We start from the raw sequence: 115,343 nt of genomic DNA, 5'->3' as shown, positions 1-115,343 counted from the left end.
TGGGGACTCACAGGAGACTGCCGGGGTCAACTCGGAGGAAGGTGGGGACGACGTCAAATCATCATGCCCCTTATGTCTTGGGCTGCACACGTGCTACAATGGTCGGTACAAAGGGCTGCGATGCCGCGAGGCGGAGCGAATCCCAAAAAGCCGGCCTCAGTTCGGATTGGGGTCTGCAACTCGACCCCATGAAGTTGGAGTTGCTAGTAATCGCAGATCAGCATGCTGCGGTGAATACGTTCCCGGGCCTTGTACACACCGCCCGTCACGTCACGAAAGTCGGTAACACCCGAAGCCGGTGGCCTAACCCGTAAGGGGAGGAGCCGTCGAAGGTGGGACCAGCGATTGGGACGAAGTCGTAACAAGGTAGCCGTACCGGAAGGTGCGGCTGGATCACCTCCTTTCTAAGGAGCACATAGCCAGACCTGGGCGAATGTCCCGGGTTGGTTGCTCATGGGTGGAACGTTGACTATTCGGCACACACGGTTGAAGTCGTTAGTACTGTCCTTCGGGGCGTGGAACGCGGTGGAGGTCGGGTGTGTCGGGCACGTTGTTGGGTCCTGAGGGAACGGCCGTATGGCTGGTACCTCTGGAGCCGGTCCCACGGACATTGCCTCATTCTTGGGGTTGTGTAGGTGGGTGTCTGGTCGTTGTTTGAGAACTGCACAGTGGACGCGAGCATCTGTGGCCAAGTTTTTAAGGGCGCACGGTGGATGCCTTGGCACTAGGAACCGATGAAGGACGTGGGAGGCCACGATAGTCCCCGGGGAGCCGTCAACCAGGCTTTGATCCGGGGGTTTCCGAATGGGGAAACCCGGCAGTCGTCATGGGCTGTCACCCATACCTGAACACATAGGGTATGTGGAGGGAACGAGGGGAAGTGAAACATCTCAGTACCCTCAGGAAGAGAAAACAACCGTGATTCCGGGAGTAGTGGCGAGCGAAACCGGATGAGGCTAAACCGTATTGGTGTGATACCCGGCAGGGGTTGCCAATGCGGGGTCGTGGGAAAGTTCTTCAGTCGTCTGCCGGCGGCTGGGTGAGTCAGAAACCGTATGGGTAGTCGAAGGACATGCGAAAGGTCCGGCGTAGAGGGTAAGACCCCCGTAGACGAAATCTGTACGGCTCACTTGAGCTTCTCCCAAGTAGCACGGAGCCCGAGAAATTCCGTGTGAATCTGGCGGGACCACCCGCTAAGCCTAAATATTCCCTAGTGACCGATAGCGGATAGTACCGTGAGGGAATGGTGAAAAGTACCGCGGGAGCGGAGTGAAATAGTACCTGAAACCGTGTGCCTACAAGCCGTGGGAGCGTCGGACACCAGCTTGCTGTGTGTCTCGTGACTGCGTGCCTTTTGAAGAATGAGCCTGCGAGTTTGCGGTGTGTAGCGAGGTTAACCCGTGTGGGGTAGCCGTAGCGAAAGCGAGTCCGAATAGGGCGGTTGAGTTGCATGCCCAAGACCCGAAGCGGAGTGATCTAGCCATGGGCAGGTTGAAGCGGAGGTAAGACTTCGTGGAGGACCGAACCCACCAGGGTTGAAAACCTGGGGGATGACCTGTGGTTAGGGGTGAAAGGCCAATCAAACTCCGTGATAGCTGGTTCTCCCCGAAATGCATTTAGGTGCAGCGTCACGTGTTTCTTGCCGGAGGTAGAGCACTGGATAGGCGATGGGCCTCACCGGGTTACTGACCTTAGCCAAACTCCGAATGCCGGTAAGTGAGAGCGTGGCAGTGAGACTGTGGGGGATAAGCTCCATGGTCGAGAGGGAAACAGCCCAGAACACCGACTAAGGTCCCTAAGCGTGTGCTAAGTGGGAAAGGATGTGGAGTCGCACAGACAACCAGGAGGTTGGCTTAGAAGCAGCCATCCTTGAAAGAGTGCGTAATAGCTCACTGGTCAAGTGATTCCGCGCCGACAATGTAGCGGGGCTCAAGCACACCACCGAAGTCGTGTCATTGCAGCAATACTCCCAACGGGGGCTGTGATGGGTAGGGGAGCGTCGTGTGCCGGGTGAAGCAGCGGAGGAATCCAGTTGTGGACGGTTCACGAGTGAGAATGCAGGCATGAGTAGCGATACAAGAGTGGGAAACTCTTGCGCCGATTGACCAAGGGTTCCTGGGTCAAGCTGATCTGCCCAGGGTAAGTCGGGACCTAAGGCGAGGCCGACAGGCGTAGTCGATGGACAACGGGTTGATATTCCCGTACCCGCTTTGAAGCGCCAACGTCGAACCTCTGAATGCTAAAGCCGCGAAGCCGGCCTGGAGTCTTCGGACGAAGGGACGTGGTGGAGCCGCTGACCCAACAGGGTAGTAGGTGAGCGATGGGGTGACGCAGGAAGGTAGTCCAGCCCGGGCGGTGGTTGTCCCGGGGTAAGGGTGTAGGCCGAGTGATAGGCAAATCCGTCACTCATTGAGGCTGAGACCTGATGCCGAGCCGATTGTGGTGAAGTGGATGATCCTATGCTGTCGAGAAAAGCCTCTAGCGAGTTTCATGGCGGCCCGTACCCCAAACCGACTCAGGTGGTCAGGTAGAGAATACCGAGGCGTTCGGGTGAACTATGGTTAAGGAACTCGGCAAAATGCCCCCGTAACTTCGGGAGAAGGGGGGCCACGCCTGGTGATGGGATTTACTTCCTGAGCTGGGGGTGGCCGCAGAGACCAGCGAGAAGCGACTGTTTACTAAAAACACAGGTCCGTGCGAAGCCGTAAGGCGATGTATACGGACTGACGCCTGCCCGGTGCTGGAACGTTAAGGGGACCGGTTAGTCATGATTCGTCGTGGCGAAGCTGAGAACTTAAGCGCCAGTAAACGGCGGTGGTAACTATAACCATCCTAAGGTAGCGAAATTCCTTGTCGGGTAAGTTCCGACCTGCACGAATGGCGTAACGACTTCTCGACTGTCTCAACCATAGGCCCGGTGAAATTGCATTACGAGTAAAGATGCTCGTTTCGCGCAGCAGGACGGAAAGACCCCGGGACCTTTACTATAGCTTGATATTGGTGTTCGGTTCGGCTTGTGTAGGATAGGTGGGAGACTTTGAAGCGGCAACGCCAGTTGTCGTGGAGTCGACGTTGAAATACCACTCTGGTCGTGCTGGATGTCTAACCTAGGTCCGTGATCCGGATCAGGGACAGTGTCTGGTGGGTAGTTTAACTGGGGCGGTTGCCTCCTAAAGAGTAACGGAGGCGCCCAAAGGTTCCCTCAGCCTGGTTGGCAATCAGGTGTTGAGTGTAAGTGCACAAGGGAGCTTGACTGTGAGACCGACGGGTCGAGCAGGTGCGAAAGCAGGGACTAGTGATCCGGCGGTGGCTTGTGGAAGCGCCGTCGCTCAACGGATAAAAGGTACCCCGGGGATAACAGGCTGATCTTCCCCAAGAGTCCATATCGACGGGATGGTTTGGCACCTCGATGTCGGCTCGTCGCATCCTGGGGCTGGAGTAGGTCCCAAGGGTTGGGCTGTTCGCCCATTAAAGCGGTACGCGAGCTGGGTTTAGAACGTCGTGAGACAGTTCGGTCCCTATCCGCTGTGCGCGTAGGAATATTGAGAAGGGCTGTCCCTAGTACGAGAGGACCGGGACGGACGAACCTCTGGTGTGCCAGTTGTCCTGCCAAGGGCATGGCTGGTTGGCTACGTTCGGGAGGGATAACCGCTGAAAGCATCTAAGCGGGAAGCCTGCTTCGAGATGAGTATTCCCACCTCCTTGAGAGGGTAAGGCTCCCAGTAGACGACTGGGTTGATAGGCCGGATGTGGAAGCCCAGTAATGGGTGGAGCTGACCGGTACTAATAGGCCGAGGGCTTGTCCTCAGTTGCTCGCGTCCACTGTGTTGTTCTGAAACAACGACCCCATCCCTGTTTGGTCACAGGGGTGGTGCGGTTGACAGTTTCATAGTGTTTCGGTGGTCATAGCGTGAGGGAAACGCCCGGTTACATTCCGAACCCGGAAGCTAAGCCTCACAGCGCCGATGGTACTGCAGGGGGGACCCTGTGGGAGAGTAGGACGCCGCCGAACAATCATTCCAGATAACCCCCCTTCCCTTCGGGAAGGGGGGTTATCTGCATGTTTGGACCTTTTTTCGGCCTGCTGCCGGGGCTACCGTACAGATCGAACAGGACGCACGGGTATCCGAAGAGGCCCCGGGCGGACGTACGCCGCCCGAGGAGGAGACCGTCATGAACCAGCAGGAGACCACCACGACACTCGCGCCCATGATCGAGGTCGAGGATGTCTGGCGCAGCTTCGGCAGCGGCGCGACTGCGGTGCACGCGCTGCGCGGGGTCTCGTTCTCGGCCCGGCGGGGTGAGTTGACGGCGCTTCGGGGGCGGTCGGGCTCGGGAAAGACCACGCTCCTCAACCTTGTCGGAGGGTTGGACTCGCCGACCTCGGGGCGGATCACCTTGGACGGTGCGGACCTGGCCGGCCTGGACGAGTCCGGCCGGCTGGCCATCCGGCGGGACCGGATCGGTTTCGTGTTCCAGTCCTTCGGTCTCATCCCGATCCTGACCGCCGCCGAGAACGTGGGCGTGCCGATGCGACTGCGCAAGGTCGGTGCCGCGCGCCGCGAGGAGCGGGTGCGGACCCTGCTGGCGCTGGTCGGGCTGTCGGACCATGCCGACCAGCGCCCGTCCGAGCTGTCCGGCGGGCAGCAGCAGCGGGTGGCGATCGCCCGCGCACTCGCCAATGAACCGGCGCTGATCATCGCCGACGAGCCGACCGGCCAGCTGGACTCGGAGACCGGCCGCTCGGTGATGCAGCTGCTGCGTGCCGTCGTGCGCAGCGAAGGGGTGACGGCGCTGGTGGCCACCCACGACCCGCAGTTGATGGAACTCGCCGACCGGGTGGTCGAGCTCCGCGACGGGCGCATCATCGAGTAGGAGCGCGTAGCAGCGACCAGAAGATTTCTCCCCGCCTGAGGCCGGGCTGCCCCAGGGCGGTCCGGCCTCAGGCATGTGTGCGGGGCCGCAATCAGATCCGCTCCCACCGCGCCAGGTTTTCTTCCGGCGCGTGAACATTCGTTGACCCCTCGCCGTCGCGCTGGAAGCCTTTGTCGGGTGAGCCACCGAGCTGTTGCCCTGGTCGTTCGCCTGCACGTCGATCTGCGACGGCACGCGAGCGCACTCTGTGCTGCCTGCCGCTGAGCCTGCCCGGCTCCCTCTTCGCGCACCTCGCTCGCTCATCTCTCCTCGCGCGGCCCATTTCTGACGTGACGTCATTTCTTGCGACGTCACGCTCGTCGCCGCGCGCCATCTGGTCACCCTCGCATGTCCGCCACGCCGCAAAGGACCTTCGCCATGCCCGTTTCGCCACCGGCCGCCTCCCGCCGTCAGTTCCTCGTCCTGGCCGGCCTCGCCGCCGCAGCCTCCGCCTGCGGCACCGCCACCGCCTCGTCCGGGGGCGGAGGGGAGACCACCAGACTCAGGTACCAGGGCTCGGTAGGGACGGTGACACTTCCCGAACTAGCCCAGGATCTCGGCTACTTCGGGAATGTCACGCTGGACTGGGTGGGCAATACGATCAGTGGCCCGCAGGACATCCAGTCCGCCGCGACCGGCCAGACCGACTTCGGCGGGGCGTTCAACGGCTCGGTGGTCAAGCTGATCGCGGCGGGCGCTCCGGTGAAGGCCGTGATCGGGTACTACGGCGTCGACCAGGCGTCGTACGAGGGGTACTACGTCCTGGAGGGCAGCCCGATCCGCTCCGCCCGCGACCTGATCGGCAAGAAGGTCGGGGTGAACACGCTGGGCGCGCACTACGAGGCCCTGCTCGACATCTACCTTCAGCGCAACGGCCTTTCGCCCGGCGAGATCGCCAAGGTGGAGCCCCTGGTGCTGCCTCCGGTCAACACCGAACAAGCGCTGCGTCAGAAGCAGATCGACGTGGCCGTCCTCGGCGGCATCCTGCGGGACAAGGCCGTGGCGGCCGGGGGCATCCGCCCGCTCTTCACCGACTTCGAGCTGCTCGGACCGTTCACCGCGGGCACGTACGTGCTGACCAACCGCTTCCTGAAGGCGAACCCGACCACCTCGCGGATCTTCGTCACCGGCGTCGCCAAGGCGATCGAGTGGACCCGGACCACGCCGCGCGAGCAAGTGATCGCCCGCAGCGTCGACATCATCAAGAAGCGCGGCCGAAACGAGGACACCTCGGCGTTGCAGTACTGGAAGTCGGCAGGCGTGGCCGAGACCGGTGGCCGGATCAGCGACGCGGAGTTCCAGGTGTGGATCGACTGGCTGGTCTCGCACGGCGACCTCAAGGCCGGCCAGGTCAGGGCGGCCGACCTCTACACCAACAGTTTCAACGACGTGACTGCCGCCACCTCCCCTTCCCCGAGCCGGAGTTGAGAGCGCGATGACAGCGAGTATCAGCTTCCGGGGCGTCACCAAGACCTTCCCGGTCCGGGGCTCCGGCGGGGCCCGGCAACGGACCGAGTTCACCGCCCTCGACCGGGTCGACCTGGACGTGGCCGCCGGTGAGTTCGTCGCTCTGGTAGGTCCCAGCGGTTGCGGCAAATCCACGCTTCTGGACCTGCTCGGCGGCCTCGACACACCCACCGCCGGTGAGATCCTGCTGAATGCAAAGCCCGTCACCGGACCGGGTCCTGACCGCAGCACGGTCTTCCAGCAGTACGCCCTGCTGCCCTGGCGCACCGCGCAGGGCAACGTCGAGTTCGGCCTGGAGTCCATCGGGCTGCCACGTCGCCAACGCGCGGCCAGGGCCCGCGAGTACCTGGGCCTGGTCGGCCTGGCGGGCTTCGAGGAGCGATACCCGCACGAGCTCTCCGGCGGCATGAAACAGCGGGTGGCGATCGCCCGCAGCCTCGCCTACGACCCGGACGTCCTCCTGATGGACGAGCCCTTCGCCGCGCTGGACGCGCAGACCCGTGAGTCCCTGCAGGACGAGCTGCTGCGGATCTGGCGACGCACCGGCAAGACCGTGCTCTTCATCACCCATGGCATCGAGGAGGCGGTCTACCTGGGCGGACGGGTCGCCGTCCTGACCTCGCGTCCCGGCAGGGTCAAGGAGGTGGTCCCGATCGACCTGGGCAACCGCGCGGAGGACCAGGACCTGCGCTCCAGCCCGGAGTTCGCCCGACATCGGCACGAGATCTGGAGCCTGCTGCGCGACGAGGTGTCCCGGGCCCAGCAGTTGGAGAAGGAGGCCGCACCGGTATGAGTACCGATCTCACCGCACCCGCCCTGCCGGCGGACCACCCGCCCGCCCCGGCCGGGGGACCACCGGCAGCAGATCCGCCACCGCCGCCACCAGCGCCGCCGTCGCGGCGGACCGGCCGGCCGGCCACGCTGCTGCTCACCGCCGCCACCAAGTCGGTCGCGATCCTGCTTCTGCTGGCGCTCTGGGAGGTCGCTCCGCGCGCCGGCCTGGTCGACCGCACCTTCCTACCGCCGTTCTCCGAGGTGGCCCGGGCCTGGTGGGGCCTGCTGTCCGACGGTCAGCTGGCGAGCAACACCCAGGCCAGCCTGACCCGTTCGCTCGTCGGCTTCGGCCTGGCGGTGGTGATCGGTGTGCCGCTCGGGCTGCTCATCGGCTGGTACCGTGCGGTCGCCGACCTGCTCAGCCCGCTGCTGGAGCTGTTCCGCAACACGGCGGCGCTCGCGTTGCTGCCGGTCTTCATCCTGATCCTGGGCATCGGTGAGACGTCCAAGATCTCGATCGTGCTCTACGCCTGCGTCTGGCCGATCCTGCTCAACACGATCAGCGCGGTCCGCACCGTCGACCCGACTCTGCTGCGGCTGGCCCGTTCGCTGAACCTCCCGCCGCTGCGGCTCTTCCAGAAGGTGATCCTGCCGGCGTCCGTGCCGGCGGTCTTCACCGGGATCCGGCTCGCCGGATCGGTCTCGATCCTCGTTCTGGTGGCGGCCGAGATGGTCGGGGCCAAGGCCGGTCTCGGCTATCTGATCAACGCCTCGCAGTTCAACTTCGCGATCCCGCAGATGTACGCGGGCATTGTCACCATCTCCGTCCTCGGCCTGCTCTTCAACCAGCTGCTGGTCGCGCTGGAACGCCGCTTCACCCGTTGGCGCGCCCCGCTCTCCGCCTGAACTCCCCTGACCCTGAAAGGACTTCCGTCATGACTCTGGAGATTCACAAGATCGGCGGCCGGATCGGCGCCGAGGTCATCGGCCTCGACCTCGCCGGCCCGCTCGCGCCGGAGACGGTCGCCGAGCTGAACACCGCGCTGGTGGCGCACAAGGCGCTCTTCTTCCGCGGCCAGCGGCTCGACGACGACGGCCAGACCCGGTTCGCCGAGCACTTCGGCCCGCTCACCACCGCCCACCCGACCGTGGCGGCCCTCGACGGGCAGCCCAACGTGCTGGCCGTGGACAGCACCGAGGGCGGCCGGGCCAACCACTGGCACACCGACGTGACCTTCGTCCGCACCCCGCCGAAGGCCAGCACCCTGCGCAGCCTGGTCGTCCCGCCGTACGGCGGCAACACGCTGATCGCCAACACCCAGACCGCCTACCGCGATCTCCCGGACGCCCTGCGGGAGTTGGCGGACCGCCTGTGGGCCGTCCACACCAACGACTTCGACTACGCCCAGGGACGCGAGCCCGACGCCAAGGAGGCCGAGCGCCGCGCGGTCTTCACCTCGCGCACGTACCGCACCGCCCACCCGGTGGTCCGGGTGCACCCGGAGAGCGGCGAGCGCGGGCTCTTCGTCGGAGGCTTCGCGCAGAGCATCATCGGCCTGCCCACGCACGAGTCGCACGACCTGCTGCGCACCCTTCAGGCGTACGTCACCCGCCCCGAGAACGTGGTGCGCTGGCGCTGGGCCGAGGGCGACCTGGTGCTCTTCGACAACCGGGCCACCCAGCACTACGCGCCCGACGACTACGACGGCCTGCCGCGGCTGCTCCACCGGGTGACCGTGGCCGGGGACGTCCCGGTCGGCGTCAGCGGCGAGTCGAGCCGCGTCCTGGAGGGCGACGAGGCGGAGCACTACACGAGCGTCTAGCCCACTGACGACAGCGCCGCGAGGGTCCGAGTGGACCTCGCGGCGCTGTCGTACGGTCAGGCCCAGCGCCCCGCCGGGCGCGGCAGCCCGTAGTGCTCGCGCAGCGTCCGGCCCTGGTAGCCGTCGCGGAAGAGCCCGCGGGCGCGGAGCAGCGGGACCACCTGCTCGATGAAGTCGTCGAGGCCGCTGGGCAGGAGCGGTGGCATGACGTTGAAACCGTCCGCCGCGCCCTGGGTGAACCAGGTTTCGATGTGGTCGGCCAGCTGCTCGGGCGTCCCGACGACCACCTGGTGGCCGCGTCCGCCGCCGAGCCGCCCGACCAGTTGGCGCAGCGTCAGCCGGTCGCGCTCGGCGAGGTCGCGGATCAGCTCGAAGCGGCTCTTCGCGCCGTTGATCGCGGTCAACGGCGGGAGCGGGGGCAGCGGTTCGTCCAGCGGGTGGTCGGTCAGGTCGACGCCCAGCACGCTGGACAGCACCCCGACCGCGCGGGCCGGGCTGATCAGCTCGTCCAGCTCGCGGTCCAGTTCCTTGGCCTCCGCCTCGGTCGAGCCCAGCACCGGGACCACGCCGGGCAGGATCTTCACCCGCGCCGGGTCGCGCCCGGCCGCGGCCGCCCGGCGCTTGAGGTCGGCGTAGAAGGCCTGCCCCTCCGCCAGGGTCTGCTGGGCGGTGAAGACCGCCTCGGCCCAGCGTGCCGCGAAGTCCTTCCCGCTGTCCGAGGAGCCGGCCTGGACGAGCAGCGGGTGACCCTGCGGGCTGCGCGGTATGTTCAGCGGCCCGCGTACCTGGAAGTGCGTGCCGACGTGGTCGATGTCGTGCACCCTGGCCTGGTCGGCGAAGGCGCCGCTCGCCCGGTCGAGCACCAGCGCGTCGTCCTCCCAGCTGTCCCAGAGCGCGGTGGTCACCTCCAGGAACTCGTCGGCCCGCTGGTAGCGCACCGCGTGCTCCTGGTTGGCGGTGCGGTTGAAGTTCTGCGCCGAGCGCTCGCCGGCCGAGGTGACGATGTTCCAGCCGGCCCGGCCATGGCTGATGTGGTCGAGCGAAGCGAACTGGCGGGCCAGGTTGTACGGCTCGGAGTACCCGGTGGAGACGGTGCCGATCAGGCCGATCCGGCTCGTCACCGCGGCGATCGCGGCCAGCAGCGTGAACGGTTCGAAGGTGCTGATCAGACCCCAGCCGCCGTCGGACCGCGCCTCCACGCCGTCGGCCAGGAAGACCGAGTCGAAGGAGGCGGCTTCGGCGGCCTGGGCCAGCCGTTGGAAGTGGGCGATGTCGCCGGCGTCGGCGGGGTCGGTGCGCGGGTGGCGCCAGGCGGCCTCGTGGTGGCCGACACCCATCAGGAAGAGGTTGAAGTGCAACTGTCGGTCGGCGGTGGGCATGACGGGACACTCCTCGGGCGGTGAATGGGGTGATATCTCCACATTCTCGGCCGCTGTCGCCGCTCCGGCCACGATTTCTGACGCGGTGGAAGAAACCCCGCCGTCAGCCCGCCGCCCGGGCCGTCCGCAGGTCCATCGGCCGCTGGTACGTGGCGTCCAGCACCCCGGCGCAGGCCGCCACCGCCAGGACGTCCCGGCCGAACGAACCGACGGTCACCAGTTGGGCGGGCTCCGGCCGCACCCCGATCTGCTCGGCGAAGTACTCCCGCAGCCCGGGCACGGTCAGCATCCCGACCTCGACCACCACCAGCACCTCCGGGTTGAGCATGTCCAGCAGCAGCGAGGCCGCCGGGGCGAGCAGCCGCAGCCGCTCTTCGAAGAGCCGAAGCGCCGCGCCGTCGCCGGTCGCGGCCAGCGCTGCCAGCAGCGTGATGTCGGCGCGCGGGATCAGCCCCCGCGCATGGGCGTCGCGCGCCACGGTCAGCTCCGAGATGGTGGCCTGCAGGCAGCCGAGCCGCCCGCAGGGGCAGGGTTCGGTCGAACCCGCGACGGGCAGGTGGGCGATGTCCCCGGCCCGCGAGCGCCGTCCTCGCACGACCGTCCCGCCGGTGGCGATCGCGGCGTCCACCACGTTGCCGACGAAGAGCTCGACCAGTTCGGTGCAGCCGGTGCCCGCGCCGAACAGCAGCTCGGCCTGGGCCAACGCCCGTGCGTGGCCGTCCACATGGGTCGGCAGCCGGCTGATCCGGGCGTCCGGGACGCCGACCAGCAGGTCGCGCAGCGGCACGTCCCGCCAGCCCAGCGCGGTGTTCTCGACGACGCTGCCGTGCTCGCTGTCCACCCAGCCGCCGGTCACCACGCCCAGGCCCAGCAGCGAACGCCCGCCGGCCCGTCGCGCCAGGAAGCCCGGCAGGTGGCCCCGGACGGTGGCCAGTACCGTCGCGGCGTCCCCCGTCCGGGGCAACCGCTCCTGCGCCACCACCCGGCCGCGCAGGTCCAGCAGGGCGAAGGTCAGCCACGGCGCGCCGATGTGCACGCCGCAGGCCAGGTGGTGGCCGGTGTCGATGTCCAGTGGCAGCTGCGGCCGACCGGCCCGTGGTGGTCCCTCCACCGGCGGCAGCTCGCGCAGCAGACCGATGCCGATCAGCTCCGAGGTGTGCCGCGAGACGGCCGCCGGGCTCTGCCCGGTCGCCCGCCCCAGCGCGGTCCGGGACAGCGGCCCGCCCGCCAGCACGGCTCGCAGCACCGCTCCGGCACCCCCGCCCTCGGTGGGCGGCGGCGTCCTCGTGACCGCGGGAGGAGCAACCAGTGACAGCATGCGCCGATGCTCCCAGCACGGTGTTGCACCACCATGGCGGCAGCATGAAGCAGTGCGCGGGCCCTCCTTCGGCAGCGAACCGGAATCCGTCAAGATGCCGCTAAATCTGCCGTCTGACCAGCCCGATCGAAGGCAGAGCAGCCGTTACCCCGTAGTCTCGACAGCGCCGAACAGGCGTCCGGGGGTGGCCCTCGGGCTGAGCTCGATCAAGAATGGATCGCATGGCACGCGGAAGGCTGCGGATCTACCTCGGGGCCGCCCCCGGGGTCGGAAAGACGTACGCCATGCTCTGCGAGGCCCATCGGCGCCAGGGCCGCGGCACGGACGTGGTGATCGGCTTCGTCGAGCACCACAACCGGGAGAACACCGCCGAGCTGCTGGCCGGACTGGAGGCCGTGCCGCGCCGCTCCATGGAGCACCGGGACGCCGAGTTCACCGAGCTGGACCTGGACGCGCTGCTGGCCCGCCGCCCGCAGGTCGCCCTGGTGGACGAGCTGGCCCACACCAACATCCCCGGCTGCCGCAACGCCAAGCGCTGGCAGGACGTCGAGGAACTGCTCGCGGCCGGCATCGACGTGATCTCCACCGTCAACATCCAGCACCTGGAGTCACTCGGCGACGTCGTCGAGGGCATCACGGGGGTGCGCCAGCGCGAGACCGTGCCGGACGACGTGGTCCGCCGGGCCGACCAGATCGAGCTGGTCGACATGTCCCCGCAGGCGCTGCGCCGCCGCCTGGCGCACGGCAACGTGTACGCGCCGGACAAGATCAACGCCGCGCTCTCCAACTACTTCCGCCCCGGCAACCTGACCGCGCTGCGCGAACTGGCGCTGCTCTGGACGGCCGACCGGGTCGACGAGTACCTCCAGACCTACCGCGCCGAGCAGGGCATAGCCGACACCTGGCAGGCCCGCGAACGCATCGTGGTGGGCCTGACCGGTGGCCCCGAGGGCGCCACGCTGATCCGCCGGGCCGCCAGGATCGCCGCCAAGGGCTCCGGCAGCGAGCTGCTGGCCGTGCACATCTCACGCTCCGACGGCCTCGCCAACGGCGGTTCCCCGCAGACGCTGATCGAACAGCGGGCGCTGGTCGAGAGCCTCGGCGGCAGCTTCCACACCGTGCTGGGCGACGACCCCTCGCAGGCCCTGCTGGACTTCGCGCGCGGGGTCAACGCGACCCAGATCGTGCTCGGCTCCAGCCGCCGCAAGGCCTGGCAGTACATCTACGGTCCGGGCGTGGGCAGCACGGTGGCGCGCGACTCCGGTGACATCGACGTGCACATCGTCACCCACGAGCACGTGGCGCACGGGCGCGGCCGGATCCCGGTCCGTCCGATCACCGACCTGGGCCGGCCGCGCACCATCGCCGGCTGGCTGATCGGCGTCGGCGGGCCGCTGCTGCTCAGCGCGGTGCTCTCCGGGGTCCGGGGTCCGGGGCTGCCCACCGACATGCTGCTCTTCCTGTCGGTCACGGTCTGCGCGGCGCTGGTCGGCGGGCTGCTCCCGGCGATCGCCGCCGCCCTGGTCGGCTCCACCGCGCTCAACTACTACTTCACGCCCCCGACCCACACGTTCACCATCTCCGATCCGGAGAACATCCTGGCGGTGGGCATCTTCACGGCGGTCGGCATCTCGGTCGCCACCGTGGTCGACACCGCCGCCAAGCGCAGCCACCAGGCCGCCCGCAGCCAGACCGAGGCGCAGACGCTGAGCGCGCTGGCGGGCACCGTGCTGCGCGGCGCGCCAGGTGGGGAGGGCGTGCTCACCGCGGTGCTCGACCAGATCCGGGAGACCTTCCAGCAGGAGTCGGTCGCCCTCCTGGAGCGCGCCGACGAACACGCGCCCTGGCAGTGCGCCGCCGTGAGCGGGCCCCGCCCGCCGGCCCGTCCGGACGAGGCGGACGTGGACGTCCCGGTGGGCGAGAACCTCGCTCTGGTGCTGTCCGGCCGGGTGCTGCCCGCCGAGGACCGCCGACTGCTCGGGGCCTTCGCGGCGCAGGCCGCCGTGGTGCTGGAGCGCCGCCGCCTCGCCAAGGAGGCGATCGAGGCCCGCCGGCAGGCCGAGGGCAACCGGATCCGCACCGCCCTCCTGGCCGCCGTCTCGCACGACCTGCGCACACCGCTGGCCGGGATCAAGGCGGCGGTCTCCTCGCTGCGCGCCGAGGACGTCGAGTGGGACGCGGCGGACGAGGCCGAGCTGCTGGCCGGCATCGAGGCGGGCGCCGACCGGCTGGACCACCTGATCAACAACCTGCTGGACATGAGCCGCCTGCAGACCGGCACGGTCACCCCGCTGATCCAGGAGGTGGATCTGGACGAGGTGGTGCCGTTCGCACTCGGCGGGGTCCCGCTGGAGTCCGTCCGGCTGGAGGTGCCGGAGACGCTGCCGATGGTCCCGGCAGACGCCGGGCTGCTGGAGCGGGCGCTGGCCAACCTCATCGAGAACGCGGTGAAGTACAGCCCGCCGGGCGAGCGGGTGCTGGTCAAGGCCGACGCCCTGGAGCCGTCGACCGGCCCGGGCCGGGTCGAGCTGCGGGTGGTCGACCGCGGACCGGGCGTCCCGGAGGAGGCCAAGGAGAAGATCTTCGCGCCGTTCCAGCGCTACGGCGACGCGCCTCGCGGCGCCGGCGTGGGCCTGGGCCTGGCGGTGGCGCGCGGCTTCGTCGAGGCGATGGGCGGCACGCTGGCCGCCGAGGACACCCCGGGCGGCGGCCTGACCATGGTCGTCGTCCTGCCCGCCGTCGAGCGGCCGCCCGAACCGGGCGCCGCCGACCTGCCCCCGAGTACTCCCTCCCTCGCCCCCCGAAAGGCGGAGCACGCATGACCCGGGTCCTCGTAGTGGACGACGAACCGCAGATCGTCCGCGCGCTGGTGATCAACCTCAAGGCGCGCAAGTACGAGGTGGACGCCGCGCACGACGGCGCCAGCGCGCTGGAGCTGGCCGCCGCACGCCACCCCGATGTGGTCGTCCTCGACCTCGGCCTGCCCGACATGGACGGGGTGGAGGTGATCAAGGGCCTGCGCGGCTGGACCCGGGTGCCGATCATCGTGCTCTCCGCCCGGCACGCCTCGGACGAGAAGGTCGAGGCGCTGGACGCGGGCGCCGACGACTACGTCACCAAGCCGTTCGGGATGGACGAGCTGCTGGCCCGGATGCGGGCCGCCGTGCGCCGGGCCGAGCCGGTGGTCGGCGAGGACGACTCGCTGGTGGTCACCGAGGGCTTCACCGTCGACCTCGCCGCGAAGAAGGTCAACCGGGACGGCACGGACGTCCGGCTCACGCCCACCGAGTGGCACCTGCTGGAGGTGCTGGTCCGCAACGCCGGCCGGCTGGTCAGCCAGACCCAGTTGTTGCAGGAGGTCTGGGGCCCGGCCTACCGGACCGAGACCAACTACCTGCGGGTCTACCTGGCGCAGCTGCGCCGCAAGCTGGAGGCGGACCCCTCGCACCCGCGCCACTTCATCACCGAACCGGGCATGGGATACCGCTTCGAGGCGTAGGAACGGCGCTGTTCGACCACGACACCGGGGGGCTTCCAACCGGTACCCTTCCGACATGAGTGGTAACAGCAGCGACCAGTCGCAGGGCCGCCTGCGCCGGATGTTCAGCCGCCTCACCTCCAGCCAGGAGGAGCTCCAGGCGGAGGAGCTGCGCCAGGACACGGCGGAGTCGGGATGCACTCCGATCGCCAGTTGCGGGGACCGCGAAGTGGTCACGGTGGCAGGCACCCTGCGGACCGTGACCCTGCGGCCCAGGGCCGGTGTGCCGGCCCTGGAGGCCGAGCTGTTCGACGGCTCCGAGGCCTTGGACGTGGTCTGGCTCGGCCGTCGCTCGATCGCGGGCATAGAGCCCGGCCGCCGCATGATCGCCAGTGGCCGGATCGGCCACGCACGCGGGCGCCGCGTGCTGTTCAACCCTCGCTACGAACTGCGTCCGGTGGGACAGGGGAGCGATCACCAGTGACCAATCCGCCCGGCGGCGAACACGACGCCGCCGCTCCGCTCGCCGCTGCGCTCACGCAGGTCGACGAGCCGCCCGCACAGACGCCCGAGACGCCCGAGGAGGCCGCCGCCCGTGAGGCCGCGGCCTCCCGCGAGGCCGCCGACACGGTGATCAAGGCCTTCGGTGGCGTCCGCGGCATGATCGACATGACCCTCCCGGGTCTGGTCTTCATCCTCACCTTCAACATCACCCACCAGGTCTCCACGGCGGCCTGGGGGGCGCTCGGCCTGAGCGGCATCCTGGTGGTGCTGCGGCTGCTGCGCCGGGAGACCATCCAGCACGCCTTCGGCGGCGTCTTCGGCGTGGCGATCGGCGCCTGGATCTCGATGAAGACCGGCAAGGCGGAGAACTTCTACCTGCCGGGCCTGCTCTACAACGTCGGTTACTGCATCGTGCTGGCGGTCTCCGCGCTGGTGCGCTGGCCGGTGATCGGGGTGACGCTCGGCCCGGTGACCGGTGAGATGTTCACCTGGCGGACCCAGAACCCGGGCCGGCTGGCCGCGTACACCAAGGCCACCTGGGCCTGGGTGGTGATCATGGGCATCAAGCCGGTGATCCTCTTCCCGCTCTACTTCACCGGCAACGTCAACCTGCTGGGCTGGCTCAAGGTCGCCCTGGGCATCCCGCCGATGCTGCTGGCGATGTACGTGACCTGGCGGATCCTGCTGACCGCCCCACCGCCCATCAAGGCGGAGGAGCCCGACGAGGATCCCGCCCGCTGACGCCGAAGGGCCCGTACCCACCGGGGTACGGGCCCTTCGTCATGCGTACCTGCCGCGCTACGGCTGCGCTACTGGGCGCCGGAGCCCGCCGAGAGCAGGTCCTCCAGCTCCTCCTCGCGCTCCTGGGCCGCCACGAAGAGCAGCTCGTCGCCGCCCTCCAGGGTGTCGTCCTTGCCCGGCACGAGCACCCGGCCGGCCCGGATGATGGTGACCAGCGCGGTGTCGGTCGGCCAGCTGACGTCGCCGACCCGGGTCCCCACCAGCTCGGTGTCCGCGGCCAGCGTCAGCTCCACGAGGTTGGCGTTGCCCTGGCTGAAGCGCATCAGCCGGACCAGGTCGCCGACGCTCACCGCCTCCTCCACCAGCGCGGACATCAGCCGCGGGGTGGAGACGGCCACGTCGACGCCCCAGGACTCGTTGAAGAGCCACTCGTTCTTCGGGTTGTTCACCCGGGCGACCACCCGCGGCACGCCGTACTCGGTCTTCGCCAGCAGCGAGACCACCAGGTTGACCTTGTCGTCACCCGTCGCGGCGATGACCACGTGACAGTGCTGCAGGGCCGCCTCGTCCAGCGAGGTGATCTCGCAGGCGTCGGCCAGCAGCCACTCCGCCATCGGGACCCGCTCGACCGAGATCGAGTTCGGGTTCTTGTCCACGAGCAGGACCTCGTGGCCGTTCTCCAGCAGCTCGGCCGCGATCGACCGGCCGACCGCGCCCGCTCCCGCAATTGCGACTCGCATCAGTGACCCTCCTCCGGGCCCTTGGCGAACGCGGCCTCGACCGCCGCCAGATCCGCCCGGCGCAGCATCACCTGCACCAGATCACCCTCCTGCAGCACCATCTGCGGTGTCGGCAGCACACCTTCACCCAGACGGGTGACAAACGCGACCCTGGTCCCGGAGGCCTCCTCCAGCTCCCCGATCCGGCGACCGATCCACACGGTGGCGAACGGCACCTCGGCGAGCTGGACCGTCCCGCTCGGGTCCGTCCAGAGCGGCTCGGAGCCGCTGGGCAGCAGTCGGCGCAGCATCTGGTCGGCGGTCCAGCGGACGGTCGCCACGGTGGGGATGCCCAGGCGCTGGTACACCTCGGCGCGACGGGGGTCGTAGATCCGGGCCGCGACGTGCTCGACGCCGAAGTTCTCCCGGGCCACCCGGGCCGCGATGATGTTCGAGTTGTCGCCGCTGCTGACGGCGGCGAAGGCCCCCGCCTCCTCGATGCCGGCCTCCCGCAGGGTGTCCTGGTCGAAGCCGACACCGGTCACCCGCTGACCGTTGAACCCGGCGCCCAGGCGACGGAACGCCGTCGGGTCCTGGTCCACCACGGCCACCGAGTGGCCCTGCTTCTCCAGCGCTCTGGCGAGGGCGGAACCCACCCGGCCGCAGCCCATGATGACGATGTGCACGGTGTCGCTACCTCACCCGATCCGTTGGGGCCTTGACCTGGACAGACACCGTTCATCATCCTTCCGTGCCCCCAGCGTTCGGGGGTCCTTCACGCCGTCTCCCAGCTGGGCGGCGGCTCGGCAACTGAAGTGTTGCCCGCAAGCTCATCATCCGACACGCTAGCGGGTCTTTCGAACGGGACAGCGATGAACCCCGGACCTGCCGCAACCCTGTAATCGGGAACCCTTACGCTTTCTTAACGTGCCCAATCTGACGGACGTCCCCAAACGCATCCTCATCGGTCGCGCCCTGCGCAGCGACAAGCTCGGTGAGACCCTCCTCCCCAAGCGCATCGCGCTCCCGGTCTTCGCCTCCGACGCGCTCTCCTCGGTGGCCTACGCCCCGGAGGAGATCCTCCTCACGCTGTCGCTGGCCGGTGTCTCGGCGATCCACTTCTCCTGGCAGATCGGCGTCGTCGTCGCCGTCGTGATGCTCGCCGTGGTGGCGTCCTACCGGCAGAACGTCCATGCCTACCCCAGCGGCGGCGGCGACTACGAGGTCGCCACCGTCAACCACGGACCCAAGTCGGGCCTGGTGGTGGCCAGCGCCCTGATGGTCGACTACGTGCTCACCGTGGCGGTGTCGACGACCTCCGGCGTGGCGAACGTGGTCTCGGCCGTACCCGCGCTGCGCGGCCACGAGATGGGGATCAGCGTGCTGCTGGTCCTCGTCCTGATGGGCATGAACCTGCGCGGGGTCCGGGAGTCCGGATCGGCCTTCGCCGTCCCCACCTACGCCTTCATGGCCGGGGTCATAGGGATGGTGCTCTACGGCCTGGTCCGCCACCTGGTCTTCGGCACGACCATGCACGCCGAGAGTGCCGGGTTCCACCTCCAGCCGACCCCGGGCAACGAGACCGTCACCGGCTTCGCCCTGGTCTTCCTGCTGCTCAAGGCGTTCTCCTCGGGCTGCGCGGCGCTCACCGGCGTCGAGGCGATCAGCAACGGTGTGCCGGCCTTCCGCAAGCCCAAGAGCAAGAACGCCGCCACCACGCTGCTGCTGATGGCCACCATCGCGGTCACCATGTTCATGGGGATCATCTACCTGGCCCACCTCACGGGCACGCAGATGGCGGAGAACCCCGCCCAGCAGCTGCTCGGCTCGCCCGCCGGCTACCACCAGAAGACGGCGCTGGCGCAGATCAGCGAGGCGGTCTTCTCCAACTTCACGCCGGGCTTCTACTTCATCGCGGCCGTCACCGGCCTGATCCTGGTGCTGGCCGCCAACACCGCCTTCAACGGCTTCCCGGTGCTCGGCTCGATCCTCGCCCAGGACCGCTACCTGCCGCGCCAGCTGCACACCCGTGGCGACCGGCTGGCCTTCTCCAACGGCATCATCCTGCTGGCCGGCGCCGCGATCCTCTTCATCGTGGCCTTCGGCGCCGACCCCAACCGCCTGATCCAGCTCTACATCGTCGGCGTCTTCGTCTCCTTCAACATGAGCCAGTCCGGCATGATCCGGCACTGGACCCGGCTGCTGCGCACCGAGACGGACGCCAAGGAGCGCCGCCGGATGCAGCGCTCGCGGGCGATCAACACCTTCGGTCTGGTGATGACCGCGGCCGTGCTGCTCGTCGTCCTGGTCACCAAGATCGGCCACGCCTGGATCGCCATCGCGACCATGTGCGTGCTGTTCGTGATGATGAAGGCGATCCGCCGCCACTACGACACCGTCTCCCGGGAGCTGGTCGCCGCGGAGGAGCCCGACGACACCGTCCTGCCGACCCGGGTGCACGCCATCGTGCTGGTCTCCAAGCTGCACAAGCCCGCCCTGCGGGCGCTGGCGTACGCGCGGCTGGCGCGGGCGGACGTCCTGGAGGCGATCACCGTCAACGTGGACCCGCAGGACACCGCGTCGCTGCGCGAGGACTGGGAGGCACGCGGGGTCGCGGTGCCGCTCAAGGTGCTGGACTCGCCGTATCGCGAGATCAGCGGGCCGGTCCTGGAGTACGTCAAGAACCTGCGCCGCAGCAGCCCGCGCGACGTGGTCAGCGTCTACATCCCCGAGTACGTGGTCGGCCACTGGTACGAGCACCTGCTGCACAACCAGAGCGCGCTGCGGCTCAAGGGGCGGCTGCTCTTCAAGCCCGGCGTGATGGTGACCTCCGTCCCATGGCAGCTGGAATCGTCCGAGCGGCGCCGTACCCAGCGCGCGTGGACGGCGCCCGGCGCCGTTCGACGCGGCGAACCGCGGGCGGGCACGGTACCGTCGGGTTCCGTCGAGAACGCCGCCGATGCCAGCAAGGACGCCATTTCGTGAGTCGCAACACCCCGCCCCGTTCGTCGGGCAAGTCCGGACAGCCCAAAAAGGGGGGCAAGGGTGCCTCGACCGGCAAGCCCGGGCAGGTCGCCCGGCCGCGCTGGTCGAACAAGCCCGCGCGGCCGTCGGCCACCGACCGGGACGGCCTCTCGGTCGAGACCGCCCCGGTGGTCCCCGCCGAGCCGACGCCCGCCGAGCGGCCCGCGGCCCAGCCGCGGACCCCGCGCGAGCCCCGCACGCCGCGTACCCCGCGCACCCCGCGCACGCCCCGCAACCAGGGCGACGCGCCGCGCACCGCCCGTCCCACCCGCGCCGCCGCGCCGCGGGGGCCCGGCGGCGAGCCGCTGGTCGGTGAGCGCTACGAGGTCGAGGTCGGCGCCGTCGCGCACGGTGGCGGGCACTGCGTGGCCCGGCACGAGGGCCGGGTGCTCTTCGTGCGGCACGCGCTGCCGGGCGAGCGGGTGATCGCCCAGGTCACCGAGGGCACCACCAACTCGCGCTTCCTGCGCGCGGACGCGGTGGAGGTCCTGGAGGCCTCCAAGGACCGGATCGAGCCGCCGTGCCCGTTCTCCGGCCCCGGCAAGTGCGGCGGCTGCGACTGGCAGCACGTCAGCCCGGGCGGCCAGCGCAAGCTCAAGGGCAACGTCCTCACCGAGCAGCTGGCCAAGCTGGCCGGCCTCACCCCCGCCGAGGCGGGCTGGGACGGCAGTGTCGAGCCGGTGGGCGGCAAGCTGCCGCCCGGCGAGGTACCGGCCTGGCGCACCCGCGTCCAGTACACGGTGGACGCCGAGACCGGCGAGGTCGGCCTGCGCAAGCACCGCTCGCACGACCTCCAGCTCATCGACCGCTGCCTGATCGCCTCCCCCGGCGTGACGGAGCTGGGCATCGAGTCCCGCGACTGGACCGGGCTCGGCTCGGTCGAGGTGATCGCCGCCAGCGGCTCCTCCGACCGTCAGCTGATCCTGCGCCCGCTGCCGGGCGAGCAGCTGCCGCTGGTCGAGCTGGACAAGCCGGTCTCGCTCTCCCGGGTCGACTCCCAGGACCTCTTCCACCGGGTGCACGGACGCAACTTCGTGCGCGAGCGGGCGGCCGGGCGCACCTGGCGGGTCAGCAACGGCGGCTTCTGGCAGATCCACCCCGAGGCCCCGGACACCCTGGTGGGTGCCGTGCTGGACGGGCTCGACCCGCAGTACGGCGAGAGCGCGCTCGACCTCTACTGCGGGGTCGGCCTCTTCGCCGGCGCGCTGGCCGACCGGGTCGGCGAGGAGGGCGCGGTGCTCGGCATCGAGTCCTCCAAGCAGGCCGTCCAGGATGCCAAGCACAACCTGGCCGAGCTGGAGAACGTCCAGATCGAGTGCGGCTCGGTGGAGACCCTGCTGCCGCGCACCGGCATCACCTCCACCGACCTGATCGTCCTGGACCCGCCGCGCGCGGGGGCCGGCCGCGAGACGGTGGCCCACCTGGCCGCCCTGTCGGCCCGTCGGATCGCCTACGTGGCCTGCGACCCGGCGGCGCTCGCGCGTGACCTGGCCTTCTTCCGCGAGGGCGGCTACCGCCCGGTCTCGCTGCGCGCCTTCGACCTCTTCCCGATGACCCACCACTTCGAGTGCGTGGCCATCCTGGAGCCGATCGCGGGCAGCTGATCCTTGGTCGTTCGATGGTGTGTGACGTCGTGTGACGTCGTGTGATGGGGCGTGCGGACCTGGTCCGCACGCCCCATCCGCGTGTTCTGCGCGGTTTGCGACTCTCTGCGCGCGCTCTTGTCGTGCTAGCACATCGGCGCTAGCTTCGAGGACATGGGTAAGAAGCAGCTCAACGTGCGGGTGGACGCCACCACCGCTGAGATGGCCCGCGAGCGGGCGGAACAGCAGGGGATCAGCATGAACCAGTACATCGAGAGACTCGTCCAGCAGGACATGGGCGAGACCGGGCTGCGCTTCGTGGACGCGGCCGCCCAGTTCATGAAGGAGTTCGAGGGCGAGTTCCTGGCCGAGTTCGGCGAAGGCGCCGTGGCCGGGGACGACCGGCAGGGCGGGCGTCGTTGAAGCTGGAGGTCGACCTCTCCTGGCTGCTCATGACCGCCGAGCAGTACACCCCCGGCGACCCCCAGGTCGTCGACTACGGCTCGCTCCTCGCCGCGGTGGCCCGCCATCAGGCGGAGATCTTCGACATCGCGGTCTACCCCGAACCGCAGGACCGCGCCGCCGCCCTGATCCACCAGCTGATCCGGGTGCCGGCCCTGGAACGCACCAACGAGCTGTTCGCCACCGCCGTCGCCTACGCGTATCTGGTGGCCAGCGGCTGCAGCATCGCCACCACCGCACGCGAGGTGCGCAGCCTCGCGCGGGCGATCCGCGAGGGCAAGCTCGGCGTGGACGGCGTCGCCGAACGCCTGAACGGGTGGGTGGTGGACGAGGCAACCGAGGAGGGCGTCTCCGGCGAGGACGGTGACGACGACTCCGACGCGGAGTGATCTAGGGTGTTGCAGTGCTCCAGGACATCGAGCGGTACCTGACCTGCCCCCACTGCGGCCTGGGCCTCGCCCTGGGCGGCGACGGACGCGGGCTGCGATGCGCCGGCGGGCACGCCTTCGACGTCGCCAAGCAGGGGTACGTCAGCCTGCTGCCGGGCGACGCGCACACCGGCACGGGTGACACCGCCGAGATGGTGACCGCCCGCGCGGACTTCCTCGCGGCCGGGCACTACCGGCCGATCGCCGAGGCGCTGGCCACGGCCGCCGGGGGGACCGGCGGCCTGGTCGCCGACCTCGGCGCCGGCACCGGGTACTACCTCGGGCACGTCCTCGACGCGGTGCCGGACGCCTGCGGCGCGGCCCTGGACATCTCCAAGTTCGCGTTGCGCCGGGCGGCCCGGGCGCACCCCAGGATCGGCGCGGTGGTCTGTGACGCCTGGCGCCCGCTGCCGCTGGCCGACGGCTGCGCGGACCTCGTGCTGAACGTCTTCGCACCGCGCAACGGCCCCGAGATCCGCCGGGTGCTGCGCCCCGGCGGCCGGCTGCTGCTCGTCTCGCCCACCTCTCGCCACCTGCGGGAACTGGTCGGTGCGCTCGGCCTGCTCTCGGTGGACGAGGAGAAGGAACGACGAATCGACGAGAAGCTCAGCCCCTGGCTGGAGCTGGTGGAGCGGACCGAGCTGGAGTTCACGCTGCGGCTCTCGCACGCGGACGCCGCCGCCGTGGTCGGGATGGGGCCGAACGCCTGGCACACCGACCCGGCGCGGATCGCGGCGGGGCTCGCGGGGCTGCCGGAGCCGGTCGAGGTGACGGGGTCGGTGCAGCTCTCGGTGTATCGCTGACGGTTTCTCCTGCGCCGGTTTCTCCTGCGCCGGTTTCTCCTGCGCCGGTTTCTCCTGCGCCGGCTTCTCCTGCGCAGGACGTCGGCCGGTCCGACTTTGCGCGTGATCCGGGATCCTCGTTGGGATGAATCGCCGCCGCAGGCACGTTTCTGCGCGTCGAGCCGTCAGTAGCGTCGGAGCAGTGACCAGCGAAGCCGTCCCCGTAGCCGTCCCCGCTCCCGCGTACGCTCCCGCGCCCGTGGTCCGTCCGGCGGTCCGTCCCACCGTCGAGGAGGTCCGGCTCACCTCCTTCAAGTCCTATCGGCGTGCCACCCTCCCGCTCTCGCCCGTCACGGTGATCCACGGGCCCTCGGGCGTCGGCAAGTCGAACGCCCTGGACGCCGTCGCGGTGCTCTCCCGGCTGGCCCTCGGCGAGGAGATCGGCCCCTCGCTGGACGGCGTCGGCGGCGCCGGCGGCCCGCTGGCCGGGGCGGTGCGCGGCGGCCTGCTGGGCTGTGTGCCGCACGGCCGCAACGCGATCATCCTCGGCTGCACCGTGCGCTCCTGCGCGGGGCCGATCCGCCTGGAAGTGGTCATCCGGACCGACGGCCGGGTGCGGGTGGCCCGGGAGTCGCTCGCGCTGGACGGCCGGACCCTGGTGGAGACCGGCGAACAGGACGTCGGCAACGGCCGGATCAACGTCACCTGGCACAACGACAGCCGGCAGGGCGACATCCGCGCGCCGTTCCCGAGCACCTCTCTGATCGTCACGCAGATCCCGCTGCGGGTGGCCGGCTCCTCGCCCGGCGAGCGCCTGGTCCTGGCCGCCGCCGAGCAGCTGCTCACCGCGCTGCGCGAGATCTTCCCGGTGCACCCCGTGCCCGCCCTGATGCGTGGATGGGTCAGACCGGAGGCGGAGGCCAGGCTGCTGCCCACGGCGGCCAACATGTCGGCGGTGCTGGCCCGGCTGCAGGGCGAGTGCCCGCGCCGGTACGGGCGGCTGCTGAAGGCGGTGCAGTCGGCCGCCCCCTACCCGCTGCTCGGACTGGACGTGGCCCGGCGCGGCACACAGGCCCAGGAGCGGTTGCTCGCGGTGTTCGACGAAGGGGTGCTCGGCCGGACCGGGGCGGACCAGGCCTCGGACGGGATGCTGCGGCTGCTGGCCTTCGCGGCCGTGCTGCTGACCGGTGCCGAGGTGTTGGACGTCGACCCGGCCGTCGAGGTGCCGTGGGCGCGCCGCCAGCTCACCGTGCTCGCGGAGGACCTCGGGGCCGGGCTGGCGGCGGATCAGACGGCGGGGCTGCTCCGGCTGGCGCGCGAGATGTGCGGCAAGGAGCACGTCCGGTTGCTGGCGGCGGTGCAGGACGCCGTGGTGGTGCGGCCGGTGGCGGGGGTGGAGCTGGTGGAGTGCCGGCGGGATCCGATGACGGGGCACAGCGTGCTGCGTGCGGAGAGCGCGTGCGTGCCGGCCCAGCCGACGCGCGGGCCGCAGGCGGGTGCCGTCGGGTGGACCGGTGGCGGTGCGGGGTCCGCCGATGCGGTAGACCTGGAGCGGTGATCGAGCACTCCTCCCAGCAACCCCAACAGCCGCGGCCGCAGACCCAGCCGGATCAGGATCAGGACCAGGACCAGGACCAGGATCAGGACCAGGATCCGGCGCGGCAGCGGTCCGCTCCGGCCGCCGACCGCGGGCCCGGCGTCGATCTGGACGCGCTGAGCCGACGCCTGGCGGACTTCGCCGCAGTCCGCCGCTGGCAGCCCTTCCACACACCGAAGAACCTGGCCGCGGCGCTCAGCGTGGAGGCGGGCGAGCTGCTGGAGATCTTCCAGTGGCTCACCCCGGAGCAGGCGGACGCGGTGATGGACGACCCGGGCAGTGCGCACCGGGTCCGTGACGAGGTGGCCGACGTGCTGGCGTACCTGCTGCAGTTCTGCACGGCGGTGGGGGTGGATCCGCTGGTGGCACTCGCGGAGAAGATCGACCGCAACGAGCTGCGCTTCCCGCCGCCGAGCTGACCGACCCTGCTGGTATTACGCCAGGTGGGGGACGTTGGTTGTCCACAGCACCGGGGTTGTCCACAGCTTTACGACAGGGGGCTGCGCGACCTGGGATCCGCGCGCACTCTCGTCTCCTGACCGGCCGAGCGACGGCCCGTCAGGAGACGAGAGCGAAGGAGCGCACGTCATGGACGCGCTGCGATTGATCAAGACGGCCCGGCACGCGCTGGCCGAGGCCCGGAGCGTCCAGGACGTCGTGCAGGAGGCGTGGCAGGCCGCGATGCTCACCGAGGCGTTGGCCGGACAGCTCGGCGAACACCCGGTGGCGGAGGTGGCCGCGCTGGCCCACCTGCTGGCGGAGGCCGGCGGCCACGCGGGCGGCTGCCTGGAGGTACGGACCGAAGCGTCGGAGCAGGGGGAGTGGGCCCCTACCGGTCGGGCGGCCAGGCTGGGTGAGGTCGGCGAGCCGGTGCCGGTGCTGTGGCAGCTGCGGCAGCTGCTGAACGAGGCGTCCGAGGCGCTGATCATCGTGGCCTGCGGTGCCGAGACGGAGAGCGTCTACTGGCAGTGCATCGACGGGGTGGACGCCCAGGCCGAGTGCCGGGACCTGCTGGCTGAGCTGCTGCGGGTGCTGCGTCACCTTGATCCCGATCAGGAGCTGCCGCCCGACGATCAGGCGCCGCCGAAGCCGGGCGTGGTGTCGGAGCACGGTGCGGCATCGGTTGCGGAGTCGGGTGCGGAGTCTGTCGAGGGGGCGTCGAGGCTGCTGCTCCCGCTCGACCCTCCCGCCGGCCCAGCGCAGCACCCGGCAGAGCACTCGGCACCGTGCGCGCGGCGCTACCGGACGCCGACCCTCCAGCTCGGCGGTGCGGTGTGATGCGGGGGACGTCGGTTGCGCCGGTCCCGGCGGTCCCGGCCCTGCCGCCCGCGCCGGCGTCCGGTTGCCCGCTCCCGGGCCGCCGCATGCCGAACCCCGGCCGCGCGAGGTGCGCGACCGGGGTTCGGGGAGGACAGCCGGGCGGGCCGTCGGGAGTGCCTCGGAGGTCGGTCCGGAGGTCAGTTGTGCGTGTGCAGCTCGGCGTTCAGGCCGCCCCAGGAGCCGGAACGAGCGATCACCTCGACGGCACCGGACTGCGAGTTCCGGCGGAACAGCAGGTTGTCCTGGCCGGAGAGCTCGACGGCCTTGGCGATCTTGCCGTTCGGCAGGGTCACCCGGGTACCGGCCGTGACGTAGAGACCCGCCTCGACGACGCAGTCGTCGCCCAGCGAGATCCCGATGCCCGCGTTGGCGCCCAGCAGGCAGCGCTCGCCCACCGAGACGACCTGCTTGCCACCGCCCGAGAGGGTGCCCATGATCGACGAACCGCCGCCGATGTCGCTGTGGTCGCCGACCACGACGCCCGCGCTGATCCGGCCCTCCACCATGGAGGTGCCCAGGGTGCCGGCGTTGAAGTTGACGAAGCCCTCGTGCATCACGGTGGTGCCCACCGCGAGGTGCGCCCCGAGCCGGACCCGGTCGGCGTGCGCGATGCGGACGCCGGACGGCGCGACGTAGTCGGTCATCCGGGGGAACTTGTCGATGCCGTACACGGCCAGCTGACCTCCCTCGGCGCGGACGGCCAGTCGGGCCCGCTCGACCAGGTCCACGGGCACCGGGCCGATGCTGGTCCAGGCGACGTTGGCCAGCAGGCCGAACATGCCGTCCAGGCTCAGGCCGTGCGGCTGGACCAGCCGGTGGCTCAGCAGGTGCAGCCGCAGGTAGGCGTCGTGCGCGTCGAGCGGCTTCTCGTCGAGCGCGGCGATGGTGGTGCGCACCGCCACCACCTCGACTCCGCGGCGAGCGTCCGAGCGCAGTGCGCCGGTGGCGCCCGCGCCGAGCTCGGCCTCGGCCTGCTCGGCCGTCAGCCGGACGGTGCCGGCCGGGCCCGGTTCGGCGACCAGGGTGGGAGCGGGGAACCAGGTGTCGAGGACGGTGCCGTCGGCGGCGATGGTCGCCAGACCTGCGGCAACAGCGCCACGTGCGAGGGAGGTGGATTCAGCAGTCACATCGAGCACGGTAACGAATTCCGGCCGGGACTGCCGAACCCGCCCAGCGGGCGGACGGCCGTTCCCCCGCAAAACCATGTGCCCAGGTGGCGCCGCCCGACGATACTGACCAGGGTGTTCATCTCGATCTCCACCACCGGTACGGCCGAACGTCCGGCCACAGACCTGGGCTACCTGCTGCACAAGCACCCGGGCAAGGCGCAGCGTTTCTCCACCTCGCACGGTGAGGCGCACGTCTTCTATCCCGAGGCGAGCGAGGAGGCCTGCACAGCGGCGCTGCTGCTGGACATCGACCCCATCGCCCTGGTCCGGCGCGGCCGCGGCAAGAGTCGCGGCGGCTCCTCCGGTGCGCCTTCCGGAGCCGCGGCACTCGGCCAGTACGTCAACGACCGCCCGTACGCCGCCTCCTCACTGCTCGCGGTGGCCCTGCGCACGGTCTTCCGTACGGCGATGAAGGGCGTCTGCGAGCTGCGACCCGGTCTCGCCGAGCAGCCCCGGCCGCTGCGGATCGTGTTGCCGGCCGTGGCGACGGGCAGCGGCGAGAAGCGCTCGCACGACCACCGGCCGTCCGAGGAGCAGGCGCAGGACCAGCGACCGTTGGTGAACCGGCTCTTCGAGCCGCTCGGCTGGACGGTCGAGGCGGAGTCGATCGCGCTCGACACCTCCTTTCCGGAGTGGGGCGACTCGCGCTACACCCGGCTGGAACTGAGCGGCTCGCTGCGCCTGGCCGACGCCTTGCAGCAGCTCTACGTGCTGCTGCCGGTGCTGGACGGGTCCAAGCACTACTGGGTCGCGCCCGACGAGGTCGACAAGTTGCTCGACGCGGGTGAGGGCTGGCTCGCGGACCACCCGGACCGCGCGCTGATCATCCGTCGCTACATGCACCGCCGCTGGTCGCTGGCGAACGAGGCGATGCGCCGTCTGGAGCTGACCCGGCTCGCGGAGACGGACGACCGGGAGGCGGAGGAGCTGGACAACGCGGTGGACGCGACGTCGTCCGCCGACCGGAGCGAAGCCGATGCGGACGGGTCCGCCGAGCACGCGGTCGCGTCCGACGCCAAGCCGGTGCCGCTCGCCCAGCAGCGCCGCGTCGCGATCCTCGACGCCCTGCGCGAGGTCGGCGCCACCCGGGTGCTCGATCTCGGCTGCGGGCAGGGCGAGTTGGTCGCGGCGTTGCTCAAGGAGCCGCGCTTCACCGAGATCCTCGGTGTGGACGTCTCCTCCAGCGCGCTGTCGGCGGCCGAGCGCAAATTGCGCCTGGACCGGCTGTCGGAGCGCCAGGCGGCCCGGGTGAGGCTCGTCCAGGGGGCGCTGACCTACACCGACGCTCGGCTCAAGGGCTATGACGCCGCGGTGCTCTCCGAGGTCATCGAGCACCTGGACCTGCCCAGGCTCCCCGCGCTGGAGCACGCCGTCCTGGGCGCGGCCCGGCCGACGACGGTCATCGTCACCACGCCCAATGCCGAGTACAACGTCCGCTGGGAGACCCTCCCGGCGGGCCACGTCCGGCACGCCGACCACCGTTTCGAGTGGGACCGCGCCGAGTTCCGCGCCTGGGCGGAGCGCGTGGCCGCTCTGTACGGGTACACGGTCAGCATCCGGCCGGTGGGCCCGGACGATCCCGAGGTCGGCCCGCCGACCCAGCTCGCCCTGTTCCACCTCGGTACGCCCGCTCCCACGACTGCCGCCCCCACGACCGCCGCCGCCACGACTTCCGCTCCCGGCGCCTGCGCCGCGATACCCGCCACCGACCCGACCGCCTCTCCCGAAGGGAGCGTGACCCGATGACCGATGAGACCCTGGCCGCCCCGCACGCCCCGAAGCACCGACGGCTGCCGGTCACCGACCTCTCGCTGGTCGTGCTGATCGGTACCAGCGGCGCGGGCAAGTCCAGCTTCGCCCGCAAGCACTTCGCCCCGACCCAGGTCATCTCCTCCGACTACTGCCGCGGGCTGGTCTCGGACGACGAGAACGACCAGTCAGCCTCCGCGGCCGCCTTCGAGCTGCTCCACTACATCGTCGGCAAGCGGCTGACCGCCGGCCGGCTCACGGTGGTGGACGCCACCAACGTCCAGCCCGAGTCGCGCAAGCAGCTGATCAAGATCGCCCGCGACCACGACGTCCTGCCCATCGCGATCGTTCTGGACGTCCCGCCCGGCGTCTGCGCGGAGCGCAACCGCTCGCGACCCGACCGGGACATGGGCGCCCAGGTGATCCCCCGCCAGCACCGCGAGCTGCGCCGCTCGCTGAGCGGCCTGGAGCGCGAGGGTTTCCGCAAGGTGCACCACCTGCGTGGAGCGGAGGAGGTGGATGCCGCCGAGATCGTCACTGAGAAGCGCTGGAACGACCTGCGCCACCTCACCGGTCCGTTCGACATCGTCGGTGACATCCACGGCTGCCGCTCCGAGCTGGAGACCCTGCTCGTCCGCCTCGGCTACACGCTCGCCCGGGACGGGCAGGGCCGCCCGGTCGACGCCGTCCACCCCGCCGGACGGACGGCCGTCTTCGTCGGCGACCTGGTCGACCGCGGCCCGGACACCCCGGGCGTGCTGCGCCTGGTGATGGGCATGGTGGGCGCGGGGCACGCCGTCTGCGTGCCGGGCAACCACGAGAACAAGCTCGGCCGGGCGATGAGCGGCCGCCCGGTGACGGTCTCGCACGGGCTCAAGGAGTCCCTGGATCAGCTGGCCGGCGAGTCGGACGAGTTCCGCGCCGAGGTCCGCGCCTTCATGCGCGACCTGGTCAGCCACTACCTGCTCGACGACGGCAATCTGGTGGTCTGCCACGCAGGCCTGCCGGAGAAGTACCACGGTCGCAACTCGGGCCGGGTGCGCTCGCACGCCCTCTACGGCGACACCACCGGTGAGACCGACGAGTACGGCCTGCCGGTGCGCTACCCGTGGGCCGAGGAGTACCGGGGCAAGGCGCTGGTGGTCTACGGCCACACGCCGGTACCGGTGGCGACCTTCCTCAACAACACCATCTGCCTGGACACCGGCTGCGTCTTCGGCGGTTCGCTCACCGCGCTGCGCTACCCGGAGCGCGAACTGGTCTCCGTCGCTGCCGAGCAGGAGTGGTACGCGCCGGTCCGGCCGATGGCCACCGACGCGCCGGGCGCCCGGGAGGGCCGTCCGCTGGATCTCGCCGACGTGGCCGGCCGCCGGGTCGTCGAGACGTCCCTGCACGGGCGGGTCACCATCCGGGAGGAGAACGCGGCCGCCGCGCTGGAGGTGATGAGCCGCTTCGCGCTCGATCCTCGGCTGCTGCCGTACCTCCCGCCGACGATGGCGCCGAGTCCCACCTCCCGCCGGGAGGGCTACCTCGAACACCCGGAGGAGGCCTTCTTCGCCTACCGCGCGGACGGCGTCCGCCAGGTGGTCTGCGAGGAGAAGCACATGGGCTCGCGGGCCGTCGTGCTGGTCGCGCGGGAGCGGGCCGGGCTGGAGCGGCGCTTCGGCATCGACTCCTCCGGCGCCGTCTGGACCAGGACGGGCCGGGCCTTCCTCGGGGACCAGGAGCTGACCGACGCGATCCTCGACCGGTTGCGCGCGGCGGCCGAGGCGGCCGGGCTCTTCGACGAGCTGGCCACCGACTGGCTGCTGCTGGATGCCGAGCTGCTGCCGTGGTCCCTGAAGGCGATGGACCTGCTTCGACGCCAGTACGCCTCCGTCGGTGCGGCGGCCGGCGCGGCCCTGCCCGAAGTGCTGTCGGCGCTCGGCCGGGCGATGGAGCGCGGGATCGACGGGCTGGCCGAGCTGACGGCCCGTCACCGTGAGCGGGCGGCGGACGCTGCGGCGTTCACCGAGGCGTACCGGCGGTACTGCTGGCCGACCGAGGGGCTCACCGGGATCCGGCTGGCGCCCTTCCAGGTACTGGCGGCCGAGGGCGCCAACCTCGCCGTGCGCCCGCACGACGAGCACCTCGCCTGGATCGACCGCCTGGTCGCCGCCGACGAGGCCGCCGTCGTCGGCGCGTCGGGCGCGTCGCCGCTGGCCGGCGCGTCGTCAGGTGCGTCCGGCGGGCCGGGTCCGGTGGAACCGCTGCTGCGCGCGACCGGTCGGCTCCTGGTGGACACCGAGGACGAGGCCTCGATCGCCGAGGGCATCGCCTGGTGGGAGGAGCTCACCAAGGCCGGTGGCGAGGGCATGGTGGTCAAGCCGCTCGCCTCGCTCGTCCGCGCCGGTGCGGGGGAGGGACGGCCGGGCGGCCTGATCCAGCCGGGCCTGAAGGTCCGCGGGCGCGAGTATCTGCGGATCATCTACGGTCCGGACTACACCGGGCACCTGGACCAGCTGCGGCAGCGATCGCTGGGCCACAAGCGCTCGCTCGCGCTGCGCGAGTACGCGCTCGGGCTGGAGGCGCTGGACCGCCTGGCGGCCGGCGAGCCGCTCTGGCGGGTGCACGAGCCGGTGTTCGCCGTCCTGGCGATGGAGTCCGAGCCGGTGGATCCGAGGTTGTAATCGCTGGGCTGGGCCCCGTGTCGTCGGCACGGGGCCCAGCCTGGATTGGTCCTGCATATAAATTCCATCTATCGTATACACTTCCCGTGCTGGCGTACCCGTGACGCCAATCCAGCGTCCCCGCCCCGGGCGCCATCCATTCGCGTCGGGTCCGACGCACCGTCACCCCAGGAGCCCGGCATGGCCTCGAACCTCCGGAACCGGCACTTCCTCAAGGAGCTCGACTTCACGGCTCAGGAGTTCCGCTTCCTGCTCGACCTGGCCGCCCAGTTGAAGGCTGCCAAGTACGCGGGCACCGAGCAGCCCCGGCTGCGTGGCAAGAACATCGCGCTGATCTTCGAGAAGACCTCGACCCGGACGCGCTGCGCGTTCGAGGTGGCCGCCCATGACCAGGGGGCCTTCACCACCTACCTGGACCCGTCCGGTTCGCAGATCGGCCACAAGGAGTCGATCAAGGACTCGGCCCGGGTGCTGGGCCGGATGTTCGACGGGATCGAGTACCGCGGGCACGGGCAGGAGCTGATCGAGGAGCTGGCCGAGTACGCCGGGGTCCCGGTCTGGAACGGCCTCACCGACGAGTGGCACCCCACCCAGATGCTGGCCGACATGCTGACCGTCCGGGAGCACTCGACCAAGCCGCTCTCCGAGGTCTCGCTCGCCTACCTGGGCGACGCGCGGAACAACATGGGCAACTCGCTGCTGGTGACCGGCGCACTGCTCGGCCTGGACATCCGGATCGTCGCGCCCGAGCAGCTCTGGCCCGCCGAGGAGGTCCGCAAGGCCGCCGAGGAGCTGGCGCTCGCCAGCGGCGCGCGGATCACCCTCACCGAGGATGTCGCCGTGGGCGTGGCCGGCGTGGACTTCCTCTACACCGACGTCTGGGTCTCGATGGGGGAGCCCAAGGAGGTCTGGGTCGAGCGGATCGAGCAGTTGCGGAGCTACCAGGTCTCCATGGACACCGTCCGGGCCACCGGAAACCCGGACGTCAAGTTCCTGCACTGCCTGCCGGCCTTCCACGACCAGGGCACGGTGCTCGGCCGACAGCTCTTCGACATGACCGGGATGTCCGCGCTGGAGTGCACCGACGAGCTCTTCGAGTCCGCGCACTCCATCGTCTTCGACCAGGCCGAGAACCGTCTGCACACCATCAAGGCGGTGCTGGTCGCCACCCTCGGCTCCTGAGGGTCCGTGAGGTCAGGCCGTGAGGCCAGGCCGTGAGGTCAGCCCGCGGGGTCACGCCGAGGGGAGGCCGATGCCGCGGATCTCGCAGCGCGGCCCGCTGGCCCGCATCAGTCGAAGGTCCGCGGTGACCAGCGGCGCGTCCAGCAGTTCGGCCACCGCGACGTAGGCGGCGTCGTCCGGGGTCAGGTTGTCCTTCAGCTCCCAGACCCGGCCGAGCAGCGGCGCCAGCTCGACCTTCCGGAAGGCGAGTGCGGGCAGCTCCGCGGCCAGGGCGCCGACCTGCTCGGCGGAGTTCTCCTTCGCCAGGTACCTCCCGCGCAGTGACTGCATCACCTCGATCAGCAGGTGTTCCGGCGCGGCCCACTCGGCGTCCGCCGCCAGCGCGGCCCGGGCTTCGTCCCCCCGGGGCCCCTGGTCGGCCAGCGCGAGCACCAGGGCGGAGGCATCGACGACGATCATGGGCTGGGCTCCCTGGACTCGGCCGGTACGCGGGATCCCCGGCGCCGGGGATCCCGCGTACCGTAGCCCGCCGGGCCGCCCGGCCGTGCTGTTGCCCCCGCCCGAACGCCTGCGGCGGCCGTGCTGTCGCCCCCGCCCGGACGCCCGCGGCACGCGGGTGTGTCGCGGGCTCGCGCGGCCGGACTCGGCCCGGACTCGGCGAGGACTTCGGGGCAGCGCGAAGGTAGGGGAGAAGTGGGGGAGAGTGGGACGCGCCAGGGGGTGCCTGAGGTCCCTCCGCGGCGACCCATGCACTATGGTTTATCTCGACATCGAGATAACTCCACGCTATGATTTATCTCGATATCAAGATACTTGCCGAGAGGTACCCGCTTCTCTATCGGTAAGGCAGCCCTAACTTAGGTTCACCTTACCAGCACCTAGAAGGAGTCAGTCGTGTCCGCGAACAGCTTCGACGCCCGCAGCTCGCTGCAGGTGGGCGACGAGTCGTACGAGATCTTCAAGCTCTCCGCCGTCGATGGTTCCGAGCGGCTGCCGTACAGCCTCAAGGTGCTGCTGGAGAACCTGCTCCGCACGGAGGACGGCGCGAACATCACCGCCGCCCACATCAGTGCGCTCGGCAACTGGGACGCCACCGCCGAGCCGAGCGAGGAGATCCAGTTCACGCCGGCCCGCGTGATCATGCAGGACTTCACCGGCGTCCCGTGCGTCGTCGACCTCGCCACCATGCGTGAGGCCGTCAAGGAGCTGGGCGGCGACCCGGCGAAGATCAACCCGCTGGCCCCGGCCGAGCTGGTCATCGACCACTCGGTGATCGCCGACAAGTTCGGCACCAAGGACGCCTTCACCCAGAACGTCGAGATCGAGTACGGCCGCAACCAGGAGCGCTACCAGTTCCTGCGCTGGGGTCAGACCGCGTTCGACGAGTTCAAGGTCGTCCCGCCGGGCACCGGCATCGTCCACCAGGTGAACATCGAGCACCTGGCCCGCACCATCATGGTCCGCGGCGGCCAGGCGTACCCCGACACCTGTGTCGGCACCGACTCGCACACCACCATGGTCAACGGCCTGGGCGTGCTGGGCTGGGGCGTCGGCGGCATCGAGGCCGAGGCGGCCATGCTCGGCCAGCCCGTCTCCATGCTGATCCCGCGCGTGGTCGGCTTCAAGCTGAACGGCGAGCTCCCGGCCGGCGCCACCGCCACCGACCTGGTGCTGACGATCACCGAGATGCTGCGCAAGCACGGCGTGGTCGGCAAGTTCGTCGAGTTCTACGGCGCCGGCGTCAGCGCCATCCCGCTGGCCAACCGCGCCACCATCGGCAACATGTCGCCGGAGTTCGGTTCGACCTGCGCGATCTTCCCGATCGACCAGGAGACCATCCACTACCTCAAGCTCACCGGCCGCAGCGAGCAGCAGCTCGCGCTGGTCGAGGCGTACGCCAAGGAGCAGGGCCTGTGGCACGACCCGTCGGTCGAGCCGGTCTACTCCGAGTACCTGGAGCTGGACGTCTCCACCGTCGTCCCGTCGATCGCCGGCCCGAAGCGCCCGCAGGACCGCGTGAGCCTGGCCGAGGCCGCCACGAAGTTCGCCGAGGTGCTGCCGTCGTACGCCGCCCAGGCCTCGAAGCCGACCGCGGTCACCGCCGCTGACGGCACCTCGTACGAGATCGACAACGGCGCGGTCGTGATCGCCTCGATCACCTCCTGCACCAACACCTCCAACCCCTCCGTCATGCTGGGCGCCGCCCTGCTGGCGAAGAAGGCCGTGGAGCGTGGCCTGCACGTCAAGCCGTGGGTCAAGACCACCCTGGCCCCCGGGTCCAAGGTCGTCATGGACTACTACGAGAAGGCCGGCCTCGTCCCCTACATGGAGAAGCTCGGCTTCAACCTGGTGGGCTACGGCTGCGTGACCTGCATCGGCAACTCGGGCCCGCTGCCCGAGGAGGTCTCCGCCGCGGTCAACGAGGCCGACCTCGCCGTGGTGTCGGTGCTCTCCGGCAACCGCAACTTCGAGGGCCGGATCAACCCGGACGTCAAGATGAACTACCTGGCCTCCCCGCCGCTGGTGGTCGCCTACGCCCTGGCCGGCAACATGAACATCGACATCACCCGCGACGCGCTGGGCACCGACACCGAGGGCAAGCCGGTCTACCTCGCGGACATCTGGCCGTCCGAGCAGGAGGTCGCCGAGGTCGTCGCGAGCTCGATCGACCAGGACATGTTCGCCAAGGACTACGCGGACGTCTTCGCCGGTGACCACCGCTGGCAGTCGCTGTCGATCCCGACCGGCAACACCTTCGAGTGGGACGCCGAGTCCACCTACGTCCGCAAGCCCCCGTACTTCGAGGGCATGACGATGGAGACCACCCCCGTCACCGACATCGCCGGCGCCCGCGTGCTGGCCAAGCTCGGCGACTCGGTCACCACCGACCACATCTCCCCGGCCAGCAACATCAAGGCCGGTACGCCCGCCGCCCAGTACCTCACCGAGCACGGTGTGGAGAAGCGCGACTTCAACTCGTACGGCTCGCGCCGTGGCAACCACGAGGTGATGATCCGCGGCACCTTCGCCAACATCCGCCTGCGCAACCAGATCGCGCCGGGCACCGAGGGCGGCTACACCCGCGACTTCACCCAGGCCGACGGCCCGGTGTCGTTCATCTACGACGCCGCGCAGAACTACCAGGCCGCCGGCACCCCGCTGGTCATCCTGGCGGGCAAGGAGTACGGCTCGGGCTCGTCCCGTGACTGGGCCGCCAAGGGCACCGCGCTGCTGGGCGTCAAGGCCGTCATCGCCGAGTCCTACGAGCGCATCCACCGCTCGAACCTGATCGGCATGGGCGTGCTGCCGCTGCAGTTCCCCGAGGGCCAGAGTGCCGACTCGCTGGGCCTGACCGGCGAGGAGACCTTCGCGATCTCCGGCGTCGTCGCGCTCAACGAGGGTGGCATCCCGCAGACCGTCAAGGTCGTCGCGGGTGACATCGAGTTCGACGCCAAGGTGCGCATCGACACCCCCGGCGAGGCGGACTACTACCGCAACGGCGGCATCCTGCAGTACGTGCTGCGCAGCCTGATCAACGGCTGACCCCACGAAGCACCACGACGGGCCGTACCCCTCAGCGCGAGGGGTGCGGCCCTTTCGCATGTCCGCGCCCGCCCGGATGTTGCGCGAAGGTGCACATTTCTATGGCCAACCGCGCAGTGCGGCGTTAGATTCTGGGGGCCGCCGCGCAGGGACGTGAAATATGCAGGCACCCTGCACATTGCACATGCTGCACCGCCGACAACGCTTTGACCCCGGCGAGGCGTTACCGACGGGGAGACTATTGCCGCCGGATGAACAAAGGACTATACCTTTGCCCATCGAGGAAACCGCCTCTGACCGGCGCCTTCGCCGCTAGGCACGGTGAAGGCGCAGTCGAGGCAGGAGAGTTGACGGACCGTCGACCCACGGCAACGGACGTCACCGACCCGGCACTTTCGCGCCGCGCGAGCTTTTGGCAGGGCTCTGCGCGGAGTTCGGCAGCACCTCAGCAGCACGGAAACCGATCCATACATTGAGGGCGAGGGGTTAGGGCACTCATGGGCTCTGCAATCGAGTACAACCGCCGCGACATCTTCAAGCGCGCGGCCGCGATCACCGTCCTTGCGGCCGGCGGCGGTTCGCTGCTCGCGGCCTGCGCCGGCGGCACCGGCAGCAGCAGTGACAGCAAGAGCGCGAGCCCGGGCGGCGGCAGCGCGAGCAACCCCTTCGGCGTCAAGGCGAGCGACCCGCTCGACGTGGTGATCTTCAAGGGCGGCTACGGCGACGACTACGCCAAGGACTTCGAGGCGATCTACACCAAGGACTACGCCGGGGCGAAGATCAGCCACCTGGGCACCACCGACATCGCGGGCAAGCTCCAGCCGCGCTTCAACGCCGGCAGCCCGCCCGACGTCGTCGACAACTCCGGCGCCTCGCAGCTCAAGCTGGATGTCCTGGCGAAGAACAACCAGCTCACCGAGCTGACCCCGCTGCTGGACGCGCCCTACCTGGACGACCCGACCAAGAAGGTCCGCGACGTCCTGCTCCCGGGCACCCTGGATGCCGGCACCATCGACGGCAAGGTGTGGTCGCTGAACTACGTCTACACCGTCTTCGGCCTCTGGTACTCCAACAAGCTCTTCCAGGAGAAGGGCTGGACGCCGCCCAAGACCTGGGACGACTTCATCACGCTGTGCGGCACCATCAAGGCGGCCGGCATCGCCCCCTTCGCCCACCAGGGCAAGTACCCGTACTACGCCAACTACACGATCATGGACCTGATCGCGAAGCAGGGCGGTACGGAGCTGTTCAAGCGCCTCGACGCCTGTGACCCCACCGCCTGGGACGACCCGGCGGTCAAGGCGGGCATCTCGGCCTTCTACGAGATCATGGACAAGGACTACCTGCTCCCCGGCACCAACGGCATGACGCACACCGAGTCGCAGACCGCCTGGTGCCAGGGCAAGGCCGCCTTCATCCCGTCCGGCTCGTGGCTCGAGAACGAGATGATCAAGATCACGCCGGCCGACTTCGACATGGCGTTCCTGCCGGTCCCCGCGCTCGCGGGCGACAAGATGGGCCCGACCACGCTGCGGGCCGGTGCGGGCGAGCCGTTCATCGTCCCCAAGCAGGCCAAGAACAACGCGGGCGGCCTGGAGTTCCTGCGGATCATGCTCACCAAGGAGGCCTCCGGCAAGTTCGCCGCGGCGGCCAACTCGCTGACCGTGCTGAAGGACGGCGTGGGCGCCGACGTGGTGCTGAAGCCGGGCACCAAGTCCTCTTCCGCGGCGCTCACCGCGGCGGGCACGAACACCTTCTACTACACCTACCCGGACGTCCAGACCGAGTTCGACACCGCGTTGCAGGCGGCCACCGCCGACCTCTGCGCCAAGCGGATCGGCCCGGACCAGTGGATCGCGCAGGCCAAGGCCGCAGCGAGCAAGGTCAAGCCGGCCTGACGATCAGTCGCCGGCCAGTGACAACAGGCACCGGAGACCGCCCAGCGGTCTCCGGTGCTCCCGCGCCCGCGGCAGGCTGTGGCGGACAGGAGCAATCTTCATGCGTCATCGTAAGTACCCATTCATTGTGGGCTTCCTCTTCCTCCCGGTGCTGCTCTACACAGTGCTGGTGATCTGGCCCTACATCCAGACCTTCGGCTACTCGCTGACCGACTGGTCGGGCGTCTCGCCGTCGATGAACTTCGTCGGCTTCAAGAACTACACCGCGCTGCTGCACGACGACATCTTCATGACGGCGCTGGGCCACAACCTGTTGCTGATCGTCCTGCTGCCGGTGGTCACCATCGTGCTCGCGCTCTTCTTCGCCTTCATGCTCAACGTCGGCGGGCGCGGCGGCACCGGCGGCATCCAGGGGGTGCGCGGGGCCGGCTTCTACAAGGTGGTCTTCTTCTTCCCGCAGGTGCTGTCGGTGGCGATCCTGGCGGTGCTGTTCGAGGCGGTCTACCGCAGCGACGGCGGCGGCCTGCTCAACGGCGTCCTGATCAAGCTGGGCCTGGAGAACGCGCAGCAGCCGATCCTCTGGCTCTCCGACCCCGACCTGGTCTTCTGGTGCATCCTCGCGGTGCTGATCTGGTCCGGTGTCGGCTTCTACCTGGTGATGTTCTCCGCGGCGATGCAGTCGATCCCCAAGGACATCTACGAGGCCGCGCTGCTGGACGGCTCGGGCCGCGGGCAGACCTTCTTCAAGATCACCATCCCGCTGCTCTGGGACACCATCCAGACGGCCTGGGTCTACCTGGCGATCGCCGCGATGGACGCCTTCGCCCTGGTCTCCACGATGACGCCGCCCGCAGGCATCTACGGCGGTGGCCCGAACCACCGCAGTGAGGTGCTGGCCACCTACCTGATGCGCAACTTCCTGCCGTTCGGCAAGGCCGGCTACGCCTGCGCCATGGGTGTTGTGATCTTCTTCATCACCCTCATCCTGTCCGTCGTCTCGCTGCGGGTCACCCGGCGCGAGCGGATCGAGTACTGAGCGGGGCCGAGGTATGAGTACCAAAGTTGACAAGACGAGCACCATCCCGGCCCAGGGCTCCCCGACTGCGCCGGTCCGCCGCCCGCTCAAGGAGGAGCGGTTCGCGGACCGCGGCGGCGTCATCAACGTCTTCTCGCACGGCTTCCTGGCCGTGTGGGCGATCATGATCATCCTGCCGCTGGTCTGGGTGGTGCTGGGGTCCTTCAAGGACAACGCCGAGATCGGCGGCAGCGCCTGGTCCTGGCCCTCGCACTGGAGCTTCAGCGCGTTCGGCCGGGCCTGGAGCAAGGGCGGCATCGGCGGTTACTTCACCAACACGCTGATCGTGCTGGCCGGTTCGCTCACCCTGACGATGCTGCTCGGCGCGATGGCGGCCTACGTGCTGGCCCGCTACGAGTTCCGCGGCAACCGGATCATCTTCTACATGTTCGTCGCGGGCGCGATGTTCCCGGTCTACCTCGCGCTGGTCCCGCTGTTCTTCATGGTGAAGAACCTCGGCTCCATCTCCCCGCTGCTCGGCCTCAACAGCTATCTGGGGCTGATCCTGGTCTACGTGGCGTACTCGCTGCCGTTCACCGTCTTCTTCCTGCACTCGTTCTTCCGGACGCTGCCCACCGCGGTGCACGAGGCGGCGATGATGGACGGCTGCTCGCACGCCCGGGCGTTCTTCCAGGTGATGCTGCCGATGGCGAAGTCCGGCCTGATCAGCGTCGGTATCTTCAACGTGCTGGGCCAGTGGAACCAGTACCTGCTGCCGGTCACCCTGATGCAGCAGCAGGGCGGCAGCGACCCGGACCGCTCGATGCTGGCCCAGGGCCTGGTCAACCTGGCCTCGACCTCGGGCTACGCGAGCGACTTCCCCGGCCTCTTCGCGGGCATGACCATCGCGATGCTGCCGGTGCTGGTGGTCTACCTCTCGTTCCAGAAGCAGGTGCAGTCCGGCCTGACCTCGGCGACGCTGAAGTAGCCGCTGCGACAGCCGCACCCGGCCGGCAGAAACGGCCCGCCCCGACGAAGGGGCGGGCCGTTTCGCGTGCGCTCAGGCCCGTGTCGCGTGTGCTCAGGCCCGGTCGGCGGCCTGGGCCCGCAGCGCGCGGGCCAGGTCGTCACGGCACTCCAGGACGAGGCGGCGCAGGGCGGGCGCCGCCTCCCGGTGGTCGGCCAGCCAGCTGTCGGTGGCGTCCAGCGTCTCCTGGTCGGTCTGCAGCCGGGGGAAGAACCCGCCGACGAAGCGCATCGCGATCTCGATGCTGCGCTCCGCCCAGACCTTCTCCAACAGCTCGAAGTAGCGCGGCGTGTACGGCGCCGTCAGCTCGCGCTGCCCGGCCTGGGAGAAGCCCGCGGTCTGCGCGCTGACCAGCGCGTTGGGCAGCTCGTCCGAGTCGGCCACCGCCGACCAGGCGGCCGCCTTGGCCTCGGCGGTGGGTCGTGCGGCCATGGCCTGGACGGCCTTCTGGTTGCCGCCCGCGGTGTTGTCCCGCTTCAGCTCGGCGTCGATCTGCTCGACGGTGGCCCGGCCCTCGGCCGACAGCGCGAGCCAGAACGACCAGCGCAGGTCCTGGTCGACCTCCAGCCCGTCGATCGTGGCCCGCCCGGCCAGCAGGTCCTCCAGCAGCTGGAGCTGCTCGTCGCCGGTCGCGGTCTCGGCCAGGAAGCGGGCCCAGGCGAGCTGGTGGTCGCTGCCGGGGGCGGCGGCGCGCAGCTCGCGCAGCGCGCCCTCGGCGAGCAGCTGCCCGCCCGTCGCGCGCCAGGCCGGATCGACGTACAGCGACAGGGCGCCCAGTGCCTGCAGGTGGAGGCTCTGCAGCACGCCGATCTCCGACTCGCGCCCGGCGAACCGCAGCACCAGCGCCAGGTAGTCGCGGGCCGGCATGAGGCCGTCCCGGGTGAGGTTCCAGCAGGCCGACCAGGCCAGCGCCCGGGCCAGCGGCTCGCGGATCTCGCCCAGCGAACTGCTCACCGTGGCCAGCGAGTCGGGGTCGAAGCGGATCTTGCAGTAGGTCAGGTCGTCGTCGTTGACCAGGATCAGCGCCGGGCGCGGGCGCCCGGCCAGCTCCTCGACGACGGTGCGCGCCCCGGTCACGTCCAGCTCGACCCGGTCGGTGCGCACCAGTGAGCCGTCCGCCTGGTGGTCGTACAGGCCGATGGCCACCCGGTGGGTCCGCAGGGTCGGCTGCTCGTCCGTCGCGTCCTGCAGGACGACGAGTTCGGAGATCCGGCCGTCGTTGTCCACGGTCAGCTGCGGGGTGAGCGAGTTGACGCCGGCGGTCTGCAGCCAGGCGGCCGACCAGTCGGCCATCGCCTGCTCGCCGCGGCCCGAGGTCACGGCGAGGATCTCCAGCAGGTCGCCGAGCACGGTGTTGCCGAAGGCGTGCCGCTTGAAGTACTGCCGGGCGCCATCGAAGAAGGCGTCCCGCCCGGCGTAGGCGACCAGCTGCTTGAGCACCGCCGCACCCTTGGCGTACGTGATGCCGTCGAAGTTGAGCTTGGCGTCCTCGACGTCGCGGATGTCGGCGGTGATCGGGTGGGTGGTGGGGTACTGGTCCTGCTTGTAGGCCCACGCCTTGCGCTGGTTGGCGAAGGTGACCCAGGCCGACTGGTAGCCGGTGGCGGCCTGCTGGGAGAAGGCGCCCATGAAGTCCGCGAAGGACTCCTTCAGCCAGAGGTCGTCCCACCAGCGCATGGTGACCAGGTCGCCGAACCACATGTGCGCCATCTCGTGCAGGATGACGTTGGCGCGGGCCTCGTAGGCGGCCGCGGTGACCCGGGAGCGGAAGACGTACTCCTCGCGGAAGGTCACACAGCCGGGGTTCTCCATCGCGCCGATGTTGTACTCGGGCACGAAGCACTGGTCGTACTTGCCGAACGGGTACGGGTAGTCGAACTCGTCGTGGAAGAAGTCCAGGCCCTGCTTGGTGACCGTGAAGATCTCCTCGGCGTCCAGGTGCGCCGCCAGCGACTTGCGGCAGGTGGCCGCCAGCGGGATCTCCAGCCGTGTGCCGTCCGGCAGTTCGCGGCTCCAGTGGTCGCGCGCCACGTGGTACGGGCCGGCCACCACGGCGGTCAGGTAGGTCGAGATCGGCTGGGTCGCCAGGAAGTGCCAGGTCTTGGCGCCGTCCTGCTCATCGACGCTCTCCTCGGCGGAGTTCGCGTAGACGTCCCACGCGGCCGGTGCCGTCACGGTGAAGACGTACGGCGCCTTGAGGTCGGGCTGCTCGAAGTTGGCGAACACCCGGCGGGCCTCGGCCGGTTCGTAGTGCGTGTAGAGGTACGTCTCACCGTCGGCCGGGTCGGTGAAGCGGTGAAGGCCCTCGCCGGTGCGGCTGTACGCGCAGTCCGCGTCCACCACCAGCACGTTCGAGTCGGCCAGGCCGTCGACGGCGACCCGCATGCCGTCGAAGGCGGTGGCCGGGTCCAGCGGGCGTCCGTTCAGGGTGATCGAGCGGACGCCCGGCGCCAGCAGGTCCACGAAGGTGGCGCTGCCCGGCGCGGAGGAGCGGAAGCGGATGGTGGTGGTGGAACGGAACGTGGCGGCGGAGGCGTCGAGCGCGCTGGTGACGTCGAGGTGTACCTCGTAGCCGTCCACGCTCAGGATCCCGGCGCGCTGCTGTGCTTCGTCCCGGCTGAGGTTCTTCCCCGGCACTGCGGTACTCCTTTGTCCGGCTCGCACGGTGCTGTGCAGAAATGGTGGGCAGGTCTTGCCCTCCGGCATCTTTTCACGCGTGACGGGCCGTTCAGGGGTTCATTTCGTTAGCTGGGAGTCCGCTGGGAGTCCCGACGCTGCTTGGCGTAACCGGCCGCGCTCAGCAGCGTCACCAGGACGCCCGCGGCGTAGAGCTGCTCCCGGTCACCGGCGGTCGTGGTCATCAGTCCCAGGATGCCGACCACCCCGGCCAGCGCGATCCAGGTCAGGTACGGGAAGCCCCACATCCGCACGGTCAGCAGCTCGGGCGCCTCGCGCTCCAGCCGGCGGCGCATCCTCAACTGGGAGACGGCGATGAAGATCCAGACCACCAGGATGGCCACGCCGGTGGTGTTCATCAGCCAGCTGAAGACGGTGTCCGGCCACCAGTAGCCGGCCAGCACGGCGGCGAAGCCGAACCCGCAGGAGGCCAGCACCGCGAGCCGCGGCACCCCGCCGGAGACCCGCGCCAGCGCCTTGGGACCCTGACCGCGGGCGACCAGCGAGAAGGCCATCCGGGAGGCGCCGTAGATGTTGGCGTTCATCGCCGACAGCAGCGCGATCAGCACCACGGCCTGCATGACCACGGCCGCCCCGGGCACGTCCAGCAGGCGCAACACCGTGACGTACGGGCCCTCCTTGACCACGGCCGGGTCGTTCCACGGCACCAGCGTGACGATCAGGGCCATCGAGCCGATGTAGAAGACGGCGATCCGCCAGACCGCGGTGCGCACCGCGTTGGCGACGTTGCGCCGGGGGTCGGCGGACTCCGCGGCGGCGATGGTGACCGTCTCCAGGCCGCCGTAGGCGAAGACCGAGGCCAGCAGGCCCGCGATCAGTCCGGTGGTGCCGTGCGGCAGGAAGCCGCCGTGGCCCGTCAGGTTGCTGGTGCCCGGCGCGCCGCCCGAGCCCAGCACGCCGCAGACGCCCAGCACACCGAGGACCAGGAAGGCCACGATCGCGCTGATCTTGACGGCGGCGAACCAGAATTCGAACTCGCCGAAGTTCTTCACGGCGGTCAGGTTGCTGGAGCAGAAGAAGGCCATGAAGACGCCGACCCAGGCCCAGCCGGGCACCCCCGGCAGCCAGGAGTTCATGATGGTCCCGGCCGCGGTCGCCTCGGCGGCCACACCGCAGCAGAGCATCACCCAGTACATCCAGCCGGCGGTCACCCCGGCCCACGGGCCGATCTCCTGCTCCGCGTGCACCGAGAAGGAGCCGGTGGCGGGACGGGCGGCCGACATCTCGCCGAGCATCCGCATGATCAGCATCACCAGCAGCCCGGAGAGCGTGAAGGCGAGGATGATCGCCGGACCGGCGGCGGCGATGCCCGCGCCGGAGCCGACGAAGAGGCCGGCGCCGATCACCCCGCCGAGCGCGATCATCGACAGGTGCCGGGGCTTGAGGCCGTGGGCGAGCTGGGGTCCCTCGGTGCCGACCGGGGCGAGCGTCGGCGCGGTGGGCGCAGGCGGAGCGGAGGTGGGGGCCATGAAGCGGATCCAGACGTTCGGAAAGCGGACTTGCCGTCTCACTATCCGGCGCCTCGGCTGAGACCGCCAAGGGGTCGGCCCGACGGCCCAGATGGCGGACGATGCCCTCACGTGCGGTGATGTCGCTCGCACGCTCCGCTGTCGGCCGGGGTGGAATTCCACCAAGGAATGACCTGACGCTTTGTCGGAGCGCGGCTCGAAGGCGGGTGGTTCGGGCGCGTAGGTTCACAACTGTTCACCGAAACGGCTGTTCGCCGAAACGGCTGGGGCCACCCCCACCCGCAGCCGCCGACCCAGAGTGGAGACCCCGATGGCCATCGCCTCGTCGATACCGTCCCGTACCGTCCTGGCCGATCTGCTGCCCGCCGCCGGCAGCCGGTTCGGCGCGCAGCTGCGCGAGGTGGCCCTGGTGGGCGGCGGTGCGGCGCTGACCGGCCTGGCCGCGCAGCTGTCGGTGAACGTACCCGGCTCGCCGGTCCCGGTCACCGGCCAGACCTTCGCCGCCCTGCTGGTCGGCACCGCGCTCGGCGCCCGGCGCGGCGCGGCCTCGCTGGCCCTCTACCTGCTGGCCGGGATGGCCGGGCTGCCCTGGTTCGCGGCCGGCGGCTCCGGCTGGGCGGCGCCGAGCCTCGGTTACGTGATCGGCTTCGTGCTGGCCGGCAGCCTCACCGGCCTGCTCGCCCGGCGCGGCGCCGACCGCAGCCCGCTGCGGACCGCGGCGGCGATGGTGCTCGGCAACCTGGCGATCTACGCGGTGGGCGTCCCGTACCTGGCCGCCGTGCTGCACGTCCCGCTCGCCCGGGCGGCGCAGCTGGGGCTCTACCCGTACCTGGTCGGCGACGGCCTCAAGGTGCTGCTGGCGACGGGCGCGCTGCCGCTGGCCTGGAAGCTGGTCGGCCGCCGCGCCTGACCCATGTGCCGGTCGGTCTCGGGCGCGCGCGCATGCCACACTCATACGCATGCGCGTGTACCTGGGTTCCGACCATGCCGGATATGAGCTTAAGAACCACCTCGTCGAGTGGCTGACGGCGGCCGGCCACGAGCCGATCGACTGCGGCCCGCACATCTACGACGCCGAGGACGACTACCCGCCGTTCTGCCTGCGGGCCGCGGAGCGTACCGCCGCCGACCCCGAGGCGCTGGGCATCGTCATCGGCGGCTCGGGCAACGGCGAGCAGATCGCCGCCAACAAGGTCAAGGGCGTCCGTGCGGCCCTCGCCTGGAGCGAGCAGACCGCCGCCCTGGGCCGTGAGCACAACAACGCCAACGTGATCAGCGTGGGCGGGCGGATGCACACCCAGGAGGAGGCGACGAAGTTCGTCGAGATCTTCCTGGCCACCCCGTACAGCGGCGAGGCCCGGCACACCCGCCGGATCGAGATGCTCTCCGCCTACGAGGTCACCGGCGAGCTCCCGCCGATCCCCGCCCACCACCCGCAGGGCTGACCCTCCCGATCCCGAGTCACGCCCTGGCCGCCCGCCTCAGAATCCGTGCGGCAGCCAGGGCGCGACGTCCCAGCCGAACGCCCGCGAGGCCTCGGCCAGCGCGCCTTCGCGCAACTCCTGCACCAGCCCGGCCCCGGCCAGCGCCGCCAGTGACCGGCCGCCGAGGTAGACCGAACCCAACTCGCGTGCCGACAGTGCCAGTTCGGCCCGGTCGGTGGTGGGTTCGCAGTTCGCCCCCTTGCCCGGTCCGGCGCTGTGCAGCCGCCAGCGCCCGGTGTTCCAGGGGCAGAACTCGTCCGTCACCTCCAGCACCACGTCCAGCGGGCACTGGTAGTCGCGCGAACAGAGCGCGTCGCCCACGTCGACCAGCCGCAGGAAGAGCGCGTCGGCCAGCTTCGGCATCAGCCGGCGAGGGTCGGAGACCAGGTGCAGCAGCGGGTCGTCCACCGGCAGGCTCTCGCCGATGACGGTGTCGGTGAGGTCGAGGTCCAGCAGGAACCCCCAGAGCGCCGCGTACGCCTGCGGCGTCGCCGCCGCCGTGTCGCGCACCCGCACCACGCCGGCCGGGCCGCCGTGCTGCCAGTCGCCCTTGGCGCTGTAGCGGGCGTAGCCCAGCAGCTCGCCGGTCGTCCGGTCCTCGGCCAGCACGCACTGCAGGGGCGAGCGGCCCCCGCGGTCCTCCGGCGGGTCCAGCAGCGGGAGCCGCTCCCAGCCGGGCAGCCGGGCCAGCATCCCCGGACGCAGCGGGACCAGTGCCGCGTACAACTTCTCGCAGGCCGCGGAGACCTCGACCGGGTCGGCCAGCCGCAGCCGGACCGAGTCGTCGGCGGGCCGTCGCACCCGCACCCGGGTGCGGGCGATCTCCACGCCCATCTTCCAGGTGGCCAGGCCGTAGCCGTAGCGCCCGTAGATCGCGGGTTCGGAGGCGGTCAGCACGGCGAGTGACTCGCCCCGCTCGTGGAACTCGTCCAGCTGGTGGCGCATCAGCGCGGTGAGCACGCCGCGCCGCCGGTGGGTGGGCAGCACGCCGACATTGGCCACCCCGGCGGTGGGAAGCACCGAGCCGCCGGGCACGGCCATCCGGAACGAGTAGGCGGCGGCCGCACCGACGGGGGTGGGGCCGTCCCAGACGGCCAGCGAGCGCTCGAACTCGGTCACCGCCCGCCACAGCGCCCGCCGCTGCGGCGAATCCGACTCGCCGCCGAAGGCGACCTCCACACAGCGGTACCAGGCGTCCCATTCGGACTCGGCGAGGGGACGAAGATCGAGGCTGGGATGGTCCGCAGGCTGTGTCATATGACACAGGTACCATCCGGGGCGGTGCGATGCGACCCCGTATCGCCCTGCTGTCCCGGATTGAGGTGGGACAGCAGGGGCGAGAGCGGCGGCGGAGCCGGCGCACAGCGGGCCGGACCGGCGCGCGCGGCCGCCGTGCGCCTCAACTCGCCTCCTGCGACTGGCCGGTGAGCCCCCAGGGGGCCTTCGCGGCCCGGCTGAAATCAGTTGGACATTCGGGAGTTGCGTGACAGCCCGTCGACGTGGACCGGTCCTGGTGGATAGGGTCTGCCCCCATGGCTGGCAGCACGCCGGGCTCACCGCCCCGGACGACCGCGACGGGAAACGCCGCCGCGGACCCCCTGAAGGCCCGGTTGCGCAAGCGGCTCTACCGGGCCCGCCGAACGCTGCGCCGAACCGGAGTGGACTACTTCCGCGGCGACGCCGCCGACTGGCTCGCCTTCGCCGTCCTGCTGCTCATGGTCCCGCTGCTGGTCGCGCTGAACGTCTGGATCCCGGCCTGGATCCCGCCGACCGCGCTGGTCCTGCCGATCCTGGCGGGCGCCTTGCTGCTGCGCCCGGGCTCGCTCGTGCTGCTCTACGCGGCCGCGGCGCTGGGCCTCTCCGCCGAGTCGGTGATCCACACCGGCGAGCGGGTGGCCAGCAGCCGCCCGGACGCGTACGTCTTCGGGGTCACCCCGGGCGCCGCGCTGGTGGTCGGCGCGGTCGGGGTGGCCGGGCTGCTGGTCGCCCAGTTCCGCAGCCGGGTCGGAGTGCCCTGGCGCGGCGGCGGCTCGATGCTCTTCGACCTGCGCGAACGCCTGCGGGTGCAGAGCCGGGTGCCCGAGCTGCCGAAGGGCTGGCACGCCGACATGGCGCTGCGTCCGGCCGGCGGGCAGTCCTTCTCCGGTGACTTCGTGGTGGCCGCCCGGACCGGTCCCGGCCGCCGGGTGCTGGAGGCGGTGCTGGCCGACGTCTCGGGCAAGGGCATGGACGCCGGTTCGCGTGCGCTGCTGCTCTCCGGGGCCTTCGGCGGCCTGCTCGGCTCGCTGCCGCCGCACGACTTCCTGCCCGCCGCCAACGGCTACCTGCTGCGCCAGGAGTGGGAGGAGGGCTTCGCGACCGCGGTGCACCTCGCGCTCGACCTGGACACGGGGGAGTACGAGCTGCTCTCGGCCGGGCACCTGCCCGGCATGCAGCGGCTGGCGGGCGCCGGACGCTGGGAGATCAAGGAGTCCGAGGAGGGCCCGTTGCTCGGCATCTACGACGGCGCCAAGTTCGAGGGCGTGCGCGGCCGGCTCGGGCCCGGCGACGTGCTGATGCTCTGCACCGACGGGATGGTCGAGGCGCCGGGCCGGGATCTCTCGGAGGGGATGGACCGGCTGATGGGCGAGGCCGACCGCCTGGTGGCCGGCGCGCACCTGGGCCCCGGCAGCCGCGGCGCCGCCGGCCGGCTGATCGAGACGGTCGCCAAGGACATCAACGACGACCGCGCCGTCCTACTGCTCTGGCGCGACTAGGCCGTGTCTGACACGGCCTAGGGCGGATCCCTGTCAAGTCCCGGCGGTGATCTTCGGCCAAACCTGCACGGTGGCCCGGAAGCCGCGTCAGACCCCCGGCGACCTTGCCGATCGCCCCCGCCGACGGTGCGTCAGCCGCCCTCCGCTATCGTCTCGGACGGCGGAAAATCGTCTCACATCGCAGGATCCTTGGCACAGGTCAGCGGCAAGTCCTTTACGCAGTCCGCATGGTCGACCACACTGAGTCCGGGCGGGACTGACCGGGACTGGGGGAGCGGGGGCATCACGTGCGGCGTAGTCGGGCTCCCAGGAGTCAGCCGTACGACTCCCGGGCTGCGGGCGTGGTCGGCGTTTCCGCTTCGGGACCGTCGGAAAGGCCGGGGTCCGCTTCGCCATGACATGAGGAAGTGAGTCTCCGGGTGGCACTCTCCGTCTCCGCGCTGGTTCTGTTCGGTGTCGTCCTGCTGATCTTCATCCGCAACAAGCAGATCAAGGTGCCGCACGCGATCCTGGCCGCGCTCTTCGGTTTCATGCTCAACCAGTCCACGGCCGCCAAGCCGATCCAGGACTTCCTGAGCGAGCTCGCCAAGTCCATCGGCCACCTCGGTGGCAGCTGACGGCCCCGAACCGGCGCGTCAGCGGGCCCCGGGCCCGTTACTGACCGGCGCGCCGGGCCTGCCACCAGCGCCGCAGTGAACCGCCGCGCCGGACCATCGCCGGATCGGCGACGACCAGGGCCGGCCGGGCGGGCTGCGGCGGGTGTTCGGCGGACCGGGCGGTCTCCAGCACGCCCTGGTCGGCGGTCAGCAGGATGAACAGCCGCGCCCAGCAGAAGCGTTCGCCGCGCGGCCAGTCCAACGCGCCGAGCGCCTGCGAGGCGGGCTGCGCCACCACGCCGTTCACCCGGACCTCGGCCACCTCGTCCCCCGCGCGCCCGCCGAGGAAGAGCTTCACGCCGTTCAGCCGCGGATCCGTCAGCTCCGGCGCGAGCGTGGCGGCCAGCGCGGGCAGCAGCTCGTGTTCGCCGAGCCAGCCGGAGAGGTCGGCGCTGCCGAAGCCGAAGACGGTGGCCGGGCCCTGCACCGCGTGCCAGCCGGGGAGTTCCGCGGGCTGCCGGTGGTCCCCGTAGCGGCCCCGGTGGTCGAGGAGTTCGACCACGGTCGAGGCGGTGGTGGCGGCCCACATCCGCACCGCGCTGTCGAGCTTCTCCTCCTCGGTGGTGCCCAGGCCCGCAGCGCAGTCCCAGACCACCGGGGTGTCGCCGCTGCCCAGCTCCAGCACGAAGCCGAGGTCCACATGGCCGGCCGAACCGTCCTCGGAGGGGTGCTCGCGGACCGCCACCGCGGTCGTGCCGGGGCCGCGCAGGAGATCCCCGTCGACGGTGAACTCCCGTCCGTAACGAGCCATTTCCCGGATCACTCCGCGCTGGATCGCGGCCAGCCGCTGCTCGGGACCCACGTCGCCCTCCCTCCGAGCCGAGACACCCCCGGCGCCCCTGTCGGACCGTCCGAACACGCGAACGGCCCCGGCTCGGGGAGCCGGGGCCGACGCAATCGGAGCGGGCGACGAGAATCGAACTCGCGTGGCTAGTTTGGAAGACTAGGGCTCTACCATTGAGCTACGCCCGCACACACTGACCTCCCGGCCGTCACCGGTCAGGAAGACGGGCCTCAGCCTACCTGGTCCGACGGCCCTCGCGCACACCGCTTGCACGCCGCCGCCCGGCGGGGGGAGCGGCTGCGAAATTCCGGCGAGCGGCCGATGCCCGGCGTGTACGCTTCCTCTCGCGACAGTGCGGGGTGTGGCGCAGTTTGGTAGCGCGTCCGCTTTGGGAGCGGAAGGCCGTCGGTTCGAATCCGGTCACCCCGACCACGATCGTTGCAGGGTCTCGTCCGGACGGACGGGGCCCTGTCGTTGTTTTCCGCCGTTGTTCCGCCGTCGTTTTCCGCCCCTGCTCCCGGTTTCCCGGTGACGGCGCGTGGTCCGGCGGACCGGCACGGTGGTGCCCTGGCGTGCGCCTTTCGTGGTACCGGTAGGATGGGCCGCTGGCGGTAGTCCCTGTGGCATGCACGCAGGCCGACCGCCCGGGTGACAGAGCCACGGCCCCTCCTCGCACCGTCGGGGGTGAGCCGCTCGCCGTCCACCCCAATACGGGAGATGCCGCACCAGGTGGCTCATCACCCGTCTGCCCGGCCCGTGCCCTCAGGGGAGGCGGACCGGACCAGACAAGCCGACCGCAAGCCCCATAGGAGACCCCACCGTGAAGAGCGCCGTCGAGACTCTGAACCCGACTCGGGTTCGACTCACCGTCGAGGTGCCCTTCGAGGAGCTCAAGCCCAGCCTCGACGCGGCGTACAAGAAGATCAACCAGCAGGTCTCGGTCCCGGGCTTCCGTAAGGGCAAGATCCCGAACCGCGTCATCGACCAGCGCTTCGGCCGTGCCGCGGTGCTGGAAGAGGCGGTCAACGACGCCCTGCCGCGCTTCTACACGCAGGCCGTCGACGAGGGCAAGATCGAGGTCCTCGGCCAGCCCGACATCACCGACATCGAGGGCGTCGAGCGCCTCGCGGACGGCGGTGACCTCAAGTTCACCGCCGAGGTCGACGTCCGTCCGGAGATCACCCTGCCGGAGTTCGGCGAGATCGAGGTGACCGTCGACCCGATCGTGGTCGAGGACGCCGACATCGACAAGTCCCTGGAGCAGCTGCGCGAGCGCTTCTCCTCGGTCAAGGACGTCGAGCGCGCCGCGGCCGAGGGCGACATCGTCGTCGTCGACCTGGAGGCCAAGGTCGACGGTGAGGTGCCGGAGGACGGCACCGCCACCGGCGTGAGCTACGAGATCGGTTCCGGCAAGCTGCTCGACGGCATCGACGAGGCCGTCATCGGCCTGGAGGCCGGCGGTTCGAAGACCTTCACCACCGAGCTCAAGGGCGGCACCCAGGCCGGCCAGAGCTCCGAGGTGACCGTCACCGTCACCGCCGTCCAGGAGAAGGAGCTCCCCGAGCTGGACGACGAGTTCGCCCAGCTGGCGAGCGAGTTCGACACCCTGGAGGAGCTGCGCGCCGACTCCCGCACGCGCCTTGAGCGCATGAAGGAGTTCGACCAGGCCACCCAGGCCCAGGAGCGCGTGCTGGACGCCCTGCTGGAGAAGGTCGAGATCGAGTACCCGGAGAAGCTTCTCAAGGACGAGGTCGAGACCCGCAAGCACAACCTGACGCACCACCAGCTGGAGCCGATGGGCATGACCCTGGAGGTCTACCTGGCCAGCCAGGACAAGACCGTCGAGGACTTCGAGCAGGAGACCGCGGACCAGGCGAAGAAGGGCATCAAGACCCAGTTCGTGCTGGACGAGATCGTCGCCAAGCACGAGGTCGGCGTCAACCAGGAGGAGCTCACCGAGCACCTCATCCGCCGTGCCGCCGGCTCGGGCATGACGCCCGACCAGTTCGCGCAGCAGATCGTCCAGGGTGGCCAGGTGCCGCTGCTCGTCGGCGAGGTCGCCCGCGGCAAGGCGCTGGCGCTGGTCGTCGAGGAGGCCAAGGTCGTCGACACCAACGGCCTGGAGATCAACTTCGACGAGGACGAGACGGACGAGTCGGCTGACGCCGCCGCGACCGTCGAGGCCGCCGACGAGGCCGCCGACCAGGCCTGAGCAGCCTGCGGTTAGCACACCCCTCGGGGCCCGGACGCCGTTGCGGCGTCCGGGCCCTGCGTGCTCTCCCGACCCGGTGGGCACCTGCGCTCACAGCGAACAGTTCTGCGTGGGGGATGGTGGCGCCCTGCCTGCGCGTTAGGGTCAACGAAAGCAAGCTTTCAACAGCGCGGGCAGGGCGGCCCGACGCGGCCCCGCGCCCGGGATGCCCGCCCCGGTCCCCGTACATGACGTAGTGACGGTCGAACAAGACGGACCGTCCGAATCGACTGAGCAGGTGGCTAAGTGACGTTCCCGCAGATGCAGATGCCTGGCCTGATGACGCCGCGCGCCGCCGGTGGTGACGTGCTCGGCGGCCTGGGCGACCAGGTCTACAACCGGCTGCTCAACGAGCGGATCATCTTCCTCGGCCAGCAGGTCGACGACGACATCGCCAACAAGATCACCGCGCAGCTGCTGCTCCTGGCCGCAGAGCCCGAGCGCGACATCTACCTCTACATCAACTCCCCTGGCGGCTCCATCACCGCCGGCATGGCGATCTACGACACCATGCAGTACATCAAGAACGACGTGATCACCATCGCGATGGGCATGGCGGCCTCGATGGGCCAGTTCCTGCTCACCGCCGGCACCCCGGGCAAGCGCTTCGCGCTGCCGAACGCCGAGATCCTGATGCACCAGCCGTCCGCCGGCCTCGGCGGCTCGGCCACCGACATCCGCATCCAGGCCGAGCAGCTGCTGCGCACCAAGCGCCGGATGTCCGAGCTCATCGCGCAGCACACCGGCCAGACCTTCGAGCAGGTCACCAAGGACTCCGACCGGGACCGCTGGTTCAGCGCCGAGCAGGCCAAGGAGTACGGCCTGATCGACGACATCATGCACAGCGCCGCGGACGTCCCCGGCGGCGGCGGCACCGGCGCAGCCTGAGCGCCCACGCCCCGCATCCCCAGACACGTCGGAACGCATCCGGAGGACAGACCGCAATGAACCTTCCCATCAGCCCCAGCGGCGAGTACCTCGGCGCCCGTGCCGAGGGTCGCTACATCGTCCCGCGCTTCGTCGAGCGCACCTCGCAGGGTGTCCGTGAGTACGACCCGTACGCCAAGTTGTTCGAGGAGCGCATCATCTTCCTCGGCTCGCAGGTGGACGACGTCTCGGCCAACGACATCATGGCCCAGCTGCTCTGCCTGGAGTCGATGGACCCGGACCGCGAGATCCAGATGTACATCAACTCGCCCGGCGGCTCCTTCACCGCGCTGACCGCGATCTACGACACCATGCAGTTCGTGAAGCCCGACGTCCAGACGGTCTGCATGGGCCAGGCCGCCTCGGCCGCCGCCGTGCTGCTCGCGGCCGGTACCCCCGGCAAGCGGATGGCGCTGCCGAACGCCCGGATCCTGATCCACCAGCCCTACACCGAGACCGGCCGCGGCCAGGTCTCCGACCTGGAGATCCAGGCCAAGGAGATCTTCCGGATGCGCGAGCAGCTGGAGGAGATGCTCTCCAAGCACTCCAACCGCGACATCGCCACGGTCCGCGACGACATCGAGCGCGACAAGATCCTCACCGCCGAGGAGGCGCTGGAGTACGGCCTTATCGACCAGATCGTCTCCACCCGCAAGACCTCGCTCATCGGCTGAGACCGACTGCGACCGGTTCCGGCCGGACCGGGGCGGGGCGTACCACGGTGCGCCCCGCCCCGCGACTGCGCGGCCCCGGCCACACCACTCGGCGGCATCTGTTCGGTATCAATTCGCCCAGGGCGTACGGCATAGCTGCCGAAGACGGCGGATTCACCGGCTCGGCAGAGTACCGTCGGATACCGAGACCTAACCGCCGAGTTGGCGGCGCCGGTCCACAGCACCAGGCCCCGGACCCCCGCGGGGCCCCTGGCGAAGGGGAAGCACCTCGTGGCACGCATCGGAGACGGTGGCGACCTGCTCAAGTGCTCGTTCTGCGGCAAGTCGCAGAAGCAGGTGAAGAAGCTGATCGCCGGTCCAGGCGTGTACATCTGTGACGAGTGCATCGACCTCTGCAACGAGATCATCGAGGAGGAACTCGCCGAGACCTCCGAGGTCCGCTTCGAGGAGCTTCCGAAGCCTCGCGAGATCTACGAGTTCCTCGACCAGTACGTGGTCGGCCAGGACCTCGCCAAGAAGGCGCTGGCGGTGGCGGTCTACAACCACTACAAGCGCGTCCAGGCGGGCGAGGCGGGGCGCAGCGGCGGCAACGGCCGCGAGGACGCCATCGAGCTGGCCAAGTCGAACATCCTGCTGCTCGGCCCGACCGGCTCGGGCAAGACGCTGCTGGCGCAGACCCTGGCCCGGATGCTGAACGTCCCGTTCGCGATCGCGGACGCCACGGCGCTGACCGAGGCCGGCTACGTCGGCGAGGACGTCGAGAACATCCTGCTCAAGCTGATCCAGGCGGCGGACTACGACGTCAAGAAGGCCGAGACCGGGATCATCTACATCGACGAGATCGACAAGGTCGCTCGTAAGAGTGAGAACCCGTCGATCACCCGGGACGTCTCCGGCGAGGGCGTGCAGCAGGCCCTGCTGAAGATCCTGGAGGGCACCACCGCCTCGGTCCCGCCGCAGGGCGGCCGCAAGCACCCGCACCAGGAGTTCATCCAGATCGACACCACCAACGTGCTGTTCATCGTGGGCGGTGCGTTCTCGGGTCTGGAGCGGATCATCGAGGGCCGGGCCGGCGCCAAGGGCATCGGCTTCGGCGCGACCATCCGCTCCAAGCGGGAGGTCGACGCCGCGGACCAGTTCCGTTCGGTGATGCCGGAGGACCTGGTGAAGTTCGGGATGATCCCCGAGTTCATCGGCCGGCTGCCGGTGATCACCAGCGTGCACAACCTCGACCGTGAGGCGCTGCTGCAGATCCTCACCGAGCCGAAGAACGCGCTCATCAAGCAGTACCGCAAGCTCTTCGAACTCGACGGTGTCGAGCTGGAGTTCAGCCAGGACGCGCTGGAGGCGATCGCCGACCAGGCGATCCTGCGCGGCACCGGCGCGCGTGGTCTGCGGGCCATCATGGAGGAGGTGCTGATGTCCGTGATGTACGAGGTCCCCTCGCGTCAGGACGTCGCCCGCGTGGTGGTCACCGAGGACGTGGTCTCCAAGCACGCGATCCCGACCCTGGTCCCGCGCGACATGATCAAGCGCGAGCGGCGCGACAAGAGCGCCTGAGCCGCGATCGAGTACGACGAAGGGGGCCCGCGCCGAGTGCGCGGGCCCCCTTCGTCGTCGCGCTGCTACTTGGCGACCACCGCGGCGTCGCGGATGGCGCGGGTCTGCGCCGCGGCCTGGTCGAGCGAGATCGCGCTGCTGCCACCGGTGAGCGAGACCTTGGCGAAGTCCACCGACCCGGCGGTCGAGTGGTTGGCCCAGATGCAGACCGGGACGCTGATCCCGCTGGCGCCGAGCTCCCCGCACTCCATCAGGCCGCCCGCGTCGTGCGGGTCCTTGGCGTCGACGGTGGCCAGCGGCTTGGTCCAGCTTGCACCGTCGGACTTCGTGCTGCTCGCCTTGATGGCGGTCAGCACCGCGTTCGGGTCGCTGATGGTGCCCCACGAACCGCCGAGGTTGACCGTGTCGGTCGCGTCGCCGCCCTTGTTGTAGTTCGCCGAGAGGCTGCCGTCGATCGAGTCGAACCCGTTGATCTTGTCCGAGGAGGTCGGCGGCTTGGACTGCGCCGTCTTCTGCACGTAGCCGCCGGACAGCGACTGCGGCGCGACGATCTTGTACTTGCCCGCGGTCGCGCTGCCGCTGCCGCCGCCGAGCACCTTGTAGGCCGCGAAACCGCCGCCGCCCAGCACCAGCGCGCCGATGACCAGGCCGACCACCAGGCCGCCCTTGCCCTTCGGCGCGGGCGCTGCCGGCTGGTAGCCGCCGAACTGCTGCTGCGGAGCGCCGTACTGCGGCTGCGCGGGCGGCTGGCCGTAGCCGGCCTGCGGTGCGCCGTACTGCGGCGGCGGGGGCTGCTGCCCGTACGTCGGCTGCCCGTAGCCCTGCTGGGGTGCCCCGTACTGCGGGGGCTGCGGAGCGCCGTACTGCGGCTGCGCCGGCGGCTGGCCGTAGGGCGGCTGGCCCTGCGGCGGGTACTGCTGCGGATTCTGCGGCTGTTGGCCCTGGCCGTACATGCTCTGCTGCTCCCCCGCCGCGTGGTGCGGCCTGTGACTGGACTGCCCTTGCCCGTCCGCCCCTGCGCACGAGTACCGGGCACGCTACCGTACGGCCCGGACGGCTGTCCTGAGCGGTTCGGGGGAGGCCGCGGGGACAAATGGAGAAGAGAGCCGTCCCCGGTTACGTAAACTGTGTGCCGTGACCGACAAGACGAACCAGCGCCCCACCGACCACGCGTCCGGGGACAACGTGGCAGCCCTTCCCACCGCCTACGCCCCGGCGGAGGTAGAGGGCGAGCTGTACGAGCGCTGGGTGGAGCGCGGTTACTTCACCGCCGACGCGAAGAGCGACAAGCCCGCGTACACGATCGTCATCCCGCCGCCGAACGTGACCGGTGCCCTGCACCTGGGCCACGCCTTCCAGCACACCCTGATGGACGCCCTGACGCGCCGTAAGCGGATGCAGGGCTTCGAGGCGCTCTGGCTGCCCGGCATGGACCACGCCGGCATCGCCACCCAGAACCGGGTGGAGCAGCAGCTGGCCGAGTCCGGCCTCTCCCGCCACGACCTGGGCCGCGAGGCCTTCGTCGAGAAGGTCTGGGAGTGGAAGGAGAACTACGGCGGCCAGATCCTCGGCCAGATGCGCCGGCTCGGCGACGGTGTCGACTGGTCGCGCGAGCGCTTCACCATGGACGAGGGCCTCTCGCAGGCCGTCCAGACCATCTTCAAGAAGCTCTTCGACGACGGTCTGATCTACCGCGCCGAGCGCATCATCAACTGGTGCCCGCGCTGCCTCACCGCGCTCTCGGACATCGAGGTCGAGCACGAGGACGAGGCCGGCGAGCTGGTCTCGATCCGTTATGGCGACGGCGACGAGTCGATCGTGGTGGCCACCACCCGGGCCGAGACGCTGCTCGGCGACACCGCCGTGGCCGTCCACCCGGACGACGAGCGCTACGCCCACCTGGTCGGCCGCACCATCGCGCTGCCGCTGACGGACCGCCGCATCCCGGTGGTCGCCGACACCCACGTGGACCCGGAGTTCGGCACCGGCGCGGTCAAGGTGACGCCCGCTCACGACCCGAACGACTTCGCCATCGGCCAGCGCCACGGCCTGCCCAACCTGACGGTGATGGACGAGCGCGGCACGATCACCGTGCACGGCCCGTTCCTCGGCCTGGACCGGCACGACGCCCGCGCGGCCGTCGTCGGGGCGCTGCGCGAGCAGGGCCGGATCGTCGACGAGAAGCGCCCGTACATGCACGCGGTGGGCCACTGCTCGCGCTGCCACACCATCGTCGAGCCCCGGCTCTCGCTGCAGTGGTGGGTGAACGTCGCGCCGCTGGCCCAGAAGGCGGGCGACGCGGTCCGCGACGGCCGGGTGCAGATCCACCCGAAGGAGCTGGAGGGCCGCTACTTCAGCTGGGTCGACAACATGCACGACTGGTGCATCTCGCGCCAGCTCTGGTGGGGCCACCGGATCCCGGTCTGGTACGGCCCGGACGGCGAGGTCGTCTGCGTCGGCCCCGACGAGCAGCCGCCGGCCGGCGAGGGCTGGCACCAGGACCCGGACGTGCTGGACACCTGGTTCTCCAGCGGCCTGTGGCCGTTCTCCACGCTGGGCTGGCCCGAGCGCACCCCGGAGCTGGAGAAGTTCTACCCCACCGACGTGCTGCTGACCGGCCACGACATCATCTTCTTCTGGGTCGCCCGGATGATGATGTTCGGCCTGTACGCGATGGACGGTCAGGCGCCGTTCCACACCATCGCGCTGACCGGCCTGGTCCGCGACCAGTTCGGCAAGAAGATGTCCAAGTCCTCGGGCACCGCCGTCGATCCGCTGGACTGGATGGACGCCTACGGTGCCGACGCGGTGCGCTTCACGCTGGCCCGCGGTGCCAACCCCGGCGCGGACGTGCCGATCGGTGAGGACTGGGTCCAGGGCGCGGGCAAGTTCTGCAACAAGATCTGGAACGCCACCCGCTTCGCGCTGATGAACGGCGCCACCGTCCAGGGCCCGCTGCCGGCCCCCGAGGAGCTGACCGCCGCGGACCGCTGGATCCTCAGCCGGCTCAACGCCACCATCGCCGAGGTCGACGCGCTCTACGACGACTACCAGTTCGCCAAGCTCTCCGACGCCCTCTACCACTTCGCGTGGGACGAGGTCTTCGACTGGTACGTCGAGCTCTCCAAGACCACCCTGGGCAAGGGCGGCGCGTCGGCCGACGCCTCGCGCCGGGTGCTGGGCGAGGTGCTGGACCTGACGCTGCGCCTGCTGCACCCGGTGATGCCGTTCGTCACCGAGACGCTCTGGACCACGCTCACCGGCGCCGAGTCCGTGGTGATCGCCGACTGGCCGGTCGCCGACCCGTCCCGCCGGGACGCGGCCGCCGAGGCGGAGATCGCCACCCTCCAGCAGGTGGTCACCGAGGTCCGTCGGTTCCGCACCGACCAGGGCCTCAGCCCGAGCCAGAAGGTCCCCGCGGCCCTGGAGCTGGCCGGCACGGTGCTGGTCGCCCACGAGGACGCGATCCGCTCGCTGGCGCGGCTGTCCGCCGCCGAGGACGGCTTCACGGCGACCGCCTCGCTCCCGGTGGGCGGCGTCACGGTCTCGCTCGACCTGTCCGGCACCATCGACGTCCCGGCCGAGCGCAAGCGCCTGCAGAAGGACCTCGCGGCCGCCGAGAAGGAGAAGACGCAGACGGCCGCCAAGCTCGGTAACGAGGGCTTCCTGGCGAAGGCCCCGGAGGACGTGGTCGTGAAGATCCGCGCCCGCCAGAGCGCCGCCGAGGCCGACATCGAGCGGATCACCGCCCAGCTGGCCGCGCTGCCGCAGGGCTGAGCAGCACCGCAGGGTTGAGCACGACCGTCGGGCCCCGGGCAGTCGCCCGGGGCCCGACGCTTCTCAGCGCTCCTGCCCGGCGGTCGCCTCGACCGCGTAGTCGTACAGGGCGGCGCGGTTGGCCCGGCCGGTCTTCGCCAGCAGGCTCGCCACGTGCTTCTCCACCGTGCGCGGCGAGATGTACAGGCAGCCGGCGATCTCCTGGTTGCCCAGCCGGGAGGCGAGGAGCAGGAACACCTCGTACTCCCGCACGGTCAGGCCCTGTCGGCGCAGCCCGGCCGGGACCCCGTCGGATCCGCTGCGGCGTTGCGGCACACTCGCCCCGGCCCGGCGCAGCAGGTCCCGGCAGGCGCTGGCGACGGCCGGGACGGCGGCGCCGTGGAAGTACTCCTCGGCGGTGCGCAGCCACGGGACGGGGTCACCCCAGTCGTCGGCGAGGGCGGCCTCGGCCACCAGCCGCAGGCCCAGGTTTCGGGCCATCAGGAACGGTTCGGCGGCCTCGCGGGCCTCTTGGACGGCCCGCAGCGCCTGGTCGGCCCGCCCGGCCCGGCCCTCGTGCACCGCGAACGCCAGCCGTTCGAACTGCCGGTTCCAGAGCAGCCCGGCGGCCGGCTCCGCGGCGATCCGCGCGTGCTCGGCCGGATCGGCCCGGCCCTCGATCGCGCGCAGCAGCGGGCGCAGCCCGTAGCTCCCGTTCAGGTAGAAGACGGTCGGGTGCTCCTGCTCCCAGGCGAGCGCGTTGTCCAGCTCGGCGAGCGAGCGCTCGCGGTCCTCCTCCAGGACGGCGCAGATCGCCCGGCAGGTGCCGAAGGCCAGCGGCAGTTGCAGCGAGCGGTCGCCGTCCCAACGGTGGAACTCGGTCAGCTCCTGCTCCATCTCGCGGCGCCGGCCCTGGTGCGCCGCCAGCGCGGCCCGGGTGAGCAGGACGAACTGGTGGTTGTCGACGTTGCGCAGCCGGGCGGTGGCCGCCACACAGCGGTCGGTGAGCTCCCGGGCCGCCGGGTAGGAGCCGCGCAGCACGGCCTGCATGGCCATCGTGGCCTCCGCGCTGTGCATCAGCGCCAGCGCACCCAGCCCCAGGGCCGCGCGGTGCGCCCGCTCCAGCTGGGTGGAGGAGCCGCTGCGCATGAACTCGTTGGCGCCCAGCCGCAGCAGCGCGTCCACCTGCCAGGTGGTCAGCTGGTGGCGGCCGGCCAGTTCGAGGATCCGCTCCAGCTGGGCGTCGGCCCGGTCGAATCCGTGCCGGCGCTCCAGCAGGGCCAGCAACTGCAAGGCCTGACAGGCGACTTCGGGGAGGTCGGCGGCCTCGGCGGCTTCGGCGGCGCGGCGCGCGAGCCGTTCGGCCTGCTCGGTGCGGTCGCCGCCGTCCGGGCCGGGGGCGCCGTCCGGGCCCAGGCTGCCGGCCGGCCGCGGCACCAGGACCAGATGCGCTTCGACCACGTCGATCGCCGGGGTGTGCGACGCGCTGTCGAACCGGCCGAGCAGGCCGCGGACGTAACTCACCCGGGCCGCCGCCTCCTCCAGCCGCAGGGCGGTCACCGCGGCCCAGGCCAGCCGGGTGTGCAGGGCCGCGGAGCGGGCGTCGTCCAGCGCGCCGGGACCGGTCAGCGGGAGCGTGTCGGCCAGGGCCAGCGCCCGGTCCAGCTGCCCGGTCTCGACCAGCGTGTAGACCAGCCGCTCCAGCACCGAGGCGGCCCCCGCGGTGGCCTGCGAGCCGGCCATCAGCTCGTGGGCGCGCTCCAGCAGGGCGACGGCGGAGGCGACCGCACCGCCGTCCAGCGCGGCCCGTCCGGCCTCGGCGAAGAGCAGCCCGGCCGCCCGGGCGTCCCCGGCGGCCAGCCGCAGCACCGCGACCCGCTGGCACCAGTCGCCGGGCAGTCCGGGGTGGGCCCGCTCGATCGCGTCCGCCGCCCGCTGGGCGATCGCGGCGCGTTCCATCGGCAGCAGCCCGGCCAACAGCGCCTCGGTGGTCAGCGCGTGCCGGAACTCGTAGTAGTCGGCCACCGGGCCGCTGGGCGATATGAGTTGGGCGTCGATGCCGGCCCGCAGGTGGACCAGCAGGCTGCGGTCGTCCAGCCCGGTGACCAGTTGCAGGACGGGCAGTGCGAAGCGGCGTCCCAGGACCGCCGCGACGTGCAGGAAGTCGCGGTCGGCCGGGTCGAGCCGGGCGGTCCGCTGGGCGACGCTGTGCACCACGGTGGTCGGTACGTCGATGGCGAGGTCCCCGCAGACCCGCCAGCCGTCGGCGTCGCCGCGCAGCACGTCCGCGCTGACCATCCCGCTGAGCAGTTCCTCGACGACGAACGGGTTGCCCTCGGAGTCCTTGACGAGCTTGTCGGTCACCTCGCGGGGGAGCTGCCCGTCCTGCGCGCCCAGGCAGGATTCGGCCAGCACCCGCACCTCGTCCGCTCCCAGCGGCCGCAACTCGACCGGGGTGGCCGAGCGGCGCCGGCCGGCCGAGCGGGCCAGGTCGCCGGCCGGCCCGCTCTCCGCGCGTAGCGTGACCAGGAGGAAGACCGGCAGGCCGGCGAGGTTGTCGACCAGGTACTCGATGACGGCGAGGGTCTCGGCGTCGGCGTCGTGCAGGTCCTCGATGACCAGCAGACAGCCCGGCTCCTGGCGGGACGTCAGATCATGCCCGACCGCCGCCAGCAGCCGCAGGACGGCCTCGGCCGTCTCCAGTACCGAGGCCCCGGCGGTGGTCGGCGAGCTGCTCCGCCACTCGGGCACCAGCTCGGCCAACGCGGGCCGGTAGGCCATGAGTTCGGGATCCTGCGGCAGCCCGCCGATCCGGAAGAGCGAGAGCAGGGCCTCGGCGACCGGGCGGAACGGCATGGTGGCGCCGGTGGTGCTGCCGCGACCGCGCAGCACCGCCATGCCGTCGGCGAAGGCCCGGAAGGCGCAGGCGGAGGCCAGCCGTGACTTGCCGATGCCCGCGTCGCCGAGCAGGAAGACCGCCCGGCCCTCGCCCCGCCGGGCCGCGGCCAGGCCCGCGTCGAGGTGCGCGAGCTCATCGTCGCGCCCGACCAGCACCGGCGAAGTGATGAGCATGGCCGGAGGCTACCGTCCGAAAAGCGGATCCGCCACGGGGCCGGTGCCGCGGCCCCGCCCGGCCGGGCGGCCGGTGCCGGTCGGGCGAGCCGTCAGGCGGGGCTCGAGACGCTCGTCACGGTCATCTGACTGGCCATCAGCGCCGCGCCCATGGCCAGTCCGCCCAGGCCGGTCAGCAGTGCTGCCCGGCGCAGTGACCGGGTGTTCTCGCCGGTCCGGATCTCTCCGGCGGGGTGGTCGGTGAGCGCACTCTCGCGGGCCTCGGGGTCCTTCCAGGACCTGACCAGTTCGTCGTTGTTCATGCACGTCCTCCTTCGGGCGGTCGCGGCGGGGTCGGCCGCGATCTCGGCTGGGCGGTGCGGGGTCGCGGCCCAGTCAGGTGTTCGGTGACTGCAGAAGCAGTACCGAGGGTATCCGGGCACCGAAGCCGAGCCGCAACAGCCCGTGTCCGATGCCCGCCAGGCCGGTGAGCAGCCCGGGACTGCTCACCCCGTCGGGGGTGCCGCAGCGCGGGCCGAAGCGGTCGAGCGAGGCCAGCAGGGCGCCGGCCCGGGCGACGGCCGGTCCGGGCAGGCCGGGGCCGCCGCCCGAGACGGTCAGCAGCAGTTCCAGCCGCCCCAACTCACCATGGCACAGGCTGTGGTTGGGCAGCGGGCCCGGCGCGGCGAGACCGGCCGTGGCCTGCTTCAGGTGGGCGGCCAGCTCGGGGTCGGCCGCCGCCGCACCGCTGTCGGCCAGCGCCAGGGCGGCGCCGGTCAGGCCCTGGCACCAGCTGGTGTCGACGCCCGGCAGCGGCGCCGGGCGGCGGCCGACAGCGTGGGACAGCCGGAGCAGGCCGGCCTCGGCGTAGGCGGGTCCGCCGCCGGCCTCGGCGAACCGCAGCAGGGCCCAGCCGATGCCGGCCGAGCCGTCGGCGAAGCCGGTCGACGCGGGCTCGTCGGCCGGCCGGGCCAGGAGCCGGCGGGCGCACTCCTCGGCGGTGGCGGCCGCCAGCGGGAGCGCGCTCGTCCGGTGCACGGCGAGCATCGCGGCCAGGCAGCCGGCCAGGCCGGTCAGCACACCGGTGTCCGGGAGACCGGCGTCGTCCTGGCCGCTCGGTTCGAGCCGGACGCCGAGCGCGGTGAGCCGGACCGCCTCGACGGCCCACTCGGCGATCTCCCGGTCCGCCAGCAGGCCGGCCAACTGGCTGAGCGCGTAGGCGATTCCGCCGAGTCCCTCGAAGCCGCCGCAGCCGACGGCGGACAGGTGCTCGGGGTGTGCGGCGAGCGTGGCGAGCACCTCGGGGATCGGCTGCAGCGCACGGCGGGCCACCGCCGCGTACCGCTCGGTCCCGGTCAGACCGGCGAGTTGGGCGAGGAAGAGCGCGGTGCCGCAGTAGCCGCCGGCCAGGCCCGCGCCCTGCGGCAGGATCGCCCAGTGCTGCTGCTCGATCGCCTCCAGGGTCAGCCAGTTGACCCGGCGGCGGTCGTCGTGGGCACCGGCGAGGATCTGGTCGGCGATCCCGCAGGCGGCGGCCAGCAGGTGTTCGGGGTCGGGGACGACGGCCTCGCGGTGGACCGGCAGGACGGGCCCGGGCCGGTGGGTGGCGTCGGTGTTGCGGGTGGCGAGGGCCGCCCGGATGATCCACTCCTGGTCGTACCGGTCGGTCCGGCCCATCTCGCCGAGCCGGCGGACGACCCGGTCGAGGCCGCTCTCGGCGTAGCCGGCGTCGGTGGGCCGGCCGGCGATGCTCGGCGTGCCCGCCGCCGGGTGCCCGGCCAGCAACGGGATGTCGCCGGCCCACAGTTCGCCGAGTTCGGCGGGGACCAGCGGCCAGCGGGCCGGGTCGCCGGCCGACTCGCGCCACAGCTGGTCGAGCAGGCGGTCCCGGTCGAGCGCGTCGCGCAGCACGTCGGGGTGGGTCGACTCGTCCAGCAGGGCGGCGTAGAGCCGGGTGTTGCGGGCCACCACCCGGGTCCGGTCCGCCGCGAACCGGGCCAGCAGGCCTTCCGGGCCGGTGAGTTCGGACCGGTGCGCGGTGATCGTGTCGTAGCCGGTCCGGAACCCGGCGAGCAGTGACTCGGTGTGCGCCGCCGGATCGGCGTCGCGGCCGTCCAGCCGGGGGCGGTTGGCGGCTCCGGCGAACACCGCCGGCGTCCGGACCAGGTGCATCTCATCGGTCGCCGGGGCGCTCCAGGCCACCGCGTCGACCGGCAGCGGCGCGCCCTTGTCCCCGCCCAACGCCGAGACGTCCCAACCGCCGTGGTCGCCGACCAGCAGGTGCGGCAGCAGCGCGATCCGGTACACCGAGGACTCCAGGGCCCGCCGCGCCGGGTCGGCCGCCAGCTGGTCGGGCAGCGCGAGGACCGGGTGGAAGAGCGTCTCCAGGTCCACCAGCACCGGCTGGTCCGCGCAGGCGATCAGGTTCTCGTGGTGGATGTCGGTGCCGCCCAGGGTGTGCAGCAACGCGAGCAGTACGCCGAGCCGGTGGTAGAAGAGCTCGACCTGCGCGGCCTCCTCGCACGGCCGGGCGCTGACGAACTCCGCCCAGCCGTACGCGGCCCGCTCCAGCACCGCCAGGGTCCGCAGGCCGAGCCCGGGCAGCCGGGCGTTGAGCCAGTGGACGGTGTCGTTGAAGTGCCCGTGCACGCCGAGCGGGCGCGGCTTGTAGACCAGCCGCGCGCCGGAGGCGAAGCCGAGCACCGCCACCGCGCGGCCGCGCTGGTGGCTGTCCCCGACGCCCGCGTCGATCCCGGTCAGCCGCCCGGCGTCGGCGGGCAGCAGGCCGCCGCGCAGCAGCGCGTCGCGGTCGGCGCACAGCCGGGTCAGCAGCTCCGTCCAGGCCGCCACCGCGTGCTCGCAGGTCTGCGCCAGCAGCCGGGCCAGCACGGCGTATTCGGTGAGCAGCGCGGTCAGTCCGGCGCGCTCGCGGGACTGCCGGACGAAGTCGGCGAAGCGCTCCTCGGGGGTCTGGCCGGCCAGCCGTCCGGTCACCCGCAGGACGTTCAGTTCGAGCACCAGGGTCCGCCGGGCCAGCCGGACCAGTGCCGCGGCCAGCCGCTCGGTGAAGCAGGCCCGGACGGCCCGCAGGTCGGCGATCCGCTGGGCGCCGGCCCGGCGTGCCGCGACGACCAGGCGGTCGGCGGCCTCCTCGGTGAACGGCGCGAGGACGGCGGCGAAGCCCTCGTCCCAGCTCCCGCAGGTCGCCGCGGGGGTGAGCCGCTCCGGGGTGGCGGCCAGCACCCGGTCGGCGGTCCTGGCCCACCCGGGCCGGTCGATCCGTGCGGCCAGGGCCGCCGGGTCCTCGTCCAGCAGCGCGCGCAGCCCGTCCTCGGTCAGGCCGTCCTCGGCCAGCCGGGCCTTGAACAGGCCCTCCTCGGCGGCGAAGTCCTCCCGCCAGCGCTGGAGACGGCGGTCCGCCCGGCGCTGCCCGGCCGGCAGGTCGTCGGGCCGCGCGGTCGTCGGGCACCCCAGCCGTTCGGCGAGTGCCACCCCTCGGCTCCACCAGGGCGGCATCCCCTGCTGCCGGTCGTTGTCGGAGGCCCCCGCGATGTTCATGGTCGAGACAATGCCATCGATGGGGACGGACGACATGGGGGACGGCCCCCATGTTCCGCCCACCGCGGCGCCGGTGTCCGGCCGGCTTGGGTGTGCCGGTGAGAATCTGGGGGCCGGACCCCATGGGAAGCCGGTCGGCGGGGATCCAAGCTCGGGGTATGAATTCGAACGTGGTTGAGGTGGGGATCAACGTTCTGGGACCGGTCGAGGCGACGGTCCGCGGCGCCCGGGCGCCGCTGGGCGGCCGTCGGCCCAAGGCCGTGCTGGTGGCGCTGCTGCTGGCGCGCGGCCGGCTGGTCGGCGAGGAGCAGATCATCGACGCGGTCTGGGAGGGCCGGCCGCCGGACAAGCCCCGGCAGACCTTGCACACCTATGTCGCGGACCTGCGGCGCGCGCTGGAGCCGGACCGCCGGGCCCGCCAGCAGTCCACCGTGCTGGTGCGGCACGCCGCGGGCTACGCGCTGGCCGTGCGCTCGGAGGCGGTGGACACCCACCGGTTCGTCACGGAGGCCGCGTCGGCCGCCGCGGCCTCCGCCGCCGGCCGGCCGGAGGAGGCGCTGGCCGGTGCCGACCGGGCGCTGGACCTGTGGACCGGGCCGCCGTTCGCCGAACTGGCCGACGCCCGCTTCGTGCGCGCCGAGATCGCCCGGCTGATGGAGTGGCGCTCGCTCGTTCGCGAGGTGCGGGTGGCGGCCTGCCTGGCCCTGGGCGACCACCGGGTCACCCTGGTCGAGAGCGAGGCGCTGACCACCGACTACCCGCTGCGGGAGTCGGGTTGGGCGCTGCGGGCGCTGGCGCTCTACCGCTGCGGCCGACAGGCCGAGGCCCTGGCCGCGCTGCGCGAGGCCCGCCGGGTGCTGCGCGACGAACTCGGCGTCGACCCCGGCCCCGAACTCGCCTCCCTCACCGGCCGGGTGCTCGCGCACGACCCCGGCCTGCAGTGGCGGGCCTGAGCGCGGGTGGCGCCGCCTCACGGCAGCAGTTCGTCGAGCACGAAGTTGAAGTTGCTGCGGCCGCCCGGGTGCGCGGTGCGCAGCCGGTCCAGGAAGAGCGCGACTCCGATCGAGCCGGTGGCGAAGTCGGTGCTCTCGCGCAGCGCCCGGCCGCCGGGGAACACCACTCCCTCGGCCCGGTCGGTCCGGCTCAGCAGCACGCCCTGGGCGACCCGCCGGGCCTCGGCGAACCAGCGTTCCTCGCCGAGCAGTTCGCCCGCGTCCAGCAGGACGTTGCCCAGTCCGGACAGGCCGTGGAACAGGCCCGGCACGGCGCTGTACTTGCGGGTCGTGTCGGCCAGCAACGCGGAGACCGAGGCGGCCAGTCCGGGTTCGGGGCGCACCACCAGGTAGCGCAGCGCGGTGGTGGCGGTTCCGGCGGTGCCGGTCTCCCAGCAGCTGCCCGGCAGGCCGTCGTCCTCGCCGCCGTAGCCGTTCACCCGGATGCCCCGCCGCAGCTCGAACGCCAGCGCGGACCGGCCGAGTTCGTACCACTGCTGCTCGCCGGTGGCGAGGTGCAGGTAGAGCAGGAAGAGCGCGATCCCGGCGGCGCCGTGGCCGTGGCCGACCCGGCTGTGCGGCTCTCCGCCCGGTTCGGCGGGGGCGGCCCAGCGGGCGCCGGAGGCGTCCTGCAGGCAGTCGGCCGCGAGTGCCTGCCCGGCCGCTCGCGCGTCGTCGAGCAGCCGCCCGACGCCCTGGCGTTGCCACAGGCGCAGGCAGGCCAGGCCGTAGCCGGCGCTGCCGTGCAGGACGCCCGGTGCGGCGAACCGCAGCGGGTGCTCGCGGGTGCGGTCCAGCAGGCGCAACGCCGCCTCCGGGCGGCCGAGTTCGTCGAGCACCCAGGCGACGCCGGCCTGGCCGAGGTACAGCCCCGCCGGGTAGCGGGCCGGATCGACGTCCTGCGCCATCGCCCACCCCAGCTGGGCCGCGGGGACCGATCCGCGCAGCCGGTGGATGCCGTAGAGCACCCCCAGCGCGCCGTGCGCGACCGAGAGCGGGTTGGTGTCGAACACCGCCGCGTCGGCGGGGTAGAGCCGGTCCTGACGCCGGGGATCCGCGAGCTCGACGGCATAGTCGACGACCTTCTCGGCGACCTCGGCCAGGTCGGCGTCGCGCAGGCCGGGCAGCCGCTCGGGGTGGCGGTACTGGTCGGTGGCCGGCAGCGCCAGGGGCACCGGCGTGGACCACAACGGGTGGCCTTCGAAAGGAAGTTCGTCGATCCGCTGGATCACCTTCGGACCGTCGATGACGGTGTCCCCGGCGGTCAGGTCGTCGATCAGGTCGACCAGTTCGGCGGGCAGCACCAGGTCGTAGGCCAGCTCCGCGAGGAACCGGCTGAGCGAGGGCCGGTGGAACCCGGTGGCGCCGCCGACCGCCATCACCGAACTGAAGATCAGCGCGCCGAGCGCGTCCCAGTCGGCGCCCTGGTCGTAACGGCCGGTCGCCAGCAGCCGGGGACTGGCGGTGCCCGGGGTGTGCACGCCCAGATGCGCGTCCAGGCCCTCGCGCACGCCGGTCTCCAGGCCGACGACCGTGGCGGTGCCGGTCTCCGGGTCGACGGACACCCCGGCGCAGGACAGGTCGCCCAGCAGGATGCCGCGCCGGTGGGCGGTGGACACCGCCTCGGCGATCCGGCGCCAGAGGCCGCGCAGGCCGAGGAAGTGCCCGCGCACCGAGGCGGGGTCCAGGTCGAGGGTGACGAGCGGGTTGGTCCGCAGGCAGTACCGGCCGAACGGCGTTCCGCGCGGCCGCTCGCGCACCAGGACCGCGCGGCCGCCGGTGCGCACCAGCTCGACCGGCCGGGCGAACAGCCCGGTGTCGGCCAGCTCGCCGAGCAGCTGGTACTCCTTCTCCAGCACCTCGATCGCCGGCCGGCCGGGGCTGCCGACCAGCACACCCGCCCGGGCCTCCTTCAGGACGACGTCGCGGCCGGTCCGGGCGTCGGTGGCCGGCCTGGCCCCGCCGCGCGCGTCCAGGGCCGGCACGGCGTAGCGGGCCCTCAGCGGCTCGTCCGGCTCGGCGGGCCCGGCCGGGAACGGGTCGCTCTCCCAAGGGGGAACCGTGAAGCAGCGGGACGGGACGTGGACGGCGACCCCGCCGTCCGGTGCGGCGATCACCAGCCCGCGCCGCCCGTCCGGGCCGACGCGCTCGGCGCGGGCGAAGCCGCCGTAGTGGTAGCCGACGGCGGTCGAGCCGGGCCAGCGCCGGTCCGCGCGGATCTCCGGCCCGGTCCGGCCCCGCAGCGCGGCGGCCAGCCGGGAGCCGACGGCCCGGAACTGCTCCAGGTCGAGGGGGTGGACGGTGAGCAGCCCGCCGTCGGCCCCCGCCCAGCCGTCCGCGCCGTTGGCCAGCCGCGCGCAGAACGGGTCGATCAGGAAGGTGAACGGTGTGCCGGCCGCGCAGAGCACGGGCAGCGCCAGCCGCAGGACGTCGGTGCTCTCCTCGGCGAGTGAGGTGACCCGCAGCTTCCAGCCCTGGGCCGGGGCGTCGGCCCCCGGCGGCCGGGCCGTCGTCCACAGGCCGCGTCGCCGGGTGCGCCAGCCGTCGGGCAGGACGGAGCGCAGCACCGCCAGGTGCTCGTCGCCGGGCAGGTAGCGGCCGGGCGACTCGTACCAGCGGCGGTCGACGAGCGTGTAGGACTGCGGGGACTCCCAGGAGGACATCGGCGAATCCGTTCGGACTGGCGGCGGCCGGGGGAAGGTGGCCCCCGGCTGCCGAACGCCGTACTGCCGGTTCGGCAGCCGGGGTTGCAGTGCACCACCGGCCACTGGGGAACCACTGAGAACACACTGAGGGGCCCTGGCCGGGACCGCAGCGGCGGTCGGCGGATTCCGAATGGCCGGCCTTTGGCCGCTCCGATTCGCTTGATACGGAACCGAATTCAACGAGGACCTGGCCGGCCCGCCGAACCGCTATCCGGGCAACTCGCTTCGCTGTCAGGGATCGTGGAAAGGCCGACGGGCGATCAAACGCGCTGACCGGGTGAATCCCGTTGATCCGCCGGGCGTGCGCGGGCCGAAATCCGGTCGGCCCGTTTCCATTCTTTGCCGCCTTCATCCGGCCAGGTCCGGTGACCTGGGAAGGTGCGCCGTATACGGTGTCCTGAAGTTTCGGGTGCTGGCAGAGGTGATGGGGAAGGCAGGGCAAGGTGACAGTGCACAAGTTGGCCGGCGAACTTCCTGCGCAGCGAGTGGAGGAGACCAAGGGTCAGGCCGCGACATTGTTGCTGGCCTTCCGGCACGGCAATCAACTCGCCTTCGACGACGCCTTGGACCGGATCCTGGAGGACCGGTCCGAGCGTGAAGTGGTCACGCTGCTGGTCTGGATCGCCGCCGAGGCGGTGCGCAAGGCCTACGCGCCGGAGGTCGGCGACAAGGTGCTGCGCACGCTGGCCCGCCGCGCCCCGGCCGGCCCGGTCACCGTCGCGGTGGACGAGGAGTCCGCCGACGCGGCCCGGCTGATCGAGGCGGTCCAACGCGGGGACGTCTTCGCCGTGCGGGAGTTGGTGGCCGCCACCGCCGACACCACGTTCCTGCTGGGCGGCCTGCTGCAGGGGGTGGCGATGATGCTGCCGCTGCTGCCCGAGGAGGATGTCCGCGAGGTGGTCGCCGAGTTGAGGGCGCGCCAGTCGGGCGTGCCGGCCGAGCTGGTGGGCGCCCCCTGAGTTCGCCGGGCCGGGCGCACCCATTTCGGCGGGGATTCGCGGTCCGTGTTTCCCTTTCACAAGTCTTTACCTGTTCGTGACCCTGAGCGTTCTTTCCCGGGCCGGCCACCCCGTCGGGCCGCCCGGCCGCCTGTCCGGCAGCCGCCACTCCGTAGACTGGTGCGCGTGAGCAGCAGCGCCGAGCAGAACCCGTACACCGTCCGCCCCAGTAGCGCGGAACCCGCCGACCAGTCGGTGGGGCTTCGCGACATCGAGGCCGAGCTGGCCAAGCGCTGGCCCGAGAACAAGCTCGAACCCTCGCTCGACCGGATCAGCGCGCTGATGGACCTGCTGGGCCAGCCCCAGCGGGCCTACCCGTCGATCCACATCACCGGGACCAACGGCAAGACCTCCACGGCCCGGATGGTGGAGCAGCTGCTGAACGCCTTCGAGCTGCGCACCGGCCGCTACACCAGCCCGCACGTCGAGTCGGTGACCGAGCGGATCAGCCTGGACGGCAAGCCGATCAGCGAGGAGGGCTTCGTCGAGGCCTACCGCGACATCGAGCCGTACATCCGGATGGTCGACGAGTCCCAGCCGATCGCGCTCTCCTTCTTCGAGGTGCTCACCGCCATGGCGTACGCGGCCTTCGCCGACGCGCCGGTGGACGTGGCCGTGGTCGAGGTCGGCATGGGCGGCAGCTGGGACGCCACCAACGTGCTCGACGGCACGGTCGCGGTGATCACCCCGATCTCGCTGGACCACACCGACAAGCTGGGCGACACCACCGGCAAGATCGCCGTGGAGAAGTCCGGCATCATCAAGCAGGGCGCGCTCGCGGTGGTCGCCCAGCAGCCGCTGGACGCCGCCAAGACGATCCTCGAACACACCGTGCGGGTGGATGCCACGGTGGCCCGCGAGGGCATGGAGTTCGGGGTGCTGCACCGCGAGATCGCGGTCGGCGGGCAGCTGGTGACGCTGCGGGGCCTGGGCGGCGCCGAGTATGCCGACATCTTCCTTCCGCTGCACGGTGAGCACCAGGCGCAGAACGCGATGCTCGCACTGGCGGCCGTCGAGGCCTTCTTCGGGATCGGCGCGGCCCGTGAGGGCGCCCTGGACATCGACAAGGTGCGCGCCGCGCTGGCCGGCGCCACCTCGCCGGGCCGCCTGGAGGTCGTCCGGCGCAGCCCGACCATCGTGCTGGACGCCGCGCACAACCCGGCCGGCGCCCGGGTGACGGCGGCCGCGATCGGTGAGGCCTTCGCCTTCACCAGACTGGTCGGCGTGATCGGGACCAGCGGCGACAAGGACGTCTCCGGCGTGCTGGAGGCCTTCGAGCCGATCCTGAGCGAGGTCGTGGTCACCCAGAACTCCACCCACCGCGCGATGTCGGTGGACGACCTGGCGGCCCAGGCGGTGGAGGTCTTCGGCGAGGACCGCGTCCAGGTCGAGCCCAACCTCGCCGGCGCCATCGACGCGGCGGTCACCCTCGCCGAGGACGGCGAGGACCTGATCGGCGCCGGCGTCCTGATCACCGGCTCGGTGATCACCGTCGGTGAGGCCCGCCTGCTGCTCGGCCGGAGGGGATGACCGATGCGCACCCTCTGTTCCTCCACCCTGATCGGCGAGGCCCTGCTGATCATGTTCGCCGCGCTCGTCGCGGTGCACCTCTCCAGCGTCTCCGCCGGGACCATCTGGACCGTGAGCGGCATCGCGATGGTCCTCTGCGTGCTGCTCTGCGGCATGATCAACCGCCCGGGCGCGGTCGCGATCGGCTGGGCGCTTCAGCTCGGCCTGATCGCCAGCGGCCTGGTCCTGCCGACCATGTACGGCCTCGGGCTGGTCTTCGCCGGCCTGTGGTGGTGCTCGGTGCACTACGGACGCAAGATCGACGTCCTCAAGGCCCAGCGCGCCGCCGCCTCCACCGCCTCCGCCGTCTCCGTCTGACCGGCCGCGCAACGGCAGCCCGCACGTCTGTGCGGGCTGCTCACGCAAGGTAGCCTCAGCGAAAGCGGCATACACCATTCCGCCCCGAAACCACTGGAGCCGTACCGTGTCCCAGCGCACTCTCGTCCTGCTCAAGCCCGACGCCGTCCAGCGCGGCCTGGCCGGCGAGATCATCAGCCGGATCGAGCGCAAGGCCGGCTGGCGCCTCGCCGCCGTCGAGCTCCGCACCTTCGACCGCGCGACGCTGGAGCAGCACTACGCCGAGCACCTCGGCCGTCCGTTCTACGAGCCGCTGCTGGAGTTCATGACCTCCGGCCCGTCGATCGCGCTGATCGTCACGGGCGAGAACGTCATCCCGGGCATCCGCGCGCTGGCCGGCGCCACCGACCCGCTGGCCGCCGGCGCCGGCACGATCCGCGGCGACTACGCCACGATCACCCGCGAGAACCTGATCCACGCCTCCGACTCCGAGGCCTCCGCCGAGCGCGAGATCAAGATCTTCTTCCCCGGGCAGGCCTGAATCCGGTCCTGACGGAGGGTGAGCCGGGGCGCCCGAGTGCCCCGGCTCAGCCAACCGTGGGAATTTGATCCTCAAATATGGAACTGGGTCGCCCGACACGGCGTCCCAATGCCGGGAGAACCGATCCCGCCGCGCAGAATGGACGGCAGCCGACCCCGCCGACCAGCTCGCCGGGCGTGGCTACGATGGACACAACTCACGGGCCGGACAGGTCTGCTGTGCAGATCCGCGACGCGGATCGCAGGTCGCCGCGCGGGCCCGCAGGCGAGAACCCACCACCGCGAGCACAGCCCGCGAGGCCCACTCCCCGCCCATGACATCCAGTTCGGGAAGGCATTCCACACTCCATGGCCAACAATCTGTCGTTCATGGGCCGTGACCTGGCGATCGACCTGGGCACTGCCAACACGCTGGTGTACGTCAGGGGCAAGGGGATCGTCCTGAACGAACCGTCAGTCGTCGCGGTGAACACCAACACCGGCGGGATCCTGGCGGTCGGCTCCGAGGCGAAGAAGATGATCGGGCGCACGCCCGGCAACATCATCGCGATCCGCCCCCTGAAGGACGGCGTGATCGCCGACTTCGAGATCACCCAGCGGATGCTGCGCTACTTCATCCAGAAGATCCACCGCCGCCGCTACCTGGCCCGCCCGCGGGTCGTGGTCTGCGTGCCCAGCGGCATCACCGGGGTCGAGCGGCGCGCCGTGGTCGAGGCCAGCCACCTGGCCGGCGCCCGCCAGGTGCACATCATCGAGGAGCCGATGGCCGCCGCGATCGGCGCCGGCCTGCCGGTCCACGAGCCCACCGGCAACATGGTGGTCGACATCGGCGGCGGCACCACCGAGGTGGCCGTGATCTCGCTCGGCGGCATCGTCACCGCCCAGTCCATCCGGGTGGCCGGCGACGAACTCGACAACGCGATCGTCCAGCACATCAAGAAGGAGTACTCGCTGCTGCTCGGTGAGCGCAGCGCGGAGCAGATCAAGATGAGCATCGGCTCCGCCTACGGGTCGGAGAACGAGAAGGACGAGCACGCCGAGATCCGCGGCCGCGACCTGGTCAGCGGCCTGCCGAAGACCGTGGTGATCTCCGCCGCCGAGGTCCGCGAGGCCATCGACGAGCCGGTGAACTCCATCATCGACGCCGTCAAGACCACCCTGGACCAGTGCCCGCCGGAGCTCGCGGGCGACGTGATGGACCGTGGCGTGGTGCTCACCGGCGGCGGCGCGCTGCTCCGCGGCCTGGACGAGCGACTGCGCCGGGAGACCGGCATGCCGATCCACATCGCGGAGAACCCGCTGGACTCGGTGGCGCTGGGCGCCGGCCGCTGCGTCGAGGAGTTCGAAGCCCTGCAGCAGGTACTGGACGCACAGCCGCGTCGTTAGCCCGTCAGAGGGACACCACCCGTCAGAGGGACACCACCGACCCACTCCCAGAAGGGGCAGCTCCAGCGTCGTGAGGGACACCCGAGAGAGTCGACTGCTTCTCATCCTGCTGGTGGCCGTCGCCTTCGCGCTGATCACCGTGGACATCAAGGGCGGGGAGAGCTCGCCGCTCAACGGCGCCCGGAAGGCCGCGGCCGGGGTCTTCGGCCCGGTCGAGCGCAGTGCGGCCGGGGCCGTCGACCCGATAGCCCGCACTGTCCGGGCGATCCGTGACTCCGGGACCGAGCAGCAGCGGCTGAACCAGATCGGTGCGGAGAACACCGAGCTGCGCCAGAAGCTGGCCTCCTCCGACACCGCCACCGGCCGTACCAAGCAGCTGGACGACATGCTGCGGACGGCCGGCACCGGCGGTTACACCGTCAAGGCCGCCCAGGTGATCGCCATCGGCGCGGCCCAGGCCTTCTCCTGGACCATCACCATCGACGCCGGCAGCGACGACGGGCTGGCCCGGGACATGACGGTGATCAACGGTCAGGGCCTGGTCGGCCGGATCACCACGGTCGCCCCGACCACCTCCACCGTGTTGCTCGCCACCGACCCGGGCTTCACCGCCGGGACCCGGATGGAGGGCAGCGGCGAGATCGGCTTCGCGGCCGGCCAGGGCGCCGGGCCGATGAAGGTGCAGCTGCTCAACGGCAAGGCCCAGGTCAAGGCGGGGGACCGGCTGGTCACCTTCGGCTCGCAGAGCGGCCGGCCGTTCGTCCCGGGCGTGCCGGTCGGCAAGGTCGTCACGGTCGAGGCGACGCCCGGCGAGCTGACCAAGACCGTGCTGGTCGAGCCGTTCGTCTCGTTCACCCGGCTCGACCTGGTGGGCGTGGTCGTCGTACCGCCGCGGACCGACCCGCGGGACGCCGTCCTGCCACCGGCCCCGACGCCGGCCGCCGCACCGGCCCCGGCCGCCCCCGTGGCGCCGGCGCCCGCCGCACCGTCCGCCTCCGCCAGCCCGCAAGGGGGGAACTGAGCCATGGCCGTCAAGCGCCTCCTGCTCTCCGCCGTGCTCGTGCTGCTCGCCCTGGTGATCCAGGTGAGCGTGCTCGGCCGGCTCCAGCTGCCGGGGGCCACCCCCGACCTGCTGCTGCTCGTGGTGGTCGGCCTGGCCCTGGTGTACGGGCCGTCCACCGGCTGCCTGGTCGGCTTCGCCGCCGGGCTGCTGGCCGACCTGGCGCCGCCCTCCGACCACGCGATCGGCCGATACGCCCTGGTGCTCTGCGTGATGGGCTACGCGGCCGGGATGTTCCGCGCCGACTCGGGCCGCCGCCGTACCGTCATGGGCCCGCTGCTGGTGGTCGCCGGCGCGGCGGTGGTCTCCACCGTGCTGTACGCGGCGGTGGGCGCGCTGGTCGGCGACACCGCCGCCCGGCACGTCGGGCTGCCGGGCCTGGCCGCCAGCGCGCTGCTGTACGACCTGCTGCTGGCGCCGTTCGTGGTGCCCGCCGTGATGCTGCTGGCCCGCCGGGCCGACCCGGGGGCGGCCGGCGGGGAGATCACCGGCGCGGGCCTGGGCACCATCGCCCGCTACCGGACCACCCGTGAGGTCTCCTCCGGGCCGTCCAACGGCCGCAAGATGCGCGGCCTGAAGCTCTGACCACCTACTGCGCCACACTCTGCATCGGGGAGTCCCAGACGTGAGCAACATCCCGGAGACCGGCCGGACCCGCCGGGTGACGATCCGTCTGGTGGTGTTGCAGATCCTGGTGCTCTCGCTGCTCGCCACCCTCGGCGGCCGGCTCTGGTACCTGCAGATCCGCAACGGCAGCCAGTACACCGCGCAGGCGTCCAACAACCACATCCGCGAGGTGGTCGACCCGGCCGTCCGCGGCGAGATCCTGGACGCGGACGGCCGGGTGCTGGCCGGCAACCAGACCCAACTGGTGGTCTCGGTCAGCCGCACCTCGCTGCTCCAGCAGAAGGACCACGGCAAGGCCGCGCTCACCCGGCTCGCCCAGGTGCTCGGGATGAACCCGGTCGACGTCGAGAACAAGGTCCGGCTCTGCGACGCCAAGACCCCGCAGCCCTGCTGGAACGGCTCGCCCTACCAGCCGATCCCGGTGACCAGCCAGGCCACCACGCAGCAGGCGATGCAGATAATGGAACGCCGCGAGGACTTCCCCGGGATCACCGCCCAGCCCACGGCCGTGCGCCAGTACCCCAGCCCGGACGGCGCGAACGCCGCCCAGCTGGTCGGCTACCTCTCGCCGGTGACCGACGACGAGGTCAGCAAGTCCCAGGACAAGTCCGGCAAGGCCAAGTACCTGGCCTCCGACCAGATCGGCCGGGCCGGCCTGGAATCGGTCTACGACGGCGATCTGCGCGGCACCTCCGGAGTGACCCAGCTGGAGGTGGACAACCTCGGCCGGGTGATCGGCACCGCCGGCGACACGCCCGCCCAGCCCGGCAACAACGTGGTGACCAGCATCGACGCCCGGGTGCAGAAGAACGTCGAGGACAATCTGGCGCAGGCCATGGCCGACGCCCGCAAGACCTACGACACGGTGACCAGCCGCAACTTCGTGGCCGACTCCGGCGCCGCGGTCGTGATGGACGTGCACACCGGGCAGATCATCGCGATGGCCAGCGCGCCGACCTACGACCCCAACCTGTGGGTCGGCGGCATCTCGGCCAAGGACTACCAGAACCTGACCAGCCAGGACACCAACTACCCGCTGCTCAACCGGGCCATCCAGGGTCAGTCCGCGCCCGGCTCCACCTTCAAGGTGGTCTCCACCAGCGCCGCCGTGCAGGCCGGCTACTCGCTCGACGGCCACTACCCGTGCCCGTCGAGCCTGACCATCGGCGGCCGCGAGTTCAAGAACTTCGAGGGCGAGTCGGCGGGTGACATCTCGCTGGAGAAGGCGCTGGAGATCTCCTGCGACACCGTCTTCTACGGCCTGTCCTACGACCAGTGGCAGAAGGACGGCGGCATCAAGCCCAAGGCCAACCCCGCCGACTGGTTCTACAAGACGGCCCACCAGTTCGGCCTCGGCGCCAAGACCGGCATCGACCTGCCCGGCGAGGTGCCCGGCCGGGTCCCCGACCGCCAGTGGAAGACCGACTTCTTCAACGCCAACAAGGACGCCTGGTGCAAGCAGGCGGCCGGCGGCGGCACCGACTACGCCACCGAGATCGCCCGCGAGAACTGCGTGGACGGCGCCGTGATGCGCGCCGGTGACTCCGTCAACTACGCGATCGGCCAGGGCGACACGCTGGTCACCCCGGTCCAGATGGCGCGGATCTACTCGGCGATCGCCAACGGCGGCACGCTCTACACCCCGACCGTCGCCAAGGCCGTCGTCACCCCCAGCGGCCAGCTGGTGCGCAACATCGCCCCGCACGTCGACGGCAAGCTCCCCGACGACCAGAAGACCCTGCAGTACATCGACCAGGCGACCGCCGGCGTCATCACCAGCGGCACCGCCGCCTGGAAGTTCGCCGGTGCGGGCTGGCCGCAGGACAAGATCCAGCTGCACGCCAAGACCGGCACCGCCGAGGTCTACGGCAAGCAGACCACCTCCTGGCTGACCACCTACAGCAAGGACTACGCGGTCATCATGACGATCAGCCAGGGTGGCACCGGCTCCGGCGGTTCGGGTGACGCGGTCCGCCGGATCTACCAGGCGCTCTACGGCGTGGACGACAAGGGCAACATCGACGCCACCAAGGCGCTGCTGCCCGCCCCGCAGACCGCGCTTCCCACCTTCAACCCGGACGGCACCGCGGTCCTCAAGCAGGCGAGCTACGCGGCTCCCGCCCCGGCGCCCCTGACGTCCACGGTCTACACCGACCTGCTGGCCGTCGAGCCGTCCCGCGGCCTCGGAAGGAGCCGGGCATGACCTCCTCGTACGGCTCGTACCGCCAGCTCCGGTTCTCCCCGCAGCGCGGGCCGGTGGCCCGGGCGCTGGCCCGGGACGCGCCGCTGCGGCGGCTGGACTGGGTGATAGTGCTGGCCGCGCTGGCGCTCTCGCTGGGCAGCTCGATGCTCGTCTGGTCGGCCACCCGGGGACGCGACTCGCTCACCCACGGGGACCCGCAGTACTTCCTCTACCGCCACCTCACCAACCTGGTGATCGGCCTGGTGCTCTTCGGCGCGGTCGTGGCCATAGGGCACCACCGGATAAGAGCAGCCGTGCCGGTGCTCTACGCGCTGGCGATACTGATGCTGATCGCGGTGCTCAGTCCGCTCGGCTCGACCATCAACGGCGCGCACTCCTGGATCCAGTTCGGCGGCGGCTTCTCGGTGCAGCCCGCCGAGTTCGCCAAGCTCGCGATCGTGCTCGGCATGGCGATGGCGCTCTCCTCCCGGGTGGACACCGGGGAGCGGGCCATACCGACCGACCGCAGCGTGGTGCACGCGCTGGTGCTGGCCGGCATGCCGATCTGCATCGTGCTGTTGATGCCCGACCTCGGCTCGGTCATGGTGATGGCCGTGACCATCCTGGGCATCCTGCTGGCCTCGGGCGCGCCGAACCGCTGGGTCTTCGGCCTGATGGTGGCCGGCGGCGCGGGTGCCGCGGCGATCTGGAAGCTCGGAGTGCTGAGCAAGTACCAGATCGACCGCTTCGCTGCCTTCGCCGACCCGGCGCTGGACCCGGCGGGCGTCGGCTACAACACCGCGCAGGCCAGGATCGCGATCGGCTCCGGCGGGCTCACCGGCAAGGGGCTCTTCCACGGCACGCAGACCATAGGGCAGTTCGTCCCCGAGCAGCAGACCGACTTCGTCTTCAGTGTGGCGGGGGAGGAACTGGGCTTCGTCGGCGGACTGGCGATCATCGTGCTGGTCGGGGTGATCCTCTGGCGTGCCTGCCGGATCGCCCGGCAGGCCGGTGACCTCTACGGCACGGTCGTGGCGGCCGGTGTGATCACCTGGTTCGCCTTCCAGTCCTTCGAGAACATCGGCATGACGCTCGGCATCATGCCGGTCGCGGGCATCCCGCTGCCGTTCGTCAGTTACGGCGGCTCGTCGATGTTCGCCGGCTGGATCGCCATCGGGCTGCTGCAGTCGGTTCGCACCCAGCGCCACCTCAAGGCCTGAGCGCCTCTGTGAGTACGGCCCGGGCGGTCGCCACGACCGTCCGGGCCTGGTGCGCCACCTGCTGCTCTACGGGCACCCAGCGGGCCCCGAACCTGCTGCGCAGCCGGGCGCAGCGGGCGGCCACGTCGCCGCCGGGCACGCCGGCGCCGCCTGCCTGGTCGAGCCGGGCCAGCGCCGCCGCGACCCGCAACGGGATCCGCTCGGCGGCGATCTCCACCGCGGTGACCTGCGCGACCGTACGGGCCCAGTCGCCGCGCTCCCACTCCTCGGCCAGCCCCGGACCGACCAGCACGCTCTCCGCCGCCGCGGCCGCCAGCGCGCTGCCGGGCAGCTCGGGCACCCGGACCCCCGCCAGCCCCGCGCGCAGCCGCTCGGCCGCGGCCCGCACGGCGCCCCGCGGATCCGGGTGCGGCGTGCCGTCGGACACACCGTCCGCCACCCACATCGGGACCTCGACCACCGCCGTGGTCAGACCGGCGTACGTCCAGGTCGAGCGGGCCGCCTCCTCGGGCAGCGCGGCGAACCGCTCCGGCCCGTCGCAGCCGGGCAGCAGGTATATCCCGGGGCTCGGGCTCGGCCAGTACGCGGCGTCGGCCGAGCCGACGTCCAGCGGCAGCCCGGCGGCCGCGGCGGACCGTTCGAACGGCCGCGCGAGCCCGGGGACCGGCCGGGTCAGCTGGAGGAAGCTCCCGCCGAGGTCGACCCCGTGCAGCGAGAGCTGCAACGCCGGCCGCAGCTCGTCGATCACCCGCAGCAGGGCGGCCGTCTCGGGCGGCGGCGGATCGCTCAGCACCCACTCCGGCTGCCGGTGCGCGGGCGGGCGGAAGAAGTGCGCGTAGTGCCGCTCCAGGCTGAGCGGCCCGCGCAGCCAGCCCTCGGTCAGCGCGGCGCCGTCCGGGTCGAGGCAGAGCAGGAAGTGCCAGCGGGCCCGGCGCCCGCCCAGCGCCCAGCGGGCCAGCCGCAGCGCGGTGGCCGCCCCCACCGGCTCGTTGGCATGCGCCCCGGCGACCACCAGGACGTCGCGCTCCCCCTGCCCGAGCGACAGCAGCCAGAGCGGCCGCCCCTGCGCGGACTCCCCGATCCGGCGCAGTGTGCCCGCTCCACGATCGGCCAAGTCCTCTGCGGCCAGCCACGATTGATCGAGTGTTCGATACATCGGCCCTCCCGGGTCGAGCATCGCACGGCCCGGGCCGGACGCGGGGGCGGCCGGTGACCGTTCCGGAAGAGTTCTCGCACCGCGTTATCCTTGAGGGTCACCCGGCCCTCCTCGTCGGCCGGCACCCCGACCCGGGCGCGTTCCGCGCGACGTCCCTTCTCCGCAAAGGTCCTTTTGCATGACTGTTGAATCGGTCTTCCCACGCCTGGAGGCCCTCCTCCCGCACGTCCAGAAGCCGATCCAGTACGTCGGCGGCGAGCTCAACTCGACCGTCAAGGACTGGGACGCCTGCGACGTCCGGTGGGCCCTGATGTACCCCGACGCCTACGAGGTCGGCCTGCCGAACCAGGGCGTCATGATCCTCTACGAGGTGCTCAACGAGCGTGAGGGTGTGCTGGCCGAGCGCACCTACAGCGTCTGGCCGGACCTCGAGGCACTGATGCGCGAGCACCGGGTCCCGCAGTTCACGGTGGACGCGCACCGCCCGGTCAAGGCGTTCGACGTCTTCGGGCTGAGCTTCTCCACCGAGCTCGGCTACACCAACATGCTCACCGCCCTGGACCTCGCGGGCATCCCGCTGGAGGCCGCGGACCGCACCATCGACGACCCGATCGTGCTGGCCGGCGGTCACGCCGCGTTCAACCCCGAGCCGATCGCGGACTTCATCGACTGCGCGGTGGTCGGCGACGGCGAGCAGGCCGTGCTGGACATCACCGAGATCATCCGGGCCTGGAAGGCCGAGGGCCGCCCGGGCGGCCGCGACGAACTGCTGCTGCGGCTGGCCCGGACCGGCGGGGTGTACGTCCCGAAGTTCTACGACGTCGAGTACCTGCCGGACGGCCGGATCGGCCGCGTGGTGCCGAACGCGCCCGGCGTGCCGTGGCGGGTCTCCAAGCACACCGTGATGGACCTGGACGAGTGGCCCTACCCCAAGCAGCCACTGGTCCCGCTCGCCGAGACGGTGCACGAGCGGATGTCCGTCGAGATCTTCCGCGGCTGCACCCGCGGCTGCCGTTTCTGCCAGGCCGGCATGATCACGCGCCCCGTGCGGGAGCGAAGCATCACCGGCATCGGCGAGATGGTCGAGCGCGGCCTCAAGGCGACCGGCTTCGAGGAGGTCGGCCTGCTCTCGCTCTCCTCGGCCGACCACACCGAGATCGGTGAGATCGCCAAGGGCCTGGCCGACCGCTACACCGACGACAAGATCGGGCTCTCGCTGCCCTCCACCCGGGTCGACGCCTTCAACATCGACCTGGCGAACGAGCTGACCCGCAACGGTCGCCGCTCCGGCCTCACCTTCGCCCCCGAGGGCGGCAGCGAGCGGATCCGCAAGGTGATCAACAAGATGGTGTCGGAGGAGGACCTGATCCGCACCGTCGCCGCCGCCTACGGCAACGGCTGGCGCCAGGTGAAGCTGTACTTCATGGTCGGCCTTCCCACCGAGACCGACGAGGACGTGCTGCAGATCGCCGAGATGGCGAAGAACGTCATCCAGAAGGGCCGCGAGGTCACCGGCCAGAACGACATCCGCTGCACGGTGTCGATCGGCGGCTTCGTCCCCAAGCCGCACACCCCCTTCCAGTGGTCCCCGCAGCTCTCCGCCGAGGCCACCGACGCCCGGCTCGGCAAGCTGCGCGACGCGATCCGCAACGACCGCAAGTACGGCAAGAACATCGGCTTCCGCTACCACGACGGCAAGCCCGGCATCGTCGAGGGCCTGCTCTCCCGCGGCGACCGCCGCACCGGAAAGATCATCCGCGCGGTCTACGAGGACGGCGGCCGCTTCGACGGCTGGCGCGAGCATTTCAGCTACGACCGCTGGATGCGGGCCGCCGAGAAGGGCCTCGCCGGCACCGGCGTCGACGTCGAGTGGTACACCACCCGCGAGCGCGCCTACGAGGAGGTGCTGCCCTGGGACCACCTGGACAGCGGCCTCGACAAGGACTGGCTGTGGGAGGACTGGCAGGACGCCCTGGAGGAGGTCGAGGTCGACGACTGCCGCTGGACCCCGTGCTTCGACTGTGGCGTGTGCCCCCAGATGGACACCCAGATCCAGATCGGCCCGACCGGCGTCAAGCTGCTGCCGCTGACGGTCGTCAAGTAGTCCGATCCACCGTGACGCCCCCGCCGGAATGCTCGGCGGGGGCGTTCGTGCTGCCGGGGGCGGCGTGAGTGGGTCGGGTGGGCGCGTACCCTTTGGTATTGACACAGTCCGGATCGGGCTCGCAGTATCCGCCCCGGCCGGACCCGGCTTCTCTCGAAGGACTGAGCGACTCTGGCACGCCGCACGCCCGACGGTCCGCCCCCCGCACCGACGGTGCAGCGCATCCGGCTGCGCTACACCAAGCGGGGCCGTCTGCGCTTCACCAGCCACCGTGACTTCCAGCGCGCCTTCGAGCGAGCCCTTCGCCGGTCCGCTGTGCCGATGGCGTACTCGGCCGGATTCACCCCGCACCCCAAGGTCTCCTACGCCAACGCCGCCCCGACCGGGGTGGGCAGCGAGGCCGAGTATCTGGAGATCGGCCTGGCCGACGTCCGGGACCCGGAGGCGCTGCGCGCCCAGCTGGACGAGTCGCTGCCGGACGGCCTGGACATCATCGACGCGGTCGAGGTGCGCACGCCGAACTTCGTGGAGCGGCTGGAGGCCTCGCTCTGGGAGGTCCGCCTCCCCGGAGTGAGCGAGCAGCAGGCCGCGCACGCGATCGAGCTGTTCCTCGCGGCGGAGAGCGTCGAGGTCGAACGGCAGACGAAGAACGGACTACGGGTTTTCGACGCGCGCGGGGCCGTGGCGAGTCTGACGCTGGTCCCTTCGCAGGTCGACGTTGCTCCGGTCGGGGAATACTCGGCCACCTCCGATGTTCGTACCGGTGATGGCTGTGCGATACTGCGCCTGGTAGTACGACACGCCACACCCGCCGTACGACCAGACGACGTTTTGTCCGGTCTCCGTTCGACGGCCGACCTGGCGCCGCCGGTCCCCGCTGAGGTGACCAGGCTGGCGCAGGGGCCGCTCGACGAGGAGACCGGCACGGTGACCGACCCGCTGGCGCTCGACCGCGCTGCGGCCCAGGCCGTCCCTTCCGAGACCGCCGAGCCGCAGGCCGTAGCGTCCGCCTAGCGGGCGGAGGCGAGGACCGGAGTAACCGCCCGGTCCTGCGTGCTCCTGGCCCCCGCGGCTCCCCAGGGGAGCGAGCGTCGTCGCGCACAGGCCATTCCTCCGGTGGCCCACTGGCCCCATGGCTGGTGGGCCCCAGGAAATTCCCGCCGCCCTCTGGGCCGGTGGGGCCCGCCCAGGGAGCCACCCGGGGTTGTGGGGCGGCGCAGCTTGGGAAAATCTGAGAAGACTGGTCAGACCAGAAGACTTTCGACACCCCGCACCGTGCGGGGAGCCGAGTGAGACTACGAGCCCCTGTGCGGCCTCGCGTCCGCGCGGCGACACTGTGGAGAGTCGGCCCGGACGCCGAAGAGCGTCCACGGCCGGCCACCGGTGGCGCGCCGTGCCCGGATGTGGAGCCCGGGGGCCTGACGGGAGATCCACCCGCATGCCTGAGAACACTGAAACGCAGCACGCCGGAGAGCCGGGCGATTCGACCGGCGAGAACTCCGCCGCTCCGGTCCGCCGCCGCCGTCGTGCGGTGTCCCGCCCGGCCGGCGCCCCGCAGGGCGCGGCCGAGGTCGGCGCCGAGACCGTGATCCCGGCCGAGGCCGCACCGGTCGCAGAGGCTGTTGCTGAGCCGGTTGTCGAGCCGGAGAAGCCGGTGCGTGCTCGTCGTACGGCGCGTAAGCGTGCCGAGTCGCCGGCGGGTGCGCCGGCTGTCGTCGAGACCCCCGCGGTCGTCGAGGAGCCGGTTGCGGCTGAGCCGGTTGTCGAGCCGGAGAAGCCGGTGCGTGCTCGTCGTACGGCGCGTAAGCGTGCCGAGTCGCCGGCTGGTGCGCCGGCTGTCGTCGAGACCCCCGCGGTCGTCGAGGAGCCGGTTGCGGCTGAGCCGGTTGTCGAGCCGGAGAAGCCGGTGCGTGCTCGTCGTACGGCGCGTAAGCGTGCCGAGTCGCCGGCTGGTGCGCCGGCCGCCGTCGAGACCCCCGCGGTCGTCGAGGAGCCCGTCGTCGAGGAGCCCGAGGAGGCTGTCGTCGAGGCGCCGGCCCCCGTCGCGGCGCCCGAGCCCGAGGTGGTCCCGGAGTCCGCGCCGCGGGCCCGCCGCCGTGCGGTGCGCCCGTCCACCGCGATCTTCCAGGCCCCGGTCTTCCAGGAGCCGACCGCCTACGTCGCCCCGGTGGCCCCCGCCGCCGCCCCGGCCGCGGCACCTGCGCCCGCGGCGGCTCCGGCCGCGCAGGCTGCCCCCGCCGCGAGCGGCAGCCCGATCGGCCTGCCGGAGCTGGAGGCCGAGGAGGACTACGAGTACAGCGGTGTGGGTCGCCGCCGCCGCGGTGGCCGGACCCCCGTCCGGGTGACGCCGCAGACCCGCAGCAAGGGCGCCGGCCGCACCGGCCGCCAGGCGTCGGCACGCCAGGCCGCCGTGGAGACCCCGGCCGAGCCGGTCGCGCCCGCTGCGCCCGCCGCACCCGTCGCGCCGCCCGTCGAGCCTGCCGAGGTTCCGGTGCAGGCCGCCGCGCAGGGCCCCGAGCAGGACTCCGACTGGGAGGAGGACGGTCGGCCGTCCTCGCGCCGTCGTCGCCGGGGTGGCCGTCGTCGTCGCCGCGGTGACTCCGAGGAGTTCGAGGCGGAGGTCCAGGAGACCGAGCACTCCGCCGACGAGCCCGCCGACTCGCGGGCCGAGCAGTCCGCCGAGTCCGTCGACTCCGCCGATGAGGAGGAGGACGACGAGGACGACCTCGCCGGTGGCCTGGCCTCCTCGCGTCGTCGTCGTCGTCGCCGTCGTCGCAGCGGTGAGCCGGTCGAGCAGGCCGACAACGGCCAGGCCGAGGAGAACGTCCGCACGGTCGTGAAGATCCGCGAGCCGCGCCGGCGTTCCACCGAGCCGTCGTTCGACCCGGACGAGGTGCAGTCCATCAAGGGCTCCACCCGCCTTGAGGCGAAGAAGCAGCGCCGCCGCGAGGGCCGCGAGCTGGGCCGCCGCCGGGTGCCGATCATCACCGAGGCCGAGTTCCTGGCCCGCCGGGAGTCGGTCGAGCGCGTCATGGTGGTCCGTCAGAACGGCGAGCGCACCCAGATCGGCGTCCTGGAGGACGGCGTCCTGGTCGAGCACTACGTCAACAAGGAGCAGGCCACCAGCTACGTCGGCAACGTCTACCTGGGCAAGGTCCAGAACGTGCTGCCGTCCATGGAGGCCGCCTTCGTCGACATCGGCAAGGGCCGCAACGCGGTGCTGTACGCCGGTGAGGTGAACTTCGGTCAGCTCGGCCACAGCGGCCCGCGCCGCATCGAGTCGGTGCTGAAGTCGGGTCAGTCCGTGCTGGTCCAGGTCTCCAAGGACCCGATCGGCCACAAGGGCGCCCGGCTCACCAGCCAGATCTCGCTGCCCGGCCGCTACCTGGTCTACGTGCCCGAGGGCTCGATGACCGGCATCAGCCGCAAGCTGCCCGAGAACGAGCGGGCCCGCCTCAAGCAGATCCTCAAGAAGATCGTCCCGGACGACGCGGGCGTCATCGTGCGCACCGCGGCCGAGGGTGCCAGCGAGGAAGAGCTCACGCGCGACGTGCAGCGTCTGCAGGGGCAGTGGGAGGAGATCCAGAAGAAGGTCGCCAGCGGCAACGCGCCGACCCTCCTCTACGGAGAGCCGGACATGACAGTCCGGGTCGTCCGGGACATCTTCAATGAGGACTTCACCAAGGTCATCGTCTCCGGCAACGACGCGTGGAACACCATCCACGAGTACGTCGGCGGGGTGGCCCCCGACCTGGTGGACCGGCTGCAGAAGTGGACGTCCAACGTCGACGTCTTCGCCACCTACCGGATCGACGAGCAGCTGATGAAGGCGCTGGACCGCAAGGTCTGGCTGCCGAGCGGTGGCTCGCTGGTGATCGACCGGACCGAGGCGATGATCGTCGTCGACGTCAACACCGGCAAGTTCGTCGGCCAGGGCGGCAACCTGGAAGAGACCGTCACCCGCAACAACATCGAGGCGGCCGAGGAGATCGTCCGCCAGCTGCGGCTGCGCGACCTCGGCGGCATCATCGTGATCGACTTCATCGACATGGTGCTGGAGTCCAACCGGGATCTGGTGCTGCGACGCCTGCTGGAGTGCCTGGGCCGGGACCGGACCAAGCACCAGGTGGCCGAGGTCACCTCACTGGGCCTGGTGCAGATGACCCGCAAGCGGGTCGGCCAGGGTCTGCTGGAGTCCTTCTCCGAGAGCTGCGTGCACTGCAACGGCCGCGGCGTGATCGTCCACATGGAGCAGCCGACCGCCCTGGGTGGCGGCGGTGGCCCGGTCGGCACCGCCGGCGAGGCCGGCGCGTCCGGTGGCAAGCGCCGCCGTCGGGGCAAGGGCGGCGCCGCGAGCGAGGAGCCGCAGCCGCACCTGATCGAGGACGAGACGGACGAGCTGGACGAGGCGGACGAGCACGAGCACGAGGAGTTCGAGTTCGTCTCCGGCGGTGAGCAGCTGGAGATCGAGGTCCCCGCGGCGCCCGTCGAAGCCGAGCCGGTCGTCGAGGTCGAGCCCGAGGTCGAGGTTCAGGCCGAGGCCGAGGTCGTGCCCGCCGAGCAGCCGAGCCTGGTCGAGATCGCGCCCGTCGCGGCCCCCGCCGGCCGGACCCGCCGCCGCGCGGTCCGCAAGGCCACCGCTTCGGCCGGTTCGCCGGGCGAGGCCGAGATCGTGGTCCTGCAGTCCCGCGCCGAGGCCGTGGTCGAGGCCGCCCTGGCCGCCGCCGCGCAGCCGCCGGCCGAGGCCCCCGTCGAGGAGCCGGCCCCGGCCGTCGCCGAGCCGGTGGCGCCTGCCGAGGCCGAGGCTCCCGCCGAGCCGGTGGAGGACGCCGAGGAGGCTCCCGCCCCGAAGAAGCGGGCGCCGCGCAAGGCCGCCGCCAAGAAGACCGCCGCCGCCAAGACCACGGCGACGGCGGCCAAGAAGACCACCGCCCGCAAGACCGCTACCAAGCGGACCAGCGCGGCGGCCAAGAAGGCAGCTGCCGCCGAGGGTGATTCGGCGGCCGAGTAGGCCCGTTGGCCGGGGAGCGGGCACCTCGCCCGCTCCCCGGTCCGTACGGCCCGGTTTGCCCTGATGGCGGCCGATCCGTATTCTTGACCTCCGGCGTGTCTACGCCACGCTCCCGAGCAGATCACCTCTCGCGCTCCGCTTCACGGCGGAAGGCGAGGGAGGCCTCCTGTGTCCGTACCCAGGTGGCTGGCATCGAGAGTTCCGATCGAGTAAGAAAGCAGGTACCGCATGTACGCGATCGTTCGCGCCGGCGGCCGCCAGCACAAGGTCGCCATCGGCGACGTGCTGGAGATTGACCGCGTTGATGTCAAGCCGGGTGACTCGGTGGAGCTCTCGACCATCCTGGTCGTCGACGGCGAGGCCGTCACCTCTGACCCGTGGGTCCTGGCCGGCATCAAGGTTCACGCCGAGGTCGTCGACCACACCAAGGGTGAGAAGATCGTCATCCTTCGCTACAAGAACAAGACCGGCTACCGTCGGCGCCAGGGCCACCGCCAGCGCCACACGGCCATCCGCATCACCAGCATCGACACCGCGAAGTAAGTAAGGGGATAGCGAGATGGCTCATAAGAAGGGCGCAAGCTCTACCCGTAACGGCCGCGACTCGAACGCCCAGCGCCTCGGCGTGAAGCGCTTCGGCGGCCAGAAGGTCAACGCCGGCGAGATCCTGGTCCGCCAGCGTGGCACCCACTTCCACCCGGGTGCGAACGTCGGCCGTGGCGGCGACGACACCCTGTTCGCCCTGCAGGCGGGTGCGGTCGAGTTCGGCACGCACCGTGGCCGCAAGGTCGTCAACATCGTGGCCGTCGAGGCCTGATCTGCCTGACGCCGCGTCAAGCGGCATTCGGTAGGATTCACGGAGGGTGGACCGGTTTGTTCCGGTCCGCCCTCCTGTGTTTCACCCCTTTGTCTTTCCCCTTGTCTTGGAGGCACCCGTCATGACCACCTTCGTGGACCGCGTCGAACTGCACGTCGCCGCGGGTAACGGGGGCCACGGCTGCGCCTCCGTGCACCGGGAGAAGTTCAAGCCGCTCGGCGGCCCGGACGGCGGCAACGGCGGTGACGGCGGCAGCGTCACGCTGGTGGTCGACACCAGCATCACCACGCTGCTCGAGTACCACCACTCGCCCAAGCGCAAGGCGCAGAACGGCAAGCCCGGCGCCGGCGGCCACCGCACCGGCTCCACCGGCGAGGGCCTCGTGCTGTACGTCCCGGACGGCACCGTGGTGCTCGACCGCGAGGGCAACGTGCTCGGCGACCTGGTCGGCCACGGCACGACCTTCATCGCCGCCGCGGGCGGCCGTGGCGGCCTCGGCAACTCCGCACTCGCCTCCTCCCGCCGCAAGGCCCCCGGGTTCGCGCTGCTCGGCGAGCCCGGCGAGGCCCGCGACATCGTGATGGAGCTCAAGTCCGTCGCCGACGTCGCGCTGGTCGGGTACCCGAGTGCGGGCAAGTCCTCGCTGATCTCGGTGATCTCGGCCGCCAAGCCGAAGATCGCGGACTACCCGTTCACCACCCTGATCCCGAACCTCGGCGTGGTCACCGCGGGCGACATCGTCTACACCGTGGCCGACGTGCCCGGCCTGATCCCCGGCGCCAGCCAGGGCCGCGGGCTGGGCCTGGAGTTCCTGCGCCACGTCGAACGCTGCACCGTGCTGGTGCACGTGCTGGACTGCGCGACCCTGGAGCCGGGCCGTGACCCGCTCACCGACCTGGAGACCATCGAGGAGGAGCTCGCCCAGTACGGCGGTCTGGACGACCGTCCGCGACTGGTGGCGCTCAACAAGGTGGACGTCCCGGACGGTCAGGACATCGCCGACCTGACCCGCGCCTCGCTGGAGGAGCGCGGCTACCGGGTCTTCGAGATCTCCGCCGCCTCCCGCTCCGGTCTGCGCGAGCTGAACTTCGCGATGGCGCAGATCGTCGCCGACGCCCGCGCCGCCAAGCCGGTCGAGGAGTCGACGCGCATCGTGCTGCGGCCGACCGCCGTGGACGACGCCGGCTTCACCGTCACCGAGGAGGACGGCGCCTACCGCGTGCGCGGCCTCAAGCCGGAGCGCTGGGTCCGCCAGACCGACTTCTCCAACGACGAGGCCGTCGGCTACCTCGCCGACCGGCTGGCCCGGCTCGGTGTCGAGGAGAAGCTGTGGAAGGTCGGGGCCCAGGAGGGTGACACCGTCATCATCGGCTCGGACGACAACGCGGTCGTCTTCGACTGGGAGCCGACCATGGCCGCCGGCGCCGAGATGCTCGGCCGCCGTGGCGAGGACCACCGTTTCGAGACCCCGCGTCCGGCCGTCGACCGCCGCCGCGACAAGCTGAAGAACCGGGACGCCGCCGAGGACGAGTTCCGCGCGTTCGAGGCGCTCTCCTCCGGCCGCCCGGCCGCCGTCGACGAGAGTGACGACGAGGACTGAGCTCCCCGGTCCACCGGGTGATATGCGGTACTGAACGGTCCGTCTCGTCGCGTAGATTGCGCGCAGAGGCGGACCGTACTGCGTGAGGGACTCTTGATGAACGATCAGACACTGCGACCGGACGTCCTGGCAGCCCGCCGGGTCGTGGTCAAGGTCGGCTCCTCCTCGCTCACCACGGCCACCGGCGGCCTGGACGCGGACCGGGTGGACGCGCTGGTGGACGCGCTGGCCACCGCGCTGGGACGGGCCGACGCCCCGGAGATCGTGCTGGTCTCCTCCGGCGCCATCGCGGCCGGCCTGGCCCCGCTGGGCCTGGACCGCCGGCCGGCCGACCTGGCCAGGCAGCAGGCCGCGGCCAGCGTGGGCCAGGGCCTGCTGGTGGCCCGCTACACCGCCTCCTTCGCCCGCTACGGCCGCCGGGTCGGCCAGGTACTGCTGACCGCCGAGGACGCCAGCCGGCGGGCGCACTACCGCAACGCCTACCGCACCCTGGACCAGCTGCTGGCGATGGGCGCGGTGCCGATCGTCAACGAGAACGACACGGTGGCCACCGCCGAGATCAAGTTCGGCGACAACGACCGGCTCGCCGCCCTGGTGGCCCACCTGGTCCGGGCCGACCTGCTGATCCTGCTCTCCGACGTGGACGGCCTCTACGACGGCGACCCCAGCCGTCCCGGCACCAGCCGGATCGCCGAGGTGCACGGCCCGCAGGATCTCGCGGGCATCGAGATCGGCAGCGCGGGCAAGGCCGGCGTCGGCACCGGCGGGATGGTGACCAAGGTCGAGGCGGCCCGGATCGCCACCGGCGCGGGCATCCCCGTGGTGCTCACCGCCGCCCGGCACGCCGCCGACGCGCTGGCCGGCCGGCAGACCGGCACCCTCTTCACCCGGACCGGCGCGCGCAGCTCCGACCGGCTGCTGTGGCTGGCCCACGCCAGCAGCCCGCGCGGCGCGCTGCACCTGGACGCCGGGGCGGTCAGCGCCGTGGTGGAGGGCGGCAAGTCGCTGCTGCCGGCCGGGGTCACCGGGGTCGACGGAGATTTCGCCGCGGGCGATCCGGTGGACCTTCTTGCCGAAAACGGCCACATCGTGGCGCGTGGGCTGGTCAACTTTGATGCGAGGGAGCTGCCGCGCCTGCTGGGCCGGTCGACGCGGGAACTGGCCCAGGAGTTCGGCGCCGCGTACGAGCGCGAGGTCATCCACCGGGACGACCTGGTGGTGTTGCGCGGCTGACGGCCCGCCAGGCCGTGCGCGCCCGGGTTCGGGACAGTCCAGCGTCGAACAGGAGGCCGCCGGTGGCACGCAGGCACGAGGGAGCGACCGCCGGGGCCACCGTACGGGAGCTGCGCCCGGCCACCGGGCCGGTCGAGTCGCCGCCCCCGGCGGAGCAGGGCCGGCTCTGGCACGTGGTGCTCAGCGTGGCCGGCGAGGTGACCCCGCTGGGAGAGCTGCGGTCCGGCCTGGAACGGCTCGCGCACGACCACTCGTTCTTCCTGACCGCCCGCTACGCCGCCGACCACGCCGAGATCCGTTACTGGGAGCAGGCCCGCGATCTGCACGACGCGGCGGCCATGGCGCTGCGGCTCTGGGGTGAGCACAAGGCGAGTGCCAAGCTCCCGCCGTGGGAGATCGTCGGCCTGGAGGTGGTGGACCGGGCGACCTACCACCAGCGGCTGGCCGAGGGCTTCGCGGATCCGCCGCCGCAGCTCGGCGGCGTCCACCCGTACTGACGTCCGCCGGGGCGCCCGGCAGTTGAGACAGCGGCGTCCACCGGCGGGCCGACTCGTTACGCTTCGGGGCATGACTACCGACAGCCCTGTCCTCGCCACCGCGCGCCGAGCCCGTGCGGCTGCCGCCGCACTCGCCCCGCTGCCGCGCTCGCTGAAGGACGCAGCGCTGGTGGCGATGGCCGACGCGCTGGTGGCCCGCACGCCCGAGATCACCGCGGCCAACGCCGAGGACGTCGCCCGGGCCCGGGCGGCCGGCACCGCCGAGTCGGTGGTGGACCGGCTCACCCTCACGGTCGAGCGGATCATCGCGATCGCCTCCGACGTGCGGGACGTCGCCGCGCTGCCCGACCCGGTCGGCGAGGTGCTGCGCGGCTACACGCTGCCCAACGGCCTGGACGTCCGCCAGGTGCGGGTCCCGCTCGGCGTGGTCGGCATCATCTACGAGGCCCGCCCCAACGTGACCGCGGACGCCGCCGCGCTCTGCCTGAAGTCCGGCAACGCGGTGCTGCTGCGCGGTTCGGCCTCGGCCTACCGCTCCAACACCGCGCTGGTCGAGGTGCTGCGCGACGCGGTGGTGTCGGCCGGCCTGCCCGCCGACGTGATCCAGCTGGTCCCGGGCGAGAGCCGGGACTCGGTCACCGAGCTGATGCGCGCCCGCGGCCTGGTGGACGTGCTGATCCCGCGCGGCGGGGCCTCGCTGATCCGTACCGTCGTGGAGGGCTCGACCGTCCCGGTGATCGAGACCGGCACCGGCAACTGCCACGTCTACGTGGACGCGCAGACCGACCTGGCGATGGCGGTCGGCATCCTGCTCAACTCCAAGGCGCAGCGGGTCAGTGTCTGCAACTCCGCCGAGACCCTGCTGGTCCACCAGGACGTCGCGGAGGCCTTCCTGCCGCTCGCGCTGGCGGCGCTGGCCGAGGCCGGCGTGACGGTGCACGGCGACGAAGCGGTGCTCAAGGCGGCCGAGGGCGGCCCGGCCACCGTCGTTCCCGCCACCGAGGAGGACTGGGAGACCGAGTACCTCTCCTACGACCTCGCCGCCGCGGTGGTCCCCTCGCTGGACGCCGCCGTGGAGCACATCCGCCGCTGGTCCTCCGGCCACACCGAGGCGATCGTGACCACCTCGCAGGCCGCCGCCCGCCGTTTCACCCAGTTGGTGGACGCCGCGACGGTGGCCGTCAACGCGTCGACCCGGTTCACCGACGGGGGTGAGTTCGGCTTCGGCGCCGAGATCGGCATCTCGACCCAGAAGCTGCACGCCCGGGGCCCGATGGGCCTGCCGGAGCTGACCTCCACCAAGTACGTCGTGACCGGTGACGGGCATGTCCGCGGCGAGGCGACGCAGACCGTCGGGGGCTGAACGTACGCCTGTACGGAGGCCAAGTGCCCCGAGCCACAGACAAATCGCTCCCTCGGTAATACATTGAATCCCGTGGCTGAGGATGTGGGGGGCTCGCCGTACTCCGACGGCGCCGACCACGGTGGAGCGGACGACGAGTTCGCCACCGTGGTCTTCGACGAGGCTTTCGTCCGCTCGGCCGCCGTGCACGAGCCGACCGCCCGCGAGCGGCAGCTCGCCGCCGCCGAGGCCCGGCTGGAGCCGGAGGCGGTGCCCGGCTGGGCCCTGGAACCGGCCGGCCCCGAGGGGTACGACGGTCTGCCGCTGGAGCTGCGGCCGCACCCGTCGGGCCTGGACGACGACCGGATCTACACCGACCCCTGGGTCGGCCCCCGACGCCCGGCCGCGCGCCGTCGCGCGACCCGCTGGCCCGGCTACGGCTCGCGTGCGCAGTTGGGGCGCGGCCAGGTCGCCCAGCAGCGCTGGCACCGGCCGGTGGCCTGGGTGCTGGTGGTCCTGATGGGCGCCAGCCTGGTGGCCGTCGCGGTCGCCGCCGTCTACCGCGGCTCCGGCGGCGCCGGCAGCGCGCCCGGACGGCACCCCGGGGTGGGCAGTAGCAGCAGCTACGTCCCGGTCCAGCCCGCCGTTCCGGCCGGTCCCGCGACGGCGGCCGTCTCCGCCGTACCGCTGCCCGCCGGGTGAGGCCGCCCGCCGTGTCGGACCGCTGTGGAAGTTGCGCCGCGGGCCTCGTTCCGGACGCCGTTCGCGCTCTACTCTTGACGTATGGGTGACCCGGGTGATCCTCCGGATGGTGCGCCCGAGGGCGGATCCGGAAGCGATGACGAATACCGATCCGTCGTCTTCGACGAATCCTTCGTGCGGGCTGCCCGGATCCAGGAGCTGTCCGCCAGCGAGCGGCTCGGCGGCGGCTGGGCGCACCCGGTCCGGCGGCGGCTGGGCCTGGGTACGCTGGCCTCGCTGCCGCGCCAGGCGCTGACCCTGCTGCTGCTCATCGTGATGGCCTTCAGCGCCGCGGTCTACTTCGGGGTGAGCGCTCCGCAGCGCGACCAGGGCGCGGGCTCCGGGACCCAGCTGACCAGCGAGTTCACCGCGCTGGCTCCGGCCGGCGGCACGGTGGCGGCCGTCGACGCGGCCTCCCCGTTCGCCTCGCTCGGCGCCGCCGCGGGCTTCGCCGACGGCGCCGCGGGCCTGGGGATACCCACCAAGGCGAGCACCGCGCACTTCAGCCAGGCCGAGGTCACCCAGGCGCTGTTGACCGTGCAGAGCTATCTGGAGGTCTCCGAGCTCAGCGCGCAGACGCTCACCGACGGTGCCACCCTCCCGGTCCGGACCCTGCTGGCACCGTCCGAGCAGGGTCAGTTCGACGCCAGCGTGTCGAGCCCGACCGACGACCAGCACCACGCCCTGACCGGCTGGGTGGTCCGCTTCGACCCGGCCAGGGTCTCGCTGGCCTCGGACACCGTGAAGGTGGCCGGCACGGTCAGGATCGCCGAGCTGAACTCCTCGATGCTGGAGATCACCAGTGACGACACCCTGGTGTACGCGCTGCGCCCGGCGGTCGCGGCGGGAACCGCGGCCACCGGGCAGGTGAGCCTCTACACCGTGCGCCGGGACGTCCGGATGGATCTGGACCGCACCGACATCGCCAACGGCCAGCTTCGGCTGATCGACGCGGTGGTGCAGGCCGGGCCCACCGCGTGTGGCGCCGCCCAGAGCGTCTATCTCCAGCCGCTGTCGGCCGGCTCCACCGCTGCCTCGCCCGGCTCGGTCGACCCGGCCAACCACGGGCAGCCGGCCTGGCAGCAGTGCGGCGTGCTGGCGGCTACGCCGACGGCGGGCTGAGCGGCAGTCGCACGACCAGCCGGGCCCCGCGCCCGTCGAGCGGTTCGACGGCCTGGACCGAGCCGCCGAGGCCCTCCGCGATGGTGCGGGCCAGCGCCAGGCCCAGGCCGGCGCCGCCGGTGGCCCGGTCGCGGGCGCTGTCGAGGCGGACGAAGCGTTCGAAGACCCGCTCGCGGTCCTCCGGCGCAATGCCCGGGCCGTCGTCGCCGACCGTCAGGACCGCCCAGCGGTTGTCGCGTATCAGCGAGGTGTCGTCGCGGACCAGCGTGACGCTGACCTCGTCGACCGCGTAACGCGCCGCGTTGTCCAGCAGGTTGCGGACCAGTCGGCCGACCAGTAGCTCACTGCCCGGCACGGTGGTGCTGTCCAGCGTGGTCGTCCAGCGTGGCGGGCCGGGGGCGTGGGCCCGTTCGGCGATCTGCTCGGAGACCAGGTCGTGCAGCTCGACGCGCTGGGCGCGGTCGGTGCTCTGCGCGGGGCAGGCCAGCAGCAGCAGGTCGTCGGTGAGGTCCTGTAGGCGGCCGGTGTCGCTCAGCGCCCCCTCGACCACGGTGGGCCAGTCCACGCCCTCGGGGTGGGCCAGCGGAACCTCCAGCGAGTTGCGCAGCACCGCGAGCGGGCTGCGCAGCTCGTGCGAGGTGTCCGCGACCAGCTGGCGCTGTTGGGCGAGGGCCTGTTCCAGCCGGTCCAGCGTGCTGTTGGTGGTCCGGGCCAGCCGGGCGATGCCGTCCCGGGTGTGCGGCACGGGGACGCGTTCGTGGAAGGCGCCCTCGCCGATCTCGGCCATCCGGCGCCGGATCCGCTCGACCGGCCGCAGCGCCAGACCGGTCACCAGCCAGGCGACCAGAGCGACGAACAGGGTGCCCCAGGGGATCAGGTACCAGGCCAGCAGGTGGGTGACGTTGGCGGCGGCCGCCTCGGCGTCCAGCGGGCTGACCAGGATGTAGATGCGCGGGGTCTGCGGCGGCAGGTTCGGCCGGCCGGTGTACTTGAGCAGGTCGGCGGTGGTCATCGGATTGGTCGGGAAGACCAGGAGGGTGACGGTCCGCCCGGCGATCGAGTGCTTGGTGTAGCTCGTGCCGGGGAAGTGGAACTGGACCGTCTGGGTCGCGATCGTGTTCATGTTGTAGGTGGGCAGCGGCAGCGGTTGGACACCGGGGCGGCCGTAGCCGGTCTCGGCGGTGTACTCGTTGAACAGGTTGGTGCTGCGCAGCCACGTCCCGTTCGCGTCGGTCACCACGTACGAGGCGTCCGCGTACGGCTCCTGCGGGGCGTTCGGTATGCCGTAGGCGATGCTCTGCCCGGTGCGCCAGGCGTGGTCCTCCTCCTGGCTCATCATGGTGCTGCTCACCGCGCTGCCCGCCAGCACGGTGGCCAGCGTGAAGGCCAGCGCCGCTGCGGCCGCGGCGGCCAGCGCGGCCCGGGTGCGGACCGCGAGCTTGCGCCAGCGGGGGAGCCACCGCAGGACACGGTTCTCAGCGGGCATCGGACACCACCCGGTAGCCGATGCCGCGGACGGTCTCGATCAGGCAGCCGGCCCCGGCCGCGTGCAGTTTGCGGCGCAGCGCCGCGACGTAGACCTCGACGATGTTCACGTCGCCGCGGAAGGCCGAGTCCCAGACGCCGTCCAGGATTTCGGCCTTGGGCACCGCCTGGTCCGGTCGCCTCATCAGGGTTTCCAGCACGCCGAACTCCTTGTTGGTGAGTTTGATGACGTTCTCGCCCGCGGTGCACCGGCGGGCCGCCGGGTCGATCCGCAGGTTGCCGACGGCCAGGACGGCGGGTCGGCTCGCCCCGCCGCGGCGCAACAGCGCGCGCAGCCGGGCGGTCAGGACGACATACGAGAACGGCTTGCTGAGAAAGTCGTCGGCGCCGCAGTCCAGCGCCTCGGCCTCGTCGTACTCGCCGTTCTTCGCGGTGAGCATCAGGATCGGCACCGCGTTGTTTTCGCGGCGCAGTTCCCGGCAGACCCGGAATCCGTTCATGCCGGGCAGCATCAGGTCGAGCACGATGGCGTCGTAGCTGCCGGAGCGGGCGAGTTCGAGCCCGCTGAGGCCGTCGCCCACCACGTCCACCGCGTAGCCCTCGGCCCGCAGCCCCTGGCTGAGCGACTGCGCCAGCCGTTCTTCGTCCTCGACCATCAACAGATGCATTGCGTCAGCATAGGTTAATTCCCGGACTGGGCAAGGCCATTGCCTGATGTGCCGGGAAAATCCGTTCTGAAGAATTCCTCAGGTTCTTTCAGGGGATCTTCAGCCCTATTTGCCTAGCATTCCGACCATGAATTCACGACGCCTTCTCCGCTGGCTGGTCGCTGTCATTTCGGTGTTCGACTGCTGCGCCGTTCTGCTCATCGGGAACTGGCGTGCGTAGACCACCGGGCCCGGCCTCGGAATAGTCGACGAGGCGGTTCGCTGCTGTGACGGGCTCGGAGCACCGACGGTGACGCTGAAGGGGGCCGGCTACCACTGGCTCGGCGAAGACTGGTGGACCGGGGGAGTCACGGTCCACCGCTGGGTCGGCTGAGAGCCGACGGAACTCCCGCCCTGAGTGTCTACTCAGAACGGGAGTTCCCGGGGCCACCGTTGTTATTCGGGGGTGTCCTGCGAACCGGAACCCCGCGACCCGGCGAAGGTGTCGCGCAGCTTGCCGCCGACCGATCCGGCGCCGTCCGCGATGTCGCGGATCAGGCTGAAGAGCGGGTCCTTGCTCTCCTTCACGGACTTGCCGTACGAGTCGTACGCGGCCTTCCACTGGTCGGAGACGCTGGCGTCCGGGTCGTCCGTGCGGCGCGGGTAGGCGCCGGCCAGGATCGAGCGGTACTCCTCGCTCTCCGACCACTGCTTCAGCTTGGCTACCCGGACGACCGCGAACGGATGGGTCTGCGGCAGCACCTGGAGGAGCTTCAGCACGCTGTCGCGCAGGTCGCCGGCCTTGTCGTACTCCTCGGCCTGCTCCAGGAACGCGTCGACGTTCATCTCGCCGAGGTTGTGGCCGCCGGCCAGCTTCATCAGACCGCGCATCGAGGCCTGCGGGTCCTGGCCGGCCAGCAGGCCGGCCCGGTCGCAGGAGAGTTCGGCCTTGCGGAACCACTCCTTGAGCGCGGTGACCAGCGCCATGATGGCGAGGTTGCCGAGCGGTATCCAACCGACCCGGGTGGCCAGGTTGGTGAGGATCAGCAGCATCGTCCGGTAGACCGCGTGCCCGGACATCGCGTGCCCGACCTCGTGGCCGATCACGGCCCGCAGCTCCTCCTCGTCGAGCAGGTCGACCAGGCCGCTGGTGACCACGATGACCGGGGTGTCCATGCCGATGCACATGGCGTTGACCTGCGGGTCCTGCGTCACGTACAGGTCCGGGACCTTCTCCAGGTCCAGGATGTACGCCGCGTCGCGGACCATGTCGAACAGCTCCGGGAACTGGCGCTCGGAGGTCTTCACCGCGGTGGCCAGGAACATCAGCCGCACGCTGCGCTCGGAGACCAGCCCCGCCAGCTTCTTCAGGATGTCGTCGAAACCGCTGAGCTTGCGCAGCGCGACCAGCGCCGAGCGGTCCGCCGGGTGCTCCCACGCCCGGCTGGAGATCTCGGGGAAGCGCTGACGACGACGGCTCGGCGCGCTGCCCTTGGCGAGCGGGTCGGTGCCACGGGTGGAATCGGTCATAGTGCTGAGTACCTCCTGCTCGACGCCGGTCCCGGCACGACGCCGGCCCCCGCTGTTCGAATGTTCAACGCCTGCCTGTGTGTACTCGTCCCCGGGCAGAGCGTACGCCGTGCGGGCGTCCCCGCCGGGGGTGGTGGCGGCTGTCCGGTATACCCGGGTCTAGGCTGACTCCCCGAGCGACACACCACCCCCGAGGAGCCCGCCGATGTCCCCCACCGCCCTGGTGAACCTGGCCGGACCGATCTCCAACGAGAGCGGCCCCGGGCTGTTCCTCCGGCTGGTCGTGATCGCATCGATCGTGGGCGTCGTCCTGCTGGGCTGGATCCTGGTCCGGGCCGGCCGCGACAACTGAGGACGGCCCGTCCGGTAGCCGTCGGCTGACAGGCTTCCTACCCCGAGTCAGACGCGGGGAGCCGCCGCGCGGTTGCACCCGGCGGCCCCGTACGATGAGCGCGCGGCCGCCCAGGTCGCCGGGACTCGCGTCCTGGCCCGCCACCGAGTCGAGAAGGCCCTGCCGATCATGACCTCCAACGTTCTGCCCCGCCTGGCCACCCTTGCCGAGGGCGGCAACCACAACAGCCTCCAGCCGCTGCTCACCGGCGGTTGCGCGCTGGGCATCCTGCTGCTGCTGCTCTTCCTGACCACCAGGTTCAACCGGGACCGCTGAGCCACCGGCTCCGACGCGGGTCCGCTGGGCCGGGAGCGCTCCGAGGTGCGGGGACGCTCCCTTCGGCGCGGGCGGGTACGGGCAGGCCAGGGCAGGCCGGACCCCGGTCATCCGGGTCGCGTAAGGTGTGGCGGCATGGGAGAGAGCAGGCCGACGGCGCGACCGCGCGGGCGTGAGCGGATCGGCGTCATGGGCGGCACCTTCGACCCGATCCACCACGGTCACCTGGTCGCCGCGAGCGAGGTCGCGAGCGCGTTCCACCTCGACGAAGTGATCTTCGTCCCCACCGGGCAGCCCTGGCAGAAGACGGGCCGGCCGGTGTCGGCCGCCGAGGACCGCTACCTGATGACCGTGATCGCGACGGCCGAGAACCCGCAGTTCTCGGTCAGCCGGATCGACATCGACCGCACCGGCCCCACCTACACCGTGGACACCCTGCGCGACCTGCGGGCCCTGCACCCCGACGCCGACCTCTTCTTCATCACCGGCGCCGACGCCCTCGCGCAGATCCTTTCCTGGCGGGACGCCGCGGAACTCTTCTCGCTCGCCCACTTCATCGGATGCACGCGGCCGGGGCACACTCTGACGGACGCCGGGCTGCCGGCCGGCGGTGTCTCGCTGGTCGAAGTGCCCGCGTTGGCCATCTCCTCCACCGACTGCCGACTCCGGGTCGCCAAGGGCGAACCGGTCTGGTACCTCGTCCCCGACGGCGTGGTGCGCTACATCGACAAGCGGGCGCTCTACGTGGACGCCGGCTGAGCCGACGGGCAGAGGACGTACGACGGCGGGGCGACAGCCCGGCCCACACGGAAGACCTGAGGGACGGCGTGACCGGATCGGCAGACCGCAGGGGACCCGAGGACGGCGACTGGTCCACCGGGCAGTACCCGCAGGCCCAGCAGGGGTACGGCCAGCCGTACGAGCAGCAGCCGTACGAGCAGCAGTCCTACGACCCGTACGCGCAGCAGCAGCACCAGCAGCAGCCGGCGCAGTCGTACGAACAGCAGGGCCAGTACGAGCAGCAGTACGTGCAGTACCAGCAGCAGCCGTACGGCCAGACCTACGAGCAGCAGTCCTACGACCCGTACGCGCAGCAGCACCAGCAGCAACACCAGGCGCCGCAGGGTTTCGTGCCGTACGAGCAGCAGCCGTACGACCCGTACGCCCAGCCGCCGCAGGCCTACGCCGCCCCGGTCCAGCCCGTGCAGCCTGTGCAGCCCGCCGTGCCGCAGGCCGCCGCCCCGCAGGCGCCGCCGGTGGCCCGGCCGCCGCGTCCGCGCAGCGCTCCGCCCGCGGCCGCGATGCCGGCCGCCGCCCGGCCCAGTGCGCCCTCCGAGCAGGTCGGCGGTCGGCGCAGTGTCGCCAAGCCGGCCCAGGGCGATGACCAGGACCCGTACCAGACCGGTGAGTTCACCTTCGTCGACGAGCAGGCGGAGGAGACCGAGGACGTCATCGACTGGCTGAAGTTCGCCGAGTCGCGCACCGAGCGCCGCGACGAGCGCCGCCGCAAGCTGCGCAGCCGGGCGATCGGCGCCGTGGTCGCGCTGGCCCTGGTGGCGGCCGGCGGCACCGGTTACCTCTACTTCAGCGGCGCCCTCGACGGCAACCAGTCGGCGGCCGCCGCGGCCGGACCGCGCAGCGTCGTGGTCGTCCACCTGCGCGACCTGCAGGGCAACGTGAGCACCGCGCTGCTCGTCAACGACGCGTCCGGGCACAAGGGTTCGGCGCTGATGCTGCCCGGCGACCTGCAGCTGCCGGCCTCCGCCGACGCGGCGGCCAGCCCGCTGAACAAGGCGATGGACGGCATCGGCACGGCGCCCACCCGGGACGCGCTGGGCAACCTGCTGGGCGCTCCGGTGGCGGGCACCTGGCGGCTGGACACCCCCTACCTCCAGCTGCTGGTCTCCCAGCTCGGCGGGATCAAGGTGGACACGAACGTACAGATCCTGGACGGCAACGGCGCGGTGCTGGTCGAGAAGGGCCAGCAGCGCACGCTGACCGGACAGACCGCTGTGGTCTACGCCACCTACCAGGCCCCCGGCGAGAGTCCGGACGCCCAGCTGGCCCGGTTCGGCCAGGTGCTGGACGCGCTGGTCCGCGCCATGCCGACCAACCTGCCCGACGCCACCGACGACGTGCACCGGATGAACGCGGTGCTGGACCCGTCGCTGCCGGAGAAGGCGCTGGCCGGCCTGCTCGTCGAGTTGTCCCAGCAGGCCCAGGCCGGCCACTTCGGCGTCAGCACGCTGGCGGTCCGGCCGGACGGCACGCTGGACCAGGCCGCCGCGGGTCCGCAGGTCAAGGACGTGCTCGGCGGCACCGTGCACACCGCCGCCGCCAACAGCGCACCGGCCCGGGTCAGCATCCTGGACGCCTCCGGGAACGACCAGGCGGCCGCCGCCGCGCAGGTCCAGGTGGTCAACGCGGGCCTCAACTTCGTGCCCGGCGGTGGCAAGGCCCCGGCCACCCAGGCCACCAGCGAGATCCACTACACCGACGACGCCCGGGCGGCCGCCGCGCAGTCGCTGGCGAGCAGCCTCGGCCTGCCCGCGACGGCAGTGAAGAAGGTCACCGACGCGCAGATCGCCGACCTCGTGGTGGTGCTGGGCAAGGACTACCAGGCGCCCAAGCAGTAGCGGGCGGGCCCGGGAGGCGGGAAATCCGGCCGGGCGAGCGGCGGCGGCGTGAGATCCTGGAGTGCATACCCATGTCATCGAGCCGGAAGAACACCGTGACCGCAACAGACCGCTCGCAGGAAATGATCACCGTCGCCGCGCAGGCGGCGGCCGACAAGCTTGCGCACAACCTGATCGCCTTCGACGTCAGCGACGTCCTGTCGATCACCGACGCCTTCCTCATCGCCTCCGCCGCCAACGACCGTCAGGTCAAGGCGATCGCCGAGGAGATCGAGGAGCAGCTCCGCGAGCAGCTGGACGTCAAGCCGGTGCGCCGCGAGGGCGAGCGCGAGGGTCGCTGGATCCTGCTCGACTACCTGGACATCGTCGTGCACGTCCAGCACTCCGAGGAGCGCTCCTTCTACTCCCTGGACCGCCTCTGGAAGGACTGCCCCGAGCTGCCGCTGCCGGCGGACGCGATGGCGACCCGCAACCGTCCCGAGGACGCCGTCTCCGACGAGGCGGGCAACGCCGTCGGTTTCGCCGAGGACCTCAGCTGAACGGCCGGGCGGGGGGCCCTCGGATCGTCTTCTGGCGTCACGGACAGACCTCGTGGAACCTGGAGTCGCGGTTCCAGGGCAGCACGGACATTCCGCTGACCGAGACCGGTGTGGCGCAGGCCAGGCGGGCCGCCCGGCTGCTCGCCGGCCTGAGCCCCGACCTGTTGATCTCCTCGGACCTCCAGCGGGCGGCCGCGACGGCCGCCGAGCTGGCCAGGCTCACCGGCCTGGACGTCCAGCACCACGCGGGCCTGCAGGAGACCTACGCGGGCGAGTGGCAGGGCCTGACCAACGACGAGATCCGCGCGGGCTTCCCCGAGCAGTACGAGGCGTGGGGGCGCGGCGAGGCGGTCCGGCGTGGTGGCGGCGAGCTGAGCAGCGAGGTCGCGGACCGCTCGGTCCCGATCGTGCTGGAGGCGGTCGACAAGCTGCCGGACCGGGGCACCCTGGTCGTGGTCAGCCACGGCGGGACGATCCGCACCATGCTCGGGCGGCTGCTCGGCCTGGAGCCGGCCCAGTGGGAGTGCTTCGGCGGACTCTCCAACTGCTGCTGGTCGGTCCTCGGCCACGGCGCGCGCGGCTGGCGCCTGTTGGAGCACAACGCGGGGACGCTGCCGCAGCCCGTGATCGGTGACGACACCTGAGGGCCTGCGCGGTCTCCGAGCCGGGATTTCGTAGTTCCGGGCCTGACCAGCTAGAGTCTTCCTCGTTCGCAGGAAAGAACGCCGCCCGGTCGGGCGGCGGGGAAATCCTGAGAGTGCGGGGCTGTAGCTCAGTTGGTAGAGCGCTTGCATGGCATGCAAGAGGTCCGGGGTTCAATTCCCCGTAGCTCCACTCCGCACCAGGAGTCCGCAAGGACGACGTGTGTCGCGGGGCTGTAGCTCAGTTGGTAGAGCGCTTGCATGGCATGCAAGAGGTCCGGGGTTCAATTCCCCGTAGCTCCACAACAGACCGAGGGCCGGTATCCGAAACGGATACCGGCCTTCGGCGTTCCCGGACGCCAGGCGCCCGGGCAGCGGGGTGGTGTCGGGGCCCGGGAGCGGTGTCGCGGGCGGTGCGGGGAACGGATTGGTTGAGCACCCCGTGGAACGTGTAAAGTAAGACGTGTCGCCGAGGGAAACCGCTGGTGACGAGCAGTACGTCTGGGGCTGTAGCTCAGTTGGTAGAGCGCTTGCATGGCATGCAAGAGGTCCGGAGTTCAATTCTCCGTAGCTCCACAGACACTTGACCCACCTACCAGCTCTGGTAGGTGGGTCAAGTCGTTTCCGGACCGCCGGGCCGGTCAGCTCGGTCAGGCCGGCAGCGGCTTCGGACGGGACGTCAGCCAGGGCAGCGCGGCGGCGGCCACGGTGATCGTGCCGAGCACCAGGAACGCCGTGCCGTATCCGGCGTCCGCCGCCAGCCGGGAGACCAGCAGCGGCCCGAAGATCCCGGCCAGGCTCCACCCGATCAGCATCAGCCCGTAGATCGCGCCGACATGGGCCAGGCCGAAGAACTCCGACGCCACGGCGGGCATGGTGGCGAAGCCGCCGCCGAAGGACAGGCAGACCAGGGCGGCCAGCGGGAAGAACATCGCCGGCGTCGAGACCTGGGAGAGCGCGATCAGGCAGAGCCCCTGCGAGGTGAGCATCAGCACGAAGGCGGTCATCAGCCCGGTGCGGCCCGAGAGCCAGCCCCAGAGCGGACGTCCGACCGTGTTGAACACCCCGAGCGCGCCGGTCAGCGCGGCGGCGGCGGTCGGGCTCAGGCCGGTCAGGCTGCCGGCCGCGGGGGCCACCACGGAGAGCATGCTGATTCCGGCGGCGGTGTTGAAGAGCAGGATGACGGTCAGCAGGTACCACTGCGGGGTGCGCAGCGCCTGCGCCGTCCGGTGGCCGCGCAGGGCGCCGCGCCCGGCGGTGGCCGTCGGCTGCGGCGGGTTGCGGAAGAACGCGGCGCCGGTCAGCGTGGTCACCAGGAAGATCCCGCCCAGCACCAGCAGCGCCCGGGCCGGATCGGCGTGGAAGTGCGCCACCAGGGCCCGCATCAGCGGCGCGCCGATCACCGAGCCCAGGCCGAAGCCGCCGGTGGCGACGCCGGCCGCCAGCGCCCGGTGCGAGGGGAACCACTTCTGCAGCATGGTGGTCGGCACGATGTAGCCCAGGCCCAGGCCGACACCGGCGATCACGCCGTAGCCGAGCAGCACCAGCCAGAAGTCGCCGCGGCCGTTCGCGCAGCCGGCCAGCAACAGGCCGCCGGCGTAGAGCACCCCGGCGAGCACGGCGATCCCGCGCGGCGGGCGACGGCTCATCAGCAGGCCGCCCAGTACCGTGCCGACGAAGACCAGGGCGTGCGCGGTGGCGAACGGCAGCCCGGCCTCGTCCCGGCCGAGCGCGAAGCCGCTCTGCGGTGACTGCAGGCCGGCCGACAGGATGCTCCAGGAGTAGACCGAGCCGTACGCGAGCTGGTTCAGCACCACGGCGGCGGCTACCAGGCCCCGGCGGCGGCCGATCCGGCCGAGCCGGCCGCGCGGCCGGGGGGTGCCGGGGGGTGCGGCCGGGGGACGGGTCAGGGTGGCAGAGGACAGCACGGGGGTCACCGCTTCCAGGGGAGGACCAGGGGATTTCCGACCTGTCCTACGGCTTTCGTGCACTCCTGGTTACGGTTGAAACGTCGGTACGGCCCAAAGCCGGGTGATTCTGCTGGCCCGTTCGGCGGCGTTGATCACGGACAGTGACTGTCGGGGCCGTTGCCCGTCCGTCCGGCGGGCCCGCTACGGTCGAGCCATGTCCGACCTGGCGCGCAAGCGGAACGAAGAGCTGGCGCGGATACTGCACCAGCTGGCCTGGAACCCCGAACGCCTGGCGCGGGAGGTCAACCTGGTGCTGCCCGCCGACCTGGCGATCAGCTCCACCGCGCCGTACAAGTGGCGCGACCGGGGCATGGTGCCGCGCGCGCCGCACGACCAGGCGGTCTGCGAGGTGCTCAGCCGCGCGGTCGGGATCGCGGTGACGTACCAGCAGCTGTGGGGGCGGATGGGCAGCCGCCGCGGCGCCAAGGCGCTCTCGCCCCAGCTGCTCACCGACCCCTGGACCGCCGACACCGCGCAGACCGCGCTGCGCGAGGCGGCGGCGGAGGCCGGCCCGGTCCGGCTGACCGACCTGTTCCGCGGCGACGAACTGGCGCTGGCGGCCCGGCACTGGGCCTCCCCGCCGCCGCCCGTCACCGGCGGCGAGGGGGCGCTGCGGATCGCCCCCGAGCAGCTGGCCGACCTGCGGATCAGCCATGACAGCAAGCGGCGGCTGGAGCAGTCCTGCGGCGGCGGCCTCGTGCTCACCCCGGCCAAGGCCGAACTCTCGATGGTGGGAAAGCTGCTGGAACTCGGCTCGTACGCCTGGGACGAGCCGCTGGGCCGCGGGCTCTACGGCGCGGCCGGCCGGCTGGCCCGGCTGGTCGGCTGGGCCGACTACGACATGGGCAACGAGGCCGCCGCGCAGCGCGCCTTCGTCGCCGCGCTGCGCGCCGCCCACGTCTCGGGGGACCCGCGGCTCGGGGTGAGCGTGGTCGGCTGCCTCGCGGTCCAGGCCACCGACGGACCGGCCGGGCGCGGCCTGGACACCGTGGCGATGCTCGACACCGCGCTGCGCGCGGCCGAGGGGTCGCTCAGTGCGGGCGAACGCGCCCTCCAGCTGGGCCGGATCGCCCGGGCGCACGGCCGCCGCGGCGAGCGGGCCGGCGCCGAGCAGGCGGCCGAGCAGGCCTTCGCGGCCCTCGCCGACGAGCCCCACGAGGGCCAGCGGCGGGCCGACCTGGACGGCATGGTCGGCGAGGCCCACCTCTTCCTCGGCGACCACGAGCGGGCCCGGGTGCTGCTCGCGTCGGCCGTTCGCGAGCTGACTCCCGAGCGGGCCCGCGCGAAGGCCCTGTTGATGGTCCGGCTGGCCGACTCCTACCGCCGCACCGGCGAGCCCGGGCAGGCCGCCCCGATCGCCGACCGGGCCCGCCGGCTGGCCGCCGGCATGCAGTCCGCCCGGGTGGCCCGCGCCCTGCGGGACTTCGACACCGCCTCCCGGCTCTCGACCGACGTGAATTGACGGAACGTCAGCTGACGTGCCCGGTTGTTGTCCGGGGCGCTGAGCCGCGCGGCCGCGTCGGACCCTAGGCTCGGGCGGTGAAGCCTGATCATCGGGCGGACACGAAGGAGCGTTTTCGGCATGAAGGTACTCATCTCCGGTGGCGCCGGGTTCATCGGCAGCACCATCGGCTCGGCCTGCCTGGACGCGGGCATCACCCCCGTCGTGCTGGACAGCCTGGTGACCGGACGCCGGGAGTTCACCGAGGGCCGGGCGTTCTACGAGGGTGACATCGCCGACGGCGCGCTGGTCGACCGGATCTTCGCCGAGCACCCGGACATCGAGGCCGTCGTGCACTGCGCCGCGCTGATCGTCGTCCCGGACTCGGTGGGCGACCCGCTGGGCTACTACCGGGCCAACGTCGCCAAGAGCCTGGAGTTCGTGGGGCACCTGCTGCGCAACGGCTGCGCCCGGATGGTCTTCAGCTCGTCGGGCTCGATCTACGAGCCGGGCGAGGACTTCAGCGTCGACGAGGACTCCGCGCTCGCGCCGCAGAGCCCGTACGCGCGCACCAAGGCCGTCTGCGAGGCGATGTTCGCCGACATCGCCGCCACCCAGCCGATCCGGATCCTCTCGCTGCGCTACTTCAACCCGATCGGCGCCGACCCGAAGATGCGCACCGGCCTCCAGCAGCGCCGGCCCAGCCATGCGGTCGGCAAGCTCATCGAGGCCCAGGAGGAGGGCGCCCCGTTCCGGATCACCGGCACGGACTACGCCACCCGGGACGGGTCGGGGATCCGCGACTACATCCACGTCTGGGACCTGGCGACCGCGCACGTCGCCGCGCTCGGGCGGTTCGACGAGGTGCTGGCGGGGGACACCCGGTCGTTCGTGATCAACCTGGGCACCGGGACCGGCAGCACGGTGAACGAGCTGGTGGCGGCCTTCAACAGCGTGGTCGAGACCCCGGTCGCGGTGGTCGAGACCGGGCCGCGTCCGGGTGACGTGGCGGGCGCCTACACCCGCAGCGACCGTGCGGCGCGGCTGCTCGGCTGGACGCCGCAGTACTCGCTGGCCGAGGGCATCCACGACTCGCTGCGCTGGGCGGAGCTGCGCGACGAGCGGCTCGCCGAACGGGCCTGACGGCTTCCGACGGGGGCGGCTGGGGCCCGGCCTCACGCTGCCGACGGTGGCGGGCGGCGCGGGCCTCTCGCCACCGGCCGGGTGTGCCTGCGGTACCCTGACCCCATGCGAACCGTGCGCCTGCTCCTTAGCCGGCCGCGCTGACCAGGACCGGCCGCCCGTTCGGGCCTCGCCGGAGTCAGCGTGGCGTCCCCTCCTGCGAGGGGCTTTTTTGTTTCCCCCGCAGCTTCCCGGCAGACCAGCCCGGCTGACGATTCGCTATCTGACATCGATGGAGCTTGAAGGACCATGAGCGAGACGACACCTGCCTCCGGCGCGGCCGAGGCCGCCACCGAGCCGTTCCGATACTCATCCACCCTGGCCGCCGACATCGAGTCACGGTGGCAGGACGTCTGGGAGAAGGAGGGGACGTTCAACGCCCCCAACCCGGTGGGTCCGCTGTCCGACCCCGCCGCCGGCGAGGTGAGCGCGAAGCCGCACAGCTTCATCATGGACATGTTCCCGTATCCCTCCGGCGCCGGCCTGCACGTCGGCCACCCGCTGGGCTACATCGCCACCGACGTCTACGCCCGCTACCAGCGGATGAACGGCCACAACGTCCTGCACACGCTGGGCTACGACGCCTTCGGCCTGCCCGCCGAGCAGCACGCGGTGGCCACCGGTGAGCACCCGCGGATCTCCACCGAGGCCGCGATCGCCAACATGCGCTCGCAGCTGCGCCGGCTGGGCCTGGGCCACGACTCGCGCCGGTCGATCTCCACGATCGACCCGGAGTACTACCGCTGGACCCAGTGGATCTTCCTGCAGATCTTCAACTCCTGGTACGACGCCGAGGCCGCCACGGCGCGCCCGATCCCCGAGCTGGTCGCCCAGTTCGAGAGCGGCGAGCGGGCCACCCCGGACGGGCGCGGCTGGTCCGAGCTGTCCGGCGCGGAGCGCGAGGAGGTGCTGGGGGAGTACCGCCTGGCGTACTCCAAGGAGGTGCCGGTCAACTGGTGCCCCGGGCTGGGCACCGTGCTGGCCAACGAGGAGGTCACCGCCGACGGCCGGTCCGAGCGCGGCAACTTCCCGGTCTTCAAGTCCAAGCTGCGCCAGTGGATGATGCGGATCACCGCCTACGGTGACCGGCTGATCGCCGACCTGGACCCGCTGGACTGGCCCGAGGCCATCAAGCTGCAGCAGCGCAACTGGATCGGTCGCTCCGAGGGCGCCCGGGTCGACTTCCCGGTCGCCGACGGCTCGGCCATCACGGTCTTCACCACCCGGCCCGACACCCTGTTCGGCGCCACCTACATGGTGCTGGCCCCCGAGCACGAGCTGGTCGACTCGATCGTCCCCGCCGCCTGGCCGGCCGACGTGCCGGCCGAGTGGACCGGCGGCGCCGGCACCCCGGCCGAGGCGGTGGCCGCCTACCGCGCGGTCGCGGCGTCCAAGTCGGACGTCGAGCGCCAGGTCGAGGCCAAGGTCAAGACCGGCGTCTTCACCGGCGCGTACGCGACCAACCCGGTCAGCGGCGAGAGCGTGCCGGTGTTCATCGCCGACTACGTCCTGATGGGCTACGGCACCGGCGCGATCATGGCCGTCCCGGCGCACGACCACCGCGACTTCGCCTTCGCCCGCGCCTTCGCGCTGCCGATCCGCTGCGTCGTCGAGCCGACCGACGGCCGCGACCAGGACGCCTCGGCGTGGGACGACGCCTTCGACACCTACGACTCGGTCATCGTCAACTCGGCCAACTCCGGTGTCTCGCTGGACGGTCTGAGCGTGACGGACGCCAAGGCGCGGATCACCGCCTGGCTGACCGAGCGCGGGATCGGCGAGGGAACCGTCAACTTCCGGCTGCGCGACTGGCTGTTCAGCCGGCAGCGGTACTGGGGCGAGCCGTTCCCGATCGTCTACGACGAGGACGGCGTGATGCACGCGCTGCCCGATTCGATGCTGCCGGTCGAGGTCCCCGAGGTGGAGGACTACTCGCCGCACACCTACGACCCGTACGACGCGGCGAGTTCGCCGAAGACCCCGCTGTCGCGCAACGAGGCCTGGGTCAACGTCGAACTGGACCTGGGCGACGGCGTCCGCAGCTACCGCCGCGAGACCAACACCATGCCCAACTGGGCGGGTTCCTGCTGGTACGAGCTGCGCTACATCGACCCGGTCAACGCCGAGCGCGTCGTCGACCCGGCCAACGAGCAGTACTGGCTGGGCCCGACGGAGACCAAGCCGGTCGGCGGCGTGGACCTGTACGTCGGCGGGGCCGAGCACGCCGTGCTGCACCTGCTGTACGCGCGCTTCTGGCACAAGGTGCTGCACGACCTGGGCCACGTCAGCTCGGTCGAGCCGTTCCACAAGCTGTTCAACCAGGGCATGATCACCGCCGACGTCTACCGTGACGAGCGCGGCTTCCCGGTCCCGGCCGCCGAGATCGAGGAGCGCGACGGCGGCTACTTCTGGCAGGGCGAAGCGGTCAAGCGCGAGGCCGGCAAGATGGGCAAGTCGCTGAAGAACGCGGTGGCGCCCGACACCATCTGCGAGGAGTACGGCGCCGACACACTGCGCCTGTACGAGATGGCGATGGGCCCGCTGGACGTCTCGCGTCCGTGGGACACCCGCGCGGTGGTCGGCTCGTACCGCTTCCTGCAGCGGCTGTGGCGCAACGTCGTCTCGGAGGCGACCGGCGAGCTGGTGGTCACCGACGAGCCGGCCGACGAGCCGACGCTGCGCGCGCTGCACAAGGCGATCGACGGCATCCGCGCGGACATGTCCGGGCTGCGCTTCAACACGGCGGTCGCCAAGGCCATCGAGCTGAACAACTACCTGGTCAAGCGTGGCAGCACGCCGCGTGCCGTGGCCGAGCAGCTGGTCCTGCTGGTCGCGCCGCTGGCTCCGCACATCGCCGAGGAACTGTGGCGCAAGCTGGGCCACGACGAGTCGCTGGTGTACGCCGACTACCCCGTCGCGGACCCGGTGTACGTGGTCGACGAGTCGGTCACCTGCGTCGTGCAGATCAAGGGCAAGGTCAAGGCCCGCCTGGAGGTGGCCCCCTCGATCTCGGACACCGAGCTGGAGGCGCTGGCGCTGGCCGACCCGGCCGTGATCGCCGCCGTCGGTGACGCGCCGATCCGTAAGGTGATCGCCCGCGCGCCGAAGCTGGTGAACATCGTCACCGGCTGACGGTTCATGATCTGCCGAGGCCGGCCCCTGGTGCTTCCGGGGGCCGGCCTTCGACGTGCTTGGGGTGCGCGGGGGTGCGGGGGTGTGGGTGGGCGCCAGGCTCTCGGGGACATCCCTGAGCTGTCCCTGATCTCCGCCCCGGCGCCCCCGCATCCCCTCCCGGCGGGGCTCCGGGCGGCTACCGTGGGGAGCGGAGACAGGACCGGCGGGACCGGCCCGGAGAACAGCCTCGGCACACGTGGAAGGCGGCAACCCCCATGGAAGCGATCGGCGCAGTGATCGCACTGGTCGTGCTGTTCGGGATCGGCATACTGACCCTCCTGATCGTCGCGGCGGTCAAGGCGGGCAGGGCGGTGGCGGCCACGGTCGAACGGACCGAGGCCAACGCCCGCCGGGCCGTCGAGAACGTCACGCTCAAGGCCAAGACGTACACCAAGCCGGGCGCCGCCGGGCAGATCGCCGGCGTGCGGCTCTCGCTGCGCACCGCGCTCCAGGGCACCCGCGAGGTGCTGGAGAGCGGAGTGGGCGCGGACGAGCAGCTCACCGAGGCGCTGCAGCTGCTCGCGCGGCTGGACGCGCACGCGGCCGAGCTGGACCGGGAGCTGCGCATGCTGGAGCGTGAGCCCGAGTCGAGCCGGGTCAGCGCCAAGCTGCCGCAGCTGCGCGAGCGGGCGGGGCGGATCACGCACTCCGCCGAGTCGATGCGGTGGGCGGCGCAGGACCGGATGCACCGCTTCGCCGAGGACGAGCTGGCCAGGCTCAGCCAGGACTGCGAGAGCGAGGCGGGTGCGCTGCGGCACTGGGACACGGGTGCGGGTGCGGGGTCGGGTGCGGGGTTGGGTACGGGGTCGGGTGCGGGGGCAGGGTCAGCGCGGGCTGCTGCTGGGGCTGCCTCTTCCGCTTCGTCCGGGTCCGCTGCTGATGCTCCGGTGCCGGGCATCGGTTCGGGGGGCGGGCGGTTGAGTGCCGAGGAGGTGCTCGGGCTGGCCGAACCGCTGACCCGGTTCGCCCAGCGTCTGCGCAAGCCCAGCCCCGGGTCCTCGGCGGGTTGAGCGGGAGAGGCTGAGCTCGGCGCTCGCGCGCTGTTCGGGTGCCGCTCGATCCCCGCTGTCCTCGGTGACGTTCGGGGAGTAACCTCCGGCTCATGCCCGCCCACCTCGCGATTGTCACCGATTCCACGGCCTACCTGCCCCAGGACGCCGTTGACCGGCACCGGATCGCGACGGTCCCGCTGAGCGTGGTGGTGGGCGACGAGGTTCTGGTCGAGGGCGTGGAGATCTCCCCGAAGGACGTCGCGGAGGCGCTGCGGGCCAAGCGCCGGGTGACCACCTCGCGGCCCGGTCCCGAGACCTTCGCCGCCGCCTACCGCGCGGCGGCGGAGGCCGGCGCCGAGGGCGTCGTCTCCGTCCACCTGTCCGCCGAACTGTCCGGCACCTGCGAGGCGGCCCGGTTGGCTGCCGCCGAGGCCGAGTTGCCGGTGCGGGTGGTGGACAGCCGGATGGTCGGCATGGCGCTCGGCTACGCCGTCCTGGCTGCCGCCGAGGCCGTCGCGGCCGGACAGGAGCTCGACGGGGTCGTCGCGGCGGCCGAACGACGGGCCGGTGCCTCGCACGGGTTCTTCTACGTCGACACCCTGGAGTACCTGCGACGTGGCGGCCGGATCGGCGCGGCCCGCGCGCTGCTCGGCTCCGCGCTCGCGGTGAAGCCGCTGCTCCACCTCTCCGGCGGACGGATCGAGCCGCTGGAGAAGGTGCGCACGGCGTCCCGGGCGATCGCGCGGCTGGAGGAGATCGCGGTCGAGCAGGCCGGAGAGGCGGAGGTGGACATCACGGTCCATCACCTGGCCGCCGAGGAACGTGCGGAGCCGCTGGCGGAGCGCCTGCGGGAGCGGGTGCCAGGGCTGCGCGACCTGTACGTGGGGGAGGTGGGCGCGGTGATCGGCGCGCACGTCGGTCCGGGGCTGCTGGCTGTGGTCGTCTCGCCGCGCTGAAACGCGCCCATGTGGGGGAAGGGCGTTGTCCACAGGACCGGGGTTTTCCACAGGAAATTTTCCGTTCCTGCCGATGGGCTCTCCAGTCCTTACCGTCGTGCCCATGAGCAGCACGATGCGCAGTACCCCAGGACCGACGAACCCGCTGAGCCTGAACCCGGTGCTGGCCCGCCGTAGGGAGCGGGAGCGTGCCGACCTGGTCCGGCACCGGATCAACCACCTCTTCGCGGTGACCGACCAGCCGATCACCGACCGCCCGCCCGAGGCGAAGCCCTGGCCGTCCGACGTCGGCGCACTCGATGCCGGCCCGCCCGATGCCGGCCCGCTCGGCACCGGTTCGCTCAGTACCGGGCTGCCCGGCGATGAGCTGCCGGAGGACTGGCCGCGCGGTTACGGGCGCCGCCGTGACCACCGGCGAGCCGACCCCGCTGCCGCACCTCCAGCCGAGGCTGACGTCGGCTCAGAGCCCGCTGCCGCGACGCCGGACGACGGCTCCCCCTCCCCGCCGACCGCCGCGCTGATCCCCCCGCCCCGGACCCACTCCACAACCGGCTCCGGCTCTGCCTCCACGCCCTCCGGTTCCCCTCGCCGCCCGGGCTCCCGGTTCCGGCCTCGCCTGCCGCCCTGCCTGCACTCGTTGCTCTGGGTGGACCGAAGAGCCGTGCTCGGCCTCAGCGTGCTGCTCCTGCTCGCGGTGGCCTACGCCGTGCAGCACTTCTGGTTCGGGCGCCCGCAGCCGGTCGCCGTTCCGGTGGCCTCCACCACCACGGCCGGATCACCGAAGTCCGCCGGCTCCCCAGCTGGTTCCTCCGCCGGTTCCCCAGCCGGTTCCCCTGCCGGGGTGCTTCCGCTCGCGCCGGCGGCGGCCACCGTGCCGGCGGTGGTCGCGGACGGTCCGCCGGACGCCTCGCTGCAGCAACTCCCCGCCGTGGTGGTCGACGTGGCGGGGAAGGTCGCGAACCCCGGGCTCCGCTCGCTGCCGGGCGGCTCCCGGGTGGCCGACGCGGTCCGGGCCGCCGGGGGTGCCCAGCCAGGGGTGGACACCGACGAGCTCAACCTCGCCCGGATTCTGGTCGACGGCGAACAGATCCTGGTAGGCGCCCCGGCGCCGACCTCCGCCCGTGCCGCCACTGCGGCCCCACGAGCGCCGGTCAGCCTGAACCGCGCGACCTGGGAGCAACTCGACGCTCTGCCGGGGATCGGCCCGGCTCTTGCCCAGCACATCGTCGACTTCCGCAGTTCCCACGCCGGCTTTCGCTCCCTGGAGCAGCTCCGGCAGATCAATGGGATCGGCGAGCGGAAGTTCGCCGAACTCAAACCGCTGCTCACGCTGTGAGCCCGAGCGAGAGGAGTGGTCGCGGTGCCGCCGCCCGTCCGAGGCACTGATGACCCGTCAGCCCACCGTCGAGACGTATCGGACCTCCGACTGCTGCTGCCGACGCTCGCGGCCTGGGTCGTCACTGCCCTGCTGCTCGACGTCGACTCCTGCTACGCGCCGTTGCTGCTGGGCGGGGCCGCACTGGTCGCCGCGGTCGCGCCGGCCCTGCTGTTCGGCCGCCGTCACTCCCGGCGGACGGGCGGCGGGGCCGCGCTGGCCCTGGTCGCGGCCGTACTGCTGACCAGTGCGGCAGCCACGGTCTGTACCGTTCTGCAGACCGCTGACCTGCACCGCGGACCGCTCCCCGCGTTGGCTCGCGCGGCCTCGGTCGACCGGGCAGCCGGTGGCGTCTCGGGCGGCCGTACCGAGCGCGCCGTCGAGGTGGAGCTGACGGTCACGGGCGACCCGCACAGCCACACCTCGCGGGCGAGCGGTTCCAGTCCCGGCCAGGACCTGCTCACCGTCGACGCCACCGCCGACCGCGTCACCGTCCGCTCAGCCGTCCCCTCGCCCGCCGTGTCGCCCGCCGTGGCGGCCGCTGCTCTGGCCGCACCCGACTCATTCGCCTCGCCCGTCCAGTCGCCCAGCCAGCCGCCCGTCAAGCCGCGCGTTCCGCCGCCCGGCCAACCGCCCGTCCCGCCGCCCGTCCCCGCCGGTGCGACGCGGACCCGGACGCCCGTCACCGTCATCGTCCGCGCTCAGGACGTGGCGACCTGGC

At 71.4% G+C, this 115,343-nt stretch carries 87 protein-coding genes, 5 tRNA genes and 3 rRNA genes (2 of these 95 cut by a window edge); 74 read left to right on the top strand and 21 right to left on the bottom strand.

Annotated elements, in window-relative coordinates:
* From BS80_RS37285 to BS80_RS37250, 8 genes are all read left to right on the top strand, one after another.
* Nucleotides 1–404, top strand: a 16S ribosomal RNA gene (locus BS80_RS37285) (it extends 1,117 nt beyond the left edge of the window).
* A gap of 282 nt (nt 405–686) precedes the next feature.
* A 23S ribosomal RNA gene (locus BS80_RS37280) occupies nt 687–3,807 on the top strand.
* Nucleotides 3,808–3,895: 88 nt separating this feature from the next.
* A 5S ribosomal RNA gene (gene rrf / locus BS80_RS37275) occupies nt 3,896–4,012 on the top strand.
* Together the 16S, 23S and 5S rRNA genes form the textbook arrangement of a ribosomal RNA operon.
* A gap of 161 nt (nt 4,013–4,173) precedes the next feature.
* Complete coding sequence (locus tag BS80_RS37270) at nt 4,174–4,875, top strand: ABC transporter ATP-binding protein (RefSeq protein WP_035806273.1); 702 nt, start codon at nt 4,174–4,176, stop codon at nt 4,873–4,875.
* A gap of 417 nt (nt 4,876–5,292) precedes the next feature.
* Complete coding sequence (locus tag BS80_RS37265; protein ID WP_051967685.1) at nt 5,293–6,342, top strand: ABC transporter substrate-binding protein; 1,050 nt, start codon at nt 5,293–5,295, stop codon at nt 6,340–6,342.
* A gap of 7 nt (nt 6,343–6,349) precedes the next feature.
* Nucleotides 6,350–7,174 carry an ABC transporter ATP-binding protein gene (locus BS80_RS37260; protein WP_035806272.1) on the top strand — a complete coding sequence of 275 codons (825 nt, stop codon included), beginning with the start codon at nt 6,350–6,352 and terminating at the stop codon, nt 7,172–7,174.
* Nucleotides 7,171–8,061 (top strand): ABC transporter permease, encoded by an 891-nt coding sequence (locus tag BS80_RS37255; protein ID WP_083975768.1) that lies wholly within the window; start codon nt 7,171–7,173, stop codon nt 8,059–8,061. The genes BS80_RS37260 and BS80_RS37255 overlap by 4 nt, the downstream gene beginning before the upstream one ends.
* 29 nt (nt 8,062–8,090) lie before the next feature.
* Nucleotides 8,091–8,978: a TauD/TfdA dioxygenase family protein gene (locus BS80_RS37250; protein ID WP_035806270.1), complete on the top strand. Its 888-nt coding sequence runs from the start codon at nt 8,091–8,093 to the stop codon at nt 8,976–8,978.
* 56 nt (nt 8,979–9,034) lie between these two features.
* On the opposite strand, the gene BS80_RS37245 is transcribed toward BS80_RS37250, so the two are convergent.
* Nucleotides 9,035–10,357: an LLM class flavin-dependent oxidoreductase gene (locus BS80_RS37245; protein WP_035806269.1), complete on the bottom strand. Its 1,323-nt coding sequence runs from the start codon at nt 10,355–10,357 to the stop codon at nt 9,035–9,037.
* Nucleotides 10,358–10,460: 103 nt separating this feature from the next.
* A complete protein-coding gene (locus tag BS80_RS37240) occupies nt 10,461–11,675 on the bottom strand; it encodes an ROK family transcriptional regulator (RefSeq protein WP_051967684.1) in 1,215 nt (404 codons plus the stop codon).
* Nucleotides 11,676–11,896: 221 nt separating this feature from the next.
* Between BS80_RS37240 and BS80_RS37235 the strand changes: the two genes are divergently transcribed.
* The 4 genes from BS80_RS37235 to BS80_RS37220 are packed head-to-tail and all read left to right on the top strand — an operon-like array spanning nt 11,897 to nt 16,398.
* The gene (locus tag BS80_RS37235; RefSeq protein ID WP_035806267.1) at nt 11,897–14,497 is read left to right on the top strand and encodes a sensor histidine kinase; all 2,601 of its coding nucleotides are present in this window, start codon (nt 11,897–11,899) and stop codon (nt 14,495–14,497) included.
* On the top strand, nt 14,494–15,174 hold the full coding sequence (locus tag BS80_RS37230) for a response regulator (RefSeq protein WP_035806260.1): 681 nt from the start codon (nt 14,494–14,496) through the stop codon (nt 15,172–15,174). Before BS80_RS37235 ends, BS80_RS37230 begins: the two co-directional genes overlap by 4 nt.
* 55 nt (nt 15,175–15,229) lie before the next feature.
* Nucleotides 15,230–15,637 (top strand): OB-fold nucleic acid binding domain-containing protein, encoded by a 408-nt coding sequence (locus BS80_RS37225; protein WP_035806258.1) that lies wholly within the window; start codon nt 15,230–15,232, stop codon nt 15,635–15,637.
* A complete protein-coding gene (locus BS80_RS37220; RefSeq protein WP_051967683.1) occupies nt 15,634–16,398 on the top strand; it encodes a DUF3159 domain-containing protein in 765 nt (254 codons plus the stop codon). Before BS80_RS37225 ends, BS80_RS37220 begins: the two co-directional genes overlap by 4 nt.
* A gap of 68 nt (nt 16,399–16,466) precedes the next feature.
* Here the strand turns inward: BS80_RS37220 and BS80_RS37215 are convergent, their stop codons facing one another.
* Together BS80_RS37215 and BS80_RS37210 are read right to left on the bottom strand one after the other, a co-directional pair.
* Nucleotides 16,467–17,138 (bottom strand): potassium channel family protein, encoded by a 672-nt coding sequence (locus BS80_RS37215; RefSeq protein ID WP_035806255.1) that lies wholly within the window; start codon nt 17,136–17,138, stop codon nt 16,467–16,469.
* On the bottom strand, nt 17,138–17,803 hold the full coding sequence (locus BS80_RS37210) for a potassium channel family protein (protein WP_035806254.1): 666 nt from the start codon (nt 17,801–17,803) through the stop codon (nt 17,138–17,140). Before BS80_RS37210 ends, BS80_RS37215 begins: the two co-directional genes overlap by 1 nt.
* Before the next feature lie 241 nt (nt 17,804–18,044).
* On the opposite strand from BS80_RS37210, the gene BS80_RS37205 reads away from it, so the two are divergent.
* From BS80_RS37205 to BS80_RS38425, 8 genes are all read left to right on the top strand, one after another.
* Complete coding sequence (locus tag BS80_RS37205; protein WP_051967682.1) at nt 18,045–20,102, top strand: APC family permease; 2,058 nt, start codon at nt 18,045–18,047, stop codon at nt 20,100–20,102.
* A 344-nt stretch (nt 20,103–20,446) separates the two neighbouring features.
* Entirely contained in the window at nt 20,447–21,745 is a 1,299-nt protein-coding gene (locus BS80_RS37200) for a class I SAM-dependent RNA methyltransferase (RefSeq protein ID WP_035807077.1), read from the top strand.
* 153 nt (nt 21,746–21,898) lie between these two features.
* Entirely contained in the window at nt 21,899–22,147 is a 249-nt protein-coding gene (locus BS80_RS37195) for a toxin-antitoxin system HicB family antitoxin (RefSeq protein WP_035806252.1), read from the top strand.
* Nucleotides 22,144–22,575, top strand: coding sequence for a hypothetical protein (locus BS80_RS37190; RefSeq protein ID WP_035806250.1), 432 nt, complete (start codon nt 22,144–22,146; stop codon nt 22,573–22,575). Before BS80_RS37195 ends, BS80_RS37190 begins: the two co-directional genes overlap by 4 nt.
* Nucleotides 22,576–22,589: 14 nt before the next feature.
* Complete coding sequence (locus tag BS80_RS37185) at nt 22,590–23,417, top strand: putative RNA methyltransferase (protein WP_035806248.1); 828 nt, start codon at nt 22,590–22,592, stop codon at nt 23,415–23,417.
* 181 nt (nt 23,418–23,598) lie between these two features.
* Nucleotides 23,599–24,954 carry an AAA family ATPase gene (locus BS80_RS37180; RefSeq protein ID WP_051967681.1) on the top strand — a complete coding sequence of 452 codons (1,356 nt, stop codon included), beginning with the start codon at nt 23,599–23,601 and terminating at the stop codon, nt 24,952–24,954.
* A 146-nt stretch (nt 24,955–25,100) separates the two neighbouring features.
* Nucleotides 25,101–25,412 (top strand): nucleotide pyrophosphohydrolase, encoded by a 312-nt coding sequence (locus BS80_RS37175; protein WP_035807073.1) that lies wholly within the window; start codon nt 25,101–25,103, stop codon nt 25,410–25,412.
* A gap of 169 nt (nt 25,413–25,581) precedes the next feature.
* Nucleotides 25,582–26,271 (top strand): DUF6099 family protein, encoded by a 690-nt coding sequence (locus BS80_RS38425; RefSeq protein WP_051967680.1) that lies wholly within the window; start codon nt 25,582–25,584, stop codon nt 26,269–26,271.
* A 179-nt stretch (nt 26,272–26,450) separates the two neighbouring features.
* Here the strand turns inward: BS80_RS38425 and dapD are convergent, their stop codons facing one another.
* Nucleotides 26,451–27,440: a 2,3,4,5-tetrahydropyridine-2,6-dicarboxylate N-succinyltransferase gene (dapD, locus tag BS80_RS37165; protein ID WP_035807070.1), complete on the bottom strand. Its 990-nt coding sequence runs from the start codon at nt 27,438–27,440 to the stop codon at nt 26,451–26,453.
* 114 nt (nt 27,441–27,554) lie between these two features.
* Between dapD and BS80_RS37160 the strand changes: the two genes are divergently transcribed.
* From BS80_RS37160 to argF, 3 genes are all read left to right on the top strand, one after another.
* Nucleotides 27,555–29,228: a 3' terminal RNA ribose 2'-O-methyltransferase Hen1 gene (locus tag BS80_RS37160; protein WP_063772154.1), complete on the top strand. Its 1,674-nt coding sequence runs from the start codon at nt 27,555–27,557 to the stop codon at nt 29,226–29,228.
* Nucleotides 29,225–31,900 carry a polynucleotide kinase-phosphatase gene (locus tag BS80_RS37155; RefSeq protein ID WP_035806246.1) on the top strand — a complete coding sequence of 892 codons (2,676 nt, stop codon included), beginning with the start codon at nt 29,225–29,227 and terminating at the stop codon, nt 31,898–31,900. Before BS80_RS37160 ends, BS80_RS37155 begins: the two co-directional genes overlap by 4 nt.
* A gap of 180 nt (nt 31,901–32,080) precedes the next feature.
* Entirely contained in the window at nt 32,081–33,082 is a 1,002-nt protein-coding gene (gene argF / locus BS80_RS37150; RefSeq protein WP_035806243.1) for an ornithine carbamoyltransferase, read from the top strand.
* Between the two features lie 51 nt (nt 33,083–33,133).
* On the opposite strand, the gene BS80_RS37145 is transcribed toward argF, so the two are convergent.
* Nucleotides 33,134–33,541: a type II toxin-antitoxin system VapC family toxin gene (locus tag BS80_RS37145; RefSeq protein WP_035806241.1), complete on the bottom strand. Its 408-nt coding sequence runs from the start codon at nt 33,539–33,541 to the stop codon at nt 33,134–33,136.
* Between the two features lie 435 nt (nt 33,542–33,976).
* On the opposite strand from BS80_RS37145, the gene acnA reads away from it, so the two are divergent.
* From acnA to BS80_RS37125, 4 genes are all read left to right on the top strand, one after another.
* A complete protein-coding gene (acnA, locus tag BS80_RS37140) occupies nt 33,977–36,625 on the top strand; it encodes an aconitate hydratase AcnA (RefSeq protein WP_035806239.1) in 2,649 nt (882 codons plus the stop codon).
* A gap of 497 nt (nt 36,626–37,122) precedes the next feature.
* Nucleotides 37,123–38,523 carry an N-acetylglucosamine/diacetylchitobiose ABC transporter substrate-binding protein gene (gene ngcE, locus BS80_RS37135; RefSeq protein ID WP_035806229.1) on the top strand — a complete coding sequence of 467 codons (1,401 nt, stop codon included), beginning with the start codon at nt 37,123–37,125 and terminating at the stop codon, nt 38,521–38,523.
* A 100-nt stretch (nt 38,524–38,623) separates the two neighbouring features.
* A complete protein-coding gene (locus BS80_RS37130) occupies nt 38,624–39,559 on the top strand; it encodes a carbohydrate ABC transporter permease (protein WP_035806227.1) in 936 nt (311 codons plus the stop codon).
* 13 nt (nt 39,560–39,572) lie between these two features.
* On the top strand, nt 39,573–40,526 hold the full coding sequence (locus BS80_RS37125) for a carbohydrate ABC transporter permease (protein ID WP_035806225.1): 954 nt from the start codon (nt 39,573–39,575) through the stop codon (nt 40,524–40,526).
* A 93-nt stretch (nt 40,527–40,619) separates the two neighbouring features.
* Here the strand turns inward: BS80_RS37125 and pepN are convergent, their stop codons facing one another.
* Both pepN and BS80_RS37115 read right to left on the bottom strand, forming a co-directional pair.
* Nucleotides 40,620–43,202: an aminopeptidase N gene (gene pepN, locus BS80_RS37120; RefSeq protein ID WP_035806224.1), complete on the bottom strand. Its 2,583-nt coding sequence runs from the start codon at nt 43,200–43,202 to the stop codon at nt 40,620–40,622.
* 107 nt (nt 43,203–43,309) lie between these two features.
* Complete coding sequence (locus tag BS80_RS37115) at nt 43,310–44,731, bottom strand: amino acid permease (RefSeq protein ID WP_035806221.1); 1,422 nt, start codon at nt 44,729–44,731, stop codon at nt 43,310–43,312.
* A 310-nt stretch (nt 44,732–45,041) separates the two neighbouring features.
* On the opposite strand from BS80_RS37115, the gene BS80_RS37110 reads away from it, so the two are divergent.
* Nucleotides 45,042–45,641, top strand: a complete 600-nt coding sequence (locus tag BS80_RS37110) for a biotin transporter BioY (protein WP_035806219.1) — start codon at nt 45,042–45,044, stop codon at nt 45,639–45,641.
* Nucleotides 45,642–45,690: 49 nt separating this feature from the next.
* A complete protein-coding gene (locus tag BS80_RS37105) occupies nt 45,691–46,176 on the top strand; it encodes a ribose-5-phosphate isomerase (protein ID WP_035806217.1) in 486 nt (161 codons plus the stop codon).
* Between the two features lie 36 nt (nt 46,177–46,212).
* Here BS80_RS37105 and BS80_RS37100 read toward each other — a convergent pair whose 3' ends face one another.
* Nucleotides 46,213–47,472 (bottom strand): GNAT family N-acetyltransferase, encoded by a 1,260-nt coding sequence (locus BS80_RS37100; RefSeq protein WP_035806215.1) that lies wholly within the window; start codon nt 47,470–47,472, stop codon nt 46,213–46,215.
* Between the two features lie 275 nt (nt 47,473–47,747).
* Here BS80_RS37100 and BS80_RS37095 point away from each other — a divergent pair, with 275 nt between their 5' ends.
* Together BS80_RS37095 and BS80_RS37090 are read left to right on the top strand one after the other, a co-directional pair.
* Nucleotides 47,748–48,971, top strand: coding sequence for a PP2C family protein-serine/threonine phosphatase (locus BS80_RS37095; RefSeq protein WP_051967679.1), 1,224 nt, complete (start codon nt 47,748–47,750; stop codon nt 48,969–48,971).
* A 419-nt stretch (nt 48,972–49,390) separates the two neighbouring features.
* Nucleotides 49,391–49,588 (top strand): hypothetical protein, encoded by a 198-nt coding sequence (locus BS80_RS37090; RefSeq protein WP_035806214.1) that lies wholly within the window; start codon nt 49,391–49,393, stop codon nt 49,586–49,588.
* 37 nt (nt 49,589–49,625) lie between these two features.
* On the opposite strand, the gene BS80_RS37085 is transcribed toward BS80_RS37090, so the two are convergent.
* Together BS80_RS37085 and BS80_RS37080 are read right to left on the bottom strand one after the other, a co-directional pair.
* Complete coding sequence (locus BS80_RS37085) at nt 49,626–50,429, bottom strand: DUF6348 family protein (RefSeq protein ID WP_035806212.1); 804 nt, start codon at nt 50,427–50,429, stop codon at nt 49,626–49,628.
* A 99-nt stretch (nt 50,430–50,528) separates the two neighbouring features.
* Nucleotides 50,529–50,599 (bottom strand) — tRNA-Gly (locus BS80_RS37080).
* A gap of 167 nt (nt 50,600–50,766) precedes the next feature.
* On the opposite strand from BS80_RS37080, the gene BS80_RS37075 reads away from it, so the two are divergent.
* The 5 genes from BS80_RS37075 to clpX all read left to right on the top strand — a co-directional run bounded on the left by BS80_RS37075 (nt 50,767) and on the right by clpX (nt 55,823).
* Nucleotides 50,767–50,843 (top strand) — tRNA-Pro (locus tag BS80_RS37075).
* Nucleotides 50,844–51,231: 388 nt separating this feature from the next.
* Nucleotides 51,232–52,623 (top strand): trigger factor, encoded by a 1,392-nt coding sequence (tig, locus tag BS80_RS37070; protein WP_035806209.1) that lies wholly within the window; start codon nt 51,232–51,234, stop codon nt 52,621–52,623.
* Nucleotides 52,624–52,929: 306 nt separating this feature from the next.
* Nucleotides 52,930–53,550 carry an ATP-dependent Clp protease proteolytic subunit gene (locus BS80_RS37065; RefSeq protein WP_051967754.1) on the top strand — a complete coding sequence of 207 codons (621 nt, stop codon included), beginning with the start codon at nt 52,930–52,932 and terminating at the stop codon, nt 53,548–53,550.
* A 56-nt stretch (nt 53,551–53,606) separates the two neighbouring features.
* Complete coding sequence (locus BS80_RS37060) at nt 53,607–54,263, top strand: ATP-dependent Clp protease proteolytic subunit (RefSeq protein WP_035806207.1); 657 nt, start codon at nt 53,607–53,609, stop codon at nt 54,261–54,263.
* A gap of 270 nt (nt 54,264–54,533) precedes the next feature.
* Entirely contained in the window at nt 54,534–55,823 is a 1,290-nt protein-coding gene (clpX, locus tag BS80_RS37055) for an ATP-dependent Clp protease ATP-binding subunit ClpX (protein ID WP_035806205.1), read from the top strand.
* Nucleotides 55,824–55,888: 65 nt separating this feature from the next.
* Here clpX and BS80_RS38420 read toward each other — a convergent pair whose 3' ends face one another.
* Nucleotides 55,889–56,776, bottom strand: a complete 888-nt coding sequence (locus BS80_RS38420) for a hypothetical protein (RefSeq protein WP_051967678.1) — start codon at nt 56,774–56,776, stop codon at nt 55,889–55,891.
* A gap of 181 nt (nt 56,777–56,957) precedes the next feature.
* Here BS80_RS38420 and BS80_RS37045 point away from each other — a divergent pair, with 181 nt between their 5' ends.
* Nucleotides 56,958–59,600: a valine--tRNA ligase gene (locus BS80_RS37045; protein ID WP_035806204.1), complete on the top strand. Its 2,643-nt coding sequence runs from the start codon at nt 56,958–56,960 to the stop codon at nt 59,598–59,600.
* Between the two features lie 63 nt (nt 59,601–59,663).
* Here BS80_RS37045 and BS80_RS37040 read toward each other — a convergent pair whose 3' ends face one another.
* The 3 genes from BS80_RS37040 to BS80_RS37030 form a co-directional block, all read right to left on the bottom strand.
* On the bottom strand, nt 59,664–62,651 hold the full coding sequence (locus BS80_RS37040; RefSeq protein ID WP_035806201.1) for a helix-turn-helix transcriptional regulator: 2,988 nt from the start codon (nt 62,649–62,651) through the stop codon (nt 59,664–59,666).
* A 92-nt stretch (nt 62,652–62,743) separates the two neighbouring features.
* A complete protein-coding gene (locus BS80_RS37035; protein WP_035806199.1) occupies nt 62,744–62,953 on the bottom strand; it encodes a hypothetical protein in 210 nt (69 codons plus the stop codon).
* A gap of 73 nt (nt 62,954–63,026) precedes the next feature.
* Entirely contained in the window at nt 63,027–66,188 is a 3,162-nt protein-coding gene (locus tag BS80_RS37030) for a type 2 lanthipeptide synthetase LanM family protein (RefSeq protein ID WP_232246784.1), read from the bottom strand.
* A gap of 158 nt (nt 66,189–66,346) precedes the next feature.
* Between BS80_RS37030 and BS80_RS37025 the strand changes: the two genes are divergently transcribed.
* Nucleotides 66,347–67,141 carry an AfsR/SARP family transcriptional regulator gene (locus tag BS80_RS37025; RefSeq protein WP_198045708.1) on the top strand — a complete coding sequence of 265 codons (795 nt, stop codon included), beginning with the start codon at nt 66,347–66,349 and terminating at the stop codon, nt 67,139–67,141.
* Between the two features lie 17 nt (nt 67,142–67,158).
* On the opposite strand, the gene BS80_RS37020 is transcribed toward BS80_RS37025, so the two are convergent.
* Nucleotides 67,159–69,843 carry a class III lanthionine synthetase LanKC N-terminal domain-containing protein gene (locus BS80_RS37020; protein ID WP_035806197.1) on the bottom strand — a complete coding sequence of 895 codons (2,685 nt, stop codon included), beginning with the start codon at nt 69,841–69,843 and terminating at the stop codon, nt 67,159–67,161.
* Nucleotides 69,844–70,328: 485 nt separating this feature from the next.
* Here BS80_RS37020 and BS80_RS37015 point away from each other — a divergent pair, with 485 nt between their 5' ends.
* The 9 genes from BS80_RS37015 (at nt 70,329) to rodA (ending at nt 79,764) form a co-directional block, all read left to right on the top strand.
* On the top strand, nt 70,329–70,844 hold the full coding sequence (locus BS80_RS37015; RefSeq protein WP_157536790.1) for a hypothetical protein: 516 nt from the start codon (nt 70,329–70,331) through the stop codon (nt 70,842–70,844).
* Nucleotides 70,845–71,009: 165 nt separating this feature from the next.
* Nucleotides 71,010–72,413 (top strand): bifunctional tetrahydrofolate synthase/dihydrofolate synthase, encoded by a 1,404-nt coding sequence (gene folC / locus BS80_RS37010; protein ID WP_051967675.1) that lies wholly within the window; start codon nt 71,010–71,012, stop codon nt 72,411–72,413.
* Between the two features lie 3 nt (nt 72,414–72,416).
* Complete coding sequence (locus BS80_RS37005; protein ID WP_035806192.1) at nt 72,417–72,770, top strand: DUF4233 domain-containing protein; 354 nt, start codon at nt 72,417–72,419, stop codon at nt 72,768–72,770.
* A 106-nt stretch (nt 72,771–72,876) separates the two neighbouring features.
* Nucleotides 72,877–73,290 (top strand): nucleoside-diphosphate kinase, encoded by a 414-nt coding sequence (ndk, locus tag BS80_RS37000; protein WP_035806191.1) that lies wholly within the window; start codon nt 72,877–72,879, stop codon nt 73,288–73,290.
* Nucleotides 73,291–73,649: 359 nt separating this feature from the next.
* The gene (locus BS80_RS36995) at nt 73,650–74,675 is read left to right on the top strand and encodes a rod shape-determining protein (RefSeq protein ID WP_035807056.1); all 1,026 of its coding nucleotides are present in this window, start codon (nt 73,650–73,652) and stop codon (nt 74,673–74,675) included.
* A 70-nt stretch (nt 74,676–74,745) separates the two neighbouring features.
* A complete protein-coding gene (mreC, locus tag BS80_RS36990) occupies nt 74,746–75,696 on the top strand; it encodes a rod shape-determining protein MreC (protein ID WP_035806190.1) in 951 nt (316 codons plus the stop codon).
* 3 nt (nt 75,697–75,699) lie between these two features.
* Nucleotides 75,700–76,320 (top strand): rod shape-determining protein MreD, encoded by a 621-nt coding sequence (gene mreD / locus BS80_RS36985; RefSeq protein WP_035806189.1) that lies wholly within the window; start codon nt 75,700–75,702, stop codon nt 76,318–76,320.
* A 40-nt stretch (nt 76,321–76,360) separates the two neighbouring features.
* Nucleotides 76,361–78,565: a penicillin-binding protein 2 gene (gene mrdA / locus BS80_RS36980; protein WP_035806187.1), complete on the top strand. Its 2,205-nt coding sequence runs from the start codon at nt 76,361–76,363 to the stop codon at nt 78,563–78,565.
* A complete protein-coding gene (rodA, locus tag BS80_RS36975; protein WP_035806184.1) occupies nt 78,562–79,764 on the top strand; it encodes a rod shape-determining protein RodA in 1,203 nt (400 codons plus the stop codon). The genes mrdA and rodA overlap by 4 nt, the downstream gene beginning before the upstream one ends.
* On the opposite strand, the gene BS80_RS43720 is transcribed toward rodA, so the two are convergent.
* The gene (locus BS80_RS43720; RefSeq protein WP_269676746.1) at nt 79,754–80,878 is read right to left on the bottom strand and encodes a M14 family zinc carboxypeptidase; all 1,125 of its coding nucleotides are present in this window, start codon (nt 80,876–80,878) and stop codon (nt 79,754–79,756) included. The two genes, rodA and BS80_RS43720, sit on opposite strands and share 11 nt — an antisense overlap.
* Nucleotides 80,879–81,098: 220 nt before the next feature.
* Between BS80_RS43720 and BS80_RS36965 the strand changes: the two genes are divergently transcribed.
* The 11 genes from BS80_RS36965 to BS80_RS36915 all read left to right on the top strand — a co-directional run bounded on the left by BS80_RS36965 (nt 81,099) and on the right by BS80_RS36915 (nt 95,387).
* Nucleotides 81,099–83,024 (top strand): TIGR03960 family B12-binding radical SAM protein, encoded by a 1,926-nt coding sequence (locus BS80_RS36965; protein ID WP_035806180.1) that lies wholly within the window; start codon nt 81,099–81,101, stop codon nt 83,022–83,024.
* Between the two features lie 213 nt (nt 83,025–83,237).
* Complete coding sequence (locus BS80_RS36960; protein WP_035806178.1) at nt 83,238–84,038, top strand: TIGR03936 family radical SAM-associated protein; 801 nt, start codon at nt 83,238–83,240, stop codon at nt 84,036–84,038.
* Between the two features lie 424 nt (nt 84,039–84,462).
* On the top strand, nt 84,463–88,035 hold the full coding sequence (locus BS80_RS36955; protein ID WP_035806177.1) for an Rne/Rng family ribonuclease: 3,573 nt from the start codon (nt 84,463–84,465) through the stop codon (nt 88,033–88,035).
* Nucleotides 88,036–88,263: 228 nt separating this feature from the next.
* Nucleotides 88,264–88,578, top strand: coding sequence for a 50S ribosomal protein L21 (gene rplU / locus BS80_RS36950; protein ID WP_035806176.1), 315 nt, complete (start codon nt 88,264–88,266; stop codon nt 88,576–88,578).
* Nucleotides 88,579–88,594: 16 nt separating this feature from the next.
* Nucleotides 88,595–88,852 carry a 50S ribosomal protein L27 gene (gene rpmA, locus BS80_RS36945; protein WP_035806175.1) on the top strand — a complete coding sequence of 86 codons (258 nt, stop codon included), beginning with the start codon at nt 88,595–88,597 and terminating at the stop codon, nt 88,850–88,852.
* 121 nt (nt 88,853–88,973) lie between these two features.
* Nucleotides 88,974–90,452 carry a GTPase ObgE gene (gene obgE / locus BS80_RS36940; protein ID WP_035806173.1) on the top strand — a complete coding sequence of 493 codons (1,479 nt, stop codon included), beginning with the start codon at nt 88,974–88,976 and terminating at the stop codon, nt 90,450–90,452.
* A gap of 96 nt (nt 90,453–90,548) precedes the next feature.
* The gene (proB, locus tag BS80_RS36935) at nt 90,549–91,685 is read left to right on the top strand and encodes a glutamate 5-kinase (protein ID WP_035806170.1); all 1,137 of its coding nucleotides are present in this window, start codon (nt 90,549–90,551) and stop codon (nt 91,683–91,685) included.
* A gap of 110 nt (nt 91,686–91,795) precedes the next feature.
* The gene (locus tag BS80_RS36930; RefSeq protein WP_051967752.1) at nt 91,796–92,182 is read left to right on the top strand and encodes a hypothetical protein; all 387 of its coding nucleotides are present in this window, start codon (nt 91,796–91,798) and stop codon (nt 92,180–92,182) included.
* A gap of 70 nt (nt 92,183–92,252) precedes the next feature.
* Nucleotides 92,253–93,545, top strand: a complete 1,293-nt coding sequence (locus BS80_RS36925; RefSeq protein ID WP_035806165.1) for a glutamate-5-semialdehyde dehydrogenase — start codon at nt 92,253–92,255, stop codon at nt 93,543–93,545.
* Between the two features lie 72 nt (nt 93,546–93,617).
* Nucleotides 93,618–94,226, top strand: coding sequence for an SCO2584 family spore wall biosynthesis protein (locus BS80_RS36920; RefSeq protein WP_035806164.1), 609 nt, complete (start codon nt 93,618–93,620; stop codon nt 94,224–94,226).
* 81 nt (nt 94,227–94,307) lie between these two features.
* The gene (locus BS80_RS36915) at nt 94,308–95,387 is read left to right on the top strand and encodes an SCO2583 family membrane protein (protein WP_035806163.1); all 1,080 of its coding nucleotides are present in this window, start codon (nt 94,308–94,310) and stop codon (nt 95,385–95,387) included.
* Here the strand turns inward: BS80_RS36915 and BS80_RS36910 are convergent.
* From BS80_RS36910 to BS80_RS36900, 3 genes are all read right to left on the bottom strand, one after another.
* Nucleotides 95,368–96,873 carry a sensor histidine kinase gene (locus tag BS80_RS36910; protein WP_051967672.1) on the bottom strand — a complete coding sequence of 502 codons (1,506 nt, stop codon included), beginning with the start codon at nt 96,871–96,873 and terminating at the stop codon, nt 95,368–95,370. The genes BS80_RS36915 and BS80_RS36910 overlap by 20 nt on opposite strands.
* Nucleotides 96,863–97,540: a response regulator transcription factor gene (locus BS80_RS36905; protein WP_035806162.1), complete on the bottom strand. Its 678-nt coding sequence runs from the start codon at nt 97,538–97,540 to the stop codon at nt 96,863–96,865. Before BS80_RS36905 ends, BS80_RS36910 begins: the two co-directional genes overlap by 11 nt.
* Nucleotides 97,541–97,975: 435 nt before the next feature.
* Entirely contained in the window at nt 97,976–99,049 is a 1,074-nt protein-coding gene (locus BS80_RS36900; RefSeq protein WP_035806160.1) for a M48 family metallopeptidase, read from the bottom strand.
* Nucleotides 99,050–99,254: 205 nt separating this feature from the next.
* On the opposite strand from BS80_RS36900, the gene BS80_RS42210 reads away from it, so the two are divergent.
* The 9 genes from BS80_RS42210 (at nt 99,255) to BS80_RS36860 (ending at nt 104,108) form a co-directional block, all read left to right on the top strand.
* Nucleotides 99,255–99,401 carry a hypothetical protein gene (locus BS80_RS42210; protein ID WP_198045706.1) on the top strand — a complete coding sequence of 49 codons (147 nt, stop codon included), beginning with the start codon at nt 99,255–99,257 and terminating at the stop codon, nt 99,399–99,401.
* Nucleotides 99,402–99,569: 168 nt separating this feature from the next.
* Nucleotides 99,570–99,716 carry a hypothetical protein gene (locus tag BS80_RS42205; protein WP_198045705.1) on the top strand — a complete coding sequence of 49 codons (147 nt, stop codon included), beginning with the start codon at nt 99,570–99,572 and terminating at the stop codon, nt 99,714–99,716.
* Between the two features lie 135 nt (nt 99,717–99,851).
* Nucleotides 99,852–100,475, top strand: a complete 624-nt coding sequence (gene nadD, locus BS80_RS36890; protein WP_035806156.1) for a nicotinate-nucleotide adenylyltransferase — start codon at nt 99,852–99,854, stop codon at nt 100,473–100,475.
* Between the two features lie 68 nt (nt 100,476–100,543).
* Nucleotides 100,544–102,352, top strand: a complete 1,809-nt coding sequence (locus BS80_RS36885; protein ID WP_035806153.1) for a LytR C-terminal domain-containing protein — start codon at nt 100,544–100,546, stop codon at nt 102,350–102,352.
* 95 nt (nt 102,353–102,447) lie between these two features.
* A complete protein-coding gene (rsfS, locus tag BS80_RS36880) occupies nt 102,448–102,891 on the top strand; it encodes a ribosome silencing factor (protein ID WP_035807052.1) in 444 nt (147 codons plus the stop codon).
* Nucleotides 102,888–103,535: a histidine phosphatase family protein gene (locus tag BS80_RS36875; protein WP_035807050.1), complete on the top strand. Its 648-nt coding sequence runs from the start codon at nt 102,888–102,890 to the stop codon at nt 103,533–103,535. Before rsfS ends, BS80_RS36875 begins: the two co-directional genes overlap by 4 nt.
* A 117-nt stretch (nt 103,536–103,652) precedes the next feature.
* Nucleotides 103,653–103,725: transfer RNA gene (locus BS80_RS36870), tRNA-Ala, on the top strand.
* A 37-nt stretch (nt 103,726–103,762) separates the two neighbouring features.
* Nucleotides 103,763–103,835: transfer RNA gene (locus BS80_RS36865), tRNA-Ala, on the top strand.
* 200 nt (nt 103,836–104,035) lie between these two features.
* A tRNA-Ala gene (locus BS80_RS36860) sits at nt 104,036–104,108 on the top strand.
* Between the two features lie 74 nt (nt 104,109–104,182).
* Here BS80_RS36860 and BS80_RS36855 read toward each other — a convergent pair.
* A complete protein-coding gene (locus BS80_RS36855) occupies nt 104,183–105,469 on the bottom strand; it encodes an OFA family MFS transporter (protein ID WP_051967671.1) in 1,287 nt (428 codons plus the stop codon).
* Between the two features lie 187 nt (nt 105,470–105,656).
* Between BS80_RS36855 and BS80_RS36850 the strand changes: the two genes are divergently transcribed.
* The 7 genes from BS80_RS36850 to BS80_RS40100 form a co-directional block, all read left to right on the top strand.
* A complete protein-coding gene (locus BS80_RS36850; protein WP_035806151.1) occupies nt 105,657–106,964 on the top strand; it encodes a hypothetical protein in 1,308 nt (435 codons plus the stop codon).
* Between the two features lie 120 nt (nt 106,965–107,084).
* Nucleotides 107,085–108,086, top strand: a complete 1,002-nt coding sequence (galE, locus tag BS80_RS36845; protein WP_035806149.1) for a UDP-glucose 4-epimerase GalE — start codon at nt 107,085–107,087, stop codon at nt 108,084–108,086.
* 288 nt (nt 108,087–108,374) lie between these two features.
* Nucleotides 108,375–111,257: a leucine--tRNA ligase gene (gene leuS, locus BS80_RS36840; RefSeq protein ID WP_035806147.1), complete on the top strand. Its 2,883-nt coding sequence runs from the start codon at nt 108,375–108,377 to the stop codon at nt 111,255–111,257.
* 257 nt (nt 111,258–111,514) lie between these two features.
* Nucleotides 111,515–112,309 carry a hypothetical protein gene (locus BS80_RS36835; protein ID WP_035806145.1) on the top strand — a complete coding sequence of 265 codons (795 nt, stop codon included), beginning with the start codon at nt 111,515–111,517 and terminating at the stop codon, nt 112,307–112,309.
* A gap of 92 nt (nt 112,310–112,401) precedes the next feature.
* On the top strand, nt 112,402–113,247 hold the full coding sequence (locus BS80_RS36830) for a DegV family protein (RefSeq protein ID WP_035806143.1): 846 nt from the start codon (nt 112,402–112,404) through the stop codon (nt 113,245–113,247).
* 103 nt (nt 113,248–113,350) lie between these two features.
* Nucleotides 113,351–114,583 (top strand): helix-hairpin-helix domain-containing protein, encoded by a 1,233-nt coding sequence (locus BS80_RS36825; RefSeq protein WP_232246783.1) that lies wholly within the window; start codon nt 113,351–113,353, stop codon nt 114,581–114,583.
* 24 nt (nt 114,584–114,607) lie between these two features.
* Nucleotides 114,608–115,343, top strand: partial view of a ComEC/Rec2 family competence protein gene (locus tag BS80_RS40100; RefSeq protein WP_232246782.1) — the beginning only. The gene runs 2,651 nt beyond the window's last position; 736 of the gene's 3,387 nt are visible here — the first part of the coding sequence; the start codon lies at nt 114,608–114,610; the stop codon falls past the right edge of the window.

It is taken from the genome of Kitasatospora mediocidica KCTC 9733, assembly GCF_000744225.1.
GTDB lineage: Bacteria > Actinomycetota > Actinomycetes > Streptomycetales > Streptomycetaceae > Kitasatospora > Kitasatospora mediocidica.
The sequence above is the reverse complement of the archived record's forward strand: the minus strand, read 5'-3'. Positions and strand labels throughout refer to the sequence as shown.

Excerpts from the sequence above, each read along its gene's own strand:
- BS80_RS37065 (WP_051967754.1), top strand. The coding sequence starts at position 52,930 with ATGCCTGGCCTGATGACGCCGCGCGCCGCCGGTGGTGACGTGCTCGGC.
- BS80_RS36850 (WP_035806151.1), top strand. The coding sequence starts at position 105,657 with ATGTCCGACCTGGCGCGCAAGCGGAACGAAGAGCTGGCGCGGATACTG.
- BS80_RS42205 (WP_198045705.1), top strand. The coding sequence starts at position 99,570 with ATGACCTCCAACGTTCTGCCCCGCCTGGCCACCCTTGCCGAGGGCGGC.
- BS80_RS37245 (WP_035806269.1), bottom strand. The coding sequence starts at position 10,357 with ATGCCCACCGCCGACCGACAGTTGCACTTCAACCTCTTCCTGATGGGT.
- BS80_RS36835 (WP_035806145.1), top strand. The coding sequence starts at position 111,515 with ATGGAAGCGATCGGCGCAGTGATCGCACTGGTCGTGCTGTTCGGGATC.
- BS80_RS36830 (WP_035806143.1), top strand. The coding sequence starts at position 112,402 with ATGCCCGCCCACCTCGCGATTGTCACCGATTCCACGGCCTACCTGCCC.
- BS80_RS37095 (WP_051967679.1), top strand. The coding sequence starts at position 47,748 with ATGGCTGGCAGCACGCCGGGCTCACCGCCCCGGACGACCGCGACGGGA.
- BS80_RS37005 (WP_035806192.1), top strand. The coding sequence starts at position 72,417 with ATGCGCACCCTCTGTTCCTCCACCCTGATCGGCGAGGCCCTGCTGATC.
- proB (WP_035806170.1), top strand. The coding sequence starts at position 90,549 with ATGAACGATCAGACACTGCGACCGGACGTCCTGGCAGCCCGCCGGGTC.
- BS80_RS37225 (WP_035806258.1), top strand. The coding sequence starts at position 15,230 with ATGAGTGGTAACAGCAGCGACCAGTCGCAGGGCCGCCTGCGCCGGATG.
- BS80_RS36910 (WP_051967672.1), bottom strand. The coding sequence starts at position 96,873 with ATGCCCGCTGAGAACCGTGTCCTGCGGTGGCTCCCCCGCTGGCGCAAG.
- rplU (WP_035806176.1), top strand. The coding sequence starts at position 88,264 with ATGTACGCGATCGTTCGCGCCGGCGGCCGCCAGCACAAGGTCGCCATC.
- BS80_RS37060 (WP_035806207.1), top strand. The coding sequence starts at position 53,607 with ATGAACCTTCCCATCAGCCCCAGCGGCGAGTACCTCGGCGCCCGTGCC.
- BS80_RS37130 (WP_035806227.1), top strand. The coding sequence starts at position 38,624 with ATGCGTCATCGTAAGTACCCATTCATTGTGGGCTTCCTCTTCCTCCCG.
- BS80_RS37025 (WP_198045708.1), top strand. The coding sequence starts at position 66,347 with ATGAATTCGAACGTGGTTGAGGTGGGGATCAACGTTCTGGGACCGGTC.
- argF (WP_035806243.1), top strand. The coding sequence starts at position 32,081 with ATGGCCTCGAACCTCCGGAACCGGCACTTCCTCAAGGAGCTCGACTTC.
- rpmA (WP_035806175.1), top strand. The coding sequence starts at position 88,595 with ATGGCTCATAAGAAGGGCGCAAGCTCTACCCGTAACGGCCGCGACTCG.
- BS80_RS37215 (WP_035806255.1), bottom strand. The coding sequence starts at position 17,138 with ATGCGAGTCGCAATTGCGGGAGCGGGCGCGGTCGGCCGGTCGATCGCG.
- BS80_RS36905 (WP_035806162.1), bottom strand. The coding sequence starts at position 97,540 with ATGCATCTGTTGATGGTCGAGGACGAAGAACGGCTGGCGCAGTCGCTC.
- obgE (WP_035806173.1), top strand. The coding sequence starts at position 88,974 with ATGACCACCTTCGTGGACCGCGTCGAACTGCACGTCGCCGCGGGTAAC.
- BS80_RS37155 (WP_035806246.1), top strand. The coding sequence starts at position 29,225 with ATGACCGATGAGACCCTGGCCGCCCCGCACGCCCCGAAGCACCGACGG.
- BS80_RS37040 (WP_035806201.1), bottom strand. The coding sequence starts at position 62,651 with ATGCTCATCACTTCGCCGGTGCTGGTCGGGCGCGACGATGAGCTCGCG.
- BS80_RS37255 (WP_083975768.1), top strand. The coding sequence starts at position 7,171 with ATGAGTACCGATCTCACCGCACCCGCCCTGCCGGCGGACCACCCGCCC.
- BS80_RS37035 (WP_035806199.1), bottom strand. The coding sequence starts at position 62,953 with ATGAACAACGACGAACTGGTCAGGTCCTGGAAGGACCCCGAGGCCCGC.
- BS80_RS36955 (WP_035806177.1), top strand. The coding sequence starts at position 84,463 with ATGCCTGAGAACACTGAAACGCAGCACGCCGGAGAGCCGGGCGATTCG.
- galE (WP_035806149.1), top strand. The coding sequence starts at position 107,085 with ATGAAGGTACTCATCTCCGGTGGCGCCGGGTTCATCGGCAGCACCATC.
- mreD (WP_035806189.1), top strand. The coding sequence starts at position 75,700 with ATGGCCGTCAAGCGCCTCCTGCTCTCCGCCGTGCTCGTGCTGCTCGCC.
- BS80_RS38425 (WP_051967680.1), top strand. The coding sequence starts at position 25,582 with ATGGACGCGCTGCGATTGATCAAGACGGCCCGGCACGCGCTGGCCGAG.
- BS80_RS36915 (WP_035806163.1), top strand. The coding sequence starts at position 94,308 with ATGGGTGACCCGGGTGATCCTCCGGATGGTGCGCCCGAGGGCGGATCC.
- BS80_RS37270 (WP_035806273.1), top strand. The coding sequence starts at position 4,174 with ATGAACCAGCAGGAGACCACCACGACACTCGCGCCCATGATCGAGGTC.
- BS80_RS36925 (WP_035806165.1), top strand. The coding sequence starts at position 92,253 with ATGACTACCGACAGCCCTGTCCTCGCCACCGCGCGCCGAGCCCGTGCG.
- BS80_RS36900 (WP_035806160.1), bottom strand. The coding sequence starts at position 99,049 with ATGACCGATTCCACCCGTGGCACCGACCCGCTCGCCAAGGGCAGCGCG.
- BS80_RS37125 (WP_035806225.1), top strand. The coding sequence starts at position 39,573 with ATGAGTACCAAAGTTGACAAGACGAGCACCATCCCGGCCCAGGGCTCC.
- BS80_RS37250 (WP_035806270.1), top strand. The coding sequence starts at position 8,091 with ATGACTCTGGAGATTCACAAGATCGGCGGCCGGATCGGCGCCGAGGTC.
- BS80_RS37265 (WP_051967685.1), top strand. The coding sequence starts at position 5,293 with ATGCCCGTTTCGCCACCGGCCGCCTCCCGCCGTCAGTTCCTCGTCCTG.
- BS80_RS37145 (WP_035806241.1), bottom strand. The coding sequence starts at position 33,541 with ATGATCGTCGTCGATGCCTCCGCCCTGGTGCTCGCGCTGGCCGACCAG.
- BS80_RS37030 (WP_232246784.1), bottom strand. The coding sequence starts at position 66,188 with ATGAACATCGCGGGGGCCTCCGACAACGACCGGCAGCAGGGGATGCCG.
- BS80_RS37115 (WP_035806221.1), bottom strand. The coding sequence starts at position 44,731 with ATGGCCCCCACCTCCGCTCCGCCTGCGCCCACCGCGCCGACGCTCGCC.
- BS80_RS42210 (WP_198045706.1), top strand. The coding sequence starts at position 99,255 with ATGTCCCCCACCGCCCTGGTGAACCTGGCCGGACCGATCTCCAACGAG.
- ngcE (WP_035806229.1), top strand. The coding sequence starts at position 37,123 with ATGGGCTCTGCAATCGAGTACAACCGCCGCGACATCTTCAAGCGCGCG.
- nadD (WP_035806156.1), top strand. The coding sequence starts at position 99,852 with ATGGGAGAGAGCAGGCCGACGGCGCGACCGCGCGGGCGTGAGCGGATC.
- BS80_RS37100 (WP_035806215.1), bottom strand. The coding sequence starts at position 47,472 with ATGACACAGCCTGCGGACCATCCCAGCCTCGATCTTCGTCCCCTCGCC.
- BS80_RS36825 (WP_232246783.1), top strand. The coding sequence starts at position 113,351 with ATGAGCAGCACGATGCGCAGTACCCCAGGACCGACGAACCCGCTGAGC.
- BS80_RS37195 (WP_035806252.1), top strand. The coding sequence starts at position 21,899 with ATGGGTAAGAAGCAGCTCAACGTGCGGGTGGACGCCACCACCGCTGAG.
- BS80_RS37260 (WP_035806272.1), top strand. The coding sequence starts at position 6,350 with ATGACAGCGAGTATCAGCTTCCGGGGCGTCACCAAGACCTTCCCGGTC.
- leuS (WP_035806147.1), top strand. The coding sequence starts at position 108,375 with ATGAGCGAGACGACACCTGCCTCCGGCGCGGCCGAGGCCGCCACCGAG.
- BS80_RS37230 (WP_035806260.1), top strand. The coding sequence starts at position 14,494 with ATGACCCGGGTCCTCGTAGTGGACGACGAACCGCAGATCGTCCGCGCG.
- BS80_RS38420 (WP_051967678.1), bottom strand. The coding sequence starts at position 56,776 with ATGTACGGCCAGGGCCAACAGCCGCAGAATCCGCAGCAGTACCCGCCG.
- BS80_RS37110 (WP_035806219.1), top strand. The coding sequence starts at position 45,042 with ATGGCCATCGCCTCGTCGATACCGTCCCGTACCGTCCTGGCCGATCTG.
- BS80_RS36965 (WP_035806180.1), top strand. The coding sequence starts at position 81,099 with ATGACTGTTGAATCGGTCTTCCCACGCCTGGAGGCCCTCCTCCCGCAC.
- BS80_RS37105 (WP_035806217.1), top strand. The coding sequence starts at position 45,691 with ATGCGCGTGTACCTGGGTTCCGACCATGCCGGATATGAGCTTAAGAAC.
- rodA (WP_035806184.1), top strand. The coding sequence starts at position 78,562 with ATGACCTCCTCGTACGGCTCGTACCGCCAGCTCCGGTTCTCCCCGCAG.
- BS80_RS37235 (WP_035806267.1), top strand. The coding sequence starts at position 11,897 with ATGGCACGCGGAAGGCTGCGGATCTACCTCGGGGCCGCCCCCGGGGTC.
- BS80_RS37020 (WP_035806197.1), bottom strand. The coding sequence starts at position 69,843 with ATGTCCTCCTGGGAGTCCCCGCAGTCCTACACGCTCGTCGACCGCCGC.
- BS80_RS37240 (WP_051967684.1), bottom strand. The coding sequence starts at position 11,675 with ATGCTGTCACTGGTTGCTCCTCCCGCGGTCACGAGGACGCCGCCGCCC.